The 111,103-nt window shown below is 66.9% G+C and carries 107 protein-coding genes, 1 tRNA gene and 2 riboswitches (1 of these 110 only partly in view); of the genes, 61 read left to right on the top strand and 47 right to left on the bottom strand.

The window, feature by feature from the left end; translation table 11 throughout:
- A protein-coding gene (locus tag ACZ5TO_RS16450; protein WP_464798859.1) for a YeiH family protein crosses the window boundary here: on the bottom strand, positions 1–741 show its 5' portion. The gene continues 294 nt to the left of window position 1, outside the view; the window shows 741 of its 1,035 coding nt (coding positions 1–741); its start codon is at positions 739–741; its stop codon lies beyond the left edge, outside the window.
- Between the two features lie 79 nt (positions 742–820).
- Between ACZ5TO_RS16450 and ACZ5TO_RS16445 the strand changes: the two genes are divergently transcribed.
- Positions 821–1,675, top strand: coding sequence for a LysR substrate-binding domain-containing protein (locus ACZ5TO_RS16445; protein ID WP_464800411.1), 855 nt, complete (start codon positions 821–823; stop codon positions 1,673–1,675).
- On the opposite strand, the gene cobM is transcribed toward ACZ5TO_RS16445, so the two are convergent.
- The gene (gene cobM, locus ACZ5TO_RS16440; protein ID WP_464798858.1) at positions 1,672–2,433 is read right to left on the bottom strand and encodes a precorrin-4 C(11)-methyltransferase; all 762 of its coding nucleotides are present in this window, start codon (positions 2,431–2,433) and stop codon (positions 1,672–1,674) included. The two genes, ACZ5TO_RS16445 and cobM, sit on opposite strands and share 4 nt — an antisense overlap.
- Before the next feature lie 3 nt (positions 2,434–2,436).
- Positions 2,437–3,690 (bottom strand): precorrin-6y C5,15-methyltransferase (decarboxylating) subunit CbiE, encoded by a 1,254-nt coding sequence (gene cbiE / locus ACZ5TO_RS16435; protein WP_464798857.1) that lies wholly within the window; start codon positions 3,688–3,690, stop codon positions 2,437–2,439.
- Between cbiE and ACZ5TO_RS16430 the strand changes: the two genes are divergently transcribed.
- Positions 3,683–4,453, top strand: coding sequence for a cobalt-precorrin-6A reductase (locus ACZ5TO_RS16430; protein WP_464798856.1), 771 nt, complete (start codon positions 3,683–3,685; stop codon positions 4,451–4,453). The genes cbiE and ACZ5TO_RS16430 overlap by 8 nt on opposite strands.
- Here ACZ5TO_RS16430 and ACZ5TO_RS16425 read toward each other — a convergent pair.
- The 6 genes from ACZ5TO_RS16425 to ACZ5TO_RS16400 all read right to left on the bottom strand — a co-directional run bounded on the left by ACZ5TO_RS16425 (position 4,417) and on the right by ACZ5TO_RS16400 (position 9,604).
- Positions 4,417–5,181, bottom strand: coding sequence for a precorrin-3B C(17)-methyltransferase (locus ACZ5TO_RS16425; RefSeq protein WP_464798855.1), 765 nt, complete (start codon positions 5,179–5,181; stop codon positions 4,417–4,419). The two genes, ACZ5TO_RS16430 and ACZ5TO_RS16425, sit on opposite strands and share 37 nt — an antisense overlap.
- The gene (locus ACZ5TO_RS16420; protein ID WP_464798854.1) at positions 5,178–5,909 is read right to left on the bottom strand and encodes a precorrin-2 C(20)-methyltransferase; all 732 of its coding nucleotides are present in this window, start codon (positions 5,907–5,909) and stop codon (positions 5,178–5,180) included. Before ACZ5TO_RS16420 ends, ACZ5TO_RS16425 begins: the two co-directional genes overlap by 4 nt.
- Positions 5,906–6,538, bottom strand: coding sequence for a precorrin-8X methylmutase (locus ACZ5TO_RS16415; protein ID WP_464798853.1), 633 nt, complete (start codon positions 6,536–6,538; stop codon positions 5,906–5,908). Before ACZ5TO_RS16415 ends, ACZ5TO_RS16420 begins: the two co-directional genes overlap by 4 nt.
- A complete protein-coding gene (gene cobG / locus ACZ5TO_RS16410) occupies positions 6,535–7,881 on the bottom strand; it encodes a precorrin-3B synthase (protein ID WP_464798852.1) in 1,347 nt (448 codons plus the stop codon). The genes ACZ5TO_RS16415 and cobG overlap by 4 nt, the downstream gene beginning before the upstream one ends.
- Positions 7,878–8,654: a precorrin-6A synthase (deacetylating) gene (cobF, locus tag ACZ5TO_RS16405; RefSeq protein ID WP_464798851.1), complete on the bottom strand. Its 777-nt coding sequence runs from the start codon at positions 8,652–8,654 to the stop codon at positions 7,878–7,880. Before cobF ends, cobG begins: the two co-directional genes overlap by 4 nt.
- Positions 8,655–8,782: 128 nt before the next feature.
- Positions 8,783–9,604: an AraC family transcriptional regulator gene (locus ACZ5TO_RS16400; RefSeq protein ID WP_184144862.1), complete on the bottom strand. Its 822-nt coding sequence runs from the start codon at positions 9,602–9,604 to the stop codon at positions 8,783–8,785.
- Between the two features lie 110 nt (positions 9,605–9,714).
- Between ACZ5TO_RS16400 and ACZ5TO_RS16395 the strand changes: the two genes are divergently transcribed.
- The 6 genes from ACZ5TO_RS16395 (at position 9,715) to ACZ5TO_RS16370 (ending at position 17,399) form a co-directional block, all read left to right on the top strand.
- Positions 9,715–10,914 carry an MFS transporter gene (locus ACZ5TO_RS16395; RefSeq protein WP_184144861.1) on the top strand — a complete coding sequence of 400 codons (1,200 nt, stop codon included), beginning with the start codon at positions 9,715–9,717 and terminating at the stop codon, positions 10,912–10,914.
- 94 nt (positions 10,915–11,008) lie between these two features.
- Positions 11,009–11,119, top strand: a riboswitch (TPP riboswitch).
- A gap of 38 nt (positions 11,120–11,157) precedes the next feature.
- Positions 11,158–12,165 (top strand): thiamine ABC transporter substrate binding subunit, encoded by a 1,008-nt coding sequence (gene thiB, locus ACZ5TO_RS16390; RefSeq protein ID WP_464798850.1) that lies wholly within the window; start codon positions 11,158–11,160, stop codon positions 12,163–12,165.
- 1 nt (position 12,166) lies between these two features.
- On the top strand, positions 12,167–13,792 hold the full coding sequence (gene thiP / locus ACZ5TO_RS16385; protein ID WP_464798849.1) for a thiamine/thiamine pyrophosphate ABC transporter permease: 1,626 nt from the start codon (positions 12,167–12,169) through the stop codon (positions 13,790–13,792).
- The gene (thiQ, locus tag ACZ5TO_RS16380) at positions 13,785–14,504 is read left to right on the top strand and encodes a thiamine ABC transporter ATP-binding protein (protein ID WP_184144858.1); all 720 of its coding nucleotides are present in this window, start codon (positions 13,785–13,787) and stop codon (positions 14,502–14,504) included. Before thiP ends, thiQ begins: the two co-directional genes overlap by 8 nt.
- Before the next feature lie 214 nt (positions 14,505–14,718).
- Positions 14,719–16,224 carry a M48 family metalloprotease gene (locus tag ACZ5TO_RS16375; protein ID WP_464798848.1) on the top strand — a complete coding sequence of 502 codons (1,506 nt, stop codon included), beginning with the start codon at positions 14,719–14,721 and terminating at the stop codon, positions 16,222–16,224.
- 245 nt (positions 16,225–16,469) lie between these two features.
- Positions 16,470–17,399: an IS110 family RNA-guided transposase gene (locus ACZ5TO_RS16370; protein ID WP_464798847.1), complete on the top strand. Its 930-nt coding sequence runs from the start codon at positions 16,470–16,472 to the stop codon at positions 17,397–17,399.
- A gap of 92 nt (positions 17,400–17,491) precedes the next feature.
- Here ACZ5TO_RS16370 and ACZ5TO_RS16365 read toward each other — a convergent pair whose 3' ends face one another.
- Both ACZ5TO_RS16365 and ACZ5TO_RS16360 read right to left on the bottom strand, forming a co-directional pair.
- Positions 17,492–18,799: an NAD(P)/FAD-dependent oxidoreductase gene (locus ACZ5TO_RS16365; protein ID WP_464798846.1), complete on the bottom strand. Its 1,308-nt coding sequence runs from the start codon at positions 18,797–18,799 to the stop codon at positions 17,492–17,494.
- Complete coding sequence (locus ACZ5TO_RS16360; protein ID WP_184144855.1) at positions 18,799–20,148, bottom strand: glutamine synthetase family protein; 1,350 nt, start codon at positions 20,146–20,148, stop codon at positions 18,799–18,801. Before ACZ5TO_RS16360 ends, ACZ5TO_RS16365 begins: the two co-directional genes overlap by 1 nt.
- 178 nt (positions 20,149–20,326) lie before the next feature.
- Here ACZ5TO_RS16360 and ACZ5TO_RS16355 point away from each other — a divergent pair, with 178 nt between their 5' ends.
- Positions 20,327–20,980: a GntR family transcriptional regulator gene (locus tag ACZ5TO_RS16355; protein WP_464800410.1), complete on the top strand. Its 654-nt coding sequence runs from the start codon at positions 20,327–20,329 to the stop codon at positions 20,978–20,980.
- Between the two features lie 77 nt (positions 20,981–21,057).
- The gene (locus tag ACZ5TO_RS16350; protein WP_464798845.1) at positions 21,058–22,311 is read left to right on the top strand and encodes an NAD(P)/FAD-dependent oxidoreductase; all 1,254 of its coding nucleotides are present in this window, start codon (positions 21,058–21,060) and stop codon (positions 22,309–22,311) included.
- Between the two features lie 232 nt (positions 22,312–22,543).
- Here ACZ5TO_RS16350 and ACZ5TO_RS16345 read toward each other — a convergent pair whose 3' ends face one another.
- Positions 22,544–22,984, bottom strand: a complete 441-nt coding sequence (locus ACZ5TO_RS16345; RefSeq protein ID WP_184144845.1) for an Lrp/AsnC family transcriptional regulator — start codon at positions 22,982–22,984, stop codon at positions 22,544–22,546.
- Positions 22,985–23,096: 112 nt separating this feature from the next.
- Here ACZ5TO_RS16345 and ACZ5TO_RS16340 point away from each other — a divergent pair, with 112 nt between their 5' ends.
- On the top strand, positions 23,097–24,197 hold the full coding sequence (locus tag ACZ5TO_RS16340; protein ID WP_184144846.1) for a saccharopine dehydrogenase family protein: 1,101 nt from the start codon (positions 23,097–23,099) through the stop codon (positions 24,195–24,197).
- Between the two features lie 153 nt (positions 24,198–24,350).
- Here the strand turns inward: ACZ5TO_RS16340 and ACZ5TO_RS16335 are convergent, their stop codons facing one another.
- Genes ACZ5TO_RS16335 through hglS form a run of 4 tightly spaced genes read right to left on the bottom strand, consistent with a single transcriptional unit; the run spans position 24,351 to position 29,959 of the window.
- On the bottom strand, positions 24,351–25,583 hold the full coding sequence (locus ACZ5TO_RS16335) for a pyridoxal phosphate-dependent aminotransferase (RefSeq protein WP_464798844.1): 1,233 nt from the start codon (positions 25,581–25,583) through the stop codon (positions 24,351–24,353).
- 6 nt (positions 25,584–25,589) lie between these two features.
- Positions 25,590–27,113, bottom strand: coding sequence for an L-piperidine-6-carboxylate dehydrogenase (gene amaB, locus ACZ5TO_RS16330; protein WP_464798843.1), 1,524 nt, complete (start codon positions 27,111–27,113; stop codon positions 25,590–25,592).
- A gap of 21 nt (positions 27,114–27,134) precedes the next feature.
- Positions 27,135–28,550 carry an FAD-binding oxidoreductase gene (locus tag ACZ5TO_RS16325; protein WP_464798842.1) on the bottom strand — a complete coding sequence of 472 codons (1,416 nt, stop codon included), beginning with the start codon at positions 28,548–28,550 and terminating at the stop codon, positions 27,135–27,137.
- Positions 28,551–28,561: 11 nt separating this feature from the next.
- Entirely contained in the window at positions 28,562–29,959 is a 1,398-nt protein-coding gene (gene hglS / locus ACZ5TO_RS16320) for a 2-oxoadipate dioxygenase/decarboxylase HglS (RefSeq protein ID WP_464798841.1), read from the bottom strand.
- A 116-nt stretch (positions 29,960–30,075) separates the two neighbouring features.
- Between hglS and ACZ5TO_RS16315 the strand changes: the two genes are divergently transcribed.
- The 8 genes from ACZ5TO_RS16315 to ACZ5TO_RS16280 all read left to right on the top strand — a co-directional run bounded on the left by ACZ5TO_RS16315 (position 30,076) and on the right by ACZ5TO_RS16280 (position 39,718).
- Positions 30,076–30,969, top strand: a complete 894-nt coding sequence (locus ACZ5TO_RS16315; protein WP_464798840.1) for a LysR family transcriptional regulator — start codon at positions 30,076–30,078, stop codon at positions 30,967–30,969.
- A gap of 108 nt (positions 30,970–31,077) precedes the next feature.
- Positions 31,078–32,361, top strand: coding sequence for an NAD(P)/FAD-dependent oxidoreductase (locus ACZ5TO_RS16310; protein ID WP_464798839.1), 1,284 nt, complete (start codon positions 31,078–31,080; stop codon positions 32,359–32,361).
- Positions 32,362–32,431: 70 nt separating this feature from the next.
- Entirely contained in the window at positions 32,432–33,088 is a 657-nt protein-coding gene (locus ACZ5TO_RS16305) for a thiamine diphosphokinase (protein ID WP_464800409.1), read from the top strand.
- Between the two features lie 3 nt (positions 33,089–33,091).
- The gene (locus ACZ5TO_RS16300; RefSeq protein WP_464798838.1) at positions 33,092–34,918 is read left to right on the top strand and encodes an ABC-F family ATP-binding cassette domain-containing protein; all 1,827 of its coding nucleotides are present in this window, start codon (positions 33,092–33,094) and stop codon (positions 34,916–34,918) included.
- Between the two features lie 121 nt (positions 34,919–35,039).
- A riboswitch (SAM riboswitch) is annotated at positions 35,040–35,117 on the top strand.
- A 58-nt stretch (positions 35,118–35,175) separates the two neighbouring features.
- A complete protein-coding gene (gene metA / locus ACZ5TO_RS16295; protein WP_184144843.1) occupies positions 35,176–36,099 on the top strand; it encodes a homoserine O-acetyltransferase MetA in 924 nt (307 codons plus the stop codon).
- Between the two features lie 5 nt (positions 36,100–36,104).
- Positions 36,105–36,557 carry an N-acetyltransferase family protein gene (locus ACZ5TO_RS16290; protein WP_464798837.1) on the top strand — a complete coding sequence of 151 codons (453 nt, stop codon included), beginning with the start codon at positions 36,105–36,107 and terminating at the stop codon, positions 36,555–36,557.
- Between the two features lie 91 nt (positions 36,558–36,648).
- Positions 36,649–37,665 (top strand): aldose epimerase family protein, encoded by a 1,017-nt coding sequence (locus tag ACZ5TO_RS16285; RefSeq protein WP_464798836.1) that lies wholly within the window; start codon positions 36,649–36,651, stop codon positions 37,663–37,665.
- Positions 37,666–37,810: 145 nt separating this feature from the next.
- Positions 37,811–39,718: a methyl-accepting chemotaxis protein gene (locus ACZ5TO_RS16280; RefSeq protein ID WP_464798835.1), complete on the top strand. Its 1,908-nt coding sequence runs from the start codon at positions 37,811–37,813 to the stop codon at positions 39,716–39,718.
- Positions 39,719–39,872: 154 nt separating this feature from the next.
- On the opposite strand, the gene ACZ5TO_RS16275 is transcribed toward ACZ5TO_RS16280, so the two are convergent.
- Positions 39,873–39,947: transfer RNA gene (locus ACZ5TO_RS16275), tRNA-Gly, on the bottom strand.
- 217 nt (positions 39,948–40,164) lie between these two features.
- Between ACZ5TO_RS16275 and ACZ5TO_RS16270 the strand changes: the two genes are divergently transcribed.
- The 4 genes from ACZ5TO_RS16270 (at position 40,165) to ACZ5TO_RS16255 (ending at position 42,693) form a co-directional block, all read left to right on the top strand.
- Positions 40,165–40,674, top strand: a complete 510-nt coding sequence (locus ACZ5TO_RS16270) for a prolyl-tRNA synthetase associated domain-containing protein (RefSeq protein ID WP_464798834.1) — start codon at positions 40,165–40,167, stop codon at positions 40,672–40,674.
- A 56-nt stretch (positions 40,675–40,730) separates the two neighbouring features.
- A complete protein-coding gene (gene trxA / locus ACZ5TO_RS16265; RefSeq protein ID WP_464798833.1) occupies positions 40,731–41,693 on the top strand; it encodes a thioredoxin in 963 nt (320 codons plus the stop codon).
- A gap of 121 nt (positions 41,694–41,814) precedes the next feature.
- Complete coding sequence (locus ACZ5TO_RS16260; protein WP_464798832.1) at positions 41,815–42,495, top strand: LON peptidase substrate-binding domain-containing protein; 681 nt, start codon at positions 41,815–41,817, stop codon at positions 42,493–42,495.
- A 9-nt stretch (positions 42,496–42,504) separates the two neighbouring features.
- The gene (locus ACZ5TO_RS16255) at positions 42,505–42,693 is read left to right on the top strand and encodes a Trm112 family protein (protein WP_184144824.1); all 189 of its coding nucleotides are present in this window, start codon (positions 42,505–42,507) and stop codon (positions 42,691–42,693) included.
- Between the two features lie 96 nt (positions 42,694–42,789).
- On the opposite strand, the gene ACZ5TO_RS16250 is transcribed toward ACZ5TO_RS16255, so the two are convergent.
- Together ACZ5TO_RS16250 and ACZ5TO_RS16245 are read right to left on the bottom strand one after the other, a co-directional pair.
- Positions 42,790–43,716 (bottom strand): IS110 family RNA-guided transposase, encoded by a 927-nt coding sequence (locus tag ACZ5TO_RS16250; protein WP_464797952.1) that lies wholly within the window; start codon positions 43,714–43,716, stop codon positions 42,790–42,792.
- Positions 43,717–43,948: 232 nt separating this feature from the next.
- Positions 43,949–45,169: a ubiquinone biosynthesis hydroxylase gene (locus ACZ5TO_RS16245; RefSeq protein ID WP_464800408.1), complete on the bottom strand. Its 1,221-nt coding sequence runs from the start codon at positions 45,167–45,169 to the stop codon at positions 43,949–43,951.
- Positions 45,170–45,268: 99 nt separating this feature from the next.
- On the opposite strand from ACZ5TO_RS16245, the gene tesB reads away from it, so the two are divergent.
- The 6 genes from tesB (at position 45,269) to ACZ5TO_RS16215 (ending at position 52,581) form a co-directional block, all read left to right on the top strand.
- Entirely contained in the window at positions 45,269–46,156 is an 888-nt protein-coding gene (gene tesB, locus ACZ5TO_RS16240) for an acyl-CoA thioesterase II (RefSeq protein ID WP_464798831.1), read from the top strand.
- A 216-nt stretch (positions 46,157–46,372) separates the two neighbouring features.
- Positions 46,373–46,723 (top strand): P-II family nitrogen regulator, encoded by a 351-nt coding sequence (locus ACZ5TO_RS16235; RefSeq protein WP_281396985.1) that lies wholly within the window; start codon positions 46,373–46,375, stop codon positions 46,721–46,723.
- A gap of 30 nt (positions 46,724–46,753) precedes the next feature.
- Positions 46,754–48,091, top strand: coding sequence for an ammonium transporter (locus ACZ5TO_RS16230; RefSeq protein WP_464798830.1), 1,338 nt, complete (start codon positions 46,754–46,756; stop codon positions 48,089–48,091).
- A 183-nt stretch (positions 48,092–48,274) separates the two neighbouring features.
- Positions 48,275–50,941, top strand: coding sequence for an FtsK/SpoIIIE family DNA translocase (locus ACZ5TO_RS16225; RefSeq protein ID WP_464798829.1), 2,667 nt, complete (start codon positions 48,275–48,277; stop codon positions 50,939–50,941).
- Positions 50,942–51,037: 96 nt separating this feature from the next.
- Positions 51,038–51,712, top strand: a complete 675-nt coding sequence (locus tag ACZ5TO_RS16220) for an outer membrane lipoprotein carrier protein LolA (RefSeq protein ID WP_184144818.1) — start codon at positions 51,038–51,040, stop codon at positions 51,710–51,712.
- Between the two features lie 62 nt (positions 51,713–51,774).
- A complete protein-coding gene (locus ACZ5TO_RS16215; RefSeq protein ID WP_464798828.1) occupies positions 51,775–52,581 on the top strand; it encodes an exodeoxyribonuclease III in 807 nt (268 codons plus the stop codon).
- 199 nt (positions 52,582–52,780) lie between these two features.
- Here the strand turns inward: ACZ5TO_RS16215 and ACZ5TO_RS16210 are convergent, their stop codons facing one another.
- Positions 52,781–53,236 (bottom strand): cyclic nucleotide-binding domain-containing protein, encoded by a 456-nt coding sequence (locus ACZ5TO_RS16210; protein WP_464798827.1) that lies wholly within the window; start codon positions 53,234–53,236, stop codon positions 52,781–52,783.
- A 20-nt stretch (positions 53,237–53,256) separates the two neighbouring features.
- Entirely contained in the window at positions 53,257–53,940 is a 684-nt protein-coding gene (locus ACZ5TO_RS16205) for a response regulator transcription factor (RefSeq protein WP_184144815.1), read from the bottom strand.
- A 110-nt stretch (positions 53,941–54,050) separates the two neighbouring features.
- On the opposite strand from ACZ5TO_RS16205, the gene ACZ5TO_RS16200 reads away from it, so the two are divergent.
- A complete protein-coding gene (locus ACZ5TO_RS16200; protein ID WP_464798826.1) occupies positions 54,051–54,596 on the top strand; it encodes a L,D-transpeptidase family protein in 546 nt (181 codons plus the stop codon).
- A gap of 71 nt (positions 54,597–54,667) precedes the next feature.
- Positions 54,668–55,498, top strand: coding sequence for an aldo/keto reductase (locus ACZ5TO_RS16195; RefSeq protein ID WP_464798825.1), 831 nt, complete (start codon positions 54,668–54,670; stop codon positions 55,496–55,498).
- Between the two features lie 61 nt (positions 55,499–55,559).
- Here ACZ5TO_RS16195 and leuC read toward each other — a convergent pair whose 3' ends face one another.
- The 4 genes from leuC to rplS all read right to left on the bottom strand — a co-directional run bounded on the left by leuC (position 55,560) and on the right by rplS (position 59,505).
- Positions 55,560–56,969: a 3-isopropylmalate dehydratase large subunit gene (leuC, locus tag ACZ5TO_RS16190; RefSeq protein WP_464798824.1), complete on the bottom strand. Its 1,410-nt coding sequence runs from the start codon at positions 56,967–56,969 to the stop codon at positions 55,560–55,562.
- 244 nt (positions 56,970–57,213) lie between these two features.
- A complete protein-coding gene (locus ACZ5TO_RS16185; RefSeq protein ID WP_464798823.1) occupies positions 57,214–58,029 on the bottom strand; it encodes an amino acid ABC transporter permease in 816 nt (271 codons plus the stop codon).
- Between the two features lie 9 nt (positions 58,030–58,038).
- On the bottom strand, positions 58,039–58,836 hold the full coding sequence (locus ACZ5TO_RS16180; RefSeq protein ID WP_184144810.1) for a basic amino acid ABC transporter substrate-binding protein: 798 nt from the start codon (positions 58,834–58,836) through the stop codon (positions 58,039–58,041).
- Between the two features lie 150 nt (positions 58,837–58,986).
- A complete protein-coding gene (rplS, locus tag ACZ5TO_RS16175) occupies positions 58,987–59,505 on the bottom strand; it encodes a 50S ribosomal protein L19 (RefSeq protein WP_184144809.1) in 519 nt (172 codons plus the stop codon).
- A gap of 301 nt (positions 59,506–59,806) precedes the next feature.
- On the opposite strand from rplS, the gene ACZ5TO_RS16170 reads away from it, so the two are divergent.
- Positions 59,807–60,553 (top strand): sulfite exporter TauE/SafE family protein, encoded by a 747-nt coding sequence (locus ACZ5TO_RS16170; protein ID WP_464798822.1) that lies wholly within the window; start codon positions 59,807–59,809, stop codon positions 60,551–60,553.
- Here the strand turns inward: ACZ5TO_RS16170 and trmD are convergent.
- The 6 genes from trmD to ACZ5TO_RS16140 form a co-directional block, all read right to left on the bottom strand.
- Positions 60,535–61,230, bottom strand: coding sequence for a tRNA (guanosine(37)-N1)-methyltransferase TrmD (gene trmD / locus ACZ5TO_RS16165; RefSeq protein WP_464798821.1), 696 nt, complete (start codon positions 61,228–61,230; stop codon positions 60,535–60,537). The genes ACZ5TO_RS16170 and trmD overlap by 19 nt on opposite strands.
- Before the next feature lies 1 nt (position 61,231).
- Positions 61,232–61,882 (bottom strand): ribosome maturation factor RimM, encoded by a 651-nt coding sequence (gene rimM, locus ACZ5TO_RS16160; RefSeq protein WP_464798820.1) that lies wholly within the window; start codon positions 61,880–61,882, stop codon positions 61,232–61,234.
- A 38-nt stretch (positions 61,883–61,920) separates the two neighbouring features.
- Positions 61,921–62,286: a 30S ribosomal protein S16 gene (gene rpsP / locus ACZ5TO_RS16155; RefSeq protein ID WP_184144805.1), complete on the bottom strand. Its 366-nt coding sequence runs from the start codon at positions 62,284–62,286 to the stop codon at positions 61,921–61,923.
- Between the two features lie 32 nt (positions 62,287–62,318).
- Positions 62,319–62,639 (bottom strand): chorismate mutase, encoded by a 321-nt coding sequence (locus ACZ5TO_RS16150; protein WP_184144804.1) that lies wholly within the window; start codon positions 62,637–62,639, stop codon positions 62,319–62,321.
- A 10-nt stretch (positions 62,640–62,649) separates the two neighbouring features.
- Positions 62,650–64,209: a signal recognition particle protein gene (gene ffh / locus ACZ5TO_RS16145; RefSeq protein WP_464798819.1), complete on the bottom strand. Its 1,560-nt coding sequence runs from the start codon at positions 64,207–64,209 to the stop codon at positions 62,650–62,652.
- Positions 64,210–64,435: 226 nt separating this feature from the next.
- A complete protein-coding gene (locus tag ACZ5TO_RS16140; protein WP_464798818.1) occupies positions 64,436–65,173 on the bottom strand; it encodes a metallophosphoesterase family protein in 738 nt (245 codons plus the stop codon).
- Positions 65,174–65,381: 208 nt separating this feature from the next.
- Here ACZ5TO_RS16140 and dapF point away from each other — a divergent pair, with 208 nt between their 5' ends.
- Genes dapF through ACZ5TO_RS16120 form a run of 4 tightly spaced genes read left to right on the top strand, consistent with a single transcriptional unit; the run spans position 65,382 to position 69,656 of the window.
- Entirely contained in the window at positions 65,382–66,281 is a 900-nt protein-coding gene (dapF, locus tag ACZ5TO_RS16135) for a diaminopimelate epimerase (protein ID WP_464798817.1), read from the top strand.
- Positions 66,278–67,570 (top strand): tRNA (N(6)-L-threonylcarbamoyladenosine(37)-C(2))-methylthiotransferase MtaB, encoded by a 1,293-nt coding sequence (gene mtaB / locus ACZ5TO_RS16130; protein ID WP_464798816.1) that lies wholly within the window; start codon positions 66,278–66,280, stop codon positions 67,568–67,570. Before dapF ends, mtaB begins: the two co-directional genes overlap by 4 nt.
- Positions 67,571–67,575: 5 nt before the next feature.
- Positions 67,576–69,009, top strand: coding sequence for a signal recognition particle-docking protein FtsY (gene ftsY / locus ACZ5TO_RS16125; RefSeq protein WP_464798815.1), 1,434 nt, complete (start codon positions 67,576–67,578; stop codon positions 69,007–69,009).
- Positions 69,006–69,656: a septation protein A gene (locus ACZ5TO_RS16120; protein WP_184144798.1), complete on the top strand. Its 651-nt coding sequence runs from the start codon at positions 69,006–69,008 to the stop codon at positions 69,654–69,656. The genes ftsY and ACZ5TO_RS16120 overlap by 4 nt, the downstream gene beginning before the upstream one ends.
- A 13-nt stretch (positions 69,657–69,669) precedes the next feature.
- Here ACZ5TO_RS16120 and ACZ5TO_RS16115 read toward each other — a convergent pair whose 3' ends face one another.
- The 8 genes from ACZ5TO_RS16115 to ACZ5TO_RS16080 all read right to left on the bottom strand — a co-directional run bounded on the left by ACZ5TO_RS16115 (position 69,670) and on the right by ACZ5TO_RS16080 (position 78,579).
- Positions 69,670–70,533, bottom strand: coding sequence for an RNA polymerase factor sigma-32 (locus tag ACZ5TO_RS16115; protein ID WP_184144797.1), 864 nt, complete (start codon positions 70,531–70,533; stop codon positions 69,670–69,672).
- Positions 70,534–70,776: 243 nt separating this feature from the next.
- Positions 70,777–71,346 (bottom strand): CarD family transcriptional regulator, encoded by a 570-nt coding sequence (locus ACZ5TO_RS16110; protein WP_184144796.1) that lies wholly within the window; start codon positions 71,344–71,346, stop codon positions 70,777–70,779.
- A 370-nt stretch (positions 71,347–71,716) separates the two neighbouring features.
- Positions 71,717–72,055, bottom strand: a complete 339-nt coding sequence (gene fdxA, locus ACZ5TO_RS16105; protein WP_184144795.1) for a ferredoxin FdxA — start codon at positions 72,053–72,055, stop codon at positions 71,717–71,719.
- A gap of 198 nt (positions 72,056–72,253) precedes the next feature.
- Positions 72,254–72,673 (bottom strand): RNA-binding S4 domain-containing protein, encoded by a 420-nt coding sequence (locus tag ACZ5TO_RS16100; protein ID WP_184144794.1) that lies wholly within the window; start codon positions 72,671–72,673, stop codon positions 72,254–72,256.
- Positions 72,674–72,676: 3 nt separating this feature from the next.
- Complete coding sequence (locus tag ACZ5TO_RS16095) at positions 72,677–75,700, bottom strand: helicase-related protein (RefSeq protein WP_464800407.1); 3,024 nt, start codon at positions 75,698–75,700, stop codon at positions 72,677–72,679.
- Between the two features lie 130 nt (positions 75,701–75,830).
- Entirely contained in the window at positions 75,831–77,030 is a 1,200-nt protein-coding gene (locus tag ACZ5TO_RS16090; RefSeq protein ID WP_464798814.1) for a TCR/Tet family MFS transporter, read from the bottom strand.
- Positions 77,031–77,270: 240 nt separating this feature from the next.
- Positions 77,271–77,852, bottom strand: a complete 582-nt coding sequence (thpR, locus tag ACZ5TO_RS16085) for an RNA 2',3'-cyclic phosphodiesterase (protein WP_464798813.1) — start codon at positions 77,850–77,852, stop codon at positions 77,271–77,273.
- Positions 77,853–77,934: 82 nt separating this feature from the next.
- The gene (locus tag ACZ5TO_RS16080; protein WP_464798812.1) at positions 77,935–78,579 is read right to left on the bottom strand and encodes an arylesterase; all 645 of its coding nucleotides are present in this window, start codon (positions 78,577–78,579) and stop codon (positions 77,935–77,937) included.
- A 59-nt stretch (positions 78,580–78,638) separates the two neighbouring features.
- Here ACZ5TO_RS16080 and ACZ5TO_RS16075 point away from each other — a divergent pair, with 59 nt between their 5' ends.
- The 6 genes from ACZ5TO_RS16075 (at position 78,639) to ispG (ending at position 86,372) form a co-directional block, all read left to right on the top strand.
- Positions 78,639–79,355 carry an ABC transporter ATP-binding protein gene (locus ACZ5TO_RS16075; RefSeq protein ID WP_464798811.1) on the top strand — a complete coding sequence of 239 codons (717 nt, stop codon included), beginning with the start codon at positions 78,639–78,641 and terminating at the stop codon, positions 79,353–79,355.
- 56 nt (positions 79,356–79,411) lie between these two features.
- Entirely contained in the window at positions 79,412–81,904 is a 2,493-nt protein-coding gene (locus ACZ5TO_RS16070; protein ID WP_464800406.1) for an ABC transporter permease, read from the top strand.
- A gap of 185 nt (positions 81,905–82,089) precedes the next feature.
- Positions 82,090–82,833 carry a Bax inhibitor-1/YccA family protein gene (locus ACZ5TO_RS16065; protein WP_184144788.1) on the top strand — a complete coding sequence of 248 codons (744 nt, stop codon included), beginning with the start codon at positions 82,090–82,092 and terminating at the stop codon, positions 82,831–82,833.
- 140 nt (positions 82,834–82,973) lie between these two features.
- The gene (locus ACZ5TO_RS16060; protein ID WP_464798810.1) at positions 82,974–83,765 is read left to right on the top strand and encodes a DeoR/GlpR family DNA-binding transcription regulator; all 792 of its coding nucleotides are present in this window, start codon (positions 82,974–82,976) and stop codon (positions 83,763–83,765) included.
- Positions 83,766–83,785: 20 nt separating this feature from the next.
- Positions 83,786–84,979, top strand: coding sequence for an MFS transporter (locus ACZ5TO_RS16055; RefSeq protein ID WP_464798809.1), 1,194 nt, complete (start codon positions 83,786–83,788; stop codon positions 84,977–84,979).
- 139 nt (positions 84,980–85,118) lie between these two features.
- Positions 85,119–86,372 carry a flavodoxin-dependent (E)-4-hydroxy-3-methylbut-2-enyl-diphosphate synthase gene (ispG, locus tag ACZ5TO_RS16050; RefSeq protein WP_464798808.1) on the top strand — a complete coding sequence of 418 codons (1,254 nt, stop codon included), beginning with the start codon at positions 85,119–85,121 and terminating at the stop codon, positions 86,370–86,372.
- Positions 86,373–86,625: 253 nt separating this feature from the next.
- Here the strand turns inward: ispG and hisC are convergent, their stop codons facing one another.
- The gene (gene hisC, locus ACZ5TO_RS16045) at positions 86,626–87,681 is read right to left on the bottom strand and encodes a histidinol-phosphate transaminase (protein WP_464798807.1); all 1,056 of its coding nucleotides are present in this window, start codon (positions 87,679–87,681) and stop codon (positions 86,626–86,628) included.
- Between the two features lie 4 nt (positions 87,682–87,685).
- Positions 87,686–88,603, bottom strand: a complete 918-nt coding sequence (locus ACZ5TO_RS16040) for a polyprenyl synthetase family protein (protein ID WP_464798806.1) — start codon at positions 88,601–88,603, stop codon at positions 87,686–87,688.
- 100 nt (positions 88,604–88,703) lie between these two features.
- Here ACZ5TO_RS16040 and mtgA point away from each other — a divergent pair, with 100 nt between their 5' ends.
- The 4 genes from mtgA to ACZ5TO_RS16020 all read left to right on the top strand — a co-directional run bounded on the left by mtgA (position 88,704) and on the right by ACZ5TO_RS16020 (position 91,088).
- Complete coding sequence (gene mtgA, locus ACZ5TO_RS16035; RefSeq protein WP_464798805.1) at positions 88,704–89,486, top strand: monofunctional biosynthetic peptidoglycan transglycosylase; 783 nt, start codon at positions 88,704–88,706, stop codon at positions 89,484–89,486.
- A gap of 69 nt (positions 89,487–89,555) precedes the next feature.
- Positions 89,556–90,203 (top strand): glutathione S-transferase family protein, encoded by a 648-nt coding sequence (locus tag ACZ5TO_RS16030; RefSeq protein ID WP_464798804.1) that lies wholly within the window; start codon positions 89,556–89,558, stop codon positions 90,201–90,203.
- A gap of 137 nt (positions 90,204–90,340) precedes the next feature.
- Entirely contained in the window at positions 90,341–90,526 is a 186-nt protein-coding gene (rpmF, locus tag ACZ5TO_RS16025) for a 50S ribosomal protein L32 (protein ID WP_184144780.1), read from the top strand.
- Positions 90,527–90,680: 154 nt separating this feature from the next.
- Positions 90,681–91,088 (top strand): hypothetical protein, encoded by a 408-nt coding sequence (locus tag ACZ5TO_RS16020; RefSeq protein WP_464798803.1) that lies wholly within the window; start codon positions 90,681–90,683, stop codon positions 91,086–91,088.
- Between the two features lie 146 nt (positions 91,089–91,234).
- On the opposite strand, the gene phaR is transcribed toward ACZ5TO_RS16020, so the two are convergent.
- Positions 91,235–91,813 (bottom strand): polyhydroxyalkanoate synthesis repressor PhaR, encoded by a 579-nt coding sequence (gene phaR, locus ACZ5TO_RS16015; RefSeq protein ID WP_464798802.1) that lies wholly within the window; start codon positions 91,811–91,813, stop codon positions 91,235–91,237.
- Between the two features lie 292 nt (positions 91,814–92,105).
- On the opposite strand from phaR, the gene ACZ5TO_RS16010 reads away from it, so the two are divergent.
- From ACZ5TO_RS16010 to ACZ5TO_RS15970, 9 genes are all read left to right on the top strand, one after another.
- The gene (locus ACZ5TO_RS16010; protein ID WP_464798801.1) at positions 92,106–93,287 is read left to right on the top strand and encodes an acetyl-CoA C-acetyltransferase; all 1,182 of its coding nucleotides are present in this window, start codon (positions 92,106–92,108) and stop codon (positions 93,285–93,287) included.
- 87 nt (positions 93,288–93,374) lie between these two features.
- Positions 93,375–94,100: an acetoacetyl-CoA reductase gene (gene phbB / locus ACZ5TO_RS16005; RefSeq protein WP_464798800.1), complete on the top strand. Its 726-nt coding sequence runs from the start codon at positions 93,375–93,377 to the stop codon at positions 94,098–94,100.
- 66 nt (positions 94,101–94,166) lie between these two features.
- Positions 94,167–94,475: a 4a-hydroxytetrahydrobiopterin dehydratase gene (locus ACZ5TO_RS16000; RefSeq protein ID WP_464798799.1), complete on the top strand. Its 309-nt coding sequence runs from the start codon at positions 94,167–94,169 to the stop codon at positions 94,473–94,475.
- A gap of 72 nt (positions 94,476–94,547) precedes the next feature.
- Positions 94,548–94,937, top strand: a complete 390-nt coding sequence (locus ACZ5TO_RS15995; RefSeq protein ID WP_184144774.1) for a YkvA family protein — start codon at positions 94,548–94,550, stop codon at positions 94,935–94,937.
- 306 nt (positions 94,938–95,243) lie between these two features.
- Positions 95,244–95,747, top strand: coding sequence for an invasion associated locus B family protein (locus tag ACZ5TO_RS15990; protein ID WP_184144773.1), 504 nt, complete (start codon positions 95,244–95,246; stop codon positions 95,745–95,747).
- Positions 95,748–95,990: 243 nt separating this feature from the next.
- A complete protein-coding gene (rlmN, locus tag ACZ5TO_RS15985) occupies positions 95,991–97,220 on the top strand; it encodes a dual-specificity RNA methyltransferase RlmN (RefSeq protein WP_464800405.1) in 1,230 nt (409 codons plus the stop codon).
- Between the two features lie 120 nt (positions 97,221–97,340).
- Entirely contained in the window at positions 97,341–98,294 is a 954-nt protein-coding gene (locus tag ACZ5TO_RS15980) for an ABC transporter substrate-binding protein (protein WP_184144771.1), read from the top strand.
- Positions 98,295–98,420: 126 nt separating this feature from the next.
- Positions 98,421–99,299 (top strand): ABC transporter permease subunit, encoded by an 879-nt coding sequence (locus tag ACZ5TO_RS15975; protein ID WP_184144770.1) that lies wholly within the window; start codon positions 98,421–98,423, stop codon positions 99,297–99,299.
- Positions 99,299–100,093, top strand: a complete 795-nt coding sequence (locus ACZ5TO_RS15970) for an ABC transporter ATP-binding protein (RefSeq protein WP_464798798.1) — start codon at positions 99,299–99,301, stop codon at positions 100,091–100,093. Before ACZ5TO_RS15975 ends, ACZ5TO_RS15970 begins: the two co-directional genes overlap by 1 nt.
- A gap of 7 nt (positions 100,094–100,100) precedes the next feature.
- Here the strand turns inward: ACZ5TO_RS15970 and ACZ5TO_RS15965 are convergent, their stop codons facing one another.
- Entirely contained in the window at positions 100,101–100,742 is a 642-nt protein-coding gene (locus ACZ5TO_RS15965) for a LysE family translocator (protein ID WP_464798797.1), read from the bottom strand.
- Between the two features lie 249 nt (positions 100,743–100,991).
- Entirely contained in the window at positions 100,992–101,843 is an 852-nt protein-coding gene (locus ACZ5TO_RS15960; RefSeq protein ID WP_464798796.1) for an SDR family NAD(P)-dependent oxidoreductase, read from the bottom strand.
- A gap of 183 nt (positions 101,844–102,026) precedes the next feature.
- Here ACZ5TO_RS15960 and ACZ5TO_RS15955 point away from each other — a divergent pair, with 183 nt between their 5' ends.
- Positions 102,027–103,250: an argininosuccinate synthase gene (locus ACZ5TO_RS15955; protein ID WP_184144766.1), complete on the top strand. Its 1,224-nt coding sequence runs from the start codon at positions 102,027–102,029 to the stop codon at positions 103,248–103,250.
- Between the two features lie 55 nt (positions 103,251–103,305).
- On the opposite strand, the gene ACZ5TO_RS15950 is transcribed toward ACZ5TO_RS15955, so the two are convergent.
- Complete coding sequence (locus ACZ5TO_RS15950) at positions 103,306–103,791, bottom strand: MarR family winged helix-turn-helix transcriptional regulator (RefSeq protein ID WP_464798795.1); 486 nt, start codon at positions 103,789–103,791, stop codon at positions 103,306–103,308.
- A 173-nt stretch (positions 103,792–103,964) separates the two neighbouring features.
- On the opposite strand from ACZ5TO_RS15950, the gene ACZ5TO_RS15945 reads away from it, so the two are divergent.
- A complete protein-coding gene (locus ACZ5TO_RS15945) occupies positions 103,965–104,606 on the top strand; it encodes a LysE family translocator (RefSeq protein ID WP_464798794.1) in 642 nt (213 codons plus the stop codon).
- Here ACZ5TO_RS15945 and ACZ5TO_RS15940 read toward each other — a convergent pair whose 3' ends face one another.
- Positions 104,607–105,992: a sensor histidine kinase gene (locus ACZ5TO_RS15940; protein WP_464798793.1), complete on the bottom strand. Its 1,386-nt coding sequence runs from the start codon at positions 105,990–105,992 to the stop codon at positions 104,607–104,609.
- Positions 105,989–106,663 carry a response regulator gene (locus ACZ5TO_RS15935; RefSeq protein WP_184144762.1) on the bottom strand — a complete coding sequence of 225 codons (675 nt, stop codon included), beginning with the start codon at positions 106,661–106,663 and terminating at the stop codon, positions 105,989–105,991. Before ACZ5TO_RS15935 ends, ACZ5TO_RS15940 begins: the two co-directional genes overlap by 4 nt.
- A gap of 77 nt (positions 106,664–106,740) precedes the next feature.
- Between ACZ5TO_RS15935 and ACZ5TO_RS15930 the strand changes: the two genes are divergently transcribed.
- The 4 genes from ACZ5TO_RS15930 (at position 106,741) to ACZ5TO_RS15915 (ending at position 110,992) form a co-directional block, all read left to right on the top strand.
- Complete coding sequence (locus ACZ5TO_RS15930) at positions 106,741–107,808, top strand: ABC transporter substrate-binding protein (RefSeq protein WP_464798792.1); 1,068 nt, start codon at positions 106,741–106,743, stop codon at positions 107,806–107,808.
- Positions 107,809–108,029: 221 nt separating this feature from the next.
- Positions 108,030–108,974 carry a Bug family tripartite tricarboxylate transporter substrate binding protein gene (locus ACZ5TO_RS15925; RefSeq protein WP_464798791.1) on the top strand — a complete coding sequence of 315 codons (945 nt, stop codon included), beginning with the start codon at positions 108,030–108,032 and terminating at the stop codon, positions 108,972–108,974.
- The gene (locus tag ACZ5TO_RS15920) at positions 108,971–109,459 is read left to right on the top strand and encodes a tripartite tricarboxylate transporter TctB family protein (RefSeq protein ID WP_184144759.1); all 489 of its coding nucleotides are present in this window, start codon (positions 108,971–108,973) and stop codon (positions 109,457–109,459) included. The genes ACZ5TO_RS15925 and ACZ5TO_RS15920 overlap by 4 nt, the downstream gene beginning before the upstream one ends.
- 15 nt (positions 109,460–109,474) lie before the next feature.
- Positions 109,475–110,992, top strand: a complete 1,518-nt coding sequence (locus tag ACZ5TO_RS15915) for a tripartite tricarboxylate transporter permease (protein ID WP_184144758.1) — start codon at positions 109,475–109,477, stop codon at positions 110,990–110,992.
- Positions 110,993–111,103 lie beyond the last annotated feature (111 nt).

Genomic DNA, 111,103 nt, shown 5'->3' with positions numbered 1-111,103 from the left:
CTTGCCCGCGGCGAGCGAGAGCACGAAGACGACGGGCCCGAGCATCAGCACGCGCACCAGCTTGACGAAGGTACCGATCTGGATGCTGAGGGCCGAGACGGGGGCGGTGGCGGCCAGCACCTGCGGCACGGCATAGACCGTCATGCCCGCCATCACGCCGTAGCCCGTCGCCGAAAGGCCGAGGAGCGGCACCAGCGCCGGCAGCAGGAGCACCGTCACCATGCCGAGCACGGCCGTGAAGGCGATGGAGGAGGCGACGTCCTCCGCATCCGCATGGATGACCGGCGCCGTCGCGGCGATGGCGGAATTGCCGCAGATCGAGTTGCCGCAGGCGACAAGCAGCGCGACGCGGCGGGAAAGGCCGAGCCCCCGGCCGATGCCGTAGCTTGCCAGAAGCGCCAGCGCCACGACGGCGGCGATGGCGCCGATGAGCGGCAGGCCCATGCCGGCAATGGCCGCGGCGCTGACGCCGGCCCCGAGCAGCACGATGGCGACCTCCAGGAAATATTTCGCCGAAAAGGCGATGCCCGGATCGTAGATCGCCGGCCGGCGAAGGACGAGCCGGCAGAGCGCGCCGATGAAGATGGCGAGCACCAGCGCCTCGACCCACGCGCCGCCCGTCAGCCGCACTTCCGCCCGCTCGGCGAGCACCGCAAGGCCCGAGACGAAGGCGGACAGCAGCACGCCGGGCAGGATGCCGGAAATTCCAAGGATCGATTCGTTTTTAGGCGTTTTTTCCATGCGCTGAGGAATGCGCTTGAAAGATCGTTCGATCCATCGGTAAATATTTGACGTTTCATTCGATTGGATCGAACATATGATGACGCTGGAGCAATTGCGCATCTTCGTCGCCGTGGCGGACCGCGAACACCTGACGCAGGCGGCCGAGACGCTCCATCTCACGCCGTCCGCCGTCAGCTCGGCTATCCGCGTGCTGGAGGATCGCTACGGGCTGGCGCTGTTCCATCGCACCGGCCGGCGGATCGAACTGACGGATGCGGGCCTCGCCTTCCTGCCGGAGGCGAAGGCGACGCTCGCAAGGGCCGAGAGCGCCGATCTCTTCCTCACGGAATTCGGCGGTCTCAGGCGCGGCACGCTGGCGCTCGCCGCCAGCCAGACGGTCGCCGGCTACTGGCTGCCGCCGCGCCTCATGCGCTTCCACGAGGCCTATCCGGCGCTCGCCATCCGCATGGCCGGCGGCAATACGGAGCAGGCGGCGGACGCCGTCCTCGACGGCCGCGCCGAGCTCGGATTCGTGGAGGGGGCGGTGGACCATCCCGCCCTCGCCCAGCGCGTCGTCGCCCGCGACCGGGTCGTGGTCGTCGCGTCCAGGGGCCATCCGCTCGCCGGCCGGCCGGTGACGCCGGACGATCTCTCCGCTGCCCGCTGGGTGCTGCGCGAGCCGGGCTCGGGCACGCGCAACGCGCTCACCTCCGTGCTCGACGAGGCGGCGCTGGACATTACCTTGTCGCTGCCCTCCAACGAGGCGGTGCGCAGCGCCGTGCTCTCCGGCAACGTTCTGACGGCGGTGTCGGAATATGTCGTCGCGGACGATCTTGCGGCCGGCCGGCTCGCCCCCGTCGCCTTCGACCTGCCGGAGCGCGCCTTCCGCCTCTTGCGGCACAAGGAGCGCCACCGCTCGAAGGCAGGGCTCGCCTTCGAGGCAATGCTTTAATCGCCCCGGCCGCGGAACCGGCGCTGGTAGGCGGGATCGTAGAGGGAGCTCTCGCGAAAATCCTCCGCGCCGAGCGTGCGGCCGACGAAGATCAGCGCCGTGCGCTCGATCGGCTCTTCGGCCACCCTGGCGGCGATGTCGGAGAGGGTTCCGCGCACGATGCGCTCGTCCGGCCAGGAGGCCTTGACGACGATGGCGACCGGGCAATCCGCGCCGTAGAGCGGCGTCAGGTCTCTAACGACCGTGTCGAGCGCATGGATGGCGAGGTGGATGGCGAGCGTCGCGCCGGTTGCGCCGAAACCTTCCAGCGTCTCGCGGTTCGGCATGGGCGAGGCGCGGCCGGAAACGCGGGTGAGCACGAGGCTCTGCGCGACGGCGGGGATGGTGAGCTCGCGGCCGAGCGCGGCGGCGGCGGCGGCGAAGGAGGGCACGCCCGGCGTCATCGTATAGGCAAGGCCGTGCCGCTCGAGCCGGCGGATCTGCTCGGCGACGGCGCTCCAGACGGAAAGGTCGCCGGAATGAAGCCGTGCCACGTCCTCGCCCGCCTCCGCCGCACGCAGGAATTCCGCCTCGATCTCGTCGAGCGACATAGGAGCCGTATCGACGATGCGCGCGCCCGGCGGGCAGTATTGCAGCAGCTCCGGCGAGACGATGGAGCCGGCATAGAGGCAGATGGGGCATGCGGCGATGAGATCGCGGCCGCGCACGGTGATGAGGTCGGCGGCGCCGGGGCCGGCGCCGATGAAGTGAACGGTCATGTCTCAGTCCTCGATTTCGTTAGCCGGCTTCGCCCAGCGCCATTGCGTGACCGGCATGGCCGGCCGCCAGCCCGTCATCTGCCCGACGGGCGCGGCCCTTGCGATGTCGATGCGGATCAGCGACCCGCCGAGCCGGGCGTGACGGGCGAGCAGCACCGCTTCCATTTCCGTCGTCACCGCATTGGCGACGAGCCGGCCGCCGGGCTTGAGCCCGGCGATCGCCGCCTCCATCACCCCCGCCTCGCTGCCGCCGCCGCCGATGAAGACGGCATCGGGCGTCGCAAGACCGGCAAGGGCCGCCGGTGCCGTGCCCTCGACTATGGTGAGACCCGGCACGCCGAAATTCCTCGCGTTGCGGGCGATGCGGGCGGCGCGCTCGGGATGGCCCTCGACGGCGATGGCCTTCAGCGACGGATCGGCCAGCATCCATTCGATGCCGATGGAGCCGGAACCGGCGCCGATATCCCACAGCAGTTCGCCATGCCGGGGGGCGAGCGCCGAAAGCGTCAGGGCGCGGACCTCGCGCTTGGTGATCTGGCCGTCATGCTCGAAGAGATCGTCGGCAAGGCCCGGCGTATAGGCGAGCACACGCGCCGTCTCGCCGGCAACGACCTCCACCGCGCAGACGTTCAGCATGTCCGCATATGCAAGCGCGAAACCTTCCGCCCGGTGACGGCTGACGCGCTCGCGCGGCCCGCCGAGCGCTTCCAGCACGGTGAGCGTCGAGGCGCCGAAACTGCTTGCGGCAAGGAGCGCCGCCAATGCGGCCGGGCCGTCGCTGTCCGACGTCAGCGCGAGGATGCTGCTGCCGGGGTGAAGGTGCGGGCGGATGAGGTCGAGTGGGCGGCCGTGCAGCGAGACGCAGGTCGTGTCCTGCAAGGCCCAGCCCATGCGCGAAGCGGCGAGGCTGAAGGCGGAAGGGGCGGGAATGACGTGCATTTCCGCCCGCGCGATGCGGCGCGACAGCGTGACGCCGACGCCGTAGAAGAAGGGATCGCCCGAGGCGAGCACGACGACGGCCCGGCCGCGCGCCGCCAGCACCGCCGCGACGGACCGCTCGAAGGGGCTGAGCCAGGCGCAGGCCTCGCCGCGGATCGCCGCGCCGGCAAGCTCCAGGTGCCGCGCGCCGCCGAAGACGATCTCGGCTGTGCCGATGGCGGCCTTGGCCTCATCGCCGAGACCGGCTAGACCATCCTCGCCGATCCCGACGATGGTGAGCCACGGGGCGGCGGAAGGGATCGGGTCAGGCGTGGACAAGAAACGCATCCTCATACTGGGCGGCACGGCCGAGGCGCGCGGCCTCGCGGGCCGGCTTGCCGGCAGGGCCGATCTTTCCGTCACGCTGTCGCTCGCCGGCCGCACGCTCGACCCGGCGCCGCAGCCCGTGCCGGTGCGCACCGGCGGCTTCGGCGGCGCGGCGGGGCTCCGGGCCCATCTCTTGGCCGAGGCCGTCGACCTGCTGATCGATGCGACCCATCCCTTCGCAAGGCGGATTTCCGCCAATGCCCGCACGGCGAGCGCGGCGGCGGGCGTTCCGCTCCTCCGCCTCGAACGGCGCGGCTGGGAGGAGGTCGAGGGCGATCGCTGGACGCGGGTTGCCTCGATGGCCGGGGCCGTGGCGGCGTTGGGCGAGGCGCCGCGCCGGGTCTTCCTCGCCATCGGCCGGCAGGAGGCGAAGGCCTTCGATGTGGCGCCGCAGCACCGTTACCTCGTGCGCAGCGTCGATCCCGTCGATCCGCCGCTTACCGCTCCCCATGTCGACTACCTGCTCGCCCGCGGCCCCTTCGCCGTCGAGGCGGAGGAGGCGCTTTTGCGCGAGTGTCGCATCGACGTGGTCGTCAGCAAGGATTCCGGCGGCGAGGCCACCTACGGCAAGATCGCCGCCGCGCGCCGCCTCGGCCTTCCCGTCGTTCTGGTCGAGCGGGAGCGGGCGGCGGACGGCCACCGCGCCGGGACGGTCGAGGAGGCGGTGCGGCTTGTCGATCACCTTGCCGGCTCCTTGAGGAAGCGCGGCGTATAGACGAGGTCCGGCAGGTCCGGGCGGGCGATGGTGCGCGTCTCCGGCGAGCCGATGACGACGCAGGTCGCCATGTCGGCCCGTTCGGCCTCCGCTTCTCCCAGCGGCATGACCAGCATGCGCTCGTCGGGCCGGCCGGCGGCGCGGCCGAAGATCACCGGCGTTTCGGCGGGCAGAACCGTGCGCAGGATCTCGAAGGCCCGGCCGAGCTGCCAGGGCCGCGCCTTGCTGATCGGGTTGTAGAGCGCGATGACGAGGCCGGCCTCGGCCACCATGCGCAGGCGCTTTTCGATGATCTCCCAGGGCTTCAGGTTGTCGGAAAGTGAGATGGCGCAGAAATCGTGGCCGAGCGGCGCGCCGATGCGCGCGGCGACCGCCAGCATGGCCGTGACGCCCGGCACGACGATAAGGTCGACCGTCTTCCATTCGGCAGGCCCGGCATCGATCGCCTCGCAGACGGCGGCCGCCATGGCGAAGACGCCGGGATCGCCCCCCGAGACGACGCAGACATCCACCCCCGCCGCCGCGCGCGTCAGCGCGGCCTCGGCGCGGTTCAGCTCCTCGCGGTTGTCGGAGGCGACCTTGACCTGGTCGGGGCGAAGGTCCAGCCGGTCGATATAGGGGAAATAGCCGAAGAATTCGGTCGACGCCGCGACGGCGTGCCGGGCTTCCGGCGTCATCTGGTCCGGGTTGCCGGGGCCGGTGCCGATCACGAAGAGCCGGCCGGTCATGCGCGTCCGCTCCAGCCCGGCACGAGCACCAGCGAGAAATAGGGCGCCGTGTCGTCGAGCTTTTCGGAAAGGCGCATGGACTTGCTCGTCGCCATGGTGCCGCGCTCGACATAGATCGCCTCGTCGAGCCTGCCGGCCTCCGACAGCGCCCGGCGGATCTTCGGCAGGTTGCGGCCGACCTTCATGATGACGGCGGCCTGCGTGTCGGCGAGACGGCGCGACAGTTCGGTCTCGACCATCGTGCCCGGCAGGACGGAGAGCACGTCGTCGCCCTGCACGATGGGCAGGCCCGACAGCGACCAGCAGCCGGACATCGCCGTGATGCCGGGGATGACCTCGGTCGGGAAACGGTCGGCGAGCCGTACATGCAGGTGCATGTAGGAGCCGTAGAACATCGGGTCGCCCTCCGAGAGGATCGCGACCGTGCGGCCGGCGGCAAGATGGTCCGCGACGGCCGCGGCGGAGGCGTCGTAGAACGCGGTGATCTGGCCCTTGTAGTCGCCGTGGTCCTTGTCGATCTCCGTCGTCACCGGATAGTAGAGCGGCAGTTCCGCCATGCCGGGCTTCAGCAATCCCTCGACGATGGCCCGGCCGTTGCCGGACCGGCCCGCCTTGGCGAAAAAGGCGAGCACGTCGGCCTCACTGAGCGCGCGCACCGCCTTCAGGGTCAGGAGTTCCGGATCGCCGGGGCCGGTGCCGACGCCATAGAGCTTTCCCGCCATCGTCATACCCCCGGCCTTGCCAGCGAATTGAGGGCGGCCGCCGTCATGGCACTGCCGCCGAGCCGGCCGCGCACGATGGCGAAGGGCACGCCGTAGGAGTTTTCGGCGAGCGCATCCTTGGATTCGGCCGCGCCGACGAAGCCGACCGGCATGCCGAGGATCGCCGCCGGCTTCGGCGCGCCGTCGCGCAGGAGCTCGAGCAGGTAGAAGAGCGCCGTCGGCGCATTGCCGATGGCGACGACCGAGCCCGCCATGCGCTCGAGCCAGAGGCGGATGGCTGCGGCCGAGCGGGTATTGCCGATTTCTTTCGCGATCTCCGGCGTGCGCGGATCGCGCAGCAGGCAGAGCACGTCGTTGTTCGCCGGCAGGCGGGCGGCGGTGACGCCGCGCGCCACCATCTCCGCGTCGCAGAAGATCGCCGCCCCGGCCTCAAGCGCCCCGCGGGCCGCCGCGACGAAGCCGGGCGAGAAGACGAAGTGCGGCGCGGCCTCCACCAGCCCGGCGGCATGGATCATGCGCACAGCGACATCCGCCTCCGCCTCGGAAAAGCGCGAAAGGTCGGCCTCGGCGCGGATGATCGCGAAGGAGCGTTCGTAGATGGCGGTGCCATCCTTGATGTAGTCGTACTGTGTCATGAGCGGCCTTGATAGGCAGAGACGAGCTCTGCGGGCGGGATGCGGTCGAAAAGGTTCTTTGCCGTCTCGCCCTCGGTGCGGCGTGCGCGCAGCAGGGCGGCGAGGCGGCCGATGGCGGGCGTGAGGCCGGCGGCCGGCAACGTGGCGGCGGGTGTGTCGCTCGCCCGCCCATTCAGGACGAGGCCGACGCCGGCCGCGGTGCCGCAGAGGGTGAGCGCGGCGGCGGCCGGATGGGCGCAGCCCTTCGGGCAGCCGGAAATGTGAACGGCGACGGAACCGTCAAGGAGCGCGCCGGCTTCGTTTGCCAGCGTATCGGCGGCGGCGCGGGTATCGAAGGCGCCCGAGGCGCAGCCGGCCGCGCCGGCGCAGATCGAGACGGTGCGGCCGGGCGCGTCCTCCCGATACCAGAAGCCTTCGCGGTCGGCGCAGGCTTGCGCGCTTATAAGCGCGTCGTCGGAAAGCCCGCAGACGAGGAGCGTGCGATGAGGAGCGAGGCGGAAGGCGGTGGCGCCGCAGGCGGACAGGCCCTCGGCGAGCGCGGCGAGCCGCTCGGCCTGCATCTGGCCATAGGCGGGGGCGATGCCGAGCACTGTTCGATCGCCGATGCGGTGCGCGCCGAGCGGGTGGCGGCGTGCGAGGCCGGCAAGGGCTGGGGCCGGTGTGGCTGCGAATGTGATGGCGAGGGCGGCTGCGTCGAGATCGCGGCCCCGCGCCGTCGGCCCCTGTGCCGCGAGTGCTGCGGCGAGCGTCATGACACCGTTCACCGTCTCTTCCGGCAGGAGCAGCGCGACGGGCTTCGCCGTAAGGCGATCACCGCCGATGGAAAGACGCCACCGGACCCCGCCCGCCGTGGAAACGGCGTCGAGGCGGATGTCGGCGACCATGTCGGCCAGCGCCAGCACGCCGCCGCCGTCGACGACGATGGCAAGCTTGGGCGCAAGCGGGAGGGCGGCTGCGGCAAGCGCCGTGCGCAGGGCTTCAGCGAGCGGCACGGCGTCGGCGGTCTCGGACGGGTCGATGCCGGAAAGCGGCGGGATTTCGACGGCAACGCCCGTCTGCGGGACGATGCCGGCCTTGCGCAGGCCTTCGGCAAGCTGCGGCACGCCGGCTTCGGTAAGGCCGCGGAGCTGGAGATTGCCGCGGGCGGTGATCTCGATCAGGCCGTTGCCGTGTCGGCGGGCGAGGTCGGCAAGGGCTAAGAGGTCCGCGGCCGAAAGCGCGGGCGCGACGGGGCGAAGGCGGACGAGCAGGCCGTCGCCGGTGCGCATCGGCGCGGCGATGGAGGGGCAGGCGCCGCGGCGGAGCGTATCCGGTGCGTTGCGAAGGGCGGTGGCTGCGGTCACGAGGCGTCCTCCCCCGTGTCCGCGGCGGGGCGGCGGATCAGGTAGGTGTCCATGATCCAGCCGTGGTCCTCGCGCGCCCTGCGGCGGGTTTCGGCGATGGTTTCCGCCATGTCGGCCAGCCGGCCGGACAGGAGGATCTCGTGCGGCGTGCCGAGATAGGCGCCCCACCAGATTTCCGCCTCCGGGTCTTCCACCGTGCGGAAGGCCTGCACGCCGTCGAGCATGACGAGCGCGTCGCGCGCGCTTTCCGGCCAGCCTTCGGCAAGGCGGCGGCCGGTGGTGATCTCGACGGGAAGGCCGATGCGGTTGAGCGCGATGCCGTGGCCGGCGCAGAGCGCCTGCACGCTGGTGATGCCGGGGATCACCTCCGTCTCGAAGGAAACCCGCCCGGCGGCGCGCACATGCCCGACGACGCGCAGCGTGCTGTCGTAGAGCATGGGATCGCCCCAGACGAGGAGGCCGAGCGTCTCGTCCTCACCCATGTCGGCGAGGGTGCGCTCGTAGATCGCGGCGATGGCGTGGTGCCAGTCGTTGACGCCGTCCTCGTAGGAGCCGTCGGCCCGGCGCACCGGCACGGCATAGTCGAGGATGCGGCAGGCGGGATTTTCGAGGAAACGGTCGCAGATTTCGCGGCGGGCATCGGCGAGGAACGCCTTCTCGTCGCCCTTGGTCGGGATGAGCAGCACGTCGGCGCGGTTCAGCGCCTTGATCGCCTGCACGGTCATGTGCTCGGGGTTTCCCGCGCCGATGCCGATGACCAGTATCTTCCTCAAACCCTGTCTCCCGTGCGGCCTGCGCTCCCGGTTGCGGCCCGGAATGGGTCCCGCCTGTCCTTCCTAATCCCAAACGGCCGTAGAAAACAGCCCCCGGATCGCGCCCTTTGCCGGTCTTTTTGAGACGCTTATGCCGCCGCGCGGCTCGAAAGATAGGCGCGCGGCGAGGTGCCGAGCATGCGGCGGAACATGGTGGTGAAGGCCGGAACGCTCTCGTAGCCGGCGTCGAGCGCGACGCGTGTCACCGGCTCGCCGGCGGCAAGGCGCGGCAGGCAGGCGAAGAGGCAGGCCTGCTGGCGCCAGGTGACGAAGCTGACGCCCATCTCCTGCCGGAAGAAGCGCGTGAAGGTGCGCCGGCTCATATGGAGCTGCCTTGCCCAATCGTCGATCTTGGCGGTGGGCGAGGGATGGTCGACGAAATCGCGGCAGAGGCCGGCGAGCCGCCCGCTCGCCGGGAAGGGCAGGCCGAGGCGGCGTTCCGGCAGGCGGCCGATCTCGTCGAGGAGCAGCGCCATCACGAGGTCCGCCCGGCCCCGGTCGTCGGGCACCCGGCCCTGCTGCACGGCCGTGGCGATGAGCTGGCGGGCAAGCTCCGTCACCTCCAGCACCGCCGGCTCGGGCGAGGCCGCCTGGCCCGTCGGCGCATGGATGTAGACCGAGCGCATGCTGACGTCGCTGCACATCTCGACGGAATGCTCGAGGCCCTGCGGAATGACGAGGGCATGGCCGGGCGGGATCATCCAGCGCCCGCGGTCCGTCGCCACCAGCACCACGCCGGAAAAGACGCAGAGGAACTGCGCGCGGCGGTGGCGGTGCAGCGGCACAACATAACCGCCCGGAATATCGGTGCTGTGGACGAGGACATCCGCATTCGACTGCTCCATGCGGGCGAGATTGCGCACATGTTCGTCGTTGAGCGCCTGCAGGCGTGCGGCGGTCAATTTTTCCATCTTTGGCCCATTCGCGTAAGAAGTGGACCTCACCACAAAAGCAGGCCGCACGCAATCCTTGTAATGGAGGCGCAACGGATCTCCTCCCCTGGGACCATTTCGAGGCCACCATGTCCACTATCGTTCCTGCGGCCCCGCGCGGCGCCGTCACCACCACCTATTCCATCATCCTGGCGGTCAGCGCCTGCCACATGCTGAACGACATCATGCAGTCGCTGCTGACGTCGCTCTATCCGCTGCTCAAAGAGAATTATGCGCTCGATTTCGTGCAGATCGGCCTTTTGACCATGGCGTTCCAGGTCACGGCCTCGCTGCTGCAGCCGGCCGTCGGCCTCGTCACCGACCGCTGGCCGATGCCCTTCTCCCTGCCGGTCGGCATGGGCAGCACCTTCGTCGGGCTGATCATGCTCGCCTATGCGCATTCCTTCCCGGTGCTCGTCTTCGGCGCCTGCCTGATCGGTCTCGGCTCGGCGGTCTTCCATCCGGAATCCTCGCGCGTCGCGCGCCTTGCCTCCGGCGGCCGGCACGGGCTCGCCCAGTCGATGTTCCAGGTCGGCGGCAATGCCGGCACGGCGCTCGGGCCGCTGCTCGCCGCCTTCATCGTGCTGCCCTTCGGCCAGACGAGCGTCGCCTGGCTCTCGGTCGTCGCCCTTCTCGGCATGGGCATCCTCACCTGGGTCGGCAACTGGTATGCCGGCGAGCGCCGGCTTGCCGCGAGCCGCCCGGCCGCGAGCCGCGAGCTGCCGCTGCCGCGCGGCAAGGTCGCCTGGGCGCTCGCCGTCCTCGTCCTGCTGACGACGACGAAGAACGCCTATCTCTCCAGCATCTCGAGCTATTTCACCTTCTACACGATCAACCGCTTCGGCCTCGACGTGCAGCAGGCCCAACTCATGCTGTTCCTCTTCCTCGGCTCCTCGGCGCTCGGCGTCTTCCTCGGCGGGCCGATCGGCGACCGCTTCGGCACGCGTTTCGTCATCTGGTTCTCGATCCTCGGCGTCATTCCCTTCGCGCTGCTGCTGCCCTATGCCAACCTCTTCTGGACGGGCGTGCTGACGGTGATGATCGGCCTCATCTTCTCCTCGGCCTTCTCCAACATCGTCGTCTTCGCGCAGGAACTGGTGCCGGGCCGCGTCGGCATGATCGCCGGCATCTTCTTCGGCTTCGCCTTCGGCGCGGGCGGCCTTGCGGCGGCCCTGCTCGGCGGCGTCGCCGACAGCCGCGGCATCGGCTTCGTCTTCAAGGCCTGCTCCTACATGCCGCTGCTCGGCATCCTGACGGTCTTCCTGCCGCGCCTGCCGGCAAAGCACTGAACCTTGCCGGAAGCACGCACGAAAAGAGGCCCGGATGCACCCCGCATCCGGGCCTTTGCTATTGCGCGCGGCCGCGCGCGGCATTATGCCTTCTCCTGCTCTAACGGGGTGCCCGCAGGTTTGCCTGCCGGCTGAGAGGCGGTTTCGCCAACCCGAAGAACCTGATCCGGCTCGTACCGGCGGAGGGATTAGACGGCACATCCAGCGCCCTATTCCCGTTTGTGACCAGACAAGGAGGCGCCGATGCGCAAGACTGTTCTCATTTCGATCGCGGCGCTTGCCGCATCCCTCGCCTTTCCCGCGTTCGCGCAGGAAAAGACGCTGACCGTCTACACCTACGAAAGCTTCGTCGCCGACTGGGGACCGGGGCCGAAGGTCAAGGAAGCCTTCGAGAAGACCTGCGGCTGCAAGGTCGAGTGGGTGAGCGCGGCCGACGGCGTCGAGCTCCTCACGCGCCTGAAGCTGGAGGGCGAAGGCACGAAAGCCGACGTGGTGCTCGGCCTCGACACCAACCTCATCTCCGAGGCCAAGGCGACGGGCCTCTTCGAAAAGCACGGGCTGACATCGGAAGGCCTCACCGTGCCGGGCGGCTTTTCCGACGATACGTTCCTGCCCTACGACTACGGCCATTTCGCCGTCGTCTATGACAGCGAGACGCTGAAGAACCCGCCGTCGAGCCTGAAGGACCTCGTCGAGGGCGACGCCTCGCAGAAGATCGTCATCGAGGACCCGCGCACCTCGACGCCGGGCCTCGGCCTCCTGCTCTGGGTGAAGTCCGTCTACGGCGACAAGGCGGGCGAGGCCTGGGGCAAGCTGAAGGACCGCGTCCTGACCGTCACGCCCGGCTGGTCGGAGGCCTACGGCCTCTTCACCAAGGGCGAGGCGCCGATGGTGCTCTCCTATACGACGTCCCCCGCCTATCATGTGATCGCGGAGAACACCGAGCGCTACAAGGCGGCCGCCTTCTCCGAGGGGCACTACGTGCAGATCGAGGTGGCGGGAATGACGCGCACCTCCGACGACAAGGATCTCGCCCGGAAGTTCCTGACCTTCATGGTCGGGCCCGAGTTCCAGTCGGTCATCCCGGAAACCAACTGGATGATGCCCGTCGGCAAGACGAAGGAGCCGCTGCCGGCCGCCTTCGACGCGCTGGTGAAGCCGGAAAAGACCTTCCTGATGTCCTCGGAGGAGGTCGCGGCCAACCGCAAGGCCTGGATCGACGAGTGGCTTTCCGCCATGAGCGCGAAATAAGATGCTGTTCGCCCGCGCCGAACGCCGGACGCTGCGCGCCGCAGGGGCTTTCGCCCTTTGCGGCGTCGTCGCCTTCGTCGGCGCGGCGACGGTGGTGCTGCTCGGCCACGCGGGCGAGGGCGGCGGCGCGCCGCTCTTCGATGCCTATATCCGGCGGGTGGCGACGTTCACGCTGATGCAGGCCGTGCTCTCCACCGCGCTTTCCGTGCTGCTCGCCATCCCCGTCGCCCGGGCGCTGGCGCGCCAGCGGACCTTTCCGGGGCGCGTGTGGATCCTCCGGCTTTCGGTCGTGCCGCTCGGCCTTCCGGCGCTGGTCGCCGCGCTCGGTATCGTCGAGATCTGGGGGCGGCAGGGCGTCGTCAACGATCTCCTGCGGCTCGCCGGCCTCAAGAATCCCGTCAGCGTCTACGGGCTTGCCGGCATCCTCATCGCCCATGTCTTCTTCAACCTGCCGCTCGCCGTGCGCTTCCTTGTCGCCGCGCTGGAGCGCATCCCGCCGGAATACTGGCTGACCTCGGCCAATCTCGGCATGCGGGGCGGGGCGGTCTTCCGGCTGATCGAATGGCCGGTCATCCGAAGGGTGCTGCCCGGCATTGCCGGCCTCGTCCTCATGCTCTGCGCGGCGAGCTTCACCATCGTGCTGACGCTCGGCGGCGGGCCGGCGGCCACCACCATCGAGGTAGCGATCTACCAGGCGCTGCGCTTCGATTTCGATCCGGCGCGCGCCGTGCTGCTCGCCTTCCTGCAGATCGTCGTGACGGGCGCGCTCATCGCGCTCCTCTCGCTCTTCGGCCGCCCGCCCGAGGAGGGCGCGACGGCGGGCCGCGCGATCCGCCGCTTCGACGGGCGCCGGCGGCGCCTTGCCGACAGGCTCGTCATCCTTGTCTTCACGCTGTTCACCGCCGCCCCGCTCGCCGCCACCCTCGTCTCGGGGCTTGCGGCGGATTTCACGCGGCTTGCGCTCGATCCGCTGCTGCATCGGGCGCTTCTCACCAGCCTTGCCATTGCCTTCGCCTCGGCGAGCCTCAGCCTCGCGGTCGCCCTGCCCATCGTGCTGGTGCCGCAGCTTCTCGGCGCGGGCGATACGGGCATGGGAACGCGGCTGATGGCGCGGGCGCTGCCGGCGGTCGGCTCGCTCATCCTTCTCGTGCCGCCGGTCGTCGTGGCGACGGGCTGGTTCCTGATGCTGCGCACCTTCGGCGAGACGGGGCATTTCGCGCCCGCCATCGTCACGGTCATCAATGCACTGATGGCGCTGCCCTTCGTGATCCGCGTGCTGGAGCCGGCCTATCGCACGCATCTGGCGCGCACCGCCCGGCTGGCCCTCAGCCTCGGCATTACCGGGTTCGACCGCTTTATCCGGATCGACTGGCCGGCGCTGAAGAAACCCTTCCTCACGGCCTTCGCCTTCGCCATGGCGCTGTCGCTCGGCGATCTCGGCGCGGTCGCCATCTTCGGCGCGGAAGGCTTCGTCACGCTGCCCTGGCTGCTCTTTTCCCGCATGGCGAGCTACCGCACGGCGGATGCGGCGGGCATCGCGCTCGTCCTCGGCGTGCTATGCCTTCTCCTGACGCTGCCCTCGACGGCGGCGGACCGTTCCAGCGAAAGCCCATCGTCCGATGCCTGAAACCGCGATCCTCCTTTCCGACGTGACCGTGCGCTTTGCGGAAAAGCGGCTTGCCTTCGACTGCGCCGTCCCGGCCGGTGCGGCGGTGGCCGTCGCCGGCCCCTCGGGAGCGGGGAAATCGACGCTGTTCAACGTCATCGCCGGCTTCGAGACGCCGCGCACGGGCCGCGTCGAACTGCTCGGGAAGGACATGGCGGGGCGCGAGCCGGCGGAGCGGCCGGTCTCCGTGGTCTTCCAGGACAACAATCTCTTCGCCCACCTCTCCATCGCCGACAATGTCGGCCTCGGCATCGATCCGGGGCTGAAGCTCGATTCGGCGGCGCGCCAGAGCGTCTTCTCGGCGCTGTCGCGCGTCGGGCTCGGCGGCTACGAGCGGCGCCTGCCGGGCTCGCTTTCCGGCGGCGAGCGCCAGCGCGTGGCGCTTGCCCGCGCTCTGGTGCGGCGCCGGCCGATCCTTCTGCTCGACGAGCCCTTCGCCGCGCTCGATCCGGCCATGCGGGGCGAGATGGCGGACCTTCTCGCCGAACTGCGCGCCGAGACGAAGAGCACGATGCTTTTCATCACCCACCAGCCGGAGGATATCCGCCGGCTTGCCGACCGGGCGATGTTCATCGAGGAAGGCGCGATCGTGCTCGACGAGCCGGTACGCGATTTCCTTTCGCGTCGGGAACCACCAGGCGTTGCAAAATTCCTCGGCCATTCGGCGATCTAGCATCGGGCAGGTCATCCTGTCGCTCCGCCGCGCCACAATTTGGACGCCCCCCTGTGTCACCGGAGCCACATGAAAACCGTTTGTCGAATCGGGAGTTGCCGGCCGGGTATGGCGCGTCTATCTCATCCATTCGAAGGCGCGAAGATGCGCGCCCGCGCTGCACCCGAGGGCTGTGGCAAGGGCGCGAACCCATCAAGGGGCTTGGGCAAGAGACATGGCGAAAGCGACGCAGGAAGCTGCAACGGTATCCGGGCGCGGGGTCGTGAGACCTGCCGCGGCCTTGCTGCTGGCCGCCTTCCTCCTGGCCGGCTGCACCACGCTCTTCGAGCAGGCCTATGAGCCGGCGATCTCGCCGTCCTCCAATCCGCAGATCGTCGAGGAAGTGCAGAAGAACGATCCGCGTGCGCAGATGGGCGCCCGCGAGCATCCGCGCATCGTGGCGAGCTACGGCGGCGAATACAAGGACGCCAAGACCGAGCGGCTCGTTGCGCGCATCGCCGGCGCGCTGACGGCGGTGTCGGAGAACCCGAACCAGTCGTACCGCATCACCATCCTCAATTCGCCGGCGATCAACGCCTTCGCGCTGCCGGGCGGCTATCTCTACGTCACGCGAGGCTTGCTGGCGCTTGCCAACGACGCCTCCGAGGTCGCGGCCGTCCTCTCGCACGAGATGGCGCACGTCACCGCCAACCACGGCATCGAGCGGCAGAAGAAGGAAGAGGCCGAGGTCATCGCCAGCCGCGTGGTGGCCGAGGTGCTGTCCAGCAACATCGCCGGCAAGCAGGCGCTGGCGCGCGGCAAGCTGCGCCTTGCCGCCTTCTCGCGCAACCAGGAGCTCCAGGCCGACGTGATCGGCGTGCGTATGCTGGGCGAGGCGGGCTACGACCCCTATGCCGCCGCGCGCTTCCTCGATTCCATGGCGGCCTATGCCCGCTTCACCGCCGTCGATCCGGATTCCGACCAGAGCCTCGACTTCCTTTCGAGCCATCCGAGCGCGCCGCAGCGCGTGGAGCTTGCCCGCATGCATGCCCGCGCCTTCGGCCCGGAAGGCACGATCGGCGACCGCGGGCGCGACTACTATCTCGCCGGCATCGACGGCCTGCTCTACGGCGATGCGCCGGAAGAGGGCTATGTGCGCGGCCAGACCTTCCTGCACGGCAAGCTCGGCATCCGTTTCGACGTGCCGGCCGGCTTCCAGATCGACAACAAGGCCGAGGCGGTGCTGGCGACCGGCCCGGGCGACGTGGCGATCCGCTTCGACGGCGTCGCCGACAGCCGCGGCCAGGACCTCGTCAACTACATTTCCAGCGGCTGGGTGACGGGCCTCAGGCCCGAGACGATCCGCCCGATCACCATCAATGGCCTGCCGGCGGCGACGGCGAAGGCCGCGGCCGACCGCTGGGAATTCGACGTCACGGTGGTGCGCATCGACGGCCAGATCTACCGCTTCCTGACGGCGGTGCCGACCGGCTCGGCCGCCCTGGAGCCGACCGCGAACATCCTGCGCAGCTCGTTCCGCAAGCTGACGCCGGCGGAAGTCGCCTCGCTGAAACCTCTGCGCGTGCGCGTCGTCACCGCGCGCCCGGGCGACACGGTCGCCACATTGGCGGGCCGTATGCTGGGGACCGACCGCAAGCTCGACCTCTTCCGGCTGATCAACGCCATGACGATCACCAGCACGGTCCAGCCCGGCCAGAAGTTCAAGATCATCAGCGAATGACGGCACGGGCCGGGACCGAAAAGGTCGATCCTGGCGACGAACGAGCATCGCCCCGCGCACTCCGTCATCCTTATCTGTGTATTGCGCGAGAATATTGTATGTTCGCGTTGCGGCAGCGTACCTTGTCATCCCAGGTCGCCAGAGACCGTGTCCGAGCACGGTACGCTGCCGTTTTGCATGCTTCACCCGAACAGTTGACCGGGAGGCCGTAGACGCGGCGATCCCGCAGGATAAGGCCGGGCATCATGACGATAGCATCTTGTTTCATCGGGATCGACGTTTCCAAGGGCTGGCTGGATTGCTACATCCATCCGCAGGCACGACGGTACCGCCTTGCCAATGACGCCAAGGGGCATGCGGCGCTTGTCGAGTTGCTGGAGCGACAGGGCGGCTTGTGCGTGCTTGAGGCGACGGGCCCTTATGACCGGGCGCTGCGGCTTCACCTGCATGGTGCGGGCCAGCGGTTCCACCGTGCCAACCCGCGCAAGGCCCGCCAGTTCGCAAGGTCTGCCGGCTTCCTGGCCAAGACGGACCGGGTCGATGCGATGATGCTGGCCCGCTACGGTGCGGCGATGCCCTTGCCGGACGAGGAACCGTGCGAACCGGAACGGCAGGAACTGCGTGTGCTCATGGACCGGCGTGACCAGCTGGTGGAGATGCGCAAGAGCGAGCGCATCCGTCTGGCCGAGCCCCATGCCGATTGGATGAAGGCAAGCCTCCTGCAGGTGATCGACATGCTCGACCGCCAGATCGCAGCCCTGCAGGCGCGCATGGACGCACTCCTGGCATCGGCGCACACCCTTTTGCAGGAGGAGGCCATCCTACGCTCGGCACCGGGCATCGGGCCTGTCACGGCAAGGGTCCTGCTTGCCCACATGCCGGAACTGGGCAAGCGGAACCGGCGGGCCATCAGTGCCCTTGCCGGGCTGGCGCCGATCGCCTGCGATTCAGGCAACCTGCGGGGCAGGCGCTGTATCTGGGGCGGGCGGAAGCGGGTTCGCGACGCTCTCTACATGGCAGCCCTGGCCGCTTGCCGCTCGGGTCCCTTCCAGGCGATCGCCAAGGCCATGCGCGAAAAGGGAAAGCCCGCCAAACTCGTCCTCATCGCAATAGCAAGGCGCCTGCTCGTCACACTCAATGCCGCTATCAGGGACAACAAACCAGTGCGTACTTGACACAACAAACACAGTTGCTCGGGTCAAGCCCGACCATGACGGAAGAGAGGTGCTTATAGGCGGAAACGCCGGTCTTTTGCTTTAGCGCAGCCTCAGAGGCCGAAGGCGTCCTTGAACTGGTACCACCAGGAGCCGATGGTGGAATATTGCGCGCGGAACATGCGCCCGCCTGGGAAGGGAATCCAGGGCAGCTTCTCGAACTGGCTGTAGCGCGAGAGATCCCCGTGGATCGCCTCGCTCAGGATCTTGCCGAAGAGATGCGAGCCGGTGACGCCGTGGCCGGAATAGCCATGGGCGAAATACGTATTTTTGCCGATCTTGCCCATCTGCGGCACGCGCGAGAAGGAGAGGGCGAAATTGCCGCTCCAGGCATAGTCGATCTTCACGCCCTTGAGCGAGGGGAAGACCTTTTCGAGGTTCGGGCGGATTTTCGCGCGCACGTCGGCGGGGTCGGTGCCGCCGTAGACGGTGCCGCCGCCGAAGATCATGCGCTTGTCGGCCGACAGGCGGAAATAGTCGAGGATGTAGCGCACGTCCTCCACGCACATGTCGCTCGGGATGAGCGCATCGGCCCGCTCGGCGCCGAGCGGTTCGGTGGCGATCATCTGGGTGGAGACCGGCATGACGCGCGAGACGAGCTTCGGCACGACATGGCCGAGATAGGCATTGCCGCAGATGACGGCGGTGTTCGCCGTAACGCTGCCCCTTGCCGTGTGGATCACCGGCTTTTCGGCCTCGTGCTCGACGCGGATGACGGGGGACTGCTCGTAGATCACGCCGCCGAGGGATTCCAGCGCGGCGGCTTCCCCGAGAGTGAGGTTGAGCGGATGCAGGTGGCCGCCGGTCGTATCCAGCATGCCGCCGACATAGGCGTCGGTGTTGACGAGCTTGCGGATGGCGTCCTTGTCGAGCAGCTGGTGGTCGTCCATGCCGTAGCGCTTCCACAGCGCCTTCTTGTGTTCCAGCTCCCTCATATGGGCGGGCGTGTAGGCGGCGTAGATGTTGCCGTTCTTCAGGTCGCAGTTAATGCCGTATTGCGAGACGAGGCGGCGGATGATCCGGCCGCCCTCCTGCACGAGGCCGCCGACGAAGGCGCCGGCTTCCTCGCCGTAGCGGCGCCTGATCGTGTCGAGGCTGGCATTGAGGCCGTTGACGAGCTGGCCGCCGTTGCGACCGGATGCACCCCAGCCGATGCCGGCGCCCTCGACCATCACCACCTTGTAGCCGAGTTCGGCAAGGTGGATGGCGGTGGAAAGGCCGGAATAGCCGGCGCCCAGCACGGCGACGTCGGCCGTGACCGCCCCTTCCAGCACCTTCGGCGTGCGGACGATGTTGCGGGAGGCAGCGTAGTAGCTGTCGGGATACGCGCCGTTGCCGGCATAGGACTGGTTTTGGGCCATCAGACGATTTCCAGATAGGCGCTGAATTCGAAGTCGGTCACCTGCTCGGCGAAGCCGGCGATCTCCTGCCGCTTGCAGGCGATCAGCATGGAGCGCAGGTCCGCATCGAAGATCTCCGAGACGATGGAGCCGTTCTCGAAGGCGGTGACGGCCGAGCCCCATTCCGAAGGGATGCGCGGAAGCTGCGAGAGATAGGCCCGGCCCGAGACGGGCGCCGGCGGCTCCCACTTGTTGCGGATGCCGACGAGGGCGGCGCCGAGGATGCCGGCCATGACGAGATAGGGATTGGCGTCCGCGCCGGCGACGCGGTGCTCGATGCGCCGCGCCTTGTTGTTGCCGCCGGGAATGCGGATTGCCGCCGTGCGGTTCTCGTAGCCCCAGGAGATCGAGGTCGGGGCGTGGGTGTCGGGACGAAGGCGCCGGTAGGAATTGTAGTGCGGGGCGAAGAGCAGGGTGGATTCGGCCATGCCGCGCGTCAGGCCCGCGACAGCGTGCTTCATGATGGCCGAGCCTTCCGGCGTGCCGTCGTCGAAGACGTTGTTGCCGTCCTCGTCGATCACGGAGAAATGCATGTGCATGCCGCTGCCCGAGCGCATGCCGTAGGGCTTGGCCATGAAGGTGGCGGCAAAGCCGTGCTTGCGCGCGACGCCCTTGATGATGCGCTTGAAGAACAGCGCGTCGTCGGCGGCCTTCAGCGGGTCGTCGGAATGGATGAGGTTGATCTCGAACTGGCCGATGCCGTTTTCCGCCACGGCCGAATCCGCCGGCACGTTCTGCCGCTCGCATTCGGCATAGACGTCGGAGAAGAACTGGCCGAAATCGTCCAGTTCGTCGATGGAGAGGATGGCGTCGGAATCGAGGCGCTTGCCGGTATAGGGCGAGATCGGCGGCTCGGCATGGTCCGGCTCGGCGTCGATCAGGTAGAATTCCATCTCCGAGGCGACGACCGGGCGAAGGCCGAGTTCATGGTACTGCCGCACGATATGGGCGAGCGCCTGGCGCGGATCGGCAAGGAAGGGCTCGCCCGATTCCTTGAACAGCCAGAGCGGCACGACGGCGGACGGCTTCAGCGTCCAGTTGACGGGCAGCGCGCCGCGGCCGGTCGGGCTGCAGATGCCGTCCATGTCGCCGCTGGCGAACACATGGCTGGAACCGACGATGTCCTCGCCCCACACGTCGACGCCCGCGATGGACAGCGGCATGCGGATGCCGCCCTTCAGCACCTTCTCGGCCTGCCCAACGGGCACGCGCTTGCCGCGCAGGATGCCGTTCAGGTCGCAGATGACCGCCTGGATGCTCTCCACGCCGTCGGCATTGATGAGCCAGTTGGAATCCTCGTCCAGCACCATGATCCCCTTCCATATCACATAATTATTTTTGTGATCACATTTTCAGGATATGCACACTTTCTTGTCGTGGGTCAAGCTGCTAGAACCTGTCCGACGGGCAGGATAGCACCCGGCGGCCTTTCGCAGGAGGAATGGATTGGGCAACTTGGCGCTTGAGCCGCTGGACCGGCCGGAAGGCATGACGACGCATGAATATGCGCATCGGCGCCTGCGCCAGGCGATCATGGTGGGCTCCATCCGGCCCGGGGAATCGCTGACGATCCGGGGGATCGCGGAAGCCATGGAATCGAGCCCGACGCCGGTGCGCGAGGCCTTGCGGCGCCTGTCCTCGGAAGGGGCGCTGCGCGTCCTCGACAACCGCCGCATCATGGTGCCGCGCATGACAGCCGACCGCTTCAGCGAGCTTGTCTCGCTGCGCGCCGTGCTGGAGCAGCATGCCGCCCGCCGCGCCGTGCCGCATATCACCGAGCGGCGCATCGACCGGCTGGAGGAGATCGACAGGGCGCAGGACGAGGCCATCGCCCGCAAGGACAATGCGACCGCGCTGCTCCTCAACCAGGAATTCCACCGCACGCTCTACACGGCCAATCCCGAGCAGGTGATCATGCCGATGGTCGAGAGCGTCTGGCTCCAGCTCGGCCCCTTCCTCGGCATCGCCATGGAGCATGTCGCCCAGCTCTATTTCGTCGACCGTCACCATGAGGCGATCGCGGCGCTGCGCAAGCGCGACGAGGAGGCCGTCGCCGCCGCGATCAAGGCCGACATCTCCGAGGGCATCGGCGGCTTCGAGCGCGCGGCGATAGAAAACCTGCTCCGGCTTGCGGGGCAGTAGGCCTCCGGCCGCGGGTGTTGCCTTGCCGCGGGCCGCATGCATTGATGAACCGACGTGACTTTCCTTGGGGCAGGCAGATGAAGACGGATGTGATTGTTCTCGGCGCGGGCGTGGTCGGCATTTCGACGGCGATCCACCTGGCGCGGCGCGGCAAGCAGGTCGTGCTGATCGACCGGCGCGGGGCGGCGGAGGAAACCTCCTACGGCAATGCCGGCCTCATCCAGCGCGAGGGCGTCTACCCCTACGGTTTCCCGCACGATTTCGGCGCGCTCTTCCGCTACGCGCTGAACAACACCATCGACGCGCATTACCATCCGTCCGCGATCCCCGGCATCATCCCGTTCCTGGCGCGCTACTGGTGGCATTCCGGCTTCCGCCAGCACCAGAGCATCGCCCATCTCTATGCGCCGCTCATCGAGCATTCGATCAGCGAGCATGCCGACCTCATCGCCGCCTCCGGCGCCGAGGAACTCATCCGCAAGGACGGCTGGATGAAGGTTTTTCGCACGGAGAAGGCGCGCGACGCGGCCTATGCGGAAGCCGAAAAGCTCTCGGCCAATTTCGGCGTCAACCACCAGAAGCTGACGCCGGCGGAGCTTACCGCCGCCGAGCCGGATATCCGCGCCGAACTCACGGGAGGCCTCCGCTGGACCGATCCGTGGTCGATCCTCGATCCGCAGAGCCTCCTGAAGCGCTATCTCGCCTATTTCCAGTCGCTCGGCGGCGAGCTGAAATCGGGCGATGCGGCCACCATCGAGCATGTGCTGGAGGGCGAGGGTTGGCGCATCGCCACGCCCGAAGGCCCGCTCGAGGCGAAGGACGTCGTCGTCGCGCTCGGCCCCTGGGCCGATACGGTGACGCGCAAGCTCGGCTATCACTTCCCGCTCGCCGTCAAGCGCGGCTACCATATGCATTACGGCGCGGAAGAGGGCGCAAAACTCAACAACTGGGTGCTCGATGCCGAGCGCGGCTATTTCCTCGCGCCCATGCTGCGCGGCATCCGCCTGACGACCGGCGCGGAATTCGCAAGGCGCGACACGCGCAAGACCCCGGTGCAGCTTCGCCGGGCGGAAAAGGTGGCGCGCGAATTCTTCCCGCTCGCCGAGCGGCGCGACGAGGAGCCGTGGATGGGCGCCCGCCCCTGCACGCCGGACATGATGCCGATCATCGGCAAGGCCCCGCGCCACGCCGGCCTCTGGTTCGCCTTCGGCCACGCCCACCACGGCATGACCCTCGGCCCGATCACCGGCCGCGTGCTGGCGGAAAAGATGCTGGGCGAGCGCACGGCGATCAATATCGGCCCGTACCGGCCGGAGCGGTTCATCGCCTGAGGGCAAGGGGCCTTGCTTTGACTAAGCTCGGCCGCGTGCATTTCCAGCTCTCACACTCTCCCCACCCCCCTCCCACCGTCGTCATCCTCGGGCTTGACCCGAGGATCCATGCCACAAAGACAGGTTCTGCCGTGTCGGTGGATCCTCGGGTCAAGCCCGAGGATGACGATGGAGAGGTGGTGGGTCTGGCTGGTGGCTGTCGAATGCCAACCGTTCCAGTGCCCGCGCCACCCTATCGCCGGATCCGCGTCGACAGGATGATCGACGACAGCGTGCGCTCCACGCCGTCGATGGCGCCGATGCGGTCGATGAGGTGGTCGAGCTCGGCGATGGACGCCGCCTCCACCACGGCGATGAGGTCGAAGCTGCCGCTGACCGAATGGAGCGTGCGCACGGCCGAGATGGCGTGCAGTTCCGTCGTGATGCGCGCCAGCGTCTTAGGGGCGATGGTGATGAGGACATGGGCCTTCACCATGCCGCTCTCGTAGGCGTCGGAAAGTTTCACCCCGTAGCCGGCGATGACGCCGTCGCGTTCCAGCCGGTCGATCTTCGCCTGCACGGTCGTGCGGGAAAGGCCGAGCCTGCGGGCGATGGTCGCGGTCTGCTCGCGGGCGTTCTCGCTGAGGATGGCAAGCAGCTCCCGATCCTTGGCGCCTAGCGTCGAAATGCTCATTTTCACCGTCGTTCTGCCGATATCGATGGCGCATTATGCCAGATGCGGCGCTTTAAATCGACAGGTCCCGCCGTCAAAATAAGCGCATCAATTCATGCCGGAGGGAAATCACATGAAGGACATCGTCGTCATCGGCGCAGGCAAGATCGGCTCGACCATCGCGCGCATGCTGGCCCATAGCGGGGACTACCGCGTCACCGTCGCGGACCGCTCGGAAGACCAGCTTGCCGCCATCGAGCGCCACGCCGCCGTTTCCACCGCCGTCGTCGACATCGCCGATGCCGCCGCCATGAAGGCGCTGCTCACCGGCAAGTTCGCCGTTCTCTCGGCTGCGCCCTATCACCTGACGGTCGCCATCGCGGAAGCTGCCGCCGCCGCGGGCGTCCACTATCTCGACCTTACGGAAGACGTCGAATCCACCCGCCAGGTCAAGCGCATCGCCGAAAACGCCACGACGGCCTTCATTCCCCAGTGCGGCCTTGCGCCGGGCTTCATCTCCATCGTCGCCAACGACCTTGCCAGCCGCTTCGACACGCTCGACAGCGTGCGCATGCGCGTCGGCGCCCTGCCGCAGTACCCCTCCAACGCGCTCAACTACAACCTCACCTGGAGCACGGACGGCGTCATCAACGAATATATCGAGCCCTGCGAAGCCATCGTCGAAAGCGCGCTGATCGAGGTCCCGGCGCTGGAAGAGCGCGAGGAGTTCTCGCTCGACGGCGTGACCTACGAGGCCTTCAACACCTCGGGCGGCCTCGGCACGCTCTGCGAGACGCTGAAGGGCAAGGTGCGCACGCTGAACTACAAGACGATCCGCTATCCGGGCCATGCCGCCATCATGAAGGCGCTGCTCAACGACCTCGGCCTGCGCCATCGCCGCGAAGTCCTGAAAGACATCTTCGAGAATGCCCTGCCGACCACCACGCAGGACGTCGTCATCATCTTCGTGACCGTCTCGGGCCGCAAGAACGGTCGCCTCATCCAGGAAACCTACGCCAACAAGGTCTACAGCGCCCCGGTCGCCGGCAGCCTGCATTCGGCGATCCAGATCACGACGGCCGGCTCGATCTGCGCCGTGCTCGACATGCTCGCCGACGGCTCGCTGCGCGCGAAGGGTTTTGTCCGCCAGGAAGAAATCGCCCTCGACGCCTTCCTCGCCAACCGCTTCGGCCATTACTACGCCCAGGAGCATCACGGCGCCCGCGCCGCCTGATTTCCCGGACTCTTCAAACGCCCCGGCCGGTCCGGGGCGTTTTCGTTCGTGGCCCGGCCGCGGGGAAGCAAAGAACGCCGCAAAGGCGCGGAACAATAAAAATGGGGCCTCTCGCGAGGCCCCTTTTCTTTTGCCGGGTCGCTTTGCGGTGGCTCAGGAAAGCCGCGCGCAGGCGTCCGCGATGCGGGTCAGCGCCTCCCTCAGTTCCGCTTCCGACGTGGCGTAGGAGATGCGGAAATAGGGCGAGAGGCCGAAGGCGGAGCCGGGGACGACGGCGACATGGGCGTCTTCGAGAAGATAGTCCGTGAAATCGCTGTCGGCTTCGATGCGCTTGCCTTTCGGGGTCGTCTTGCCGATCATGCCGGTGCAGCCGGAGAAGGTGTAGAAGGCGCCTTCCGGGGTGCGGCAGGCGAGGCCGGGAATGGCGTTCAAGGCCGAGACGACGAGATCGCGGCGGTGCTTGAAGCTTGCCTGGCGGTCCTTCAAAAACGCCTGAGGGCCGTTGAGGGCCTCGACCGAAGCGGCCTGGCTGACGGAGGACGGGCAGGAGGTCGCCTGGCTCTGGATCACGGCCATGGCCTTGATCAGTGCCTTCGGGCCACCGGCATAGCCAATGCGCCAGCCGGTCATGGCATAGGCCTTGGAGACGCCGTTGATCGTCAGCGTCCGGCTTTTCAGGCGCGGCTCGATGGCGACGGGGGTGACGAACCTGAACCCATCGTAGACGATGTGCTCGTACATGTCGTCGACCATCAGCCAGACATGCGGATGGCGCAGCAGCACGTCGATGAGCGGACGGTAGTCTTCCTCGCCATAGGCCGCGCCCGAGGGGTTGGACGGCGAATTGAGGAGCACCCAGCGGGTCTTCGGCGTGATCGCCTTTTCGAGCTGTTCCGCTTTAAGGCGGAAGCCGGCTTCGGCATCGCAGGGGATCAGCACCGGCACGCCGCCGCAGATTTCCACGATGTCGGAATAGGAGGTCCAGTAGGGCGTCGGGATGATCACCTCGTCGCCCGGATTGACGCTCGCCATGAAGGCGTTGAAGAGGATCTGCTTGGCGCCCGTCGCGACGGTGACTTCGTCGATTGCGTAGTCGACATCGTTCTCGCGGCGAAATTTTTCGACGATCGCCTTCTTCAGCGCCGGCGTGCCGTCGAGCGCGGTATATTTCGTCTCGCCGCGGTCGATGGCTGCCTTGGCGGCTTCCTTGACGTTGTCGGGCGTGTCGAAATCGGGTTCGCCTGCGCCGAGGATGATGACCGGCAGGCCGTCCTTCTTCATGGCATTCGCGCGCGCGCCGATCTGTAGGATCTTTGAAACGCCGATGGCGGCGATGCGCGAGGCGGGCGTGAAGCCCGCCTCCTCGATCTTGGTGGAGACGGTCATGGCCGCTTACTCGATATCGAAGGAGACGCCCTGGGCGAGCGGCAGGGCCTTCGAATAGTTCACCGTGTTGGTGGAGCGGCGCATATAGGCCTTCCAGGCGTCGGAGCCGGATTCGCGCCCGCCGCCGGTTTCCTTCTCGCCGCCGAACGCGCCGCCGATCTCGGCGCCCGAAGTGCCGATGTTGACGTTGGCGATGCCGCAATCCGAGCCGTCGGCCGACAGGAAGCGCTCGGCCTCCTGCACGTTGAGCGTGAAGATGGAGGAGGAGAGGCCGGCCGAAACGGCGTTGTGATCGTCGAGAACGGCGTCGAAGTCGGAATATTTCATGACATAGAGGATCGGCGCGAAGGTCTCTTCGAGGACCGGGCCGGCCTGCTTGGGCATTTCGACGATGGCGGGCTTCACATAGTAGGCCGTGTCCTTGCCGGCCTCGGTGACGCGCTCGCCGCCGGTGACGGCGCCGCCCTCGGCCCTGGCCGCTGCCAGCGCCTTCTGCATGCTGTCGAAGGCCTGCTTGTCGATGAGCGGGCCGACGAGGGCGGAGGTCTCCAGCGGGTTGCCGACGGAAACGCTCGTATAGGCCTTCTTCAGGCGCGGCACGAGCTGGTCGTAGACACTGTCATGCACGAAGAGGCGGCGCAGCGTCGTGCAGCGCTGGCCGGCGGTGCCCATGGCGCCGAAGGCGATGGCGCGCAGCGCCATGTCGAGGTCGGCGGACGGGCAGACGATGCCGGCATTGTTGCCGCCGAGCTCGAGGATCGAGCGGGCGAAGCGCTTTGCGAGGCGCGGGCCGACTTCCTTGCCCATGCGGGTCGAGCCGGTGGCCGAGACGAGCGCGACCTTGGAATTGTCGACGAGGGCTTCGCCGATGGCGCGGTCGCCGATGAGGACCTGGCTGAGGTTTGCCGGGGCGTCGCCGAAGCGGGCAAGGGCGCGCTCGAAGATCGCCTGGCAGGCGAGCGCCGTCAGCGGGGTCTTTTCGGACGGCTTCCAGACGATGGAATTGCCGGCGACGAGCGCGAGCGCGGCGTTCCACGACCAGACGGCGACCGGGAAGTTGAAGGCCGAGATGATGCCGACGACGCCGAGCGGATGCCAGGTCTCCATCATGCGGTGGCCGGGGCGCTCGGTGGCAATGGTGAGGCCGTAGAGCTGGCGGGAAAGGCCGACGGCGAAATCGCAGATGTCGATCATTTCCTGCACTTCGCCGAGGCCTTCGGAGGTGATCTTGCCGGCCTCGATGGAGACGAGGCGGCCGAGATCGGCCTTGGACGCGCGCAGCTCCTCGCCGAGCAGGCGCACGAGCTCGCCGCGCTTGGGGGCGGGCACGAGGCGCCAGGCCTTGAAGGCTTCGTGGGCGGCGTCGATCGCCTTGTCGGTCCCGGCGGCGGAAACCGTCTTCAGCTTGCCGATCTCCTCGCCGCTGACCGGGCTGTAGGAGGCCATGTCGCCACCCTGCCAGGCGGAGCGGGCAATGCCCAGCTTGTCGAGAAGGGCTTCGGTTTCCTTTTTCACGTCGACTTTCGTCATCGGGTATCTCCCTGTTGTCTCTCAGAAGGTCATGGTGCCGAGCGGGCCCGGCGAGGTGATGGTTTTGAGCCCGGCCGCAAGCGCGCGGATCTTTTCCGGGGTGTATTGGTCGTAGAAAATCTGGTTCTTGCGGCCGATGCCGTGCTCGGCCGAAAAGCTGCCGCCGAAACCCTCGACCGCGACGGTGAAGACCCACGCGCGCAGGTCCGCCTCGAAATCGGGATCGGCAAGGCGCGGGTCGTCTTTCGCGACGACGAGGTTGAAGTGCACGCCGCCGTCGCCGATATGGCCGAAGTCGCAGATCGTCACGTCCTCGAAGTGGTCCGGCATTTCCGCCTTCATATGGGCGAGGAAGGGCATGATGTCACCCCGGCGGAAGGACAGATCGAAGGCGATCAATCGCCCGCTATGCTTCACACCTTCCGACAGCGCATGGCGCAGCGCCCAGATCTCGTGTGGCGGGCCGACGAAGGCGTCCGTAAGCGGCGCGCCCTCCTGTTCCCAGATCGCGGCCAGAACCTCTTCCAGCACGGCGTCGAGCGGCTGTTCGCCTTCGCGCGGCGAGGTGGAGCGGGAGATTTCCGCGAGGATGACGAAATCCGGCACCACGCCGCCCTGGAAGGGATTGCGCAGCGAGGGCACATGGTCGAGCGCGGCGCGAACGGCATTGCCGGACATGCCCTCGAAGGCGGAAAGGTAGCTGCCGAGCGCGTCTTCCATGGCGACGAGCAGCGTTGCGACCGCTTCGGGCGAGGCCGGCACGAGCAGGGCGGTCGCGGACTGTTTCGGCGCAGGCTCCAGATTGAGGACGCATTCGGTGATGATGCCGAAGGCGCCCGTGGTGCCGATGAAGAGCTGCTTCCAGTCGATGCCGGTATTGTTCTTGCGCAGGTCCGAGGAAAGGTCGAGCACGGTGCCGGCCTCGTCGGCGAGGACGACGGTGAGGCCGAGCGTGTTGCGGCGCACGTCCCCGTAGCGCAGGAACCGCGAGCCGCCGGTGTTCGTGGCGATCATGCCGCCGAGGCGGGGATCGGCGCCGAGGTCGATGGGGAAGAACAGGCCGCTCTCCTCCAGCCGGCCGTTGAGGTCGGAAAGGCGCAGGCCCGCGCCGGCCTTCACCGAGCGGTTCACGCGGTCGAACGCGAAAGGCGCGGTCAGCCGGTCGAGGCTGAGAATGCCCTGAAGGCCGCTGTCGTCCGGCGTCGAGCCGGAGACGAGGCCGGTATTGCCGGACTGCGGCACCAGCGCGATGCCGTTCCTCACGCAATAGGAAACGACGGCGCAGGTCTCCGCTGTCGAGGCCGGGCGGGCGACGAAGGCGGCGCGGCCCTTGTCGTAGCGCGCGCCGGTCTCGTAGGCCGCCATGTCGGGTCCGGTGAGAAGGCCCTTCTCGCCGGCGATACCCTTCAGCGCTTCGATATGGCGTGCCTCGATCATGCTTTCGTCCGTCACTCCGCGGCGGCAGCCATGTTGACGATGCCGAGGCACATTTCAAGCGAGGCGCGCTCGATGCCGGCATAATGGGCGAATTCGTCCAGCACGCTTGCGCCGAGGTCGCGCTCGAACATCACCTGGTTTGGGCTGGCGACGAAATCCTGCGTCGCGTCGTCGCCGAGGTTCGACTGGAAGATGCCGGCGGCGCTGACCGGCAGGAAGTCCTCGTAGACGATCGGATCGAACTGGATGAGGCCGGCTTCGATGGCGGTTTCGAGGTCGGCATTGCGGCCGGTGACGGCCTTGCCCTTTTCCGTCAGCGAATAGCGGAAATAGCCGAGGCGCGCCTTGCGGATGTCGTCCCAATCGTCCGGGAAGGCCGTGAAGACGTCGGCGAGCGCGGCTTCGTATTCGGCGGCATTCGAGCCGTCGGCGGTCGGGCGCACGCGGGCGCGGGTTTCGGCAAGCAGCCGGTCGTAGAGCGCGCGGCCCTTCGGCGTCAGCGCCACGCCGCGCTGCTCGATCTCGCCGAAGCGGGCCGTGTGCGAGCCCTTCTGCCAGCTTCCGTCCTCGCCGATGAAGGAGACGGCCTCCTCCAGCGCCTTGAACGAGGTCTGGCGCAGGAGGATCGGGCACTTGCGGGTCGGCGGGCCTTCGACGACGGCCTTGGGGGCGATGCCTTCCTGCGGCATCCGCGCCTGCACCTTGTCGATGTCGAGCGTGCGCGGCGTCAGGTGGTTGATGTGCGGGCCCTTGAAGGAGACGACGTCGGCGATCAGGCGGTGCGCGTCGTGCAGGCGCCTGTACAGGTCGGCACTGACGATGGCGCGGTCGTGCCAGCGGAAGGTTTCGAGCGCTTCCGTGACGAAACGGGCGGCGTCGGTCTCGTTCAGGCCGCCGTCGCGCTCGGCCTTTTCCACGAGCCGGACGGCCTCGTCCGTGAAGATCCTGCGGGCCGCCAGAACCGCGGCGGCTTCTTCGCGCAGCGCCTTGTCCGCGATGAGGTCGAGGCGCAGCAGCGAGGTGAAGACGCGGAACGGGTTGCGGCTGAGGCTTTCCGCGCCGACCGGGCGGAAGGCGGTGGAGTGGACGGGGACGCCCGCCGTCGAAAGGTCGTAGTAGCCGACCGGGGCCATGCCCATGACGGCGAAGACGCGGCGCATCATGGAAAGCTCTTTCGGCGTGCCGAGGCGGATGGCGCCGTGGCGCTCCTCGGAGATGCGGTCGAGGGAATCGGTGGCTTCGAGCCGCGCCTTCAGCAGCGGGTCGGCGGCGAGCGTCTCGTCGTTGACATCGGCGACCAGCGCCATCAGCGTGCCGTAGGCCGGAACCTCGTCCCGGTACATGGCGGACATGGCGGCAGAGAAACCGGAGCGGATCTCGTCCGCGCGAACATACGAATTTGCTTTCATGGGAAGCGGTCTCATCTTACAAGGGTGGGAGGCCCTGATCATTCTCAAAACGGATCATACCGGATCGTTTCCCCTAGCGATTGCGACCGTTCTGACTATGTTGATGCGAGGAATGAATGAAGCTCAGTCGAAGGCTCATCCCGGACGTCACCACGCTGCAGGCGTTCGAATGCGCCGCGCGCCACGGCTCGTTCACGCAGGCCGCGCATGAACTGAACCTCACCCAGAGCGCCGTGAGCCGGCAGATCAAGGACCTCGAGGAACAGCTCGGCGTCCTGCTCTTCGAGCGCGTGCGCCAGCGCGTCGTGCTCTCCGACGACGGCCGCCGGTTCCTTCCCGAAGTGAGGAAGCTCCTGCACCAGACGGAAGAGACCATGCTGCGCGCCATGGCCTCGGCCTCCTCCGAGCATAGCCTGTCCATCGCGACGCTGCCGACCTTCGGCAGCCGCTGGCTGACGCCGCGCATTCCGGGCTTCCTTGCCGAACATCCCGGTACGATCATCAACATCGCCTCGCGCTCCGCGCCGTTCGATTTCGACGAGGAGAATTTCGACCTCGCAATCCATTACGGCCAGCCCGTCTGGGCGCGCGCGGCGTGCTCCTATCTGTGCAGCGAGGAGATCCTTCCGGCGGCGAGCCCCGAGCTCCTGAAAGCCTGGAACCCCTCCGAGCCGAAGGACCTGGAGGCGGCGCCGCTCCTTCATCTCGCCACGCGCCCCAAGCTCTGGGCGCAATGGTTCGAGCTGAACGGCGGCTCGGCGGACACGGCCTATCGCGGCCACCGCTTCGACCAGTTCTCCATGGTGATCGAATCGGCCGTCGCCGGCCTCGGCTTCGCGCTGCTGCCGAAATATCTCATCGAGCAGGAGCTTGCGAACGGGCGCCTTGCCGTCGTCTTCGACCGGCCGATGGAGACGGAGAACAGCTATTATCTCGTCGTGCCCGAGGGCAAGCTGGAGAACCCGCTGAGCCAGGCCTTCCGGGCATGGATCGCCAGGCAGGTCCCCTGACGCCTTCATGCGGCGGGGGCATGACCCGGTTCTGATTTTTTGCTTTAGTCGTGGTGCAGCTTCGCCGATGGTGCGAGGATAATCCTCCTTCCGAAAAGACAGACCACCATGCTCAACGACCCGCGCTCCCATGGCCTCTGGGAGATGACCGCTCCGGCTGCTCCTGAAACCGCATCCCTTTCCGGCACGGCGGAGGCGGATGTCGTCATCGTCGGCGGCGGCTTCACCGGCTTTTCCGCCGCGTTGCACCTTGCCGAGCGCGGCACGCGGGTGGTTCTTCTGGAAGGCGCGGAGATCGGCTACGGCGGCTCGGGCCGCAATGTCGGCCTCGTCAATGCAGGCATGTGGGTGATGCCCGACGAACTGCCGGGCGTCCTCGGCGATCTTTACGGCAGCCGGCTTCTCGAACTCCTCGGAAACGCGCCGCGCCTCGTCTTCGACCTCGTCGAAAAACATGCGATCGACTGCGAGATCAACCCGGCCGGCACGCTGCACTGTGCGGTCGGCCAATCCGGCCTCGACGAACTGAAGCAGCGCGCCGAGCAATGGGCCCGTCGCGGCGCGCCGGTCCGCCTGCTCGATGCCGCCGAGACGGCCGCGAAGGTGGGCACGGAGGCCTATGCAGGCTCGCTCCTCGACATGCGCGCCGGCACGATCCAGCCGCTCGCCTATGTGCGCGGCCTTGCCCGCGCGGCGATGGCGGCCGGGGCAGAAGCCTTCACCGGCAGCCCGGTGACGGGCGCCGAGCGGACCGGCAAGCGCTGGAGCGTGAAGACCCCGCACGGGTCCGTCACGGCGGACTGGGTGGTCGTCGCCACCAATGCCTATACCGTTTCGCCGTGGAACGAGGTGCGGGCCGAGCTCGTGCATCTTCCCTATTTCAACTTCGCCACCGTGCCGCTTTCCGCGGAGATGCAGGCCAAGATCCTGCCGGAACGGCAGGGCGCGTGGGATACGAAGGAGGTGCTCTCCTCCTTCCGCTTCGACAAGCGCGGCCGGCTGGTCTTCGGCAGCGTCGGGGCGCTGCGCGGTTCGGGCGCGGCCGTCCACAAGGCTTGGGCGCGGCGGGCGCTGAAGAAGCTCTTCCCCGCCATCGGCGACGTCGCCTTCGAGGCGGAATGGTACGGCAAGATCGGCATGACGACCGACAACCTGCCGCGTTTCCACCGCCTTGCCGAGAACGTCGTCGGCTTTTCCGGCTATAACGGCCGGGGCATCGCGCCCGGCACGGTCTTCGGCCGCACGCTCGCCGAGCTCGTTTCCGGCGCGATTACGGAAATGGACCTGCCGCTGCCGATCACCGATGCCGAAGCCCAGTCGTTCCGGACGCTGCGCGAGGGCTATTACGAGCTCGGGGCGCAGGTCGCCCATTTCGCGGGCGCGCGCCTCTAGGTTCCTGCCGTACGGTCGCCAAAATCTTTCCCTTTCCGCCCGACATGCGCTAAGGGCATCGGCCATGACCATGCCGGACCAGACCGAAAAATTCGTCGTCCTCCTCGGCGGCGCCCTCACGGCGACGCCGCGGCTTGCCGCGGACGTCGCCGGCGCCCGCCTCATCGCGGCGGACGGCGGCATGCGGCACGCCGCAAGCCTCGGCGTCACGCCGGACGTCTGGGTCGGCGATTTCGATTCCACGCCGCCCGCGCTTCTCGCCGCATGGCCGCATGTCGAGCGCCAGCCCTATCCGACCGCCAAGAACGAGACGGACGGGGCGATCGCCGTTTCCGCCGCGGCCGAACGCGGCGCGAAGAGCATTGTCCTTGCCGGCGCGCTCGGCGGCGAGCGCAGCGACCATGCGCTGATGCATCTCCTTCATGCCGTCTCGCTGGCGGAGGAGGGCTTTGCCATCAAGCTCACCTCCGGCGAGGAGGAGGCCTGGCCGCTCCTGCCCGGCACCCGCGAGATCGACCTGCCGAAGGACAGCCTCTTCTCCGTCCTCGGCCTTTCGCCGCTCGCCGGCCTCTTCCTTTCCAATGTGCGTTATCCGCTCACCGATTTCTCGTTGCCCTTCGGCTCCTCGCGCACCATCTCCAATGTTGCGGAAGGCCCGATCCGCCTTTCGCTCGCCTCCGGCCGCGCCGTCCTCATCGCGCGGCCCTATGACCTTTCAGGAGCCTGACCCTTGGCACCGCCCATCCTCAAACTCGACGATATCTTCCTCAGCTTCGGCGGCACGCCGCTGCTTGCCGGCGCGAGCCTGCAGGTGGAGCCCGGCGACCGCATCTCACTCGTCGGGCGCAACGGCTCGGGCAAGTCGACGCTGATGAAGATCGCCGCCGGCCTTGCAGAGGCGCAGTCCGGCGAGGTCTTCCGCCATCCGTCCGCGACGATCCGCTACCTGCACCAGGCGCCGGATTTCGAGGGCTACGACACGGTCGCGGCCTATGCGGAAGCGGGCCTCGGCCCCTCCGACGATCCCTACCGCGTCACCTATCTGCTCGAGCATCTCGGCCTTACCGGCGGCGAGGACCCGAAGTCGCTCTCGGGAGGCGAGGCGCGCCGGGCGGCGCTCGCCCGCGTCATGGCGCCGGAGCCGGACATCCTGCTTCTCGACGAGCCGACCAACCATCTCGACCTTCCGACCATCGAATGGCTGGAAGGCGAGCTGCAATCGACCCGCTCGGCCCTCGTCGTCATCTCGCACGACCGCCGCTTCCTCGAAAAGGTCTCCAACGCCACCGTCTGGCTCGACCGCGGCCAGTCGCGCCGGCTCAACCGGGGCTTCGGTCATTTCGAGGCCTGGCGCGACGAGGTGCTGGAGGCCGAAGAGCTGGAGCAGCACAAGCTCGGCAAGGCCATCGAGCGCGAGGAGCACTGGCTGCGCTACGGCGTGACGGCCCGTCGCAAGCGCAACATGCGCCGCCTCGGCGCACTGCACGACCTGCGCGCCCGCTACCGCGGCCACAAGGGGCCGCAGGGCAGCGTGCAGGCGAGCGCCTCCGATGCGCAGGAATCCGGCAAGCTGGTGATCGAGGCGGAGAAGATCACGAAGGCCTATGGCGCGCGCACCATCGTCGCACCCTTCTCGATCCGCGTGCACCGGGGCGACTGCATCGGCCTCGTCGGCCCGAACGGCGCGGGCAAGACGACGCTCCTGAAGATGCTGACCGGCCAGCTTGCGCCCGACAGCGGCACGGTGAAGCTCGGCACGAACCTGGAGATCGCCACGCTCGACCAGCGCCGCGAGGACCTGAACCTCGACGACACGCTCGCGCACTATCTCACCGACGGGCGCGGCGAGACGCTGCTGGTGAACGGCGAGCAGCGCCATGTGACGGGCTACATGAAGGAATTCCTCTTCCAGCCCGAGCAGGCCCGCACGCCGATCCGCAACCTTTCCGGCGGCGAGCGCGCCCGGCTGATGCTGGCGCGCATCCTCTCGCGGCCGACGAACCTTCTCATCCTCGACGAGCCGACCAACGACCTCGACATCGAGACGCTGGATCTCCTCCAGGAGATCGTCGCGGGCTTTGCCGGCACGGTGCTGCTGGTCAGCCACGACCGCGACTTCCTCGACCGCACCGTCACCTCGACCATCGCGCCCGCCGACCCGGAAAATCCGGACGGCCGCTGGATCGAATATGCCGGCGGCTATTCCGACATGATGGCCCAGCGCCGCGGCGCCATCGAGGAGAAGCGCAGGGCGGAGAAGGCCGAGAAGGCGAAGGCCTCCGATGCCGCGCCCGCCGCGGCCCCGGCGGACAAGGCGAAGGCAAAGCTCTCCTACAAGCAGAAATTCGCCCTGGAAAACCTGCCGAAGGAGATGGAGAAGGTGGAAAAGGACATCGCCGCCCGCGAGGCGAAGATGGCCGACCCGACCCTCTTCACCAAGGACCCCGCCGCCTTCAACAAGCTCGCCGCGGACCTGGAAAAGCTGCGCTCCTCACTGACGAAGATGGAAGAGGAATGGCTGGAGCTGGAAATGCTGCGGGAGGAGCTGGAGGGCTGAACGACGTTGCCGTCATCCGGTACGTTCTATCGTCATGCTCGGGCTTGACCATCGCCCGCCCGGATGCCGCCCGCGTCCGGGCCTTGCCGCGCCGATTGATTCGCGTTTGAAGTAGCGCTATCAAGGAGACCGTGGTGATTTGGCCGGCCGGCTTGCAGCCACGTTAAACAAGTCGCTAAAGGGCCGCGCGAGGAAAACCTTCCGTGGACCGGCTGTGACATCGTTGCGGCCGGTTTTTGTTTTCGATCGAGTGAAAGATGCCCATCAAGATTCCCGATACGCTTCCCGCCTTCGAAACCCTCGTGAACGAGGGCGTCAGGGTGATGACCGAAACGGTGGCGATCCGGCAGGATATCCGCCCGCTGCAGATCGGGCTGCTCAACCTCATGCCGAACAAGATCAAGACGGAAGTGCAGATGGCGCGCCTCGTCGGCGCCTCGCCCCTGCAGGTGGAACTGTCGCTGGTGCGCGTCGGCGGCCACCGCGCCAAGAACACCTCGGAAGAACACCTGCTTTCCTTCTACGATACGTGGGAGGAGGTGAAGCACCGCAAGTTCGACGGCTTCATCATCACCGGCGCGCCGGTGGAGACCCTCGACTACGAGGACGTCACCTACTGGGACGAGATGAAGCAGATCCTCGACTGGACAGAGACCAACGTGCATTCCACGCTGAATGTCTGCTGGGGCGCAATGGCGGCGATCTACCACTTCCACGGCGTGCCCAAGCGCACGCTGGACGAGAAGGCCTTCGGCGTCTACCGCCACCACAACCGCAAGCCCTCCTCGGTCTATCTCAACGGCTTCTCCGACGATTTCGAGGTGCCCGTCTCGCGCTGGACGGAGATCCGCACCGAGGACATCCGCAAGGTGCCGGCGCTCGAGATCCTGCTCGATTCGGACGAGACGGGCGTGTGCCTGGTCGAGGAGAAGGCGGGCAACCGGCTCTACATCTTCAACCATGTGGAATACGATTCCACCTCGCTCGCCGACGAATATTTCCGCGACGTCTCGGCCGGCGTGCCGATCAAGCTGCCGAAGAACTATTTCCCGCACAACGACCCGTCGCTGACGCCGCAGAACCGCTGGCGCGGCCATGCGCACCTGCTCTTCGGCAACTGGATCAACGAGATCTACCAGACGACGCCCTACGACCTTCAGAAAATCGGAACGGGAGCCTGATATTCATGAGCCGCGTCGTCATCCGCCCGCTGCACACGCATGACGAAGGCGAATGGCGGCGCTTGTGGACCGCCTATCTCGCCTTCTATGAGACGGTGCTGCCGGAAGAGGTCTATGCCAGCACCTTCGCCCGGCTGACGGGCGAGAGCGCGCAGGGCGAGTATCGCGGCCTTCTCGCCACGCTCGACGGCCGGCCCGTCGGCCTTGCGCATTACCTCTTCCACCGTTCCTGCTGGACGCTCGGCAATATCTGCTACCTGCAGGACCTCTTTGCCGATCCTGACGTGCGCGGCACCGGCATCGGCCGCGCGCTCATCGAGGGCGTCTACGCCAAGGCCGCGGAGGCCGGTGCGCCGGAGGTCTACTGGATGACGCAGGAGTTCAACGCTACCGCGCGAAAACTCTACGACCGCATCGCCGAAAAGACGCCCTTCATCGTCTACCAGAAGAATTTCTGAGGCGGATTCTAAAAAGTATGACTTTTCCGATTGCGGACCGGAGAAAATTGCAGCAGGTTGCCGCGCGGATGACCGGACGGGGGAGACAGGCGTGAGTGCAGGAAATGAGATCTTCGGGCGCCTTGCCTCCGGCGAGGCGGTCGAGCGCATCACGATCGCGGGCGGCGGCCTCACGGCCCATGTGCTGACCTGGGGCGCGGTCATCCAGGACCTTCGCCTCGAAGGCCACGATGCGCCCCTCGTGCTCGGTTTCGAGGATCTTGCCTCCTATCTCGAACACTCCCCCTATTTCGGTGCGACGCCGGGGCGCTGCGCCAACCGCATCGCCGGCGGGCGTTTCTCCATCGACGGCACGGCCTATCGGCTCGAATGCAACGAACGCGGCGTCACGCACCTGCACGGCGGCAGCGACGGCACGGGGCGGCAGAACTGGCGCATTGCGGCGCAGGGACCGGATTTCGTTACCCTGACGGTCACCGATCCCGCGGGCCGCGCCGGCTATCCCGGCAATTGCGCCATTGCCTGCACCTATCGCCTTTCCGGCGGCGGCACGCTTTCCGTCGCCTATGCGGCGAACACGGATGCGCCGACGCCGGCCAATCTCTGCCAGCACAGCTATTTCATCCTCGACGGCGGCGCCGATGCGTTCGGCCACGAGATCCGCCTTGCGGCCGAGCATTACCTGCCCGTCGACGAGAACCTCATCCCGACCGGCGAGGTCCGCCCCGTCGCCGCCACGCCCTTCGACCTTCGCGACTGGACGCCGCTCCGCCGCCAGACGGAGGAGGGCGGCATTGCCTTCGACCACAATTTCTGCCTTTCCGCCACGCGGCAGGAAAAGCGCCCTGTCGCCGAAGTGCGCAGCCCGCTTTCCGGCGTGTCGCTGTCGGTCTCGACCACCGAGCCCGGCGTGCAGCTCTATACCGGCGCCTATGTGGATTCTCCCGTTCCCGGTCTCGGCGGCCGGCACTACGGGCCTTTCGCCGGCTTCTGCCTTGAAACGCAGGTCTGGCCGGATGCCGTCAACCACGGCAATTTCCCCGATGCGGTGCTGCGCCCCGGCAAGACGTTGCGGCAGGAAACGGACTACGTGTTCCGCAAGGCCTGAGCCTTCCGGCACGGGTTTGCTGCAAGGCAACAAAATCGAAACCTTTCTGACGGAAAACCCGAGGCAAGGACCCGGAATGATGCCGGGTTGTGCGGGATTGAACGCGCCAGGACAGCGCCGGTCTCCCTGACAGGATCTGTCTCCCATGAAACTCTCGGATCTCTCCATTTCCCGGAAAGTCGGGCTTCTCGTTCTGCTGATGGGCATTGCCGCCGGCACCATCGCCGCCGTCGGCAGCCGGGGCCTTACCTCGCTCGGTTCGGCGCTGGAGGATACCGGCGCGCGCGAGGAGGTCGCCCGCGAGGCCATGGACCTGCGCATCGACGTCATCGCCATCAGCCGCATGACCTACCAGCTCGCCATGGCGCCGGAAAAGTCGGCCGATTTCGCCGCCGAGACGGAAAAGCGCGCCAAGGAAATGCTGGACCGCCTGCCGAAGATCGCCTCGACCGCCGACGCCAACGAGGAAAAGCTGCTCGAGGGCATCCGCGGCACGCTGATGCCCTATTTCGACGATATCCGCGCCATGGTGGCCATTGCCGGCTCCGACAAGGGCCAGGATCGGGCCGCCGTCCTCGCCGCGCTCGACAAGGCGCTGGAAGGCCAGAAGGCCGTCACCGTCGCGCTCAAGGAATACACGACCTATTCCGCCGAGACGCTCTCGACCGCACGCGCCGCCGCGATCTCGCGCTCGACGACCACGCAGGCCCTCCTGCTCGTCACCGCCTTCGTCTGCATCGTCGCCGGCATGCTGGCGAGCATGCTGCTGGCCCGCAACGGCATCGTGCGGCCGATCCAGCGCCTTACCGGCGTGATGTCGAACCTCGCCGCCGGCAAGCTTGACGACGAGATCCCCGGTACCGAGCGCAAGGACGAGATCGGCGCCATGGCCCGCACGCTCGACGTCTTCCGCGCCAACGAGATGCAGATGCGCGAGATGGAGGCGCAGGAAGCCGCCCTCCAGGCGCAGAGCAAGGACCTGCAGTCGAACATCAGCACCATCGTCGCCGCCGCTGCCGCCGGCGATTTCTCCCGCCGCATCACCAAGGCGTACGAGGACGAGGATCTCAGCCGCTTCGCAACCAGCGTCAACGAGCTCGTCGAGAACGTCGACCGGGGTGTCAGCGAAGTGCGCCGCGTCATCGCCTCGCTCTCCCATGCCGACCTCACGCAGGAAATGGCCGGCCATTTCCAGGGCGATTTCGCCGAGCTCCAGGCCAACGTCAACGGCGCCATGCTGACGCTGCGCAGCACCATGGCCGGCATCCTCACCACCGCCGGCACGATCACCGGCAATTCCCGCGAGCTTTCGGCGGCTGCCGACCAGCTCGCCCACCGCACGGAGCAGCAGGCCGCCTCGCTTGAGGAGACCGCCGCCGCGCTGGAAGAGATCACCACCACGGTGAAGACCTCCACGACCCGCGCCATCGAGGCGTCGGAGATCGTGCGGGAGGCCAAGGACAGCGCCGACAAGTCCGGCGAGATCGTCCAGAGCGCCATCGACGCCATGGGCCGCATCGAGCAGTCCTCGCAGAAGATCAGCCAGATCATCTCCGTGATCGACGAAATCGCCTTCCAGACGAACCTGCTGGCCCTCAATGCCGGCGTCGAGGCCGCCCGTGCGGGCGAGGCCGGCCGCGGCTTCGCCGTCGTCGCGCAGGAAGTGCGCGAGCTTGCCCAGCGCTCGGCCAATGCCGCCAAGGAGATCAAGACCCTGATCAACGCCTCTGCCGGCGAGGTGAAGGGCGGCGTCTCGCTGGTGCTGTCGACGGGCGACGTGCTCTCCGAGATCAAGGACCTCGTCAACCGCGTCAACGACCACGTCGTCTCGATCACCCGTGCCGCGCAGGAACAGTCCGCCGCCCTCGGCGAGATCAACACGGCCGTCAACCAGATGGACCAGATGACCCAGCAGAACGCCGCGATGGTGGAGGAAACCACGGCCGCCAGCCAGATGCTCGCCGGCGAAGCCGCCCAGCTCCAGACCGCCCTCTCGCAGTTCCACATCGCCGAACCCCGCGCCGCGGCCCAGGGACACCGCCGCGCCGCATAGCAGCCTCCGGCTCGAACCAGAAACGGGCGGCGACCCAAGAAACGGTCGCCGCCCGTTTTCGCTTGAGACAAGGCGCAAACGGCACCCGCTCATTCCGAAGCCGGAAAACACAAAAGCCTCGGGCAGAACCGAGGCTTGGAAACTTTGGAGAGAATGGAGCGGGTGAAGCGATTCGAACGCTCGACCCCAACCTTGGCAAGGTTGTGCTCTACCCCTGAGCTACACCCGCTCATCGTCATCGGCCCGGGGTAGTTCGCTTGGCCGAAGGTCGCTGCGTTGCGGCGACGGGCGCTATATGGCCCAAGGATTTTTCAAATGCAACAGGGAAATGCCGGATTTGGGAGAAAAAAATGCGGCCGCATTGCAGGTCCCGGATTTCCGGGCGGTTGCGCGCGGGCGGGCGACGTCCTATCAGCGGGCAGGAGCAATCTGCCGGGAACCATGACATGAGCGAGACGCAGCCGAAGACCGACAAGGACCTTTTCCAGTTTCTCGACGGGCTGGGCATCGCCCATGCCACGAAGGAGCATGCGCCGGTCTTCACCGTCGCCGAATCGGTGGCGCTGCGCGACGAGATTCCCGGCGGCCACACGAAGAACCTCTTCGTGAAGGACAAGAAGGACAACTATTTCCTGATGACCGTCGAGGAGCATGCGGCGGTGGACCTGAAGACCATCCATACCGTCATCGGCGCGGCAAGCCGCGTCTCCTTCGGCCGGCCGGAAAAGCTGATGGAATATCTCGGCGTCATCCCCGGCGCGGTCACCGCCTTCGGGGTCATCAACGACACGGACGGCAAGGTGAAGATCATCATCGATGCCGATCTCATGGAATATGATAGGATCAACTGCCATCCGCTGCGCAACGACGCGACGACCTCGATCGGCTCGAAGGATCTCCTGCGCTTCATCGCGGCGACGGGGCACGAGCCGCTTGTCTTGAAAGTCACGGCCTGACATACGATCTCAGACGCGCAAGCAGAGAAGGCGCTTCCGCGCCACAGGAGAGACCCATGAGTGCAGGCGACAACCCCTACGCATCGTCCTACGGCGGGCAGATGAACGTTTCGGCGAGCTATGGCGGCGCGGCACCGGCGGACGACCTGGTCGCCGACACGACGACGGCGAATTTCTCGCGCGACGTGCTGGAGGCTTCGCGCCAGCAGCCCGTCCTCGTCGATTTCTGGGCGCCCTGGTGCGGCCCCTGCAAGCAGCTCCAGCCGATCATCGAGAAGGTCGTGCGCGAGAGCGCGGGCCGGGTGAAGCTCGTCAAGCTCAACATCGACGACCATCCCTCCATTCCCGGCCAGCTCGGCATCCAGTCCATTCCCGCCGTCGTCGCCTTCGTGGCCGGCCGGCCGGTGGACGGCTTCATGGGTGCCGTGCCGGAAAGCCAGATCCGCCAGTTCATCGACAAGATCGCCGGTCCCGCCGGGGCTGACGAGAAGGCCGAGATCGAGGCGCTGCTGGCCGAGGCGAAGACGCTTTTCGACGCCGGCGACCTCGGCGGGGCGGCCGACCTCTACGGCGCGCTGCTGCAGGCCGATCCGGAGAACGCGGCCGCGCTTGCCGGCATCGCCGACTGCATGATCGCCGCCGGCCAGCCGGAGAACGCCCGCCAGATGCTGACGAACGTGTCGGAAGCGGTTGCGGCCGACCCGGCCGTCGCGGCGGTCGTCAAGAAGCTCGACCAGATCGAGGAAGCGCGCAAGCTCGGCGATCCGGCCGCGCTCGAACAGGCGCTGGCGCAGGACCCGGACGACCACGCCGCGCGGCTGAAGCTCGCGAAGATCCGCAACGTGGAAGGCGACCGCCAGGCGGCGGCCGATCATCTGCTCCACATCATGAAGCGCGACCGCGCCTTCGAGGACGACGGCGCGCGCCGCGAGCTGCTGCAGTTCTTCGACGTCTGGGGACCGAAGGATCCGGCGACGATCGCCGCCCGCCGCAAGCTGTCGTCGATCCTGTTTTCGTAAGGTTTTTACGGAAGGTGAGGGGCGGCGTCTCTTGAGAAATGCCGCGTCCACCCCACATTCCGAAAGGGCGCGATGACGAGGGGCGGGGAAACGCCGCGCCGCGGAACGGGAAGGCAATGCCATGCATGTGGGAAACGCGCGTTACCTGAAACCGGAGGACCTGCCCGAGGCCATTCCGGTATTTCCGCTGACGGGCGCGCTGCTTCTGCCCGGCGGGCAATTGCCGCTGAACATCTTCGAGCCGCGCTATCTTTCCATGATCGACGACGCGCTTTCCATGCACCGGCTGATCGGCATGGTGCAGCCGGTCTTCGGCGGCGAGCGCATGCAGGAAGCCGAGACCGAGGCGCCGGCGCTCTGCCAGGTCGGCTGCATCGGCCGCATCACCTCCTTCGCCGAGACGGGCGACGGGCGCTACATCGTCTCGCTGACGGGCGTCTGCCGCTACCGGCTGCTGGACGAGCTGCGCGGCGACAGGTCCTATCGCAGCTTCCATATCGCGCCCTTCATCGCCGACCTTTCGGCGGGCGACGAGGAGAAGAGCGTCGACCGGGAGGCGCTGCTCGCCGCCTTCAAGGCCTATCTCGACGCCAACAAGCTGGAGGCGGACTGGGAGAGCGTGGAGCGGGCCAGCAACGCCACGCTCGTCAATTCCATGGCGATGATGTCGCCCTACGGGCCGGCGGAGAAGCAGGCCCTCCTCGAAGCGCCGGACCTCAAGACCCGCGCCGAGACCCTGATCGCCATCACCGAGATCGTGCTGGCGCGCGGCTACGGCGACGTCGACACGCGGCTGCAATAGGTGGGGCTTATGGATACCAGCGCCAGCCGGGTCGACCCGAAACTGCTCGAACTCCTCGTCTGTCCGCTGACCAAGGGCCGGCTGACCTACGATGCCGAGGCGCGCGAGCTGATCTCGGAAAAGGCCAGGCTCGCCTATCCGATCCGCGACGGGATTCCCATCATGCTCATTTCGGAAGCGCGGGAAATCAAGGACTGAGCTCGCGGTTCGCGGGGCCAGTGCGCGATGGCGCCGCTCTCTCCTTCGTCTTGCTCCGGGCATCCACAGCCGCGGGTGTCGCGTGGCAACTGTGTTTCATCGGAAATGGGTTTTGTCGCGCTGCATGGCATTGAGGATGGTGATGAGCTTTCGCGCGACGGCGATGATGGCGGCCTTAGCGGCGCCCGTTCTGGCCTTGACGGCGAGGTAGAAGGTGCGCAGGCGCGATGAGGCCCTGATGGCGCCGAGGGCGGCCATATAGAGGGCCTTTCGCACCCTTGGTCTTCCCCCCTTGATGCGGCGGCGGCCTGCTCTCTTGCCGGAATCGTCGTTGAAGGGCGCAAGGCCGGCAAGGCTTGCCGCCGCCTTGGGCGAGAGCGTGCCGAGTTCGGGCATATGGGCAAGCAGGGCCAGGGCCGTCACCTTGCCGACGCCGGGAGCCGATGCGAGGCGCCTGGCCCCTTCGGCAAGGTTGCCGCTCTGCATCTGCTCGTCGATCGCGCTCTCGATTGCAGCGATCCTCTCGCCGAGGATGGCGATCATGGCCTCGATGTCGGCGCGCACGGCCGGATCGAAGGCCTCGCCAAGATGTCTGCGCTCGCCCGCACGGGCGTCGACGAGCTGGTCGCGGCGCCGGGCAAGGGCCGCCAGCCGCTCGTGTACCGGGCAAGGCGGCGCATCGGCCGAAAGGCCGAACATGGCCCCCATGTGCGAAAGCGAGCGGGCATCGATGCGGTCGGTCTTGGCCAGCCGCCCGCGCGCCTCGGCAAAGCGCCGCGCCGTCTTCGGATTGACGCGGGCAAAGGCGATGCCGGCCTGTGCAAGGCACAGGCGCACCAGCCGGTCGCAATGGCCCGTCGCCTCCAGGACGACGAGGTCGCCGGCCGGGTCGAGGCGCTTTGCGAAGGCGGACAGTTGCGCCTCGGTGTTGGGGATGCGGCAGAACCTGGCCGTTCGCGGGTCGAAGATATCGACCGCTTCCTTGCCGATGTCGCAGCCGATGAAATTGTGGTGTATCGTCATGGAGCCTGCTCCTGTGTGCGAGGTCTGCGCCAACAGCCTCATGCAACTGTTCAGGTTGATGGGCGAAGCGGGAAGGGACCAGGCCATGCGGCGGCCTGCCGTTACAAACGACGGCCGGGATCCTCTCGGTCTCCTTCCCGCAACCATCCTACACCAACCAAAACACACAGGATCCTCGGGTCAAGCCCGAGGATGACGGTGGGGGAGGGGCGGAGTGGCGGGTGGCTTTCAGTCAGATGCGCTGTCCCACCAGCAGGCGGGGGTGGCCGCCGCCGGCGGTGCCTTCGGCCTGGCGGATGAAGAAGGATTTGAGGCCCGGCAGGCGGTCGACCATGCCGAGGCCGACGTCGCGCAGCACGCGCAGGGGCGTCGCGTCGTTGGAGAAGAGGCGGTTCAGGACGTCGGTGGTGATGCCCATGCGCACGGTGTCGAAGCGGCGCCAGGTCTCGTAGCGCTCCAGCGCGGAAAGGGCGCCAATATCGAGGCCGAGGCGGTCGGCCTCGACGATGGTTTCGGCAAGCGCCGCCACGTCCTTGAAGCCGAGATTGAGGCCCTGGCCGGAAATCGGATGGATGCCGTGGGCGGCGTCGCCCGCGAGCGCGAAGCGCGGGGCGACGAAGGCGCGGGCGAGCGTCAGGCCGAGCGGGAAGGCGCGCCGGCCGCCGACGACCTTCAGCGCGCCCAGCTTGTGGCCGAAGCGGCGCTCCAGCTCCTCCTCGAAGACGAGGTCGTCGCTCTCGACGAGGCGGCGGGCGTCCTCCGTGCGCTCGGTCCACACGAGCGAGGAGCGGTTGCCGGTGAGCGGCAGCGTGGCGAAGGGGCCGGCGGGCAGGAAATGCTCTTCCGCCGTGCCGTCATGCGGGCGCTCGTGCTCGACCGTGGTGACGATGCCGGACTGGCCGTAGTCGAAGCGCACGGTCTTGATGCCCGCCATGTCGCGCAGCTTCGAGCGCACGCCGTCGCAGGCGACGAGCAGGCGCGTGACGCGTTCCGTGCCGTCTGAGAGGCGGACGGTCGTCTCGTGCTGGCCCGTCGAGAAGCCTTCCGCCGAGGTCGACCAGCGCACGGGGATGCCGAGGCTTTCGGCCTGGCGCAGCAGGCTGCCGGTCATCGCGCGGTTCGGCACCATATGGGCGAAGGGCTGGCCGTCGTCGGTCGAGCCGGTGCCCTCGAAGGTGAGGAAGACGGGGCGCACGGGATCGGCCGTGCGCGAATCGGTGATGACCATGCGGCGGATCGGCTCGGCCTCGGGGGCGATCTCGTTCCACACGCCGAGGACGTCGAGGAGGTTGCGCGCGGCCGCGACGATGGCCGAGGCGCGCTCGTCCTTCTGCCAGACATGCTCCGGCGCGCCGTCCACCACCTCGACGGCAAGGTGCGGCGCGGCCTTCTTGACGGCGACCGCCAGCGACAGGCCGACATAGCCGCCGCCGGCGACAAGGGCGTCGAGCATCGGGGCATCGGTCATGGCAATCTCCTGGCCGCTTGAGGTCTCGTTTGCGTCTATATAGAGGAGGAGGACGCAGTTTCCTACCGTGGAGGCCATGCCCAAATGTCGCGTCGATCCGCCGAAAATCCCGCCATGGATATTCTTCTCGAAACGCTCGACCTGGAGCGGCTGGAGGTGCGCCTCTTCCGCGGCAAGAGCCCGCAGGTCGGCTGGCAGCGGGTGTTCGGCGGGCAGGTGATCGGCCAGGCGCTCGTCGCGGCGACGCGGACGGTGGAGGAGGAGAACCGCTTCGCCCATTCGCTGCACGCCTATTTCGTGCGGCCGGGCGATCCCGCCGTGCCGATCATCTACGACGTCGAGAACGTACGCGACGGCGGCTCCTTCGCCACGCGCCGGGTGATCGCCATCCAGCACGGCAAGCCGATCTTCTTCATGACGGCCTCCTTCCAGGACGACGAAGACGGCTTCGAGCACCAGACGGCGATGCCGGACGTGCCGCCGCCGGAAAAGCTCCTCGGCGAGGCGGAACTGAAGGCGCAGTTCATGGCCGGCGCGCCGGCGCATATCCGCGCCTATTGGGAGCGGCCGCGGCCGATCGAGCTGCGCCCGGTCTCCCTTGCCCACTATCTCTCCTCGGAAAAGCTCGATCCGCACCAGAACATCTGGGTGCGAACGACGGGGCCGGTGCCGCAGGACCGCCGCCTGCAGATGGCGGTGCTCGCCTATCTCTCCGACATGACGCTGCTCGATACGTCCCTCTTCGCGCATGGCACCTCCGTGCTCGACCGCTCGCTGCAGGTCGCCAGCCTCGACCATGCCATGTGGTTCCACCGCCCGCCGGTGCTCGACGACTGGCTGCTCTACAGCCAGGACAGCCCCTCGGCTTCCGGCGCGCGCGGCATGACGCGCGGCGCGATCTTCACCCGCGATGGCACGCTCATCGCCTCGGTCGCCCAGGAGGGGCTGATTCGGAAAAGGGCAACTGATTAAATTCTGCCCACTATCCCAATAGCGCTCATTTTTTGACCATTTGCGGTGGCGAATTTTTGCGCCGCCGTACGTTTCTTATTTTTAATATTTTAATTTCAATAACTTAGAGAAGTCATTCGAATCTGGCACGCCCCTTGAATGTGTAGCTTCGGTCGCCGCGGACAGCCTGTCCCGGCAACTCGGAGAGATGGCCCCGGCTGGGGACAAGCACGAAGGATGGGAAACCAGATGAAAATCGTAATGGCCATTATCAAGCCGTTCAAACTCGACGAGGTGCGTGAGGCCCTCACCGCTGTCGGCATCCAGGGCCTGACCGTGACCGAAGTGAAGGGTTACGGGCGCCAGAAGGGGCATACGGAAATCTACCGCGGCACCGAATATGCCGTCAGCTTCCTGCCGAAACTGAAGATCGAGATCGCCGTTGCCAGCGACCTTGCCGACAGGGCGGTCGAAGCGATCGCCGCCGCGGCCAAGACCGGGCAGATCGGCGACGGAAAGATCTTCGTCTACGCCATCGACCATGCCGTGCGCATCCGCACGGGCGAAACCGATTCCGAAGCGCTCTAAGCAAACGGCCTATCAGGGAGCCTATTCAACATGTCGTTCAAACTTCCCCATATCCTCTCCCGCGTGGCCGTCGCCACGGCAGGCGTGCTCGCGCCGGTCGCCGCCTTCGCGCAGGAGGCCGCCCCCGCCGCGCCCGTCCCGGACAAGGCGGATACCGTCTTCATGTTCGTCGCCACGCTGCTCGTCTTCTTCATGCTGATCCCCGGCCTTGCCCTCTTCTACGGCGGCCTGGTGCGCACGAAGAACATGCTCTCCGTCCTCATGCAGTGCACCGTCATCGGCGCCATGATGATGATGGTGTGGGTCGTCTACGGTTACTCCTTCGCCTTCGGCGGCTCGACGAGCCCCTATTTCGGCGGCTTTGCCAAGCTGTTCCTGACGGGCGTCACCGTCGACAGCACGGCGGCGACCTTCTCCGACGGCGTCGTCATCCCGGAATACATCTTCATGCTGTTCCAGATGACCTTCGCCGCGCTCACGCCGGCCCTCATCGTCGGCGCCTTCGCCGAGCGCATCAAGTTCTCGGCGGTCCTGCTCTTCACGATCCTCTGGGCCACCTTTGTCTACTTCCCGATCGCCCACATGGTCTGGGACGGTAACGGCCTCATCTTCAACATGGGCGCGCTCGATTTCGCCGGCGGCACCGTCGTGCACATCAATGCGGGCGTCGCGGGCCTCATCGGCGCGATCATGGTCGGCAAGCGCACGGGCTTCGGCAAGGACATGATGGCCCCCCACTCCATGACGCTCACCCTCGTCGGTGCCGCCATGCTGTGGTTCGGCTGGTTCGGCTTCAACGCCGGTTCCAACCTCGAAGCCTCGGGCGGCGCGGTCCTCGCCACGGTCAACACCTTCGTCGCCACGGCCGCCGCGATCCTCGCCTGGTCGGTGGTCGAGACCTTCACCCGCGGCAAGGCTTCGCTGCTCGGCGCCGCCTCCGGCATGATCGCCGGCCTCGTCGTCGTCACGCCGGCAGCCGGTTCGGTCGGCCCGTTCGGTGCCATCGTGCTCGGCCTCATCGCCTCGCCGATCTGCTACTTCTTCGTCGCCGTCGTGAAGAACAAGTTCGGCTACGACGACACGGCGGACGTCTTCGGCGTCCATGGCGTCGGCGGCCTCATCGGCGCGCTCGGCACCGGCATCTTCACCGCGCCCTCGCTCGGCGGCACGGGCGGGGCCGATTTCTCCATCGCCTCGCAGTTCATGACGCAGCTCACCGCCGTCGTCATCACCATCGTCTGGTGCGCCGTCGTCTCGGCGATCCTCTACAAGATCGTCGACATGGTGGTCGGCCTGCGGGTAAGCGTCGAAGCCGAGCGCGAGGGCCTCGACCTCTCGTCCCACGGCGAAGCGGCCTACCACTCGTAAGAGGCCTGCCGCCCGCTTCCGGCCCGGACCCCTGGTCCGGGCCTTTGCCGTTTATGGGTGTAAACCATGTCGGGGCGGGCATGGTTAACACGCCATTAAGCCTTCCTTCGTAGGGTTCGCAGTCAGGCACGCCCGCGAATCACGCCGGGTTGCCGCGATTTTTTGTAGGCACAGGCTGTAACCATGAGCAGAAGCATTTCGGCAGGACTGGACAACCGTCACGACCGCTTCGTTCTGTCGGCATTCGTCTGGCGGCAGGTACAGGCGCTCCTCGGGCTTGCCATCTTCCTCGGCCTTGCGCTCGCCATTGCCGCGCTCTCCACCTGGAACGTCTCCGACCCCAGCCTTTCCTATGCCTCCAGCGGCGAGCCGAAGAACATCCTCGGCTATCCGGGTGCGGTCTTCGCCGATCTCTTCATGCAATTCTTCGGCCTTGCCAGCGTCATCGCGCTGCTGCCGGTCGTCGCCTGGGGGCTCGCCATGGTCAGCGGCCGGCGCTTCAGCCGTGTGCCGCAGCGCGCCGCCGCCTGGTTCGGCGGGGCGATCCTCGCCTCGGCGGCGCTCGCCTGCATTCCCGGCCCCGTCACCTGGCCGCTGCCGACGGGGCTCGGCGGCGTCTTCGGCGACATGATCCTGCGCTTTCCCGCCCTCTTCACGGGCGCCTACCCGACGGGTGTCTTCGCCACCGTCCTCGGCTGCATCATCGCCGTGCCGGCCGCCTGGATGATGGTGTTCAGCGCCGGCCTCATCGGCGCTCCCGCCGTCGACGACGAGGAGGATTTCACGCCGGTGCCGGTGCAGAGCCGCGCCCGCCCCGTTGCGGAAGCCGACGACGACGACGAGGAGCGGGAAGGCCCGCTCACGCTGTTTGCCGGGGCCATGACCCATGCCTGGTTCACCGGCCAGGCGCGCGTGCGCCGCCTCTTCGGCCTATCCGGCCAGCGCCGCAGGGCGCGGGGCATCGAGCAGCCCTATGATTTCAACGAGGACGAGTTCGGCACCCTCAACGAGCCGGTGCGCGCCCGCGCCTCCGCGCGGTCCTCCGAGCGCGTCGAGCCCTCCATGGAAGGCCGCCGGACCGTCTCCGCCCCTTCCATCGAGCTCGACGACGACCTGCCCTTCGACATGGACGAGCCGCTTGCCCGCCCGAGCGGCATCCTGCCGGACGATGACGAGGACGATGTTGCCGCCGACTGGGCGCCGCGCCGCGCCCCGGCCCGCCAGCCCGCGCCGGCCGCCGGTGCCCGCGTCGTCGCGCCCGCCGCCCGGCCGAAGCCCGGCCAGCGCGTCGACCGCGAGGCGCAGACCTCCTTCGTCGGCCCGGATGGCTTCCAGCTTCCCTCGCTGCATCTCCTCGCCGAGCCGAAGGGTCAGGTGCGCGATGCGACCCTTTCGGCCGATGCGCTGGAGCAGAACGCCCGCATGCTGGAAGGCGTACTGGAGGATTTCGGCGTCAAGGGCGAGATCATCCATGTCCGCCCCGGCCCGGTCGTCACGCTCTACGAACTGGAGCCCGCCCCCGGCATCAAGTCCTCCCGCGTCATCGGCCTTGCCGACGATATCGCGCGCTCGATGAGCGCGATTGCCGCCCGCGTCGCCGTCGTGCCGGGCCGCAACGCCATCGGCATCGAGCTGCCGAACGCGACGCGCGAGACCGTCTACCTGCGCGAGCTCCTGGCATCCCGCGATTTCGAGACCTCCAAGGCGCGCCTTGCCATGGCGCTCGGCAAGACGATCGGCGGCGAGCCGGTCATTTCCGACATCGCCAAGATGCCGCACCTGCTCGTCGCCGGCACGACCGGCTCGGGCAAGTCCGTCGCCATCAACACCATGATCCTGTCGCTGCTCTACCGCCTCAAGCCGGAACAGTGCCGCCTGATCATGATCGACCCGAAGATGCTGGAGCTTTCCGTCTATGACGGCATCCCGCATCTCCTCTCCCCCGTCGTCACCGATCCCAAGAAGGCCGTCGTCGCCCTCAAGTGGACGGTGCGCGAGATGGAGGAGCGCTACAAGAAGATGTCGAAGATCGGCGTGCGCAACATCGACGGCTTCAACAGCCGCGTCGAGCAGGCGCTTGCCAAGGGCGAGCAGATCACCCGCACCGTGCAGACCGGCTTCGACCGCCAGACGGGCGAGGCGATCTACGAGACGGAGGAATTCGACCTCCAGCCGATGCCCTATATCGTCGTCATCATCGACGAGATGGCCGACCTGATGATGGTCGCAGGCAAGGACATCGAGGGCGCCGTGCAGCGGCTCGCCCAGATGGCGCGCGCGGCGGGCATCCACGTCATCATGGCGACGCAGCGTCCGTCCGTCGACGTCATCACCGGCACGATCAAGGCGAATTTCCCCACGCGCATCTCCTTCCAGGTGACGTCGAAGATCGACAGCCGCACCATCCTTGGCGAGCAGGGCGCCGAACAGCTCCTCGGCATGGGCGACATGCTCTACATGGCCGGCGGCGGGCGCATCCAGCGCGTGCACGGCCCGTTCGTTTCCGACCACGAGGTGGAGGCGGTCGTCGCGCATCTGAAGACGCAAGGCGCGCCGCAATATCTCGACGCGATCACCGAGGACGACGACGAGGACGGCGAAGGCGGCCATGGCCCGGCAGGCACCGCCAATCTCGACGATTCGGACGATCCCTACGACCAGGCCGTCGCCGTGGTGCTGCGCGACGGCAAGGCCTCCACGTCTTACATCCAGCGCCGGCTCGGCATCGGCTACAACCGCGCCGCCTCGCTGATCGAGCGCATGGAAAAGGAGGGGCTGATCGGCCCCGCCAACCACGCCGGAAAGCGCGAGATCCTCGTGCCGACGGAAGAAGACATCATCGGGCGATGACCGGGAACGCAGCGCCTTCCCATGGCGTTTTTGCCGTCGAGCGCCGCGCCGGGGCGATGCCATCATGGCGCCGCCTTTGGCCCGCATGAAACGCATATGAAGGAGACTGACATGAACCGATCCGAAAAGGGCCGCGCGACCGCCTCGTTCACCCGCCGCGGCTTTTCCTGCCTTCTGGCGTTCACGTTCGCGGCCGGCCTTTCCGTTCTCTCGCCGGTCGAGGCTTTTGCCCAGGCGAGCGGCACGGCGCAGAAGATCGCCGACCACTTCGCCTCGGTGAAGACCATGATGGGCGAATTCGTGCAGTTCGGCCCCCGCGGCGAGCAGACCGGCGGCAAGTTCTACATCGACCGGCCCGGCCGCATCCGCTTCAACTACGAGGATCCCTCGCCGATGCGCGTGATCGCCGACGGCAAGTCCGTCGTCATCGGCAATCGCAAGCTCAAGACCTGGGACATCTATCCGCTCTCCAAAACGCCGCTCAACCTTTTGCTCGGCAACAAGATCGACCTTTCCGGCAAGATGGTGCGCAACGTGAAGGAAGAGGCGGACCTGACGACAATCGTGCTCGGCGACAAGGGCATGTTCGGCGATTCGACCATCACAATGATGTTCGACCCGAAGACCTACGACCTGCGCCAGTGGACGATCACCGACGCGCAGGGCAAGGATACCTCCGTGATGATCTTCAACGTCAAGACGGGCGTTTCCCTCGACGACAAGGTCTTCGCCATCCCCTATGACGAGATTCGCAACCGCGGCGCCAACTGAGAAAGCCGTTTCCGTTTCGCCGTCCATGCATTAAGACCCCCGGAGACTTTCCGGGGGCAGGCATGGCATTTTCGATCGCGACGTGGAACATCAACTCCGTGCGGCTGCGCATGCCGCTCGTCGAGCATTTCCTGAAGACCTTCGCGCCGGACGTGCTGTGCCTTCAGGAAACCAAGTGCCCGAACGACCAGTTCCCGTCCAAGCCGCTGAAGGCGCTCGGCTACGAGCACATCGTCATGCATGGCCAGAAAGGCTACCACGGCGTCGCCACCGTCTCGCGCCTGCCGCTGACCGAGCTCGTCGAGCGGCGCGACTATTGCGGCGTCGGCGATGCGCGCCATGTCTCGGTCGTCCTGAACCATCGGGGCAAGTCGATCCGCCTGCACAATTTCTATGTGCCGGCCGGCGGTGACGAGCCGGACCGGACGATCAACCCGAAATTCGGCCACAAGCTCGATTTCATCGAGGAGATGAAGCTGCTGCATGCCGAGGCCGAGGCCGGCATCTCCTCCATCCTCGTCGGCGACCTCAACATCGCGCCGCTGGAGCACGACGTCTGGTCTCACAAGCAGCTCCTCAGGATCGTCAGCCACACGCCCATCGAGACGGAAGGCCTGATCGACGTGATGACGAAGGGCGCCTGGGTCGACCTCATGCGCCGCAAGGTGCCGGTGAATGAAAAGCTCTATACGTGGTGGAGCTACCGCTCGGCCGACTGGCAGGCCGCCGACAAGGGCCGCCGCCTCGACCATATCTGGTCCTCCGCCGACCTCGAGCCGCACCTTGCCAACATCTCCGTCATCCGCGAGGCGCGCGGCTGGGAACGGCCGTCCGACCATGTGCCGGTGATCGCGGAATTCGACTTCTGAAGGCGTTTTCGGTCCTGTCGGCGAATTGAAGGAAGGATGATCGGCTGCGAAGGCGGCCCCTCATCCGGCCTGCCGGCCACCTTCTCCCCGCAAGCGGGGAGAAGGAAATATGCCGCGCTGTTTTCCTGAATCTCGAATATTGCGTGGGGCAAGTCCCCTCTCCCCGCTTGCGGGGAGAGGGTTAGGGTGAGGGGCCGGTTCAGGCGAACCGCCCGGCAAGGCCCTTCATCTCGCCGATCATCGCGGCAAGGTTCTCGCGGATGCGCGCGTCGACCAGGACGGCGACGTCCGGATATTCCTCCAGCATGCGCCGGAAGAGCGGGCGGTTGATGCGGATGACCTCGCTGTCCTCCAGCGCGATTGCCGTATACTTGCGCTCGACGGCGGAGATCATCGCCAGCTCCGAAAGCAGCGCGCCCTCGCCGGCGACGCCCTCGTCGCGGGTCGACCCGTCGCGCCGCGTCGAGGCGAGCTGGAAGGCGCCTTCGGCGACGACGAAGCCGCAATCGGCCGACGTGCCCTCGCGGAACAGCGTCTGGCCCTCGACCAGCCGGCGCCGTTCGGCGCCGAAGGCCATCAGGCGCAGCTTGTCGTCGGAAAGCCCCGCGAAAAGCGGCACCTTGGAAAGAAGGGCGATGTCGTCGCTGAGAGCCACGTCGGGCGCTCCTCATTGCATTACGGGACTATCTTATAGCCGCCGTTCTCTGTCACGAGAATCTCCGCATTGGAAGGGTCCCGCTCGATCTTCTGCCGCAGACGGTAGACATGGGTCTCCAGCGTGTGGGTCGTGACGCCCGAATTGTAGCCCCAGACCTCCTCCAGCAGCACGTCGCGCGTCACCACCTTCTGGTCGGCGCGGTAGAGGTAGCGGATGATCGCCGCTTCCTTCTCGGTGAGGCGGATCTTCTGGCCGTTCTCCATGGTCAGCAGCTTCTGGCCGGGCTTGAACGTATAGGGGCCGACGGTGAAGGTGGCGTCCTCGCTGCTCTCGTGCTGGCGGAGCTGGGCGCGGATGCGCGCCAGCAGCACGGCGAAGCGGAAGGGCTTCGTCACATAGTCGTTGGCGCCTGCTTCGAGGCCGAGGATCGTGTCCGAATCGGTGTCGTGCCCGGTCAGCATGATGATCGGCGCCTTGAAGCCGCCCTTGCGCAGGAGCTTCACCGCCTCGCGCCCGTCCATGTCCGGCAGGCCCACATCCATGATGAGGAGGTCGATCTGGTTCGCGCGCGCCGTCTGGATGCCCTTGCCGGCCGTCGTTTCTTCCAGCGTGGAAAATTCCTCGTAGAGCGAAAGCTGCTCGACGAGGGTCTCGCGCAGGTCGTTGTCGTCGTCGACAAGGAGAATCGTTCGGGATGTCATGCTTTACCTCTCGGCATTCCTCTGGAAAGTAAGGGAACTGATGCTTTTGGCAAGTCCGCCCTTGACCCAGCCAGTCGGGCGGCCGCAAGGCGCGATTATGGCAGGACGCAATGAAGTCGATCACATCCCATGAACATCGCGTGAAGACGATCCTCGTGCGTCCCGCGCCGGGCCGGAAAAGCCGCGCCATCGTCCAGCTCGGCCCCTTGCGCATTCCCGCCGCCGTCGGCAGGACAGGGCGCACCAGCCGCAAGCGCGAGGGCGACGGCGCAACGCCCATCGCCGCCATGCCGCTCCTCGGCGGCTTCCTGCGCGGCGACCGGCTCTCCCGGCCGAAGACGGCCCTGCCGCTCCGGCGTATCCGGCCCGCCATGCTCTGGTGCGACGAGCCGAAGCATCCGAGCTACAACCGTCTCGTCCACGCGCCCTTCCGCCCGAGCCACGAGGAGATGAGCCGCGCCGACGGGCTCTACGACATCTGCCTCGTGCTCGACTGGAACGTGACGTCGCGCCGCCGCAATGCCGGCTCGGCGATCTTCTTCCACCTCGTCCGGCCGGGCTACGAGCCGACCGCCGGCTGCATCGCGGTTGGGCGGCGCGACATGCTGCGCATCCTGCCGCATATGCGGCGCGGCATGCGCGTGCGCGTCCTTTGAAACGGCGGGAGGCGAACCTATATCAGCCTCACCCCTTTCGCCTTCCTTCCCTTTTTCACGGAGACATTCTGATGAGCGATCAATCGACAATCCTGTTTCATGACGGCAACAGCATCCCGCAGGTCGGCCTCGGCGTCTGGCGGACCCCCAACGACACCGCCGTGACCGCCGTGCAGGCCGCGCTTTCGGCCGGCTATCGCCATGTCGACACCGCCGCGGTTTACGAGAACGAGGACGGGGTGGGCGAAGGCATCCGCGCCTCGGGCATCGCGCGCTCGGAAATCTTCCTCACCACCAAGCTCTGGAATGCCGACCAGGGATACGATTCCACCCTCAAGGCCTTCGACGCCAGCCTGAAGCGGCTCGGCACGGACTATGTCGACCTCTACCTCATCCACTGGCCGGCGCCGAAGCGCGACCAGTATGTCGATACCTGGAAGGCCTTCATCCAGCTCCAGAAGGAAGGCCGCGCCCGCTCCATCGGCGTCTCGAACTTCCATCCCGAGCACCTGCAGCGCCTGATCGACGAGACCGGTGTCACGCCCGTCATCAACCAGATCGAGCTGCACCCCGACTTCCCGCAGAAGGAAAACCGCGCTTACCACGAGAAGCATCGCATCGTGACGGAATCCTGGAGCCCGCTCGGGCAGGGCACGCTGCTGGAAAACCAGGTCGTTGGGAAGGTCGCGGCAAAGCACGGCCGCACGCCGGCGCAGGTCATCATCCGCTGGCATATCGACAACGGGCTCGTCGTTATCCCGAAATCGGTGACGCCCTCGCGCATCGAGGAGAACTTCAAGGTCTTCGACTTCAGGCTCGACGCCGAGGACATGGCGGCCTTCGCCGACCTCGAGAAGGACGGCAAGCGCATCGGGCCGGACCCGATGACGGCAGCGTTCTGACGAAAAAGGCCGGGAACCTCAGGTTCCCGGCCTTTTGTTCATAACGGCAGGAATGCCGCAATCAGTTCCATTCGCGGATGTCGACGAAGTGGCCGGCAATCGCCGCAGCCGCGGCCATGGCCGGGGAAACGAGATGCGTGCGGCCCTTGAAGCCCTGGCGGCCCTCGAAGTTGCGGTTCGAGGTGGAAGCGCAGCGCTCGCCCGGCTTCAGCCGGTCGTCGTTCATGGCAAGGCACATGGAGCAGCCCGGCTCGCGCCAGTCGAAGCCGGCTTCCTTGAAGATCTTGTCGAGGCCTTCGCGCTCGGCCTGCTCCTTCACGAGGCCGGAGCCCGGGACGATCATGGCGTCGACGGTGGAGGCGACCTTTTTGCCCTCGACGACCTTGGCGACGGCGCGCAGGTCCTCGATGCGGCCGTTGGTGCACGAGCCGATGAAGACGCGGTCGATGGCGATGTCGGTGATCTTCGTGCCGGGCTTCAGGCCCATATAGTCGAGCGCGCGCCACTTGGAGGAGCGCTTGGTCTCGTCCTCGATATCGTCCGGGTTCGGCACGATGCCCTGGACGGAGACGACGTCTTCCGGCGAGGAGCCCCAGGAGACGATCGGCGGCAGGTTCGCCGCATCGAGCACGACGACGCGGTCGAAATGCGCGCCTTCCTCGGTGTAGAGCGTCTTCCAGTAGTCGAGCGCCATTTCCAGCGCCTTGCCCTTCGGGGCGCGCGGCTTGTCCTTGATGTATTCGAAGGTCGTCTCGTCCGGCGCGATGAGGCCGGCGCGCGCGCCGCCTTCGATCGTCATATTGCAGATCGTCATGCGGCCTTCCATCGACAGTGAGCGGATGGCTTCGCCCGCGAACTCGATGACGTGGCCGGTGCCGCCGGCCGTGCCGATCTCGCCGATGATGGCAAGGATGATGTCCTTGGCCGTGACGCCTTCGGGAAGCTTCCCGTCGACGCGCACCAGCATGTTCTTCGCCTTCTTCTGGATCAGCGTCTGGGTGGCGAGGACGTGCTCGACCTCCGAGGTGCCGATGCCGTGCGCCAGCGCGCCGAAGGCGCCGTGCGTGGAGGTGTGGCTGTCACCGCACACGATGGTCATGCCGGGGAGCGTGAAGCCCTGCTCCGGACCGACGATGTGCACGATGCCCTGGCGCACGTCCTTTTCCGAATAGTATTCGACGCCGAAGTCGGCGGCGTTCTTCGCCAGCGCCTCGACCTGGATGCGGCTTTCCTCGTTCTTGATGCCCTGGTGGCGATCCGGGGAGGTCGGAACGTTGTGGTCGACCACGGCGAGCGTCTTCTGCGGGGCGCGGACCCTGCGGCCGGTCATGCGCAGGCCCTCGAAGGCCTGCGGGCTCGTCACCTCATGAACGAGGTGACGGTCGATGTAGAGAAGACAGGTGCCGTCTTCCTGCTGGCTGACGATGTGGTCGTCGAAGATCTTGTCGTAAAGTGTACGGGGTGCGCTCATGGCTCTTCATCCGCTGGCATGTTTGGGGTTCTGGAAATCCGCAGCCGTGGCTGTGGCGGGATCGTGCGGGTCAGGCAGGCGATCAGGATAGGCGGCCGGTAAGCGCCCCGAAGACGCGCGCAAAGAAGCGTGCCGGCAGGCGCTTGTGGTCCTGCAGCACGACGACATGCGTTTCCGTGCATCCGAATTTGGATTCCATGGAAGGCATATAGCGATTTTCGCGGGTTTCGGCAATTGCGAAGAGTCAGTGGGCGACGCCGCGCCTGAGCCGTCTTTCCATCGCCCGCAGCGCCAGCGAGAGGCCGATGGTGAGGATGAGGTAGACGTAGGCGACGATGGAGTAGGTTTCGAAGAAGCGGAAGGAGCCGGAGGCGTAGACCTTGCCCATCTGGGTGATGTCGGCAACGCCGAGGACGGAGACGAGGGACGAGTCCTTGACCATCGCCACGAAGTCGTTGCCGAGCGGGGGGAGGATGACGCGGATGGCCTGCGGGAAGACGACGAGGCGGAAGCGCTGGAAGCGCGAGAGGCCGAGCGCCTTGGCGGCCTCCACCTGCCCCCGGTCGACCGACTGGATGCCCGCGCGAAAGACCTCGCCGATGAAGGCGGAATAGCCGATCATCAGCGCGATGATCGCCCGCCACATCAGGGAGACGTCACGCACCTGCATCGGTTCGACATAGCCGGTGGCCACGAGCGGGCCGATCACGACATTGACGACCGCCACCAGCGCCGGCGCGCCGACGAAGGCGATGTAGAAGAGCAGGACGAGGATCGGCACGCCACGGATCACCTCCGTGTAGAAGCGCGCGACCTGGCGCAGCGCCTTGCTCTCGGAAAGCGCCATCAGCGCGATGCAGAGGCCGAGGGCGGTCGCGAGCAGGAAGGCGATAAGGGTCACGAAGATCGTGACCCAGAGCCCCTTCAGCACGACGCCGAAGACCTGGCTGTAGAGATCGTTGGCGACGATGACGCCGGCGAGCGCCAGCGCGATCGCGACGAGGGCGACCAGCCACCAGGGCCGGTCGCCCTTCACCGCGTCAGGAGGAGCGGAAGCCATGGCCGCCCGTCACTCACCCATCTTGTAGTCGAGGAACCACTTCTTGTTGAGCGCATCCAGCGTGCCGTCGGCCTTGAGCGAGGCGATGGCCGCATTGACGGGCGCGACGAGGTCGGAGCCCTTCGGGAAGATGAAGCCGAAGTCTTCCGTGCCGAGCGGCTCGCCGACGACCTTCAGCTTGCCGCCCGAGGCGTCGACATAGCCCTTGGCCGCCACGCTGTCGGTAAGCACGAGGTCGACGTCGCCGGCCTGCAGCGCCTGCACGGTCGCGCCGAAGGTCTCGAACAGCTTGATGCGCGGGTTCTGCTCGTTGCCGTCGAGGATCTCGTAGACGGCGGTATAGAAGGGCGAGGTGCCGGGCTGGGCGGCGATCAGGCCGTCCTTGAGCGCGGCGAAGGACTTGGCGTCCGTGAAGCGGTTCTCGTCGGCGCGCACCAGCATGAACTGCTGCGAGCGCATGTAGGGATCGGAGAAATCGACCTTCTCCTTGCGGTCGTCCTTGATGGTGATACCGGTCATGCCGATGTTGTACTGGTTGTCGGAGACGGCCTGGATCATCGCGTCCCAGCTCGTGTTCTGGTACTCGACCTTGAAGTTCAGGCGCTTGGCGATCTCGTTCATCGCGTCATACTCCCAGCCGATCTGCTCGCCGGACTTGGGATCGACGAACTGCAGCGGCGGATAGGCATTTTCCGTGACGACCACGACGGTCTTGCCGCCGAGATCGGGAAGGTCGGCCGAAAGGGCAATGGCGGGCATGAGCAGGCCGGCGGCAAGACCTGCAAGGACGGTGCGGCGGGAAAACATCGAAATATGCTCCTGAATTGTGGCGGCGAAACACTGTCACAGGTGCAGGGAGCGAGGCAAGCACGACGCTTGCGTGCGAAGGCTTTTCCGTAAAACAAAAAGCCGCCGGCCAGGGCCGACGGCTTTCGTGATGGATGCGGCTGCCGCGATTTATTCGGCGGCGGCTTCGGCCTTTGCGGCGGCTTCAGCAGCTTCGGCTGCGGCCTTCTCGGCGGCGAGCGCCTGGGCGGCTGCGACCTTCTCGGCTTCCAGACGTGCCTTTTCCTCGGCAATGGCCTGGCGTTCGGCGTCGTTCAGCTTGCGGGCGCGCGTGCCGGTGTTCTCGACGATACGAGCCGACTTGCCGCGACGATCGCGCAGGTAGTAGAGCTTGGCGCGGCGGACCTTGCCGCGGCGGACGACTTCGACGCTTTCGACGAGCGGCGAGTAAACGGGGAATACGCGCTCGACGCCTTCGCCGTAGGAGATCTTGCGGACGGTGAAGCTCTCGTTGATGCCGCCGCCGGAACGGGCGATGCAGACGCCTTCATAGGCCTGGACGCGGGTACGCGTGCCTTCCGTGACGCGCACGTTGACGCGGACGGTGTCGCCCGGGGAGAATTCCGGGAGGGTGCGCTTGGCTTCGATCTTCGCGGCCTGTTCGGCTTCGAGCTGCTGGATGATGTTCATCGGTCTAACCTTCGGTTTTTCTGAAACAGCCAGAGCGCTCGACGGTCACCTTCGAGGTCGTGCCTCGTGCGGTTAGTCCGTTGCCGGACGGAGCGGATTCGCCATTCTTTGCTTGCAGGTCGGCGGGACTAATCCCAAATCCGTGCGGGCCAATACACCAATCGCGCCGGCTTGTCATCCCCCCGCGCCGAAAGAATCGGATGCAGGCGCTGCGTGAACCGGCCTTGCCGCTCCGGCGGCGGCACGATATCACCCGGCAAGGGGGAGCGAGCGGCGTGCAGCCGCCGCCCGGGGGAATATCATGACGCTTGCCGATGCCATCCTGCTGTTCGTCGCCGGTTTTCTCTCCGGCGTGGTGAATGCTATTGCCGGCGGCGGCACGTTCCTGACCTTCGGCGCCATGACGCTGACCGGCCTGCCGCCGATCGTCGCCAATGCCACCTCCTCCATCACCCAGTTCCCGGGCTATGTCACCTCGACGCTCGCCTATGCGAAGGAGATCCGCGCCGACTGGAAGGAAGCCCTGATCCTCGGCGGCCTCTCGCTCGTCGGCGGGCTTTTGGGCGCGCTGCTTCTGCTGTCGCTTTCCAACCCGTCCTTCCGCGCGCTCGTGCCCTGGCTGCTGCTGGGTGCGACCGCCATCTTCGCGGCCGGTCCCTATCTCAAGCCGAAGACGCTGAGCCCGGAAAAGCCGGTCTCGCCGCTCGGCCTTGCCGGCCAGTTCGTCACCTCCGTCTATGGCGGCTTCTTCGGCGCGGGCATGGGCATCATGACGCTCGCCGTGCTCGGCCTCACCAAGGGCGGCGACTATCACCGGCTGAACGCGCTCAAGAACTTCCTCGCCGTGGTGATCGCGGCCATGGCCATCGTCGTCTTCGCCAGCGGCAAGGTGGTCGGCTGGCCGCAGGCCGCCGTCATGGTGCCGGCGGGCGCGGTCGGCGGCTATGCCGGGGTATGGGCGGCGCGGCGCGTGCCGCAGCCGGTGATCCGCGCCCTGGTGGTCGCGGTCGGCCTTGCGCTGACGGTCTATTATTTCGTGACGGGCTGATCGCAGAGAAGGTCCGGCCGGCGCTCGCGCGTCAGCTTCTCGGCCTCCTCGCGGCGCCATCTGTCGATGGCGGCGTGGTTGCCGGAGGTCAGCACGCCGGGGATTTCCAGCCCCTCCCAGACCTGCGGGCGGGTATAGTGCGGATGCTCGAGCAGCCCGCCCTCGAAACTCTCGTTTTCGCCGGAGAGCGCGTTGCCCATGACGCCCGGCAGGATGCGCACGACGGCATCGATGAGGATCATCGCCGCCGGCTCGCCGCCCGACAGGATGTAGTCGCCGATGGAGACCTCCTCGAGCTGCCGCCCGTCGATGACGCGCTGATCGACGCCCTCGAACCGGCCGCAGACGATGATGACGCCCTCGCCGGCGGCGAGTTCCCGCACGCGCTTCTGCGTCAGCGGCTTGCCGCGCGGGCTCATCAGGAGGCGCGGGCGGTCGTCGCCCTCGGAGGCATGGTCGATGGCCTTCGCCAGCACGTCCGGCTTCAGCACCATGCCGGCGCCGCCGCCGGCCGGCGTGTCGTCGACGGTGCGGTGGCGGTCGGTGGTGAAATCGCGGATCTGCACGCAATCGAGCGACCAGTCGCCGCGCGAGAGCGCCTTGCCGGAGAGCGACTGGCCGAGGAAGCCCGGGAACATCTCCGGATAGAGCGTCAGGATGGTGGCGCGGAAAGCCACGTCACTCTCCCTCGCCCTGCGGCGGGCGGCGGCGCCGGCTGCCGGGGCCGTCGTTGCCCTCGTCCTCGAGGCCTGCGGCGACGGCATCGATCAGCAGGCGCCCGCCTTCGAGGTCGATTTCCAGCACGGCGGCTTCGGAGAAGGGGATGAGCACCGGCCGCTTGCCGGGGCCCTTGAGCTCAAGGAGGTCGCCGGCGCCGAAATCGAAGATGCCGGTCACCTTGCCGTGGATGCGGCCGGTCGTGTCGACCGCCTCCAGCCCTTCGAGGTCGGCATAGAAGAACTCGTCCTCGTCCAGCTCCTCGTCCGGCAGGTTGTCGCGCTCGATATAGAGGTCGATACCGTTGAGCGCCTCGGCGGCGTTGCGGTCGTTGACGCCGCGGAAGCGCACGACGACCACGTTCTTCGCCTCGCGCACCTCCAGCACCTCGAAGGACCGGCCGTCCTCGCTGTGCAGGTGGCCGTAGTCGCCGATGGCGGTGGGGTCGATGGTGTAGGATTTCACGCGGACCTCGCCGCGCAGGCCCTGTGCCGCGCCGATGGTGCCCATGAGGACGGGGTTTTCCAGTTTCGCCATGGTTCGGTTCCGTGTGTTTTCTCGAAGCCTTTTACGACGTTTGCCGCCGGGGCGACAAACGAAAACGGGCGGCATGAAGCACGCCGCCCGTCTCGAAATGATGGGAAGATCGCTTATTCGCCGGCGGCGGCAGCAGCGGCGTCTTCTTCCTTCTGCTTCTTCTCGGCGATGCGCTCGAGAGCCTTCTTGCCCGGCTTTGCCTTTTCCGGGTTGCTGCGGGTCTCGCGCTTCAGGACGCCGGCTTCGTCGAGGAAGCGGGCGATGCGGTCGGTCGGCTGGGCGCCCTTGGCGAGCCATTCCTTGGCGCGGTCGGCGTCGATCTGGACGCGGTTCGCGTCGTCCTTGCCGAGCATCGGGTTCCAGGAACCGAGCTTTTCGAGGAAGCGGCCGTCGCGCGGCGAACGGGCGTCGGCGACGACGATCTGGTAGTACGGACGCTTCTTGGAGCCGCCGCGGGCGAGACGAATTTTCAGTGCCATGTCATTTCTCCTTGGATGGTAGGCCGCTTTTCTCAAGCGGTGTGGTTTGCGCCGCTGTGTTCGGCGGCAATGGCTTCATGGTGCCGGATCACCTCGCGGATGATGAAGTTCAGGAACTTCTCCGCGAAATCCGGATCCAGATTGGCTTCCTTCGCCAGGCGGCGAAGGCGCTCGATCTGGTATTCCTCGCGCGCCGGGTCGGCCGGCGGCAGTTCATGCGTCGCCTTGAGAACGCCGACCGCCTTGGTGCAGCGGAAGCGTTCGGCGAGCATATGCACGAGGGCAGCGTCGATATTGTCGATCGACTGCCGGTATTCCCCCAATTGATGCTTGACCTTCGGATCGATCGTCATAGTCGTTCCCTCACTTCTTCTTCGGCAGGCCGGGAAGGCCCGGCAGGCCGCCGAGGCCGGGCAGGCGCCCGCCGCCGAGGCCCGGAAGACCACCGCCGCCAAGGCCCGGCATGCTGCCCGGCTTGATACCGGCCGCTTCCGCCTGCTTGGCAAGGGCCTCGAGCTGCTTCGGGTCCATCTTCGACAGGTCCGGCATGCCGCCCATGCCGCCGCCGAGGCCCATCTTGCCGGCGAGGCCGCCCATCATCTGCTTCATCAGGCCGCCGCCCTTCTTGCCGCCCATCATCTTCATCATGTCCGCCATCTGGCGGTGCATCTTCAGAAGCTTGTTGATGTCAGCCGCATCGGTGCCGGAGCCGGCCGCGATGCGCTTCTTGCGCGAGTGCTTGAGGATATCGGGATTGGCGCGCTCGGCCTTGGTCATCGAGTTGATGATGGCGATCTGGCGGCCGAAGAGCTTGTCGTCGAGGCCGGCGGCGGACATCTTGTCCTTCATGCCGGCCATGCCGGGCATCAGCCCCATGATGCCGCCCATGCCGCCCATCTTCTGCATCTGGCGAAGCTGGTCGGCGAGGTCGTTGAGGTCGAACTTGCCCTTGGCCATCTTGGCGGCCATGGCGGCCGCCTTCTCGGCGTCGATGTTCTCGGCCGCCTTCTCGACGAGCGAGACGATGTCGCCCATGCCGAGGATGCGGTCGGCGACGCGCCGGGGATGGAATTCCTCCAGCTCGCTCATCTTCTCGCCGACGCCGATCAGCTTGATCGGCTTGCCGGTGACAGCGCGCATGGAAAGGGCAGCACCGCCGCGGCCGTCGCCGTCCATGCGGGTCAAGACGAGGCCGGTGATGCCGACGCGATCGTCGAAGTTGCGGGCGAGGTTGACGGCGTCCTGGCCGGTCAGCGCGTCGGCGACGAGGAGGATCTCGTGCGGGTTGGACTTCCGCTTGATCTCCGCCATCTCGATCATCAGCGGCTCGTCGATATGCGTGCGGCCGGCGGTGTCGAGGATGACGACGTCATGGCCGCCGAGCCTTGCGGCCTGCACGGCACGCGCGGCGATGTCGGTCGGCGACTGGCCGGCGATGACGGGCAGCGTGTCGATGCCGGTCTGGACGCCCAACTGGCGAAGCTGCTCCTGCGCGGCCGGGCGGCGCGTGTCGAGCGAGGCCATCAGGACCTTCTTCTTGTCGCGCGTCTTCAGCCGGTTGGCGATCTTGCCGGAGGTCGTGGTCTTGCCCGAGCCCTGCAGGCCCACCATCATGATGACGACGGGAGCGGCGGCGTTGAGGTCGATCGATACGCCCTCGGAGCCGAGCATGGCGATGAGCTCGTCATGCACGAGCTTGACGACCATCTGGCCGGGCTTGATGGATTTGAGGATTTCCGCGCCGACGGCCTTCTCGCGCACCGCATCGGTGAAGGAGCGCACCACTTCCAGCGCCACGTCCGCTTCGAGCAGCGCACGGCGGACCTCGCGCAGCGCCGCGGCGACATCCGCCTCGGAAAGCGCGCCACGGCCTGTCAGTCCATTCAGAATGGAGCCAAGGCGGTCCTGGAGTGTTTCAAACATCACGTCTTCCTTCTTGTTTCCACTGGTGGCGGAAACGTCGGTGCTATCGGCGCCGAAAACAAGACGCAAAGCCAAAAAGCACCCGAGGGCGCATCGCGCTGTCGGGTGTTGACCTCCGGGATCTCTTTATACCTTCACGGGTCCCGGTCGGTGGCTTCAAGCGTTCTTACTTGTCGCAGATGCGGGGCTTAAACAGGAAGATGCCCGGAAAGTCAAGGATCGCCTGCTAAAGAAGGGCGGTGCCCGCCTCCGTGAGCTTCAGCGCCGTCAGGCGGCCGGTGGCAAAGCAGCCCGTGTCGATGCCGATCCGGCCGGGTCCGAAGACCGGCTCTTCGCCTGGCGTATGGCCGTGGATGACGGTGATCGGCAGGCCCGGCCCCTCGGCAAGGAAGGGCTCGCGGATCCAGAGGAGGTCCGCGTCGGTCTGGGCATCGAGCGGAAGGCCGGGGCGGATGCCGGCATGCACGAAGACGCGGCTGCCCTGGACGAGCATTGCAGGCAGGTCTTCGAGGAAGGCGACGTGTTCGCGCGGCACCGCGGCCCGGATCGCATCCGCCGCCCGGGCCAGTTCCTTCGGCCGGCGCAGGTGCGCAAGATGGCCGAGGCCGTAGGAGCGGAGGGTCGCATCGCCGCCGAAATCCAGCCAGGCGGCATTTCCGGCGGGATCGCGGAGAAACTTCAGGAAGGTGTCGTCGTGGTTGCCGCAGAGCGCGATGCGCTCGATGCCGTCGGCGGGACTCCCGCCGGAAAGGTGCTCCACCACGCGGCGGGAATCGGGGCCGCGGTCGATATGGTCGCCGAGATAGACGATGAGGGGGCGGCCCGCGCCGGTGCGGGCGATATCCCGCCGGATCCTGTCTTCCAGCGCGACCAGCGCCGCGTGACAGCCGTGGATGTCGCCGATCGCATAGACCGGCGCGCGGGCCGGATCGAGGGCGAGGCGCGTCCGTCTCGGTTGGGCCACGTTATCGGGGGCCGTTTGCCGGAGGAGCTTTCGGAGGAAGGCGAACATGTGCGGCGAGGATAGCGGCAAGCGCGGACAAGGGAAATATTTTCGCGCGATCCGCCGGCGCTTGCGGTGCAGACTGCGTCTGGTAATTCCGCCCCGTTTGCGCCATATACGCGCAAGGACGGAGGACGCCCGCGACGGCGTCCCGAACGGAAGATCCGGCATGGCTGCTGAAGCGCAATTCGCCCGCATGAACGGGCTCGGGAACATGATCCTCGTCGTGGACATGCGCGGGCGCGGCGATGCCGTGACGCCGGCTGCCGCCATCGCGCTCAATGCCGACCCCGCCACGCGCTTCGACCAGATCATGGCGATCCACGATCCGAAGGTCGACGGCACCGACGCCTTCATCGACATCCTCAACTGCGACGGCACGAAGGCGCAGGCCTGCGGCAACGGCACGCGCTGCGTCGTGCAGGCGCTCGCGGCCGAGACGGGCTGGAAGGTCTTCACCTTCCAGACGGTCGCCGGCATCCTCAATGCCGTCGAGCACGAGGACGGCACGATCTCCGTCGACATGGGCGCGCCGGTCTTCGACTGGAACCGCATTCCGCTGGCCGAGGAATTCTACGACACCAGCCGCATCGAGCTCCAGATCGGGCCGATCGATGCGCCGGTGCTGCATTCGCCGGCGGCGATGTCCATGGGCAATCCGCACGCGGTCTTCTGGGTCGACCGTGATCCGATGAGCTTCGACCTCGACCGTTTCGGCCCGCTTCTCGAAAACCATCCGATGTTTCCGGAAAAGGCGAACATCACGCTGGCGCAGGTGACATCCCCCTCCGCCATGACGACGCGCACCTGGGAGCGTGGCGCGGGCCTGACGCTCGCCTGCGGCTCGGCCGCCTGCGCGGCCGCCGTCAGCGGCGCGCGCACGGGCCGCACCGGCCGCACGGTCGCCGTCACCGTCGCCAGCAGCCCGAACCGGGGCACGCTCACCATCGAATGGCGCGGGGACGACCATGTCGTCATGACCGGGCCGGCCGAATGGGAATGGTCCGGCACGCTCGATCCCTCGACCGGCGCCTTCCGTCGGGACGAGACCGCGGCGGCCGCCCGTTGAGCGGCGTCACCGTCATAACCTTCGGCTGTCGGCTCAACACCTACGAATCGGAAGTGATGCGCACCGAGGCCGAGAAGGCGGGGCTGAACAACGCCGTGCTGGTGAATACCTGCGCCGTCACGGGCGAGGCCGTGCGCCAGGCCCGCCAGGCGATCCGCCGCGCCCGGCGTGACAATCCCCATGCCCGCATCGTCGTCACCGGCTGCGCCGCGCAGACCGAGAAGGAGACCTTTGCCGGCATGCCGGAGGTCGACGCCGTGCTCGGCAACGAGGAGAAGCTGAAGAGCGCCTCCTATCGCGCGCTGCCGGATTTCGGCGTCTCGGCGGAGGAGAAGCTGCGCGTCAACGACATCATGAGCGTGCGGGAGACCGCGCCGCAGATGGTGCGGCTGATCGACGGCCATGTGCGCGCCTTCGTGCAGGTGCAGAACGGCTGCGACCATCGCTGCACCTTCTGCATCATTCCCTACGGCCGGGGCAATTCCCGCTCCGTGCCGATGGGCGCGGTCGTCGACCAGGCGCGTAAGCTCGCCGAGAGCGGCTATTCGGAAATCGTGTTGACCGGGGTGGATGCGACCAGCTACGGCGCCGACCTGCCGGGTAGTCCAAGCCTTGGATATCTCGCCAAGGTGCTGCTGCGGCAGGTGCCGGACATCCGGCGCCTTCGCCTTTCCTCCATCGACAGCATCGAGGCCGACGACCATCTCTGGGATCTCATCGCCGATGAGCCGCGCTTCATGCCGCACCTGCACCTTTCGCTGCAGCACGGCGACGACCTGATCCTCAAGCGCATGAAGCGCCGCCATTCGAGCGCCGATGCCCGCGCCTTCTGCGCGCGGGTGCGGGGCCTCAGGCCGGAGATCAGTTTCGGCGCGGACATGATCGCCGGCTTTCCGACGGAGACGGAGGCGATGTTCGCAAATGCCGTGCGGCTTGCGGAAGACTGCGGCATCGCCCATCTCCACGTCTTTCCCTACAGCCCGCGTCCCGGAACGCCGGCCGCGCGCATGCCGCAGCTCGACCGCGCGCTCGTCAAGGAGCGCGCCGGGCGCCTGCGCGAGACTGGAAAACGGCTCGCCGAGTCCCATCTCGATTCCATGATCGGGAGGGAGGAGACGGTCCTCGTCGAGAACAACGGCCTTGCGCATACGGAAAACTTCACGCTCGTCGATGCCGCCGGCCTGAAGCCCCGCGATCTTGTGCCGGTGACGATCACCGGCCACAATGGAAAACACCTGACGATGCGGCCCCTTATCGCGGCCGCCGCCTCCTTCGCAACCAGCGGATAGCTTTCATGGCCCTCGGCTTCATCAAGAAGATTTTTACATTCGGAAAAGACACGGCGGCCGAACCGAAGCCGGAGGCGGAAGCACAAGCTGCCGGGGCGCCGGTCGCCGAGCCGGCCGCACCCGCACCCGCCGAAACGCCGGCAGCCACGCTTTCGGACGACCGCGACGCGTTGCTGGACGAGGCGGAAGCCGCCAATCCCGAGGCCGACTACCACATTCCCGAGGACGTGGAGCCGGAGATCTATCCCCTGCCGCACGATCCCCACCTGCCGGCCGCCGAGGCGGAGACCGTGGCGGAGCCGGAACCCGAGGCTGTCGAGCCGGTGGAGGAGATCGCTGCCGAGGAGCCGGAGGCGCCCGCCGAAGAGGTAGCGGAAGCCATCGATGATGAACCGCCGGCCGAAGCCGAGGATCCGGTCCTCGAAGAGGCGGTCCGTGCCGAGCCCACGCTGCCAAAGGGTTTTGCCGCCACGTCCGATGCGCCGGTGGAAGCGGCGGTGCCGGAGGCCGTCCAGCCGAAGCGAAGCTGGTTCCAGCGCCTGCGCGAGGGGCTGGCGCGCACCTCCTCGCAGCTCTCCGGCCAGATCACCAGCCTCTTCACCAAGCGCAAGCTGGACGACGACACGCTGCAGGATCTCGAAGACCTCTTGATCCAGGCCGACCTCGGCGTGGAGACGGCGCTGCGCATCACCGATACGCTTGCCGCCGAGCGCTACGGCAAGGACGTGACGGGCGCCGATGTCTCGCGCATCATGGCAAGCGAGATCACCAAGGTGCTCTCGCCGGTGGCAAAGCCGCTGGAACTCGACCTCAGCCACAAGCCGCACGTCATCCTCGTCGTCGGCGTCAACGGCACCGGCAAGACGACGACCATCGGCAAGCTCGCCGCAAAACTCTCCGGCGCGGGCCTCAAGGTGATGCTGGCGGCGGGCGACACCTTTCGCGCGGCGGCCATCGAGCAGCTGAATATCTGGGCGGAGCGCACCGGCTCGCAGATCGTGTCCTCGAAGCTCGGGGCGGACGCCGCGGGCCTTGCCTACGAGGCCTATGAGCAGGCGAAGCTGCAGAAGAGCGACGTCCTGATCGTCGATACCGCCGGGCGCCTGCAGAACAAGGCCGAGCTGATGGCGGAACTGGAGAAGATCGTGCGCGTGCTCGGCAAGCTCGATCCGGACGCGCCGCACACTGTTCTCCAGACGCTCGACGCCACGACCGGCCAGAACGCGATGAACCAGGTGGAGATTTTCCGTAACGTCGCGGGGGTCACGGGCCTGATCATGACAAAATTGGACGGTACGGCCCGCGGCGGCATCCTCGTCGGCATTGCGGCCAAGCACAAGCTGCCGGTCTATTTCATCGGTGTCGGCGAAGGGATCGACGATCTCGAACCCTTCGAGGCCAAGGATTTCGCGGAAGCGATCGCAGGAGTTGGAGCATGAGCAAGGCAACGCTGGAGGAACCCGCCACGACGGAGGAGAAGGTCAGTCCCCTCCTCAAGCTGGTGCTGGAACTCGGGCCGCTCGTCGTCTTCTTCTTCGCCAATTCGCGCGGCGAATGGCTGGCCTCGCATTTCCCGGTGCTTGCCGAGATGGGCGGGCCGATCTTTATCGCGACCGGCCTCTTCATGGCCGCGACCGCCATCGCGCTCGTCGTTTCCTGGGTGATGACGCGCACGCTGCCGATGATGCCGCTGATTTCCGGCATCGTCGTCTTCGTCTTCGGCGCGCTGACGCTCTGGCTGCAGAACGACACCTTCATCAAGATGAAGCCGACCATCGTCAACACGCTGTTCGGCGCGATCCTGCTCGGCGGCCTTTTCTTCGGGAAATCCCTGCTGGGCTACGTCTTCCACGCCGCCTTCAAGCTCACCGAGGAAGGCTGGCGCAAGCTCACGCTGCGCTGGGGCCTGTTCTTCCTCGTGCTCGCCGTGATGAACGAAGTGGTCTGGCGCAATTTCTCGACGGACTTCTGGGTGGCCTTCAAGGTCTGGGGCACCATGCCCATCACCATCCTCTTCACGCTGGCGCAGATGCCGCTGGTGATGCGCTACTCGGTCGAGCCGCCGGAAGAAGGCTCGGCGCCGTAAGCGGCGCCTTGCCTCAGGCGTAGGCGAAATCCGTCGTCTTGCTGACGAGGGCGGCCTTCAGCTTTTCCAGCGCGCGGTTCTCGATCTGGCGCACGCGCTCCTTGGAGATGCCAAGGAGGATGCCGAGCTCTTCGAGCGTCGCGCCGTTCTCGGTGAGCCGCCGGGCGCGGATGATCTTCATCTCGCGCTCGTTGAGCTGGCCGAGGGCCGAGTGCAGCCAGTGACGCCGCCGCTCGCCGTCGATGCTGTCTACCGCCTGCTCGTCGGGAAGGGGCGCATCGCTGGTGAGGAATTCGAGGCGGCTCCCGCCGCTTTCGCCCTCCGCCGAGGAGATCGGCGCCTGCAGCGAGATGTCGGAGGAGGAGAGGCGGGCGTCCATGGTGCGCACGTCGGCGGTGCTGACGCCGAGCGCGGCGGCGATCTCCTGGTGCATCGCCTCGCTCGTCAGGTGCGCGTCGCCGCGGGCGAGCCGGGCGCGCAGGCGCCGGAGATTGAAGAAGAGGGCCTTCTGCGCCGAACTGGTGCCGCCGCGCACGATCGACCAGTTGCGCAGCACGTAATCCTGAATGGATGCGCGGATCCACCAGCTTGCATAGGTGGAAAAGCGCACCTGCCGTTCCGGCTCGAAACGGGCGGCGGCCTCCAGAAGGCCGATATAGCCCTCCTGCACGAGATCGCCGAGGGGCAGGCCGAAGTTGCGGAACCGGCCCGCCATCGAGACGACGAGCCGCATATGGGCCATGGCGATACGGTTGCGCGCCTCCTGATCCTTGTTGTCCTTCCAGGCCTGGGCGAGGGCCTGTTCCTCCTCCCGTTCGAGGTAGGGTGCGGACATTGCGAGCTTGATCATGCGGCGGTCTGCGGTCGTCGTAGCCATGGCGGGTTTCTCCACGTGAACCGAACCGGCGCAAGGAGGGGCCTTGCGCCCTGCTTGACGATGACGTTTCAGATGGACCGGCGGATCGCCCGAAATCGATTTTCGAGAAACAAGGGTTGCCCCGCACGCGGCCGCCCGAAGCGGGTCGTCCTCGGGCGCAAAACTGCGCAACCGCAAAAAAGTTCCATAAAAAAAACCCGGCCGCTGGCGGCCGGGCTTTAAATTCCGGAGAAGTGCCCTAGATCAGGCCGCTTCGTCCTGGGAGTCGTCCTCGTCGATGGCCTTGCCGCGCTTCGGACCCTTGGCGAGGTTCGTCTCGACGAGACGGACGGCTTCGGTTTCCGACATCTTGTTGACGGCGGCGATTTCGCGGGCCATGCGGTCGAGGGCAGCTTCGTAAAGCTGGCGCTCGGAATAGGACTGCTCCGGCTGGTTCTCGGCGCGGTAAAGGTCACGGACCACTTCGGCGATCGAGATGAGGTCGCCGGAATTGATCTTGGCATCGTATTCCTGCGCGCGGCGCGACCACATGGTGCGCTTCACGCGGGCCTTGCCCTGGACAACCTTCAGCGCACGCTCGACGAAATCGGTCTCCGACAGTTTGCGCATGCCGATGGAAACGGCCTTGGCAACCGGCACCTTGAGACGCATCTTGTCCTTCTCGAAGTCGATGACAAAAAGCTCGAGCTTCATGCCGGCGACTTCCTGCTCCTCGATGGCGACGATCTGGCCTACACCGTGGGCGGGATAGACGATCGACTCGCCGGTCTTGAAGCCCTGGCGCGTGGAGGATTTCTTCTGCTGGGTCGTCATTCTGTTCAAATACTCCCTGTTACGCTCCGGCGACAGGCCGGGTGGGTCCGGGGACCCGGGAAAGACGGGGGGCACCTTGAGGTGTCACCGCGCTGGTCCGTCCGCCATGCGCAAAAAGGTCCCCGGCGACGCGATCACGTTTGAGCAACCGAAGTTGCCTATGGGAGGTGAGCGACGTTGAGGGATCGTTTGCTTTCGTGGTGGTGTTCGGGCACGCAAAAATGCCGCGATGTGGATCAGTATTGCGACCCTACCACAAAAAAGTGCCGAAATCAATAATTTGCTTCGCATGGGTCATCAAGCCTGTCCCATCGCCTTTCGACGGGAGCAGACGTTTTTCCCCAGGTTCGGCCGCCGCTTCGGACGGGCTTCAGTCGCCCTTGCCGGGTTCGGGCGAGAAGTACTGTTCGTACTTGCCCTCGACGCCGTCCATTTCCTTGGCTTCCGGCATCGCATCCCGCTTGACGGTGATGTTCGGCCAGATCGCGGCATATTCCGCGTTGATCTTCAGCCACTTGTCGAGGCCCGGCTCGGTGTCCGGCTTGATCGCCTCGGCGGGACATTCCGGCTCGCAGACGCCGCAGTCGATGCATTCGTCCGGATGGATGGCGAGGAAGTTCTCGCCTTCGTAGAAGCAGTCGACGGGGCAGACTTCCACGCAGTCCGTGTATTTGCAGCGGATGCAGTTGTCGGTCACGACATACGTCATGATTCACTCCAGAAACGTCTCAAACCGGGCGGCGGCAAGGCCGTCGTCACCGAAGAGCCCGTCGCGCGATCGGCTGGCCGGAGGAAGGAGGCCGCGTGGGACGCAGGCTCGGGGCTTTCCGGAGGCTGAGGTAAAGGCTTTGCGGGCGCTTTGCAAGCGTAATAGATGCGCTGCGGGAGCCGGACGAGGTATAGAATTCTAATCCTCGCCGTCTCCGGAAAAGTCCTGCAGCCGGTCGGTTTCCCGGCGTTCCCGCTTCGTCGGCCGGCCGGCGCCGCGTTCGCGCGTCGCCTGGGCGAAGAGGCTGCGCTCCTCCCGCGGCGGCGGGGGCGGCGTCATGTCGCTGTAGAGGAGCCTTGCTTCTTCGTAAGGGCCGCGGCGTTCGCCGGGCAGGAGCACCTTCACCACCATGTCGTGGCGGTCGAGCGAGAGCACGATCACGTCGCCGGGGCGCACCATGTGCGAAGGCTGGCGGACGCTCGCGCCGTTGACGCTGACATCGCCCGCCTCGACCGATCTGGCCGCAAGGGAGCGGGACTTGCGCAGCCGCGCGAAGAACAGCCATTTGTCGATGCGCTGTCGCGCCTGACCTGCCGGCTGTTCCTCGTTGCGCGTCATCGCCTACTTCTTCATCTGCTCCTTGAGCGCCGCGAGCTTTGCGAAGGGCGAATCCGGGTCGATCGGCTTTTCCTTGCGGGGAGGCCGGGCCTCAAATTTCGCCTGCTGCGGCTTGCCGCCGCGCTCGTTGCGCTCGCCGCGGTCCGGGCGGTTGCCGCCCTGCGGCTTGCCGTCGCGGCCCTTCGCCTGATCCGGACGGCCGCCACGGCCACCTTCACGGCGCTCGCCGCGTTCGCCGGCCGGCTGGTTGCGGTGGCGTTCGCCGCCGCGCCGTTCGCCCTGGGCCTGGCGGTCGCCCTGACGCTGGCCGCCCTGGCGCTGGTTGTCGTGCCGCGAGCCGGGGCGCCACAGCAGAACAGGCTTGACCTCGGCCGGTTCGCCTTCGGCGGCAACGGCCGCTTCCGTCTCGGCCGGAGCCTCGGTGGCCGGCGTCTCGACAGCTTCGGCTGCGGGGGCCTCCGGCTTTTCGGCCGGGGCTTCGCTCTCCGTGTCCGATGCGTCGGCATCGTGCTCCTCAGAGGCTTCGGCGCCTGCTTCCGCCGGCGTTTCGGTCGCCGCTTCGGCCGGGGCCTGCGCGGCGAGGAAGGCTGCGACCTCCTCGGCCTTCACGGCGTCGGCGCGGTAGCCGAGGCCCTTCAGGATCTCTTCCATGTCGTCCGGCGTCGCGCCGAGGATGGAGAGCATGGCGGTCGTCGCCATGAAGCGGCGGCCGTCATAGGCGCCCTCCGGGCGCGGCGTGCCGGGCTTCCACTGGAGGAGCGGGCGGATGAGGTCGGCGAGGCGTTCCAGGATGTCGATGCGCACGGCGCGCTTGCCGAGGAAGCGGAAGCCGGCGAGCTTGTAGAAGGCGCGCTCGAAGGCGGGATCGGTGACGACCGAGGTGCGGCCGGCGGCGAGCACCGGAATGAGGTCGCCGTAGCCCGGCTTGTCGAGGCCGTCGTTCTTCAGCGCCCAGAGCAGCGTGATGAGTTCGGCCGGCGCGGGCTTGAGGAGCGCCGGCATGAAGATGTGGTAGGCGCCGAAGCGGATGCCGTGCTTGCGCATGGAGGCGCGGGCATCCTGGTCGAGCGCCTTCACGTCGTCGGCGACGTCGCGGCGGAAGAGCACGCCGAGGCTTTCGACGAGCTGGAAGGCGAGGCCCTTGGCAAGGCCCTGCAAGTCTTCCGCGCGCGAAAGATCGTCGAGGGGCTTCAGGACCGTCGCGATATGGTGGTTCACGAAACGCTCGACGCGGGCGGCGACGTGGTCGCGCGCATTGCCGGTCAACTGCTCGTCGGCGAGCAGGATGACGCGCGGACGCATGACATGGTCGGAGGCGGCAAGGCGGGCGACGGGATCGCCGAGCCAGCGCACGGTGCCGTCGGAGCCGAGCGCGAGGTCGGCATTGCCGCTCGCATGCAGGCGCGCGGCACGGGCTTCGAACTCCAGCGCAAGCGCCTTCTGCGCAGCCGCCTGCACGGCCTTCGCATCGGGTCCTTCCGTGCCGGAGGCCAGCGTGAACCGGAACCCGGCCAACTGCCCGACATGATGTCCTTCTACGAAGACATCGCCATTCACACTGATTTCAGCTTCCAGCATCGCATTCTCTCTCAGGCGCTTCATGAGCACAGATGTCCTGCGATCAACAAAGCGTTTCGTCAACCGTTCATGTAGCGCATCGGACAATCGGTCTTCGATTTCCCGCGTCTTTTCCTGCCAGTGTGTCGGATCGGCAAGCCATCCGGGCCGATTCGACACATAGGTCCAGGTCCTTATCTGTGCGATTCGTGCCGAAAGCGTGTCGATCTCGCCATCCGTGCGATCGGCGCGGCGGACCTGGTCGGCCAGGAAGTCCTCGTTGACCGTGCCGCGCTTCACGAGGTCGGCATAGAGCGCCGAGATGAGGTCGGCGTGCTGGGCGGGCGTGATGCGGCGGTAGTCGGGCAGTGCGCAGGCCTCCCAGAGCTTTTCGACGCGCCCGGGCGTGGTGGCGAGGTCCCTGACGTCGGGATAGCGCGAAAGATGCTCCAGCGCCTGCTGGTCGACGGCCGGCAGGGCGCGCGTCAGCCCGCCGATGGGCGGCGGAGCGTCGAGCGACTGGCGCAGCGACTGCAGCGAGGAATAGTCGAAGCGGGTCGTGCGCCATTGCAGCACCTTGACCGGGTCGAACTGGTGGGTCTCGATGCGCTTGACCAGCTCGTCGTCGAAGGGGTCGACGCGGCCCGTAACCCCGAAGGTGCCGTCGCGCAGGTGCCGGCCCGCGCGTCCGGCGATCTGGGCGAGCTCGGCCGGATTAAGGTTGCGGAACTGGTAGCCGTCGAACTTGCGGTCCTGTGCGAAGGCGACGTGGTCGACGTCGAGGTTGAGACCCATGCCGATGGCGTCTGTGGCCACCAGGTATTCGACGTCGCCCTCCTGGTAGAGCGCGACCTGCGCGTTGCGGGTGCGGGGTGAGAGCGCGCCGAGCACGACCGCCGCCCCGCCGCGCTGGCGGCGGATGAGCTCGGCGATGGCATAGACCTCGTCGGCCGAGAAGGCGACGATGGCGGTGCGCTGCGGCAGGCGGGTGATCTTCTTGGAGCCGGAATAGAAGAGCTGGGAAAGGCGCGGCCGCTCGACGACGTGGATGCCCGGCAGGAGCTGCTCGAGGATCGGCTTCATGGTGGCCGCGCCGAGCAGCAGCGTCTCGTCGCGGCCCCTCAGGTGCAGCACCCGGTCGGTGAAGATGTGGCCGCGTTCCAGGTCGCCGGCAAGCTGCACCTCGTCGATGGCGACGAAGGCGGCGCGCGTCTCGCGCGGCATCGCCTCCACCGTGCAGACGGAAAAGCGCGCCATATGCGGCGTGATCTTCTCCTCGCCGGTGACGAGCGCGACATTGTGCTGGCCGACCTTCTCGGCGAGGCGCGTATAGACCTCGCGCGCCAGAAGGCGCAGAGGCAGGCCGATGATGCCCGTCTCATGCGCCACCATGCGCTCGATCGCGTAGTGGGTCTTGCCCGTATTGGTAGGCCCGAGGACCGCGGTGACCCCACGGCCGCTCAGGATCATGGGTGCTTGCGACAAGTCACGCCCCGGCAGGTTTCAACTTCCGGCTCACAGATGCCCATCGGGATGGGGAATGGCAAGGGGCAAGGCGGCATCGGATGTTTTTCCGAGGGCTTTTGTCCCGGCCGGCGCGTCAGCCTGCCGGCGCGGGACTTGCCTGCGGCTTTGCCAGCCGCAACCCGAGGACCAGCGGCACGCTCGTGAGGTAAAGCGCGGCGACCGTCAGCCATATGGCGCCCGGCCACGCGTCGCGGACGACGAAATAGACACTGGAAAAGCCGAGCGGGGCGACGATGGACGCGAGGCTGATCACGGACGCCAGCACGCCCTGGAACTGGCCCTGCCGGTTCGCGTCGACCTGCCGGGTGGCCAGCGATTGCAGGGCCGGCACGCCGATGCCGCCGAGGGCGAAGACCGGCATGATGGCGAAGACCATCCAGCCTTGCGTGGCGAAGGCCATGACGAGGAGCGCGGCGCTGACGCCGGCAACGCCCGTCAGGATGGCGCCGCGTTCGCCGAGCAGCCTGACGGCGGGACCGGGCAGGAAGGCCTGGGCGAGCGTCTGGCAGATGCCGAACGCGCCGAGCGACAGGCCGATCGAAAACCCGTTCCAGTGGAAGGCATCGCCTCCCCAGAGCGCCCAGCAGGTGCCGTAGGCCTCGCCCGTCGCGCTGAACAGGAGGAAGACGGCGATGACGGGCAGCACGCTCTTCATCGAGAAGGCCCAGCGCAGTGGCCGCAGCGGGTTGAGGGCGGCAAGGTCGATCCTCCCCCTGTCCGGCGTTCGCGATTCCGGCAGGATGAAGAGGGCGAGCAGGAGGTTGCCGGCATTCAGCACGGCGGCCGCCATGAAGGGCAGCCGCAGCCAGTGGTCGCCGAGGACGCCGCCGAGCACTGGCCCCACGATGAAGCCCGCGCCGAACATGGCGTTGAGCAGGCCGAAGCGGCGGGCGCGCGTGCCTTCCGGGGAGATGTCGGTGATATAGGCCGTCGCCACGGAGATGTTCGCGCTCGTCAGGCCGGCGATGGCCCGGCCGAGCAGCAGCAGCCAGAGACTGGGCGCGAAGGCGAGGAACACATAGTTGACGGCCGCGCCGGCAAGCGAGAGCAGCAGGACCGGCCGGCGGCCCAGCCGGTCGCTGAGGGCGCCGAGCACGGGCGCGAAGAGGAACTGCATGACCGCATAGAGCGCGGTCATCGCGCCGATATAGGGCGCGACGTCCTCGGTATGGGCGACCTCGCGCAGCAGGGCGGGGAGGATCGGAAAGATGAGGCCGATGCCGACGGCATCGAGAAGGATGGCGGTGAAGATGACGATGAGGGATCTGTTCATGGCGCGTTCCATTGGACGCGGGCATGCGGACGCCACGCGGCGCCGGATGCGCGTCATGGCCTGATGGAGATCAGGCGGCGGTTTACGGGGAGTGCTGGCCGGTCCCTGCGGCAAGGCGCATGGACGGCGTGTGCTCGACCACCTGGACGACCATTCGTCCACCTGTTTACTCCGCCAACGGGCGGCTCAAGGGAAGCGGTCGCTTTTCGCGACGGTCAATCCATACGCCAGACGGCGGGATCAGGCAAGATGATCGTGCAGGCTTGCCCCGTCCGAAGCGCCGCCCGCTTCATAGAGCGGGAAGACCTCTTCGGTGAGGTAGGGGCCGCCGCCGACGGATTCCTTGGAGGACATCAGCACGAAGCGGTTCACCGTGAAAGGCGCGGTGTGGAAGTTGCCGCGGCCGGAAAGGTAGTGGGCGACGTCCTCGGTGCGGGCGTTGCGCAGGCGCGCGAGGGTGACGTGGGGAGTGAACTTGCGCGGGTCGGCGGGAAGGCCGAGGCGCTGGCAGATACGCTCGATCTCCGCCTGGAGCGCGTACATTTCCGGGGCGGGCGTGACGCCGGCGAAGACCGCGTGCGGCTTCTTCGAGCCGAAGGAGCCCATGCCGGAAAGGGCGATCTGGAATTCGGGGCGCTCGATGCGGTCGAGCCTGTCGACCACCTCGTCGGCGGTGCGCCCGTCGATATCGCCGATGAAGCGCAGGGTGATGTGGAAGTTCTCGACGTCGATCCAGCGGGCTCCGGGAAGGCCGCCTCTCAAGAGCGAGAGGCTCATCGCCGCGTTCCGCGGCACTTCGAGGGCGACGAAAAGTCTCGGCATGGCGCCTTCTCCCTGCTGGAATGTACCGTCAGCGAATCACGCGACGGCCTTTTAAGCAACCCTTATTTCGCACCCGCGAGAACTACTCCTTCGCCTGTATCGACGTGATGAATGTTTCCACAGGCTGGAGCATCGCCGCCACCATGGCATCGACCCCCTTGGCGTTCGGATGCATGCCGTCGTCGAGCTGCAGGTCGGCATGGGCGGCGACGCCGTCGAGGAAGAACGGATAGAGCGGAACCCCGTGCTTTTGCGCAAGGCGGGCATAGATGCCGTTGAAGCGCGCGGCATAGTCCGCGCCCATGTTCGGCGGGGCCAGCATGCCGGCGAGGAGGACGGGAATGCCGCGTTCCTTGAGGCGCGCCAGCATGGCGTCGAGGTTCTTTTCCGTCTCCTCAGGCGCGATGCCGCGCAGCGCGTCGTTGGCGCCGAGTTCCAGGATGACGCCGTCCGTCCCGTCGGGGATCGACCAGTCGAGCCTTGCAAGTCCGCCCGAGGTCGTATCGCCCGAAACGCCCGCATTGGCGATCTCGACGGCGTGGCCCTTGTCGCGCAACGCCTTTTCGAGCTTTGCCGGGAAGGCGTCGGTGGCGGGAAGCTGGTAGCCGGCCATCAGGCTGTCGCCGAAGCTGACGAGCTTCAGCGGTTCGGCCCGGACGGGACCGGCGGATAACAAAGCTGTGATCGCAAGGGAGGCGAAAAATCCGAGCGCCGCTTTAAACGACATGAGGCTGTTCCTAGATTGCTGGCATTCCGGTTGTTCCGTTACATATAGGGTGAAATTTCTTGGCCAAAAGCATCATCGATCTCAGGAAGGCCGATCTCACCCTCGGGCAGGCCGCTGCCTCCGTCCATGTGCTGAAGGGGATCGACCTTGCGATCGATGCGGGCGAATCGGTCGGCATCGTCGGCCCGTCCGGCTCGGGCAAGTCGACGCTGCTCATGGTGCTCGCCGGACTCGAACGGCTGGACAGCGGCGAAATCCACATCGACGGCGCGGGCCTGCACGCCATGAGTGAGGACGAGGTGGCCGATTTCCGCGGCCGCAACATCGGCATCGTCTTCCAGTCCTTCCACCTCATTCCCAACATGACGGCGCTGGAGAACGTCGCGGTGCCGCTGGAACTTGCCAATGTGAGGGACGCCTTCGAGATCGCCCGGCGCGAGCTCGTCGCCGTCGGGCTCGGCGAGCGCCTGTCGCACTATCCGGGCCAGCTTTCCGGCGGCGAGCAGCAGCGCGTCGCCATCGCCCGGGCGCTCGCGCCGTCGCCGAAGCTCCTGATCGCCGACGAGCCGACCGGCAACCTCGATACCGAGACGGGACGGCAGATCGCCGACCTTCTCTTTGCCAAGCAGGCCGAGCGCGGCACAACACTGGTGCTGGTGACGCACGACCCGGTTCTTGCTGCCCGCTGCAGCCGGCAGGTCGCCATGCGCTCCGGCGAGATCGTCTCGGACGCGGCGCCGCTCCCGGCCGCCGCCGGCGACGCGGTGCCGGCGTGAGGCGGGGCGGGATCGTCCGGCAATTGCCGCTCGCCCTTCGGCTGGCGCTGCGCGAAATGCGCGGCGGCCTCAGGGGCTTCTACATCTTCCTTGCCTGCATCGCGCTCGGCACGGCGGCCATCGCCGGGGTCAATTCCGTCTCCGCCGCCATCACCCAGGCGATCGGCACGCAGGGCCAGGCGCTGCTTGCCGGCGACGTGCGCTTCGAGCTGACCAACCGCTTTGCGACGCCCGAGGAGATGGCGTATTTCGAGAGCCTCGGCGACGTCTCGCTCTCGACGGGCCTGCGCTCGATGGCGCGGCTTGCGGACGGGTCCGACCAGGCGCTGGTCGAGGCGCGTGGCGTCGACGGGCTCTACCCCCTCTACGGAACGCTGGAAACCGCGCCGCAGAAGCCGGCGGCCGGGCTCTTCGCCAAAACCGGCGAGGCCTATGGCGCGGTCGTCGCGCCGCTGCTGCTCGACCGGCTCGGCCTTGCCGTCGGCGACGAGATCCTGCTCGGCACGGCGCGGCTGAAGGTGACCGCGACGCTGGTGCGCGAGCCGGACGCCGTCTCGGAAGGCTTCGGCTTCGCCCCGCGCCTTCTCCTCTCCGAGGAGGCGCTTCGGGAGACCGGGCTGGTGCAGACCGGCAGCCTCGTCAAGAACGCCTACCGCATCCGCCTTGCCGATCCCGCCCTGCCGCTTGCCGGCATCCGCGCGGCGGCGGGCAAGGCCTTCCCGTCCGCCGGCTGGTCGATCCGCACCGCGGATGCCGCCGCGCCGTCGTTGACCGCCAACATCACCCGCTTCTCGCAATTCCTCACGCTCGTCGGCCTGACGGCGCTGATCGTCGGGGGTGTGGGCGTCGCCAATGCCGTGCGGGCCTATCTCGATTCCAAGCGCTCGGTGATCGCCACCTTCAAGTGCCTCGGGGCGCCCGCCTCGCTGGTGGCGCTCGTCTATCTCGCGCAGATCGCGCTGATCGCGGCGGCCGGCATCCTCATCGGCCTCGTCGCCGGCGCGCTGATGCCGATGGTGGCGATGCGCTTCCTCGAAGGCATCCTTCCGGTGCCGGCCGAGGCGGCGATCTATCCCTCCGCCCTTGTGCTTGCCGCCATCTTCGGCCTCCTGACCGCGCTCGCCTTCGCCGTCCTGCCGCTCGGCCATGCCCGCGCGGTGCCGGCCACCGCACTCTTCCGCGAGCAGGGTTTTGAAGCGCGCGGCCTGCCGGGCTGGCCCTATCTTTTGGGCGCGGGACTGCTGCTGGCGGCGCTGGCGGGGCTTGCCGTCCTTACGGCCTACGACCGCAGGATCGCCCTCGTCTTCCTTGGGGCCATCGCCTTCTCCTTCGTCGTGCTGCGCGCCGTCGCCTGGCTGATCACCGTGCTCGCCCGGCGCAGCCCGCGGGTGAACTCGCCGGCGCTGAGGCTTGCGGTCGGCAACATCCATCGGCCGGGCGCGCTGACCTCCTCCGTCGTGCTCTCGCTCGGCCTCGGCCTTGCGCTTCTCGTCACGCTGACGCTGATCGACGGGAACCTGCGCCGCGAGCTCACCGGCAGCCTGCCGGAGCGCGCGCCGAACTTCTTCTTCGTCGACATCCAGGGCAGCGAGCTCGACAGGTTCCGCTCCGTGCTGAAGGCGAACCTGCCGGAAGGCAAGGTTATCGAGGTGCCGATGCTGCGCGGCCGCGTCATGGAGCTCAACGGCGTCGAGGTCGCCAAGGTCACGGTGCCGCCGGAAGGCCAATGGGTGCTGCGCGGCGACCGCGGCATCACCTATGCCAAAAATCTGCCGGAGAATTCGACGCTTTCCGAGGGGGCGTGGTGGCCGGCCGACTATTCCGGCGAGCCGCTCGTCTCCTTCTCGGCGGAAGAAGGCAAGGAACTCGGCCTCAAGCTCGGCGATACCGTGACGGTCAACGTGCTCGGGCGCAACATCACCGCGCGCATCGCCAATTTCCGCACCGTCGAATGGGAATCGCTGTCGATCAACTTCGTCATGGTCTTCTCGCCGAACACGTTTGCCGGTGCGCCGCACGCCTGGCTCGCCACGGTGATCGATCCCGGGGCAACGGCGGCCGAGGAGGCCGCCACGCTGAAGGCCGTGACGAACGCCTATCCGACGGTCACGAGCGTGCGCGTCAAGGATGCGCTCGACGTCATCGACGAACTGGTCGGCCAGCTTGCGACGGCGATCCGCGCGGCGGCGGCCGTCGCGCTCATCGCCTCGATCCTCGTGCTTGCCGGGGCGCTCGCCGCCGGCAACCGGGCGCGGGTGCACGACGCGGTCGTGCTGAAGACGCTGGGCGCGACGCGCTCCACGCTGATCCGCGCCTTCAGCTACGAATACCTCATGCTGGGGCTGGCGACGGCGGTGTTCGCGCTCGTTGCCGGCGGAGCGGCGGCGTGGTTCGTGGTGAGCCGCATCATGAAGCTGCCGTCGGCCTTCCTGCCGGACGTGGCGGTGACGACCGTGCTCATCGCGCTGGTGCTGACGGTCGGCATCGGCCTTGCCGGCACATGGCGCATCCTGGGACAGAAGGCCGCGCCGGTGCTGCGCGAGCTTTAAAATCGGCCGTTCCCGGCCTGCCGGGAGGTTGCGGGTCTTGTACGGAACACAATTCATGCGCATATTTACATCAGGCAAGCTGGAGCCCCGCAGCGGCTGCCTGGACCCCGCGAGCGCTTCGTTTCCCGAAGCGGACGGGCGGGAGCCCGACACCGTCTCTTCCAGGGGGCTTACGAGAGGAAAACATGGCTGATCTTCGCAATTACCAGACCCGAACGGCCAATGCCGGCACGCAGGCCGGCGCCGTCATCGACCAGGGCCTTCGCGCCTACATGCTCCGGGTCTACAACCTGATGGCCCTCGGCCTCGCCATTACCGGCTTCGTGGCCTATTTCGCCTCGCAGGCCGCCATTGCCGACGGGCAGCTCACCGCCTTCGGCCAGGCGATCTACCTGAGCCCGCTGCGCTGGGTCGTGATGCTGGCGCCGCTCGCGCTGGTGTTCTTCCTGAGCTTCCGCATCCACGCGATGAGCGTCGGCGCCGCGCAGGCGACCTTCTGGGTCTATGCCGGGCTGATGGGCCTGTCGCTGTCCTCGATCTTCCTCGTCTATACGGGCGCGAGCATCACGCAGACCTTCTTCGTCTCCGCCGCCGCCTTCGGTGCGCTGTCCCTGTTCGGTTACACGACGAAGCGGGACCTGTCGGCAATGGGTTCGTTCCTGGTGATGGGCCTCTTCGGCCTGATCATCGCCTCGCTCGTCAACCTGTTCCTGCACTCCTCGGCGCTCGACTTCGCGATCTCCGCGATCGGCGTCCTGGTCTTCGCCGGCCTTACCGCCTGGGATACGCAGAAGATCAAGGAAATGTATTTCGAAGCCGACGACGTCGCCGTGGCCGGCCGCAAGGCCATCATGGGCGCGCTGACGCTCTACCTCGACTTCGTCAACCTCTTCCTGTTCCTGCTGCGCTTCATGGGCAACCGCGACTGAGGCAAGCAGCCGGATGCTGAATTCGAAAACCCCGCCGGAGACGGCGGGGTTTTTGTTTGGGCCGCAAGCAAACGTGATGCGCCCGTTCATTGACGTTCGTGCCGATTTGTGCGCATTGTCGCGCAATCGTGCATGATCTGGTGAAATCGGTGTCCGGACAGGATCTTCTCCTCGGCGAGCGGCAGGCGCTCATCCGCGCGCGCCTCGACCTTTCGGGGCGGGTGATCGCGGCGGCGCTGGCGCAGGAGCTCGGCGTGTCGGAGGACACCATCCGCCGGGATCTTCGCGAGATGGCCGCCTCCGGCCTCTGCCGCCGGGTCTATGGCGGGGCGCTGCGCATCGCCGCCGCCTCGACCAGCATGAACGAGCGCATGGCGGTCGGCGGCGCGCGAAAGGCCGCGCTCGCGAGATGTGCGGCGAGGCTCATCCCGCCCGGCGCCACCGTCTTCCTCGATGCCGGCAGCACGAACCTTGCGCTTGCCCGGGCGCTGCCGGCGGGGCACGGCCTGACGGTCGCGACCAATGCGCCCGCCATCGCCGCCGCCCTCCTCGAACGCGACCTTGCGACGATCCAGCTCGGCGGGCTGATCGACCCGCGCGCGGGCGCGGCGATCGGCGCCAAGGCGATGCGCGATGCCGAGGCGCTCAGGCCGGACCTGCTCGTCCTCGGCGTCTGCGGCATCGACCCGGAGGCGGGCGTGACCGCCGAGAGCTTCGAGGAAGCGGAGTTCAAGCGCTTCGTCGCCTCGCGCAGCCGCACCGTCATGGTCGTCGTGACCAATGACAAGCTATCCACCGCCGCCCCCTATTCGGTCGTGCCGCTCGCCCGTCTGGCGAAGGCCGTCATCGAAGGGGATGCGGACGAAACCGAGGCCGCCGCACTGACGGCGGCCGGCATCGAAACGCTGCGCGCCGACAAGGTGCCGGCATGACCTCCCGGAACGGACCTCCCATGACGACGCCTGAAAACGCCCTTGCCGGCAATTCCCTTGCCCGGACCTATTTCCCGCCCGCGCGGCTCGCGGTCTCCGGCCTCTTCCTGCTCAACGGCACCTTCGCGGGCGCCTGGGCGCCGAGGATCCCGGAATTTGCGAGCCGCCTCGGGCTTTCCGAATTCGGCCTCGGCCTGATGATCATGTGCTTCGGCATCGGCTCGCTCGTCCTGATGCCGATTGCCGGCGTGATGATCGCCCGCTTCGGCACGACGCGCACGCTGAAGGGCGCGGCGGCGCTGTTCCTTTCGACCATGCTGTGGCTGTCGCTTGCGCCGACCGTGCCGCTCGGCGTCGTCGCCATCTTCCTCTTCGGCGGCCTGCTCGGCGCGATGGACGTGGCGATGAACGGCAATGCCGTGGAGGTCGAAAAATCCATGAAGCGGGCGATCATGTCGTCCTGCCACGCCTTCTGGAGCCTCGGCGCCTTCATCGGCGCCACGACCGGCGGCTTCCTCATCGAGGCGCTGGGCGTGACGGGCCATGCTGTCCTGCTCACCGTCGCCGGTGCCGCGGCCCTCGCGCTCGCCTGGCCCTTCGTGCTGCACGATGCGCCGCATCCGAGCGAGGAGCGCCAGAAGGCGCGCCTGCCGATGACGCCGCTGCCCTGGCTGATCGGCCTCATGGCGCTCTTCTGCATGGTGCCGGAAGGCGCGATCCTCGACTGGGGCGCGCTCTACATGCGCAACGAACTCGGCGCCTCCGTGGCCCTTTCGGGCTTCGCCTTCGGCACCTTCTCCTTCACCATGGCCGTCATGCGCTTTGCCGGCGACCATGTGCGCGACCGTTTCGGTGCGGTGAAGACGCTGCGCTTCTGCACCGTCATGGCCATTGCCGGCATGGTGATCGCCGGCACGGCGCCGGATGCCTATGTGGCGATGGCGGGTTTCGCGCTCTGCGGGGTCGGCATTTCCAACATGGTGCCCATCGCCTTTTCCGCGGCCGGCAACCTGCCGGGCTTCGCGCAGGGCGTGGCGCTCTCCGTGACGACGGTGATGGGCTATTCGGGCGCGCTCTTTGCGCCCTCCGTCATCGGCTTCGTCGCCGAGCATATCGGCTTTGCGCTCGTCTTCACCCTGCTGCCGGTGCTGTTCATCGTCGTGCTGCTGCTCTCGCACCATGCTGTGCATGCCGATGTGCGCGAGCGCCATTGACGGCCCGCGCGGCGCGGGGCGATCAAATCGTCGCGCCTGCCGGCGCTTGCGGTTGACAAGCCACATTTCCTGATCCACCTGAGGGCAAAGGCCGCGCCCGAGGCCATGCGCGGCCGCTTTTCGAGCAAGAGGCTCCAAAATGTCCTTTTCCTTCGACTTTGAACCGAAGCCGCGGCGCCGGTCCGTCGGCGTCGATGTCGGCGGCGTGCTGGTCGGCGGCGGCGCGCCGGTCGTCGTCCAGTCGATGACGAACACGGATACGGCGGATATCGACGGGACGGTGGCGCAGGTGGCCGCGCTCTTCCGCACCGGGTCCGAGATCGTGCGCATCACCGTCGATCGCGACGAGAGCGCGGCGGCGGTGCCGAAGATCCGCGAGCGGCTCTTGCGCCTCGGCATGGACGTGCCGCTCGTCGGCGACTTCCACTATATCGGCCACAAGCTGCTCGCCGACCATCCGGCCTGCGCGGAGGCGCTTGCGAAATACCGCATCAATCCCGGCAATGTCGGCTTCAAGGACAAGAAGGACCGGCAGTTCGCCGCCATCGTCGAGACGGCGATCCGCCACGACAAGCCGGTGCGCATCGGCGTCAACTGGGGCTCGCTCGACCAGGAGCTCCTGACCCGGCTGATGGACGAGAACCAGGCGGCGGGCTCGCCCCTGACGGCGCAGGAGGTGATGCGCGAGGCGATCTGCCAGTCGGCGCTGCTTTCGGCCGAGCTTGCCGAGGAGATCGGCCTTGCGCGCGACCACATCATCCTGTCGGCCAAGGTCTCCAACGTGCAGGACCTCATCGCCGTCTATGCCATGCTGTCGGCGCGCTCCGACCATGCGCTGCATCTCGGTCTGACGGAGGCCGGCATGGGCACCAAGGGGGTCGTCGCCTCCTCCGCCTCGCTCGGCATCCTCCTCCAGCAGGGCATCGGCGACACGATCCGCATCTCGCTGACGCCGGAGCCCGGCGGCGACCGCACCCGCGAGGTGCAGGTGGCGCAGGAGCTCCTGCAGGTCATGGGCTTCCGTCAGTTCATCCCCGTCGTCGCCGCCTGTCCGGGTTGCGGGCGCACCACCTCGACGGTGTTCCAGGAACTCGCCCAGAAGATCCAGGACGACATCCGCAAGAACATGCCGGTCTGGCGGGAAAAGTATCCGGGCGTCGAAGGCCTCAAGGTCGCCGTCATGGGCTGCATCGTCAACGGGCCGGGCGAGAGCAAGCACGCCGATATCGGCATCTCGCTGCCCGGCACCGGGGAGCTTCCCATCGCGCCGGTCTATGTCGACGGCAAGAAGGCGATGACGCTGCGCGGCACCAACATCGCCGGCGAGTTCGAGACGCTGGTCAACGACTATATCGAGAAGCGCTACGGTACGGGTCAGGCGGCCGCCGAGTAAGGCTGGCAGCTTGCCGGCACGTTACCGGTGTGTGAAAGCCGCAGCTTGCCGGCGCGTGAAGCGCAATTCCGCCCGCATCCTAAATCCCGCAAACCTCTCCTCCGTCATGCTCGGGCTTGACCCGAGCATCCATCACCGTCGCGGTATATGAATCCTCGGCTCAAGGCCGAGGATGACGTCGGTGGGTGGGGGAAGGCAGGCCATCGAGCGAAGCGGGATGATGAAGCGGGGGGCGAACCGAGGCTGCCCTTCCTCAGACGATCTCCTCAAGCGCGGCGACCAGCCGGTCGCATTCCTCGGCGGTGCCGATGGTGATACGCAGGAAATCTGAGATGCGGGGCTTGGCGAAGTGGCGCACGAGGACGGCGCGTTCGCGAAGGCCCTTTGCCAGCGCCTCGCCGCCGTGATCCGGATGGCGGGCGAAGACGAAGTTCGCCTGCGAGGGCAGCACCTCGAAGCCGCGCTGGCGCAGCGCCCCGGTGACGCGCTCGCGCTGCTCGATGACCCTGCCGCGCGTTAGGTCGAACCATTCCCGGTCGTCGATGGCGGCGGCAGCGCCGGCCTGTGCGACGCGGTCGAGCGGATAGGAGTTGAAGCTGTCCTTCACGCGCTCCAGCGCATCGATCAGCGGGCGCTGGCCCACGGCATAGCCGACGCGCAGGCCCGCCAGCGAGCGGGACTTGGAGAGCGTGTGGATGACGAGCAGGTTGTCATGCTTCTTCGTCAGCGGGATCGCGCTCTCGCCGCCGAAATCGATATAGGCCTCGTCGATCACCACCGGCAGGTCGGGATGCTCGGCGACAAGCTTTTCGATTGCCGCAAGCGGCAGGCCGATGCCGGTCGGCGCATTCGGGTTCGGCAGGATGATCGCGCCGGCCGGCCGGGCGTAATCGGCAAGGTCGACGGTGAAATCGTCCTTCAGCGGAATCTCCACGGACTCGATGCCGAAGAGGCGGCAATAGGTCGGGTAGAAGCTGTAGGTGATGTCGGGATAGAGTAGCGGCTTCTCATGCTTGAGGAGCGCGACGAAGGCGTGCGCCAGCACCTCGTCCGAGCCGTTGCCGACGAACACTTCGTCCGCTTCGACGCCGTGGAAGCGGGCGATGGACTGGCGCAGCGCTAGCGCGGACGGATCGGGATAGAGCTTGAGGCTGTCCGTTACTGCGGCCTGCATGGCGGCGATCGCCTTCGGCGAGGGGCCGTAGGGGTTCTCGTTGGTGTTGAGCTTGATGAGGTTTTGGATGCGCGGCTGCTCGCCGGCGATATAGGGCTTGAGCGTGGCGACGATCGGCGACCAGAATTTGCTCATGGCGTCAATTCCTGCGATTTGCGATGAAGTGGGCGGCTTCGATCAGGATGCCGGCCCGATGGCTGAACGGCGCAAGCAGCGCCTCGGCCTCCGCAACGAGTTCCTTGAGCCGGTTTTCCGCCCAGGCCTGGCCCCTGCGGGAAACCAGCGTCGCCTTGCCGCGCCCGGCATCCTTGCCGGTCGCCTTGCCCATGGTGGCGGCGTCGGCGGTAAGGTCGAGCAGGTCGTCGGCGATCTGGAAGGCAAGGCCGATGGTCTCGCCGTAGCGGCGCAGCGTCCGCCGGTCTTCGGCGGAGGCGCCGGCGACGATGGCGCCGGCCTCGCAGGCAAAGCGCAGCAGCGCGCCGGTCTTCATCGCCTGCAGGGTGACGATGCCGTCCTCGTCGGGCGCCACCTTCTCCGCCGCAAGGTCGAGCGCCTGGCCGCCCGCCATGCCGCCGAGGCCGGCGGCGCGGGAAAGCGCCAGCACCAGCGCTGTCTTGGCGGCGTCCGGCAGGCGGGTTTCGGGCGCGGCGACGATGTCGAAGGCGAGCGTCAGCAGGCTGTCGCCGGCAAGGATGGCGGCGGCCTCGTCGAAGGCGATATGCACGGTCGGCTGGCCGCGGCGCAGGTCGTCGTCGTCCATCGCCGGCAGGTCGTCATGGACGAGCGAATAGCAGTGGATGCATTCGAGCGCGGCGCCGATGCGCAGCGCGCTTTCCCTTGCCGCGTCGCCGAAGAGCGCGGCGGATTCGATGACGAGGAAGGGCCGCAGGCGCTTGCCGCCGTTGAGGACTCCATGGCGCATGGCCGAAAGCAGGCGCTCGGGGCGGGCGATCTCGTCCGTCTGCAGGCCGCCGGAGAGCAGGGCGGCGAGCAGCGCCTCCACCGCCTCGGCATTGCTTTTCAGAAAAGTCTGGAACTGCTGGTGACGTTCGCTCATGGCCGCTCTTTGACATGGGCTTTCGGGGGACGCAACGGCAATGCCCGCGCGGGTCTCAAAGATTCGCGCCGCAGACTGGTTTTTGCCAGGCTGGGACGGTATGAAGGCCGAGCGACGGGAGGAGGGGCACCGGCTCTTGGACATCGTACCGGAAACACGGGCAGAGACGGAGGTTCGATCCGGTGAGGGGGACGGCTGGATGACCCGACTTCGCCGGCAATGGCGCCGCGTCGTCCTTGCCTTCGTCGCCCTCGCGGCGCTGCCCTATGTGCTGATCCTCCTCTATGCCGTCGAGTTCGTCCGCCCGGTCTCGACGCTGATGCTGCGCGATCTCGTGCTCCTGCGCGGCTACGACCGGCAATGGGTGTCGTTCGACGATATCTCGCCCAATCTCGTGCAGGCCGTGATGATGTCGGAGGACGGGCAATATTGCTTCCATGCCGGCGTCGACTGGGGCCAGATGCGCGCCGTGGTCAACGAGGCGCTCGCCGGCGAGCAGACGCGCGGGGCGAGCACCATCCCCATGCAGACGGCCAAGAACCTCTTCCTGTGGAACGGCCGCTCCTTCGTGCGCAAGGCGATGGAACTGCCGCTGGCCGTCGCCGCGGATTTCGTCTGGAGCAAGCGGCGGCTGATGGAGATTTATCTCAACATCGCCGAATGGGGCCCCGGCATCTACGGCATCGAGGCGGCCGCGCGGCACCATTTCAACGTCCCGGCGGCGAAGCTGACACGCCGGCAGGCGGCGCTGCTCGCCGTCTCGCTGCCCAATCCCTTCGAGCGCAACGCCGGCAAGCCGGGGCGGGGATTGCAGCGCCTCGCGCGGCTGATCGAGCGGCGGGCGAGCCGGTCGGGCGAATATATCAAGTGCCTTTATGAGTGAGTTCAGGGCTTTTCATTGGCGTGCGCGCGCCTGAGCGCATAGGGTCCGATGCATCCCAAGGAGCCCCCCATGTCAGACCTCACCCTCTATGTCGGCAACAAGAACTATTCCTCCTGGTCCTTCCGGCCGTGGATCGCCATGGAAGCGGCGGGCGTGCCCTTCAAGGACGTGGTGATCCCCTTCGATTTCGCCGCCGGCAATCCCGAATTCCGCAAGATCTCGCCGACCGGCCGGGTGCCGGTGCTGCATCACGGCGAGGTGCGGGTGTGGGAATCGCTCGCCATCATCGAATATGTCGCCGAGCTTTTTCCCGAGGCCGGTATCTGGCCGAAGGACCGGGCGGCGCGCGCCGAGGCGCGGGCGATCTCCATGGAGATGCTCTCGGGCTTCCGGGCCCTGCGGGGCGCCTGCCCGATGAACATCCGCCGCATGCCGGGCGAGATCGACCTGCCGGAAGGCGTGAGCGACGACGTCGCCCGCATCGAGGCCATCTGGAAGGCGGCGCTTGCCCGCTCGGGCGGGCCGTTCCTGTTCGGCGCCTTCTCCGCCGCGGACGCCATGTATGCGCCGGTCGTCAACCGCTTCAAGATCTACCGCCTGACGAAGGACGAGGCTGTCCTTGCCTACATGGCGCGCGTGAAGGCGCATCCGGCCTGGCAGAAATGGCAGACGGCGGCGCTCGCCGAGTCCTGGATCGTCCCCGAGGATGAAGCGTGACGAAAAAATCCGGCCGGGGACTGGTCAAGCGGGGTTTTGCCATGTATAAGCCCGGCCAATTTCCGAGATAACGGCACGTCCCTGTCAGCCATCCGGTGGCCTGAGGATGTGTTTGCCCGATAAGTGGAGTTTATGAAATGGCCGTTCCGAAAAGAAAAGTGAGCCCGTCCAAGCGCGGTATGCGCCGTTCCGCAGACGCCCTGAAGGCTCCGACCTATATCGAAGACAAGAACTCGGGCGAACTGCGCCGTCCGCACCACATTGACCTGAAGACCGGCATGTATCGCGGCCGCCAGGTTCTGACGCCGAAGGAAAACGCATAAGCGTTTCGGCATAAGCCAAGATCAAAGGGCCGGTTCGACCGGCCCTTTTCTTTTGCTCCTTATTCTTTCCGGGCGCGCGACATTTTCTTGTGCCGAATCTTCGGCTAAGACGGCGGAAAGGTTGTCCTGAGAACAACCCAAGGGAGCGTCGCACATGCTTTTGGCCATACCGCTGCTGATCATTCCGTTCGTCCTCTACAACCTCGCCATGACGGGGCTTTTCGGCAACGGGGGCGTTGCCGTGCTCGACAGCGAGGTGATGGCGGTCAACATGCTCTCCGGCACGACCTGGACCATGGCCTTCGGGGACCTCCTCATCTTCATCGCGCTGGTGCTGCTCTTCGTGGAGATCCTGAAGGCGACGCGCCCCGGCTCGCGCGCCCTCTTCGACCACATGCTGTCGATGGTGCTGTTCGTCGCCTTCCTCGTCGAGTTCCTGCTGGTGCAGGGCGCGGCGACGCAGATCTTCTTCATCCTGATGACGATCTCGTTCATCGACGTGATCGCCGGCTTCTCCGTGTCGATCCGCACGGCGGGCCGGGATGTCTCGATAGGGCTCTGACGGGAGAGGAACCGGGCCGCGGTTTTTCAGTAGGCCTTCGCCCCGCCAATGCCGCGCCGGCGCTTGTGGCATGGATGGTCGGGTCGGGCCCGACCATGACGACGGGGAGATTGGACGCGGGCTCTGCCGGCCCGCGCCCGCCTTTCTCAGCTCAGCTTGTCGAGCTTCGTCTGTAGCGCGCGAAGCTGTTCCTTCAGCTCGTCGAGGTCTTTCGCCTCGGCCTTGCGCGTTTCCTTTTGCGGGGCGGCGTTGGCGAAGGGGGAGAACATCTTCATCGCCTGCTGGAACAGTTCCGTATTGCGCCGCGTCGTCTCCTCGATGAGCTGCATCGGCACCTGCAGGTTCTTGCCGAGCGGGGTGTCGCCGAAGGTCTTGTTGATCTGCTCGCGCATCTGCGACTGCTGCTCGGTGAAGGCCTGCATGGAGTGCTCGAGATAGCTCGGCACGACCATCTGCATCTGGTCGCCGTAATAGGAGATCAACTGGCGCAGGAAGGAGATGGGCAGCAGCGTGTTGCCGGTCTTGGATTCCTGCTCGAAGATGATCTGCGTCAGCACCGAATGGGTGATGTCCTCGCCGGACTTTGCGTCCTGCACGGTGAAATCCTCGCCCTTCTTGACCATGACCGCGAGATCGTCGAGCGTCACATAGGTGCTGGTGCCCGTGTTGTAGAGGCGGCGGTTGGCGTATTTCTTGATGACGATCTGACCGTCGTTCCTGGCCATTAGGGTCTCCTCATCCCCGTGTTCCCATGTGCTTTTTGGTTGCGGGGAGTATCGGCAAAAAGACGGCGGCTGACAATCGAATTGTGCGATGCGGCGAGGAATGCTGCGCAACATGGAAATTCATGCTGCGCGTCGCCCCGATGAAATTTTAGCGGCATCGGATATCCCGTTTGACTCTCCCTGCCCGCTTTGCCAGTTTTGGTTCCGGGAGAACCGCCGGGCTTGCGCCGTTCGTGCGCCGGGCCCGGTTCCAAGGCCGGCCGAAAGGCCGTCAGAACTGAGGAAGCACATCATGAGCACCCCGTCCATCGTCATCGCCAGCGCCGGCCGCACCGCGGTCGGGTCCTTCAACGGAGCCTTCGCCAACACGCCCGCCCACGAACTGGGCGCGGCCGTGATCTCGGCGGTTCTGGAGCGCGCGGGCGTGGCGGCCGAAGAGGTGGACGAGGTGATCCTCGGCCAGGTCCTCCAGGCCGGCGAGGGCCAGAACCCGGCCCGCCAGGCCGCGATCAAGGCGGGGCTCCGGCAGGAGGCGACCGCCTGGGGCATGAACCAGCTCTGCGGCTCGGGCCTTCGCGCCGTCGCGCTCGGCATGCAGCAGATCGCCACGGGCGATGCCGGCATCATCGTCGCCGGCGGCATGGAATCCATGTCGATGGCGCCGCACTGCGCGCATCTGCGCGGCGGCGTGAAGATGGGCGACTTCAAGATGATCGACACGATGATCAAGGACGGCCTGACGGACGCCTTCTACGGCTACCACATGGGCATCACCGCCGAGAACGTCGCCAAGCAGTGGCAGCTCTCCCGCGAGGAGCAGGACACCTTCGCCGTCGCCTCGCAGAACAAGGCCGAGGCCGCCCAGAAGGAGGGCCGCTTCAAGGACGAGATCGTTCCCTTTATCGTCAAGACCCGCAAGGGCGACATCACCGTCGATGCCGACGAATATATCCGCCACGGCGCCACCCTCGACGCCATGACCAAGCTGAAGCCGGCCTTCGACAAGGAAGGCACGGTGACGGCGGCCAACGCCTCCGGCCTCAACGACGGGGCGGCCGCGACCCTCCTGATGAGCGAAGCCGAGGCCTCGCGCCGCGGCATCCAGCCGCTTGCCCGCATCGTCTCCTGGGCGACGGCCGGCGTCGACCCGAAGATCATGGGCACCGGCCCGATTCCCGCCTCCCGCAAGGCGCTGGAAAAGGCCGGCTGGAAGATCGGCGACCTCGACCTCGTCGAGGCCAACGAGGCCTTCGCCGCCCAGGCCTGCGCGGTCAACAAGGACCTCGGCTGGGATCCCGCCATCGTCAACGTCAACGGCGGCGCCATCGCCATCGGCCATCCGATCGGCGCCTCCGGCGCGCGCGTCCTCAACACGCTGCTCTTCGAGATGAAGCGCCGCGGCGTCTCGAAGGGCCTTGCCACGCTCTGCATCGGCGGCGGCATGGGCGTCGCCATGTGCGTCGAGCGCATGTAGGCATCCTTTCACGGACTGCTTTGCCAGGACCTGCCGCCGGCAGGGCGACGGGTCACCACGAAAACAATATCGAGGGGAGTGAGCCACATGAGCAGAGTAGCACTGGTAACGGGGGGATCGCGGGGCATCGGCGCAGCCATTTCGGTTGCACTGAAGGCCGCCGGATACAAGGTGGCTGCGAACTATGCCGGCAACGACGATGCCGCGAACGCCTTCAAGGCGGAGACCGGCATTCCGGTCTACAAGTGGGACGTGTCGAGCTATGAGGCCTGCGTCGAGGGGATCGGCCGGGTGGAGGCCGATCTCGGGCCGGTGGACATCCTCGTCAACAATGCGGGCATCACCCGCGACGCGATGTTCCACAAGATGACGCCCGACCAGTGGGGCGCGGTGATCAACACCAACCTCACCGGCCTCTTCAACATGACGCATCCGGTCTGGTCGGGCATGCGCGACCGCAGCTTCGGCCGCGTCATCAACATCTCGTCGATCAACGGCCAGAAGGGCCAGATGGGCCAGGCGAACTATTCCGCCGCCAAGGCCGGCGACCTCGGCTTCACCAAGGCGCTCTCCCAGGAGGGCGCGGCCAAGGGCATCACGGTCAACGCCATCTGCCCCGGCTATATCGGCACGGAAATGGTGCGCGCCATCCCGGAAAAGGTGCTGAACGAGCGGATCATCCCGCTGATCCCGGTCGGGCGCCTCGGCGAGCCGGACGAGATCGCCCGCATCGTCGTCTTCCTCGCCTCGGACGACGCCGGCTTCATCACCGGCTCGACCATCTCGGCGAATGGCGGCCAGTTCTTCGTCTGAGGCTGGTCGGGGAAACGGAACACGGCGCCTTCGGGCGCCGTTTTCATTCGGAGACAAGGAGAGGCCATGAAACAGGAAAAGCTGGGCGAAGAGGCGATCGGCGAGGCGCTGGCCGGCCTCGACGGCTGGACGCGGTCGGGCGACGGCGTCGCCATCGAGAAGAGCTACAGGTTCAAATCCTTCCGCGAAGCCTTCGGCTTCATGACGGAGGCAGCGCTCGCGGCAGAGAAATTCAACCACCATCCCGAATGGTTCAACGTCTACAGCCGCGTCGACGTGCGGCTGACCAACCACGATGCGGGCGGCCTTACCGAGCTCGACTTCAAGCTGGCGGCCGCCATGGACAAGGCCGCAGCCCTGCGCACGAAGAGTTGAAGGCGCATGGGCGCATTCCCATATGATGATCCGCCGGGCTATGCCGGCATCGCCACCTGAAGGAGGCCATGCATGGATGACGTGAAGATCGGCGAGATCCTTCTGCCGGGGGACGAGGACGAACAGGAGCGCCAGAGCCGGCGCGTGAAGAAGCGGTTCTGGCCGGTTCTCAAGCGCGCGATGCGGCAGGTGCCGTTCTCCCGCGATCTCGTGGCGTCCTACTATTGCGCGCTCGATCCGCGCACGCCGACCAAGGTGCGCGGCATCCTGCTTGCGGCGCTCGCCTATTTCGTGCTGCCGCTCGACGGTATTCCGGATTTCTTCGCGATCGTCGGCTTTTCCGACGATATCGCCGTGCTGACGGCGGCCTTCGCGGCGATCCGCGGCCATATCCGCGAGGACCATTACGCCTCCGCCGACAAGGCGCTTGCGGACGAAGCGGACATGCAACCCGCGGGTTGAGCGGGCCCTGCCGGATTCGGGTCAAATTCTTGCCCTATTCCTTGTGCCTTTAAGGGCATCGACGGGTTTCATCTCACCAACTGGGGACTGGGCACGCCCGCCTTTCCTGCAAAAGGCGTGGCGGACATCGACGCAGATTTGTCCCGGTGCGGCGCGGAAGACCTTCGTAAAATGGGCGTCTGTTGACGGTTTGGTAACCTGAATTAAGTCAAAATGAACCAAATCGTTATCATGCATGGCCGACACCGGCGTGGAAGGCATCGCCTTCGGCCGGGCAAACACTGGCAAGACAACCGGCAGGAAAACATGTTCGTAAGAAAGCTCGCAACCGCACTCGCCCTCGTTCTGACGACCGCAGGCGTTGCCTCGGCACAGACGCCGACGCGCATTCAGCAGTTCAATGCCTGGGGTGCCTATTCCTACCAGTCGAACGGCGGCAAGGTCTGCTACGTGCTCTCGGTGCCGAAGGAAAAGAACCCGGCCGGCGTCGACCACGGCGACGTCTTCTTCCTCGTCTCGCAGCGCCCCGGCCAGAATATCTCCTACGAGCCGCAGGCGATGATGGGCTATCCGTTGCAGGAAAGCTCCAAGGTCAACGTCGTCGTCGACGGCCGCACCTTCGTCATGTTCACCAAGGGCAACTCGGCCTGGGTCGAGAACGCCGCCGAGGAGCCGGCGCTGGTCGCTGCCATGAAGGGCGGCAAGGACATGCAGGTCCAGGCGAAATCGCGCCGCGGCACGGCGACCTCCTATTCCTATTCGCTCTCCGGCATCTCGGCCGCGCTGAAGCAGATCGAAAGCTGCCGCTGATTTTTGATCGGCATTCGACGAAGGGGCCGGCCTTGCGCCGGCCCTTTTCGTTTGGCCCGGGCCGGCTGCGGGCAAGGCAGGTGACTTTCCGCCGGAACAATGCTAAAGGGCCGCCAACCGGACCGTGTGCCGCAATGACCGGCGCTTTCGGGTCCACGATGAACTTCAGTCGAGCATGGACCGCTTGCGGCGCAAAAGCCTGCGCCGCTGCTCTGCGTTCCGAGGAATGACCCGATGGCAAGCATGGACTTTCTCAACACGGCCGAATCCGTCAAGGCGCCGGTCGTCCGCAATCTCCCGGCCGCCGAAAAGCCGTCGCTGATCGGCCTTTCGCGCGAGGACATGGGCCGCGCGCTCGCCGAAAAGGGCGTGCCGGAGCGGCAGGTGAAGATGCGCGTCAGCCAGCTCTGGCACTGGCTCTACGTGCGCGGCGTCTCCGATTTCGACGACATGACGAACGTCTCCAAGGACATGCGCGAGATGCTGAAGACGCATTTCACCGTCGCGCGCCCGGAAATCGTCGAGGAGCAGGTGTCGAGCGACGGCACGCGCAAGTGGCTGTTGCGCTTTCCCCCGCGCGGCGCCGGCCGTCCGGTCGAGATCGAGACCGTCTACATTCCGGAAGAGGGCCGCGGCACGCTCTGCATCTCCAGCCAGGTCGGCTGCACGCTCACCTGCTCCTTCTGTCACACCGGCACGCAGAAGCTGGTGCGCAACCTGACGGCGGAGGAAATCCTTTCCCAGCTCCTGCTCGCCCGCGACCGGCTCGGAGATTTCCCCGACCGCGACACACCGGCCGGCGCCATCGTTCCCGCCGAGGGCCGCAAGGTCTCCAACATCGTCATGATGGGCATGGGCGAGCCGCTCTACAATTTCGAGAGCGTGAAGACGGCGCTGCTGATCGCCACGGACGGCGACGGGCTTTCGCTCTCCAAGCGCCGTGTGACGCTCTCGACCTCCGGCATCGTGCCGGAAATCTACCGCACCGGCTCGGAGATCGGCGTCATGCTGGCGATCTCGCTCCATGCCGTGCGCGACGAGCTGCGCGACATGCTGGTGCCGATCAACAAGAAATATCCCCTGAAAGAGCTGCTTGAGGCCTGCCGGGCCTATCCGAGCCTGTCGAACGCGCGGCGCATCACCTTCGAATATGTGATGCTGAAGGACGTCAACGACAGCCTGGAGGATGCCAAGCTGCTGGTGCAGCTCCTGAAGGGCATTCCGGCGAAGATCAACCTCATCCCGTTCAATCCCTGGCCGGGCACGAACTACCAGTGTTCGGACTGGGAGCAGATCGAGCGCTTCGCCGATTTCATCAACCAGGCCGGCTACGCCTCGCCGATCCGCACCCCGCGCGGCCGCGACATCCTCGCCGCCTGCGGCCAGCTCAAGTCCGAATCCGAGCGCATGCGCAAGGTCGAGCGCATGGCCTTCGAGGCGATGATGATCGCCGGGCACGGCGAGGACGACTGAGGAGCGGGCTGCGCTCCCACGTCCCATCAGAAAATATGATCGACCGAGCGGGTCGCGAGAATTGATTTGACCGGCCGTTTTGCCTAGAAACGGCCTAAAATCATTCAGGGAGACCCATCCATGCGCCATATCCTGCTCGCCTTCGCGGCAACGCTCGCGATCACGCTGCCCGCACAGGCCGAAGACGTCACGGTCGCCGTGACTGCCATCGTCGAACATCCGGCGCTCGATGCCGCCCGCGACGGCGTCAAGGAAGCGCTGGAAGCGGCCGGCTACAAGGAAGGCGAGAACCTGAAGTTCATCTACGAATCGGCGCAGGGCAACCCCGCGACGGCCGCGCAGATCGCCCGCCAGTTCGTCGGCGAAGGCCCGAACGTCATCGTGCCGATCTCCACGCCGTCCGCCCAGGCCGTCGTTTCCGCCACGAAGGATATCCCGGTCGTCTTCACGGCCGTCTCCGACCCGGTCGGCGCGCAGCTCGTCACCAACATGGACAAGCCCGGCGGCAACGTCACCGGCCTTTCCGACATGTCGCCGGTCGCCGAGCATCTGGCGCTGATCAAGGAAATCCTGCCCAACGCCAAGACGATCGGCTTCCTCTACAATTCGGGCGAAGCCAACTCCGTCTCGCTGCTCGCCGTCCTGAAGGCGGAAGCCGAGAAGGCGGGCCTCACGGTCGTCGAATCCGCCGCCACCAAGTCGGCCGAAGTGCAGGGCGCCGCCCGCGCGCTGGTCGGCCGCGCCGATGCGATCTACATCCCGACGGACAACACGATCATCTCGGCGCTGGAAGGCGCGGTCGCCGTTGCCGAGGAAGCCAAACTCCCGCTCTTCACCGCCGACACGGATTCCGTCTCGCGCGGCGCCATCGCGGCCCTCGGCTTCAACTACCATGACGTCGGCAAGCAGACGGGTGAAGTCGTCGTGCGCATCCTCAAGGGCGAGAACCCCGGCGACATCGCCGTGAAGGTCGCGGCCGGCACGGACCTCGTCGTCAACAAGTCCGCCGCCGCCAAGATGGGCGTCACCCTGCCGGAAGCCGTCATCGGCCGCGCGACCCGCGTGATCGAATAATCCGGGCTCCCGGACAACCGAAATCGGAATCAACCGCTGCCGGATCGCCCGGCGGCGGTTGATCTGTTAAGAAGGCCCATCCCGCGGGAACGCGGAACGGGTAGTGCCAAGAGAAAGCCGAGAGCCGTGAGCCTGATTGCCTTCTGGGGTGCCGTCGAACTGGGGCTGGTCTTCGCCTTCGTGTCGATCGGCGTTTACCTTGCCTTCCGCGTGCTGGATTTTCCGGACCTGACCGTGGACGGATCCTTTCCGCTCGGTGCCGCCGTCGCGGCCGTGCTGATCATCGCGGGGCTCAATCCCTGGCTCGCATCGGCCGTCGCCATGGTGGCGGGCGCCCTTGCCGGCCTCGTCACGGCGATGCTGAACGTGCGTTTCCGCATCCTCAACCTCCTCGCCTCGATCCTGACGATGATCGCGCTCTTCTCGGTGAACCTGCGCGTCATGGGCAAGCCGAACGTCGCGCTCATCAATGCCGAGACGATGATCAGCCCCTTCTTCGGCCACGGCCTCAGGGATTTCTACGTCCGTCCGCTCTTCGTCGGCGTCCTCGTCGTCGTCGCGGTCATCGTCGTCTGGCGCTTCCTTGAGAGCGACGCCGGCCTTTCGATGCGCGCGACCGGGGCGAATGCCCGCATGGCCCGCGCGCAGGGCGTCGACACCAACCGGCAGATCTATCTCGGCATTGCGCTTTCCAATGCGCTGGTCGCCCTCGGCGGCGCGCTGTTCGCCCAGACGAACGGCTTTGCCGACGTCACCTCCGGCGTCGGCACCATCGTCGTCGGCCTTGCCGCCGTCATCATCGGCGAGACGCTGTTCGGCGCGCGCGGCATTCTCGCCGCGCTGATCGGCTGCGTCGTCGGCTCGATCCTCTACCGCATCGCCATCCAGCTTGCCCTGTCGTCCGACGTCCTGGGCCTGCAGGCCTCCGACCTCAATTTCGTGACGGCGGTGCTCGTCACCGTGGCGCTCGTGCTGCCGCGCCTTCGCCGCGGGGGAGCCGCCTGATGATCTCCGTTTCCGATATCAAGGTCGTCTTCGGCAAGGGCACGCCGCTGCAGAAGCAGGCGCTGAACGGCGTCAGCCTCACCATCGAGGAAGGCCAGTTCGTCACCGTCATCGGCTCGAACGGCGCCGGCAAGTCGACGCTGCTCGGCGTTCTTGCCGGCGACGTCATCGCCACCGAAGGCCAGGTGAAGATCGGCACCGCCGACGTGACGCGCCAGGGCACCGCCGCTCGCGCCGGCCGCGTCGCCCGCGTCTTCCAGGATCCGCTGACGGGAAGCTGCGGCGCGCTCTCCATCGAGGAGAACCTTGCGCTTGCCGCTCGCCGTGGCGAACGGCGCGGCCTTGCCGCCGCGCTCGGGCCGCAGCGCCGCGCGCATTTCCGCGAGCGCATCGCCGAGTTGAACCTTGGCCTGGAAAACCGCATGCGCGACCGCATGGACCTTCTGTCCGGCGGCCAGCGGCAGGCCGTCTCGCTCGTCATGGCGACGCTTGCCGGCTCCGACGTGCTGCTGCTCGACGAGCATACGGCTGCGCTCGACCCGGGCATGGCCGAGTTCATCATGACCCTCACGCAGAAGATCGTTTCCGAGCGCAAGCTGACGACGCTGATGGTGACGCATTCGATGCGCCAGGCGCTCGACTACGGCCACCGCACCGTCATGCTGCATGGCGGGGAGATCGTGCTGGACGTTGCCGGCGACAACCGCAAGAATTTGCAGGTCGAGGACCTCATCGCCATGTTCCGCAAGATGCGCGGCCAGACGCTGGACGACGATGCCTTGCTGATCGGCTGAGCGCCGGTCAGCGGGACTGGGTGAGGAAGATCTTCATCGCGAAGACCGAGAACACGCCGGCGAAGGTATAATCGATGCCGCGCAGCACCTTCGGGTTCTGCTGGAGCCAGCTTGCCAGCCGGTCGGCGGCAAGGATGACGATCACGTTCACCGGAATGCCGACGACGATGAAGAACAGGCCGAGGAAGATCAGCTTGCCGGTGACGTTCGGGTCGCCGGCCGAGATGAACTGCGGCAGGAAGGTCATGAAGAAGATGATGACCTTGGGATTGAGCAGGTTCACCCAGAAGCCGGACGAGATATTGGCAAGCACGGTGCCGCGCGGGCCCGCCGCCGCCTTCACCGTGAAATTCGAGCCGTAGCGGATTGCCTGCACGGCAAGCCAGAGCAGATAGGCCGCCCCGCCCGTCTTCAGGATCAGGAAGGCCGTCGGCGAGGCGGTGATCAGCGCCGAGATGCCGAAGGCGACGAGCATCGTGTGGACGACGATGCCGAGGCTGGTGCCGATCACCACAAAGAGCGCCGGCCCGCGGCCCTGCGACAGCGCGCGGCTGATGGAGAGCGTCATGTCGGGGCCGGGTGTCATCGCCAGGAGAAGGCTGGCGGCGGTGAAGGCGAGGAGCGTTGCAAGCGTGGGCAGGAAGTCCATGGCGACGGTTTCCGGAAGTCGGAGAAGATGGAAGACGTCTAATCCGGCTTTCGGAAGATTACCAATCAAAGTCTATGATGGGCTGTTACCGTGATGGAGATGGGTTCGGACCGATCGACATTCAGCCCAATCCGGCCTGCAAATGGCGCTTTCCCGGGCTCCCGGTGCTCACGTACCGAAAGTACGCTGCGCTCCGGGTCCCGGAAAACCACCATTTTCGGCTCGGCCTGAACTGAATGTCGATCGGTCCTAGCCCTCCTCCACGAAGGCCCTGAATTTCTCCGCATAGTCCTTGTGCCAGCGCGAGAGCGGCGGGCGGTTCTCGATGACGTCGCCCATCGCCCAGGCCATGCGGCGCTCGTCGAGGGCGCGGGGCACGTCGTTGTCCGGGCAGAGGATGTAGAAATCGCCGCGCTCCAGGCTCTCCATCATGAATTCGACGGTCTGGGCCGGCGTCCAGGCGGCATCCGGCTTTTCGGTGCGCTCGCCCCTCGTGAGCGCCGTGAAGACGAAGCCGGGGATGAGGAGATGGGCGGAAACCCTCGCGCCTTCGGTGTTGCGCAGCTCGTGCTCCAGCGCCTCGGTGAAGACTTTCACGCCGGCCTTGGAGACGTTGTAGGCCGGGTTGCCGGGCGGCGTGGTGATGCCCTGCTTGGAGCCGGTGTTGATGATGAGGCCCGGCTCGCCATGGGCCAGCATGTCGGGGCCGAAGACCTGCGTGCCGTGGATGACGCCCATCAGGTTGACGGAAAGGATATGGTCCCAGTTCGCCTCGGCACTGAAGATGGAGGTATCCGGCTGGATGCCGGCATTGTTCATCAGCACATGCACGCGGCCGAAGCGCTGCAGCACGGCGCGTTGCAGCGCTTCCAGCTCGTGGCGGTGGGCAACGTCGGTTTCCACCGCCATGACGTTGGCCTCGCCCGAAATGGCCTCGATTTCCGCGCGGGCCTCGCCGAGCCGGTCGGCATCGCGGTCGGCAAGCGCGACGCACATGCCGGCCTCCGCGAAGCGCTTCGCGGCGGCAAGGCCGATGCCGGAGGCGCCGCCCGTGATGACGGCGACGTTGGCCGGCTTGATGATATCCGAAATCTTCGTCATGGGATCGCCCCTTCAATGGTCCATCGGGCGGAATATGGGGACTTCGGCAGTCCGGTCAAACCCTGCCCGCGCCGGCAAGCGTCGGGCCTTGCCCTTGCGTCGCGCGCCAATCTCGCTAAAAGTGCCGCGACACCGGGCTTTCGCGGGCTTGCCGCGTCCCTTCATGCAACGGACCTCATCATCATGGCATCACATAAAGACGTGAAGAAAGTCGTGCTGGCCTATTCGGGCGGCCTCGACACCTCGATCATCCTGAAATGGCTGCAGACCGAACTTAACGCGGAAGTCGTGACCTTCACGGCCGACCTCGGCCAGGGCGAGGAGCTGGAGCCGGCGCGCAAGAAAGCCGAGATGCTCGGCATCAAGGAGATCTTCATCGAGGACGTGCGCGAGGAATTCGTGCGCGATTTCGTCTTCCCGATGTTCCGCGCCAATGCCGTCTATGAAGGCGTTTACCTGCTCGGCACCTCCATCGCCCGCCCGCTGATCTCCAAGCACCTGATCGAGATCGCCGCCAAGACCGGCGCCGACGCCATCGCGCACGGCGCGACCGGCAAGGGCAACGACCAGGTCCGCTTCGAGCTTTCCGCCTATGCGCTGAACCCGGACATCAAGATCATCGCGCCGTGGCGCGACTGGTCGTTCAAGAGCCGCACGCACCTGCTCGAATTCGCCGAGCAGCACCAGATCCCGGTCGCCAAGGACAAGAAGGGCGAGGCGCCGTTCTCGGTCGACGCGAACCTGCTGCACTCCTCCTCCGAGGGCAAGGTTCTGGAAGACCCGGCCGTCGAGGCGCCGGAATACGTGCATATGCGCACCATCTCGCCGGAGACGGCGCCGGACAAGGCGACCGTCATCAAGGTCGGCTTCGAGCGGGGCGATGCGGTCTCCATCAACGGCGTGCGCATGTCGCCGGCGACGCTGCTGGCGACGCTCAACACCTACGGCCGCGACAACGGCATCGGCCGCCTCGATCTCGTGGAGAACCGCTTCGTCGGCATGAAGTCGCGCGGTGTCTACGAGACGCCCGGCGGCACGATCCTGCTCGCCGCGCACCGCGCCATCGAGAGCATCACCCTCGACCGCGGCGCCGCGCACCTGAAAGACGAGCTGATGCCGCGCTATGCGGAGCTGATCTATTACGGCTTCTGGTTCTCGCCGGAGCGCGAGATGCTGCAGGCCGCAATCGACCGGAGCCAGGAGCATGTCGAAGGCGAAGTGACGCTGAAGCTCTACAAGGGCAACGTCATGGTCACCGGCCGCGAATCTGCAAAGTCGCTCTATTCCGACAAGCTCGTCACGTTCGAGGACGACCAGGGCGCCTACGACCAGAAGGACGCCGCCGGCTTCATCAAGCTGAACGCGCTGCGCCTGCGCACGCTCGCCGCCCGCAACAAGCGCGGCTGACCGGACCAACGAAAGAAAGGCCCGCTGCCCGAAACGGCAGCGGGCCTTTCTCGTTTCAGCGTCCCGTTCCCCGGGCAGGTGCGAGGGCGGAACTGTCTTCCTCGATCACGGAAAGATTGGCGCGGAGCTGCCGCAGCCGGTCGCGGATGAGGTCCACGTCCTCCTCTGCGATACCGCTCGTCACCTGCCGCATCAGTTCGACCTGCTCGGTGCGGATGCCGGCGATCATCGCGCCGGCGGCGGGCGTGGTGAAGATCAGCTTGGCGCGGCGGTCGGCCGGGTCCGGACGGCGCTCGACATAGCCGAGGCTCTGCAGGCGGTCGAGATAGGTGGAGAGCGTCATCGGCTCGATGCCGAGGCGCTGGGCGATGTCGAGCTGGCGGCCGCCTTCCAGCGTGGCGATGCGCACGAGCGTGCGCGCCTCGCCCGGCGTCAGGCCGAGGCCGGCATTGGCGATGCGGCGCTCGAAGGCGCCGCGCAACATTCGGGCAACGTCGGTGAGGACGAAACCGAGGGCGTCGGGATCGGGGCGTGGGGACATGATTGCTTTCGGCTTATCGTAAGCGGACCTTACTATGCGCTGCCGGCAGGGGCAACGGCCGAGCCGAGGCGGCTCTGCATGGCTGCCCTGCGAAACGGCAGATTCCCCTCGCCATCCCCTTGACGAACGCTGCGGGCGGGACTGGAATGCCGCCACGTTCCACGGGGATTTCCATGACCGCTTCCATGCTCTTCGGCGCCTTCCTGGCGGCTCTTCTCTATGTGCTCATCCCCGGCCCGGCCTTCCTCGCCCTTCTGGGCATCGGCGCGGGACAGGGGCGCAAGGCCGGCGCCCTCTTCCTCGGCGGCCACCTTGCCGGCGACCTCGTCTGGTCGACGCTGGCGCTGGTGGCGATCGTCGGGGCCAAGACCATCGGCACGCTGGTCTTCGATGTGCTGGGCCTCTTCTGCGGCGCCTATCTCGCCTGGATCGGCTGGTCGGCCCTGACGGCGCGCCGGCGCACGGAGGGCGAGGCGATGGTGACGGTGGAGCGGCCGCTGCGGCGCGGCCTGATCTTCGGCCTCACCAATCCCAAGGGCTATCCGGTGGCGCTCGCCACCTTCACGGCGCTGCTCGCCAGCTCGTCGAACGCGCTGGAGTTCAAGGCGCTGCCGACGCTGCTCGGCGCCTCCTTCTGCGGTTTCCTCATTGCCGACGTCATCCTGGTCTCGATCATCGGCGCCGGTCTCGTGCGCCGCTTCTACCGCCGCCACGAGCTTGCCATCGTGCGCGCCTCGGGCCTCCTCTTCATGGGGTTTGCCGTGCAGGCCGTCTGGCATGCCGCGCCGGGCCTTTTCGGCTGGCGCAAATCGTAGCTATCCGGCCGGAAAGCGGATCGTCACGGCGAGGCCGCGCCCGTTCGCACCGTCCGCCAGCGTCATCGTCGCGTCGAACAGCGCGGCGATCTCCTCGACGATGGGCAGGCCGAGGCCCATGCCGGGGGCGTTGCGATGCTCGCCGCGCGAAAACCGCTGGCGCACGAGGTTCCGGCGCTCGGGCGGAATGCCGGGGCCGTTGTCCTCCACGGTGAGGAGGGTGGCGCCGACCGCCTCCCGCACGCTCACCGTCACCTCCGCGCCGCGGCCGGCATAGGCGATGGCGTTCTCCACGAGGTTGCGCAGCAGTTCGCCGAAGAGCAGCGGCTCGGCGCGCGCGAAAGCCGGGCCGTCGCCCGCATAGCCGAGGTCGATGCCCGCCTCGGCGGCGGCGGGCACGCGGTCGGCGGTGAGTTGCTGGGCAAGGGCGGCGATGTCGATGGAGGCCGGTTTCTGCGGCTCGCTGGAGCCGGCCGCGTCGATCTTCGCCATCAGGAGGAGCTGGGCGAGGATGCGCTCGGCATGGGCGACGGCGGCATCGCCCTTGCGGGCGGCTTCCTGCGCCTCTTCGAGCGTTCCGGCACGGCTTGCAAGGGCAAGCTGCGTGCGGATGATGGCAAGGGGCGTGCGCAACTGATGGCTGGCATTGCCGGAGAAATGGCGCAGCGCGTCGAGCGCCGATTGCAGGCGCACCATGAAGGAATTGACCGTGTCGACGAGGCCCTGCACTTCGCTCGGCGCATGCTGGTCGATCGGGTGCAGGTCGTCCGGGTTGCGCTCGGCGATGGCATCGCCGAGGCGGTAGAGCGGGCGCAAAGAGACGGTGACGGCGATCCACACGATGGCCGCCGCGCCGGCAATCATCATGGCAAGGCGCAGCGCCGAGTGCAGCAGGATGGTCTCGGTCAACTGGCGGCGGGCAATGGTGGTTTCGGCGACCGTCACCGCGAAGGGGACGGAGTTGATGCCCGTGGAGGCCGAACGCTGCAGGACGGCGATGCGAATCGGCTCGCCGCGAAAATTCGCATCGGCAAAGCCGACGGCGCGGCCCCCCATGTCGGCGATGGTGGGCAGCGTCTGGTAGCCGGTGATGAAGCGGCCGGGCGGCCCGTCGACGCGGTAGAAGACGCGGTCCTGCGCCGCCGAGGTCAGCATTTCGAGGGCGACATAGGGAATGTCGACCTCCAGCACGCCGTTCTCCGTCACCACGACGCGCTCGGCGATGGCGAGCGCCGAGCCGGCGAGCACGCGGTCGGAGACCGCGTTCGCCGTCTTCACCGCCTCGCGATAGGTGTCGGCAAGGGCGACGACGCCGATCACCGCCGTCGAGACGAGCAGCCAGAGCAGCAGGCGCCGGCGGAGCGATGAGGCCGGAAGGAAGGTCAAGCTGCGCTCGCCTTGTCGAGATAGTAGCCGATGCCGCGGGCGGTTCGCACGGTGAGGCCGTGCGGGGCGAGCCGTTTCCTTAGCCGGCTCACATATTGCTCTATCGCATTGGCGGAAAGGTCGTCGTCGAAGGCGGCGAGCGATTGCATGATCGCCTCCTTGGCGACCACCTTGCCCGCGCGCATGAAGAGGATCTCGAGAAGGCCGAGCTCGCGGGCGGGAATGTCGAGCGGCGCGCCCTCGGCGGAGAAAGTGCGCGAATTGAGGTCGAGCGCGATGCCGCCGAAGGTGACGGCGGAGGAGCGAAGGCCCGCCTGCCGGCGCAGCAGCATGCGCACGCGCGCCTCGAATTCGGAGATATCGAAGGGCTTGATCATGTAGTCGTCGGCGCCGAGGTCGAGGCCGCGCACGCGCTCTTCCGGCGCCCCGCGCGCCGTCAGGATCAGCACGGCGGCCTTGCAGGCGCGCCCGCGCATGGCGCGCAGCACGTCGAGCCCGTCCATTTCCGGCAGCGTCAGGTCGAGGATGACGAGGTCGAAGTTCTCCGATGCGATGGCGGCATCGGCGGAGGCGCCGTCGCGCACCACGTCCACCGCATGGCCGGTGCCTTTCAGGATGGCCGAGAGGCCGTCCGCCAGGGCTTCGTTGTCCTCCACCAATAGAATGCGCACGTTTCGTCCTCCCGCGGACAAGTCTAGCGGCGGCCGGCGCACTTGTGAACGGGCGCGCGCTTTGGCAAGGTCGCGCCATGCGTCTTGTCCTCACCCTTCTTGCATTCCTCGCCCCGGTCCTTTCCGCGCAGGCCGAGCCGGCCTTCTTCCCCGCGCTGGACGGCAACAGGGACGCGCCGGTGCTCGTCGTCTATTCCTCGCTCGACGAGCCGCTCGCCCGGCCGATGATCAGGGGGTTCCAGGCGGCCAATCCCGATATCGCGCTGCGCTACGACGAAATGCTGACCGGCGAGGTCTACGACCGCATCGTGCGCGAGACGGACGCCGGCGAAAAGACCGCCGACTTCGCCTTCTCCTCGGCGATGGACCTCCAGGTCAAGCTCAGCAACGACGGCTATGCCCAGCGCAGCGACCTGCCGATGAGCGAGCGCTGGCCGGCCTGGGCCAACTGGCGCAACACGGCCTATGCGCTCACCTTCGAGCCGGCCGTCTTCGTCTACCACAAGCCGAGCTTCAAGGGCGGCAAGCCGCCCGCCTCGCGCGCCGAATTCGTCGATTACCTGAAGAAGGAGGGCGAGAAGGTCTATGGCCGCATCGGCACCTACGACATCGAGCGCTCCGGCGTCGGCTTCCTCTTCATGGCGCGCGACCAGGAGCAGTTCGGCGACATCTGGACGGTGATCCAGGCGATGGGGGCGGCCGGGGTCAAGCTCTACTCGACGAGCTCGGCGATCCTCGAGCGCGTTGCCGACGGGCGCTTCGTGCTCGGCTACAACATCCTCGGCTCCTATGCGGCCGACTGGGCCTCGCGCCATCCCGATGTCGGCATCGTCCTGCCGAAGGACTATACCGTCGTCATGTCGCGCATCGGCCTCGTACCGCAGGCGGCGGCCTCGCCGGAACTCGGCCGGCGCTACCTCGCCTTCTTCATGTCGAAGGAGGGGCAGGAGATCCTTTCGCGCGAATTGCAGATCGCCGCCGTCAGCCCGGACGTCTCCGGCTCCAACACGGCGCGCACGATGAGCGCGCTGCTCGGCGCGCAGCTGAAGCCCGTGCCCGTGAGCCCCGGCCTCATGGTCTATCTCGACCAGGTCAAGCGCGCCCGGCTGATCGCCCGCTGGAACGAGGTCCTGCGCACGCAATAGGCGCCTGGCCGCTCGACATCGCCGGTCCATGCGCTACCATGTCAGGTAGATGTCAGCTTCTTGTGCTGGCTTAGGGCTCTTCTCGTCCGTGGAGGCGGACGAAAGACCGGGAGGAAATCCAGCCGCCGCCATGCCCGCGATCCGCGTCGCAGCCGGCTGCCGTCCTCCCGCCATAAGCAACGATGCGCGCGCACAAGCCGCGCCTGACGGAGGACAGACACTTGAAATATTTCTTCCTGGCATCCCTTATCGCCGGCGCGATGGCGCTTCCGGCCTTTGCCGCCGATTATTCCATCATGGCACCGGCCGGCCCGGGCGGCGGCTGGGACCAGACGGCCCGCTCGCTGCAGACGGTCCTGCAGGACGAGAAGATCTCCAGCAGCGTGCAGGTGGTGAACGTTCCGGGCGCCGGCGGCACCATCGGTCTCGCGCAGTTCGCCAGCCAGAACAAGGGCAATCCGAACGCGCTCATCGTCGGCGGCTACGTCATGGTCGGCGCGATCCTCACCAACCAGTCGCCCGTGACGCTCAAGGACGTCACGCCGATCGCGCGCCTGACCGGCGAATATGAGGCGATCGTCGTTCCGGCCGCTTCCCCCATCCAGAACATGGACGACCTCGTCAAGGCCCTGAAGGCCGATCCGGGCGCCGTCTCCTGGGCCGGCGGTTCGGCCGGCGGCGTTGACCACATCGCCGTAGGCCTCATCGCCAAGGCGGCCGGCGTCGACCCGACCAAGATCAACTATGTCGCCTATTCTGGCGGCGGCGAGGCGCTTGCCGCGATCCTCGGCAACCAGGTGACGGCCGGCATTTCCGGCTACGGCGAATTCGAAGGCCAGGTGAAGGCCGGCACGCTGCGCCTGATCGCGCTCTCCAGCCCCGAGCGCATCGAGGGCATCGACGCCCCGACCATCAAGGAAGGCGGCCTCGACGTCGTCGTCGAGAACTGGCGCATGGTCGCCGCAGCGCCCGGCCTTACGGACGAGCAGGTCGCGGCCATCAACGCCGATATCGAGAAGGCCGCGAATTCCGACGCCTGGAAGGACATCCTGAAGACCAAGGGCTGGACGAACACCTACCTTGCCGGCGACGCCTTCAAGGAACAGCTCGACAAGGACGTCGCCTCGACGGAAAGCGTCCTCAAGGATATCGGGCTCGTCAAATGAGCGAGGTCCCGTCCTCCAGGAAAACGCGCCGCCCCGACAGGGCGGCGTTCATCATCGCCCCGGCGCTGATCGCGGCCGCCGCCGTGATCTGGTGGGATGTCGCCCGCCTCGCTACCACCAGCACCTATGCCCCCATCGGTCCGGCGACGGTGCCGCACTGGGTCGCCATCGGCTTGGTCATCCTCGGTGTCTGGTCGGGCTTCGAGGCCTGGCGCGGCGATTTCCCCAAGCGCGAGGCCGTCGCCATCGGCCCCGTCGTCTGGCTCGTCGCCGGGCTTGCCGCGCAGATGCTGCTCCTGAGGCCGGCCGGCTTCTCCGTCGCGACGGGCATGCTCTTCGCCCTCACCGCATGCGGCTTCGGCCGGCGCAAGCTCTGGGCGACGATCCCCGTGGGCATCGTCCTTTCCTTCATCGTCTGGGTGATCTTTGCCAAGCTGCTGCAGCTTTCATTGCCCGCCGGACCGCTCGAACACCTGTTCTTCTGAAGGGAGCGGCAGATCATGAGCACATTCGAATTCTTCCTGCAGGGCCTTTCCGTCGCTGCCCAGCCGATGAACCTGCTCTACGCGCTCATCGGCGTGACGCTCGGCACGGCGGTCGGGGTCCTTCCCGGCATCGGCCCGGCCCTGACGGTCGCCCTCCTGCTGCCGGTCACCTACAAGCTCGATCCGGCGGGCTCGCTCATCATGTTCGCCGGCATCTACTACGGCGGCATGTACGGCGGTTCCACCGCCTCCATCCTGCTCAACACGCCCGGCGAGAGCGCCTCGATCGTCACCGCGCTCGAGGGCAACAAGATGGCGCGGGCCGGGCGCGGCGGGCCGGCGCTTGCGACGGCGGCCATCGGCTCGTTCGTTGCCGGTCTCATCGCCACGCTCGCGCTCGCCTTCATCGCGCCCTTCATCGTCAAGCTCGCGCTCGTCTTCGGGCCGCGCGAATATTTCGCGCTGATGGTGCTCGCCTTCGTGACGGTCTCCTCGGCCTTCGGCGATTCGACGCTGCGCGGCCTCACCTCGCTCTTCGTCGGCCTGACGCTGGCGATCATCGGCATCGACCAGCTGAGCGGCCAGACACGCCTTTCCTTCGGCATTCCCGATCTGCTCGACGGCGTGGAAGTGACGACGCTGGCGGTCGCCATGTTCGCCATCGGCGAGTCGCTCTACATCGCCTCCAAGGGCGACAGCGAGCCGGACAAGATCGAGGCCGTCAAGGGGTCCGTCTGGATGAACGCCGCCGACTGGGCGCGCTCGTGGAAGCCCTGGCTTCGCGGCACCGTCATCGGCTTTCCCATCGGCGCGATGCCGGCCGGCGGGGCGGAGATCGGCACCTTCCTCTCCTATGCTGCGGAAAAGCGCCTGACGAAGCATCCGGAAGAGTTCGGCAACGGGGCCATCGAGGGGGTCGCAGGCCCGGAAGCGGCCAACAACGCGTCCGCCGCCGGCACGCTCGTGCCGCTGCTGACGCTCGGCCTTCCGACCTCGGCGACGGCGGCGATCATGCTGGCCGGCTTCCAGCAGTACGGCCTCCAGCCCGGCCCGCTGCTGTTCGCCTCCAACCCGCAGCTCGTCTGGGGCCTCATCGCCAGCCTCCTCATCGCCAACTTCATGCTGCTGGTACTGAACCTGCCGCTGATCGGCCTGTGGGTGCGGCTGCTGAGCATCCCCAAGCCGTGGCTCTATGCCGGCATCCTCGTCTTCGCGACGCTCGGCACCATCGGCGCCAATCCGTCGGTCTTCGAGCTCGGCATGCTGCTCGCCTTCGGCCTGCTCGGCTTTGCCATGCGCATCTTCGGCTATCCGATCGCGCCGGTGGTCGTCGGCCTCATCCTCGGGCCGATGGCAGAGCAGCAATTGCGCCGTGCGCTGGCGATCAGCCAGGGCGACGTGACGGCGCTCGTCATGTCGCCCATCGCGGCCCTGCTGTTCGTCCTTGCCCTGCTTGCGATCATCGTGCCGCTGATCCTTCGGGCGCGCGGCAAGGGCGAAGTCCTTTCGCAGCTTGCGGCGAACGAGGACTGAGGCCTTTCGTCATCGCGAAACAAATGCAGGCCGGGAACCTCGTTCCCGGCCTGCATGCATTGCATGGCTGGGCTGAGATTCCGTCCGTTGTACTTCGGCGGCGAAAGCATC

Source organism: Shinella sp. Sh6, from assembly GCF_055392685.1.
This window is presented reverse-complemented; position numbering and strand designations above follow the sequence as displayed.

Excerpts from the sequence above, each read along its gene's own strand:
- ACZ5TO_RS16445 (WP_464800411.1), top strand. The coding sequence starts at position 821 with ATGACGCTGGAGCAATTGCGCATCTTCGTCGCCGTGGCGGACCGCGAA.
- cobM (WP_464798858.1), bottom strand. The coding sequence starts at position 2,433 with ATGACCGTTCACTTCATCGGCGCCGGCCCCGGCGCCGCCGACCTCATC.
- ACZ5TO_RS16425 (WP_464798855.1), bottom strand. The coding sequence starts at position 5,181 with ATGACCGGCCGGCTCTTCGTGATCGGCACCGGCCCCGGCAACCCGGAC.
- ACZ5TO_RS16420 (WP_464798854.1), bottom strand. The coding sequence starts at position 5,909 with ATGACGATGGCGGGAAAGCTCTATGGCGTCGGCACCGGCCCCGGCGAT.
- ACZ5TO_RS16415 (WP_464798853.1), bottom strand. The coding sequence starts at position 6,538 with ATGACACAGTACGACTACATCAAGGATGGCACCGCCATCTACGAACGC.
- ACZ5TO_RS16400 (WP_184144862.1), bottom strand. The coding sequence starts at position 9,604 with ATGGAAAAATTGACCGCCGCACGCCTGCAGGCGCTCAACGACGAACAT.
- ACZ5TO_RS16395 (WP_184144861.1), top strand. The coding sequence starts at position 9,715 with ATGTCCACTATCGTTCCTGCGGCCCCGCGCGGCGCCGTCACCACCACC.
- thiB (WP_464798850.1), top strand. The coding sequence starts at position 11,158 with ATGCGCAAGACTGTTCTCATTTCGATCGCGGCGCTTGCCGCATCCCTC.
- thiP (WP_464798849.1), top strand. The coding sequence starts at position 12,167 with ATGCTGTTCGCCCGCGCCGAACGCCGGACGCTGCGCGCCGCAGGGGCT.
- thiQ (WP_184144858.1), top strand. The coding sequence starts at position 13,785 with ATGCCTGAAACCGCGATCCTCCTTTCCGACGTGACCGTGCGCTTTGCG.
- ACZ5TO_RS16375 (WP_464798848.1), top strand. The coding sequence starts at position 14,719 with ATGGCGAAAGCGACGCAGGAAGCTGCAACGGTATCCGGGCGCGGGGTC.
- ACZ5TO_RS16370 (WP_464798847.1), top strand. The coding sequence starts at position 16,470 with ATGACGATAGCATCTTGTTTCATCGGGATCGACGTTTCCAAGGGCTGG.
- ACZ5TO_RS16365 (WP_464798846.1), bottom strand. The coding sequence starts at position 18,799 with ATGGCCCAAAACCAGTCCTATGCCGGCAACGGCGCGTATCCCGACAGC.
- ACZ5TO_RS16360 (WP_184144855.1), bottom strand. The coding sequence starts at position 20,148 with ATGGTGCTGGACGAGGATTCCAACTGGCTCATCAATGCCGACGGCGTG.
- ACZ5TO_RS16355 (WP_464800410.1), top strand. The coding sequence starts at position 20,327 with ATGACGACGCATGAATATGCGCATCGGCGCCTGCGCCAGGCGATCATG.
- ACZ5TO_RS16350 (WP_464798845.1), top strand. The coding sequence starts at position 21,058 with ATGAAGACGGATGTGATTGTTCTCGGCGCGGGCGTGGTCGGCATTTCG.
- ACZ5TO_RS16345 (WP_184144845.1), bottom strand. The coding sequence starts at position 22,984 with ATGAGCATTTCGACGCTAGGCGCCAAGGATCGGGAGCTGCTTGCCATC.
- ACZ5TO_RS16340 (WP_184144846.1), top strand. The coding sequence starts at position 23,097 with ATGAAGGACATCGTCGTCATCGGCGCAGGCAAGATCGGCTCGACCATC.
- ACZ5TO_RS16335 (WP_464798844.1), bottom strand. The coding sequence starts at position 25,583 with ATGACCGTCTCCACCAAGATCGAGGAGGCGGGCTTCACGCCCGCCTCG.
- amaB (WP_464798843.1), bottom strand. The coding sequence starts at position 27,113 with ATGACGAAAGTCGACGTGAAAAAGGAAACCGAAGCCCTTCTCGACAAG.
- ACZ5TO_RS16325 (WP_464798842.1), bottom strand. The coding sequence starts at position 28,550 with ATGATCGAGGCACGCCATATCGAAGCGCTGAAGGGTATCGCCGGCGAG.
- hglS (WP_464798841.1), bottom strand. The coding sequence starts at position 29,959 with ATGAAAGCAAATTCGTATGTTCGCGCGGACGAGATCCGCTCCGGTTTC.
- ACZ5TO_RS16315 (WP_464798840.1), top strand. The coding sequence starts at position 30,076 with ATGAAGCTCAGTCGAAGGCTCATCCCGGACGTCACCACGCTGCAGGCG.
- ACZ5TO_RS16310 (WP_464798839.1), top strand. The coding sequence starts at position 31,078 with ATGCTCAACGACCCGCGCTCCCATGGCCTCTGGGAGATGACCGCTCCG.
- ACZ5TO_RS16305 (WP_464800409.1), top strand. The coding sequence starts at position 32,432 with ATGCCGGACCAGACCGAAAAATTCGTCGTCCTCCTCGGCGGCGCCCTC.
- metA (WP_184144843.1), top strand. The coding sequence starts at position 35,176 with ATGCCCATCAAGATTCCCGATACGCTTCCCGCCTTCGAAACCCTCGTG.
- ACZ5TO_RS16290 (WP_464798837.1), top strand. The coding sequence starts at position 36,105 with ATGAGCCGCGTCGTCATCCGCCCGCTGCACACGCATGACGAAGGCGAA.
- ACZ5TO_RS16280 (WP_464798835.1), top strand. The coding sequence starts at position 37,811 with ATGAAACTCTCGGATCTCTCCATTTCCCGGAAAGTCGGGCTTCTCGTT.
- ACZ5TO_RS16270 (WP_464798834.1), top strand. The coding sequence starts at position 40,165 with ATGAGCGAGACGCAGCCGAAGACCGACAAGGACCTTTTCCAGTTTCTC.
- trxA (WP_464798833.1), top strand. The coding sequence starts at position 40,731 with ATGAGTGCAGGCGACAACCCCTACGCATCGTCCTACGGCGGGCAGATG.
- ACZ5TO_RS16260 (WP_464798832.1), top strand. The coding sequence starts at position 41,815 with ATGCATGTGGGAAACGCGCGTTACCTGAAACCGGAGGACCTGCCCGAG.
- ACZ5TO_RS16255 (WP_184144824.1), top strand. The coding sequence starts at position 42,505 with ATGGATACCAGCGCCAGCCGGGTCGACCCGAAACTGCTCGAACTCCTC.
- ACZ5TO_RS16250 (WP_464797952.1), bottom strand. The coding sequence starts at position 43,716 with ATGACGATACACCACAATTTCATCGGCTGCGACATCGGCAAGGAAGCG.
- ACZ5TO_RS16245 (WP_464800408.1), bottom strand. The coding sequence starts at position 45,169 with ATGCTCGACGCCCTTGTCGCCGGCGGCGGCTATGTCGGCCTGTCGCTG.
- tesB (WP_464798831.1), top strand. The coding sequence starts at position 45,269 with ATGTCGCGTCGATCCGCCGAAAATCCCGCCATGGATATTCTTCTCGAA.
- ACZ5TO_RS16235 (WP_281396985.1), top strand. The coding sequence starts at position 46,373 with ATGGGAAACCAGATGAAAATCGTAATGGCCATTATCAAGCCGTTCAAA.
- ACZ5TO_RS16230 (WP_464798830.1), top strand. The coding sequence starts at position 46,754 with ATGTCGTTCAAACTTCCCCATATCCTCTCCCGCGTGGCCGTCGCCACG.
- ACZ5TO_RS16225 (WP_464798829.1), top strand. The coding sequence starts at position 48,275 with ATGAGCAGAAGCATTTCGGCAGGACTGGACAACCGTCACGACCGCTTC.
- ACZ5TO_RS16220 (WP_184144818.1), top strand. The coding sequence starts at position 51,038 with ATGAAGGAGACTGACATGAACCGATCCGAAAAGGGCCGCGCGACCGCC.
- ACZ5TO_RS16215 (WP_464798828.1), top strand. The coding sequence starts at position 51,775 with ATGGCATTTTCGATCGCGACGTGGAACATCAACTCCGTGCGGCTGCGC.
- ACZ5TO_RS16205 (WP_184144815.1), bottom strand. The coding sequence starts at position 53,940 with ATGACATCCCGAACGATTCTCCTTGTCGACGACGACAACGACCTGCGC.
- ACZ5TO_RS16200 (WP_464798826.1), top strand. The coding sequence starts at position 54,051 with ATGAAGTCGATCACATCCCATGAACATCGCGTGAAGACGATCCTCGTG.
- ACZ5TO_RS16195 (WP_464798825.1), top strand. The coding sequence starts at position 54,668 with ATGAGCGATCAATCGACAATCCTGTTTCATGACGGCAACAGCATCCCG.
- leuC (WP_464798824.1), bottom strand. The coding sequence starts at position 56,969 with ATGAGCGCACCCCGTACACTTTACGACAAGATCTTCGACGACCACATC.
- ACZ5TO_RS16185 (WP_464798823.1), bottom strand. The coding sequence starts at position 58,029 with ATGGCTTCCGCTCCTCCTGACGCGGTGAAGGGCGACCGGCCCTGGTGG.
- ACZ5TO_RS16180 (WP_184144810.1), bottom strand. The coding sequence starts at position 58,836 with ATGTTTTCCCGCCGCACCGTCCTTGCAGGTCTTGCCGCCGGCCTGCTC.
- rplS (WP_184144809.1), bottom strand. The coding sequence starts at position 59,505 with ATGAACATCATCCAGCAGCTCGAAGCCGAACAGGCCGCGAAGATCGAA.
- ACZ5TO_RS16170 (WP_464798822.1), top strand. The coding sequence starts at position 59,807 with ATGACGCTTGCCGATGCCATCCTGCTGTTCGTCGCCGGTTTTCTCTCC.
- rimM (WP_464798820.1), bottom strand. The coding sequence starts at position 61,882 with ATGCCGCCCGTTTTCGTTTGTCGCCCCGGCGGCAAACGTCGTAAAAGG.
- rpsP (WP_184144805.1), bottom strand. The coding sequence starts at position 62,286 with ATGGCACTGAAAATTCGTCTCGCCCGCGGCGGCTCCAAGAAGCGTCCG.
- ACZ5TO_RS16150 (WP_184144804.1), bottom strand. The coding sequence starts at position 62,639 with ATGACGATCGATCCGAAGGTCAAGCATCAATTGGGGGAATACCGGCAG.
- ffh (WP_464798819.1), bottom strand. The coding sequence starts at position 64,209 with ATGTTTGAAACACTCCAGGACCGCCTTGGCTCCATTCTGAATGGACTG.
- dapF (WP_464798817.1), top strand. The coding sequence starts at position 65,382 with ATGGCTGCTGAAGCGCAATTCGCCCGCATGAACGGGCTCGGGAACATG.
- ftsY (WP_464798815.1), top strand. The coding sequence starts at position 67,576 with ATGGCCCTCGGCTTCATCAAGAAGATTTTTACATTCGGAAAAGACACG.
- ACZ5TO_RS16120 (WP_184144798.1), top strand. The coding sequence starts at position 69,006 with ATGAGCAAGGCAACGCTGGAGGAACCCGCCACGACGGAGGAGAAGGTC.
- ACZ5TO_RS16115 (WP_184144797.1), bottom strand. The coding sequence starts at position 70,533 with ATGGCTACGACGACCGCAGACCGCCGCATGATCAAGCTCGCAATGTCC.
- ACZ5TO_RS16110 (WP_184144796.1), bottom strand. The coding sequence starts at position 71,346 with ATGACGACCCAGCAGAAGAAATCCTCCACGCGCCAGGGCTTCAAGACC.
- fdxA (WP_184144795.1), bottom strand. The coding sequence starts at position 72,055 with ATGACGTATGTCGTGACCGACAACTGCATCCGCTGCAAATACACGGAC.
- ACZ5TO_RS16100 (WP_184144794.1), bottom strand. The coding sequence starts at position 72,673 with ATGACGCGCAACGAGGAACAGCCGGCAGGTCAGGCGCGACAGCGCATC.
- ACZ5TO_RS16095 (WP_464800407.1), bottom strand. The coding sequence starts at position 75,700 with ATGATCCTGAGCGGCCGTGGGGTCACCGCGGTCCTCGGGCCTACCAAT.
- ACZ5TO_RS16090 (WP_464798814.1), bottom strand. The coding sequence starts at position 77,030 with ATGAACAGATCCCTCATCGTCATCTTCACCGCCATCCTTCTCGATGCC.
- thpR (WP_464798813.1), bottom strand. The coding sequence starts at position 77,852 with ATGCCGAGACTTTTCGTCGCCCTCGAAGTGCCGCGGAACGCGGCGATG.
- ACZ5TO_RS16080 (WP_464798812.1), bottom strand. The coding sequence starts at position 78,579 with ATGTCGTTTAAAGCGGCGCTCGGATTTTTCGCCTCCCTTGCGATCACA.
- ACZ5TO_RS16070 (WP_464800406.1), top strand. The coding sequence starts at position 79,412 with ATGCGCGGCGGCCTCAGGGGCTTCTACATCTTCCTTGCCTGCATCGCG.
- ACZ5TO_RS16065 (WP_184144788.1), top strand. The coding sequence starts at position 82,090 with ATGGCTGATCTTCGCAATTACCAGACCCGAACGGCCAATGCCGGCACG.
- ACZ5TO_RS16055 (WP_464798809.1), top strand. The coding sequence starts at position 83,786 with ATGACGACGCCTGAAAACGCCCTTGCCGGCAATTCCCTTGCCCGGACC.
- ispG (WP_464798808.1), top strand. The coding sequence starts at position 85,119 with ATGTCCTTTTCCTTCGACTTTGAACCGAAGCCGCGGCGCCGGTCCGTC.
- hisC (WP_464798807.1), bottom strand. The coding sequence starts at position 87,681 with ATGAGCAAATTCTGGTCGCCGATCGTCGCCACGCTCAAGCCCTATATC.
- ACZ5TO_RS16040 (WP_464798806.1), bottom strand. The coding sequence starts at position 88,603 with ATGAGCGAACGTCACCAGCAGTTCCAGACTTTTCTGAAAAGCAATGCC.
- mtgA (WP_464798805.1), top strand. The coding sequence starts at position 88,704 with ATGAAGGCCGAGCGACGGGAGGAGGGGCACCGGCTCTTGGACATCGTA.
- ACZ5TO_RS16030 (WP_464798804.1), top strand. The coding sequence starts at position 89,556 with ATGTCAGACCTCACCCTCTATGTCGGCAACAAGAACTATTCCTCCTGG.
- rpmF (WP_184144780.1), top strand. The coding sequence starts at position 90,341 with ATGGCCGTTCCGAAAAGAAAAGTGAGCCCGTCCAAGCGCGGTATGCGC.
- ACZ5TO_RS16020 (WP_464798803.1), top strand. The coding sequence starts at position 90,681 with ATGCTTTTGGCCATACCGCTGCTGATCATTCCGTTCGTCCTCTACAAC.
- phaR (WP_464798802.1), bottom strand. The coding sequence starts at position 91,813 with ATGGCCAGGAACGACGGTCAGATCGTCATCAAGAAATACGCCAACCGC.
- ACZ5TO_RS16010 (WP_464798801.1), top strand. The coding sequence starts at position 92,106 with ATGAGCACCCCGTCCATCGTCATCGCCAGCGCCGGCCGCACCGCGGTC.
- phbB (WP_464798800.1), top strand. The coding sequence starts at position 93,375 with ATGAGCAGAGTAGCACTGGTAACGGGGGGATCGCGGGGCATCGGCGCA.
- ACZ5TO_RS16000 (WP_464798799.1), top strand. The coding sequence starts at position 94,167 with ATGAAACAGGAAAAGCTGGGCGAAGAGGCGATCGGCGAGGCGCTGGCC.
- ACZ5TO_RS15995 (WP_184144774.1), top strand. The coding sequence starts at position 94,548 with ATGGATGACGTGAAGATCGGCGAGATCCTTCTGCCGGGGGACGAGGAC.
- ACZ5TO_RS15990 (WP_184144773.1), top strand. The coding sequence starts at position 95,244 with ATGTTCGTAAGAAAGCTCGCAACCGCACTCGCCCTCGTTCTGACGACC.
- rlmN (WP_464800405.1), top strand. The coding sequence starts at position 95,991 with ATGGACTTTCTCAACACGGCCGAATCCGTCAAGGCGCCGGTCGTCCGC.
- ACZ5TO_RS15980 (WP_184144771.1), top strand. The coding sequence starts at position 97,341 with ATGCGCCATATCCTGCTCGCCTTCGCGGCAACGCTCGCGATCACGCTG.
- ACZ5TO_RS15970 (WP_464798798.1), top strand. The coding sequence starts at position 99,299 with ATGATCTCCGTTTCCGATATCAAGGTCGTCTTCGGCAAGGGCACGCCG.
- ACZ5TO_RS15965 (WP_464798797.1), bottom strand. The coding sequence starts at position 100,742 with ATGGACTTCCTGCCCACGCTTGCAACGCTCCTCGCCTTCACCGCCGCC.
- ACZ5TO_RS15960 (WP_464798796.1), bottom strand. The coding sequence starts at position 101,843 with ATGACGAAGATTTCGGATATCATCAAGCCGGCCAACGTCGCCGTCATC.
- ACZ5TO_RS15955 (WP_184144766.1), top strand. The coding sequence starts at position 102,027 with ATGGCATCACATAAAGACGTGAAGAAAGTCGTGCTGGCCTATTCGGGC.
- ACZ5TO_RS15950 (WP_464798795.1), bottom strand. The coding sequence starts at position 103,791 with ATGTCCCCACGCCCCGATCCCGACGCCCTCGGTTTCGTCCTCACCGAC.
- ACZ5TO_RS15945 (WP_464798794.1), top strand. The coding sequence starts at position 103,965 with ATGACCGCTTCCATGCTCTTCGGCGCCTTCCTGGCGGCTCTTCTCTAT.
- ACZ5TO_RS15930 (WP_464798792.1), top strand. The coding sequence starts at position 106,741 with ATGCGTCTTGTCCTCACCCTTCTTGCATTCCTCGCCCCGGTCCTTTCC.
- ACZ5TO_RS15920 (WP_184144759.1), top strand. The coding sequence starts at position 108,971 with ATGAGCGAGGTCCCGTCCTCCAGGAAAACGCGCCGCCCCGACAGGGCG.
- ACZ5TO_RS15915 (WP_184144758.1), top strand. The coding sequence starts at position 109,475 with ATGAGCACATTCGAATTCTTCCTGCAGGGCCTTTCCGTCGCTGCCCAG.